The sequence below is a fragment of the Xanthobacter sp. AM11 genome (assembly GCF_047444035.1).
Taxonomy (GTDB): Bacteria; Pseudomonadota; Alphaproteobacteria; order Rhizobiales; family Xanthobacteraceae; genus Xanthobacter.
Map to the genome: position 1 here is coordinate 3,378,802 of NZ_JBLAOA010000001.1, position 109,965 is coordinate 3,488,766.

Consider the following 109,965-nt stretch of genomic DNA (forward strand, 5'->3'; position numbering starts at 1 on the left):
CGCTCATGCCCACGGTGACGAAGAATACGCCCACCAGAAGCCCCTTGAAGGGCTCCAGATCCACCTCGATCTGATGGCGATACGCGGTTTCCGACAGCAGCATCCCGGCCAGGAAGGCCCCGAGCGCGCCGGACAGGCCCGCCGTGTGGGTGATGGTGGCCGAGCCCACCACCACCACCAGGGTGATGGCCATGATGAGCTCGCGCGAGCGGGTGGAAACGGCGGCGGCCACCAATGGCGCCAGCACGAAGCGGCCGGCAACGAGGATGAGCAGAACCGCCCCCACCGCCTTGGCCAGCGCCGCCACGGCCACATAGGCCACGTTCCCGGCCTCTCCCGCCAGAAGCTCGGCCGCCAGAAGCAGGGGCGCCACCATCAGGTCCTGAAACAGCAGCACCGCTATGACAAGCTGGCCCAGCGGCGCCAGCGCGCGGTGCTGCTCGCGCAAGAGCTGGCCCACCACCGCGGTGGACGACATGGCGAGCGAAAACCCCAGGACAAGGGCAAGTCCCGCCGGATAGCCCACCACGAGGGCGGCGCCCGCCGCCAAGGCCGCGCCGCAGAACAGTACCTGCAGCCAGCCGACCCCGAACACCTCCCGCCGCAGCGCCCACAGGCGTGCCGCAGAAAATTCAAGCCCCAGCAGGAAAAGGAGGAAAATGACCCCCAGTTCGCCGAAGGGGGCGGCCCGCTCGGGACTGGAAATGGTGACGAAGCGAACCAGCGGCAGGTTTTCAGCCAGACGCCCCAACCCGTGCGGCCCGAGGATGGCGCCCACCGCGATGAAGCCCACCACCGCCCCGATCCGGGCGCGATGGAACACGGGCACGAGAATGCCGGCCGCGACGAGATAGACGAACGCATCCTTCAGGAGGGCGTCGCTCACCCTGTTCTCCTCATCACGACGGCCCCACCGTCACACCGCCCCCGGCACTGGCGGGTCCCTGCGATTTCATTGTAAAGCCCCTGGTGTTGCCCGCCATCAATGGCAGCGACGGGACTTCAGCCCGCTCCGGGAGCGACCGGCACTGAAGCGTCCGTTGCCCCTCCTTTGACTGCCCTGGTCCCTGCGCGGCCGGTCCTGAACCGGGGCCCTTCTTCCGAAGGGCGGACCGAGCCGCCCCACCGCCGACACCAAAGGACGCCGCAGGACCCCGGATTGCCCGGGCCGACCTGCCATCCCCGCGACCGCACGCACGGGCGCTGGGGCCTTCCTCTTCTGCTCGCTTCACCCGCGCGACCGCAGCTGGAGTGCCGGATCTGCACAAGCGACTGACCGACCGGTTCCTCTTGCACCGATGGCGTTCCAGCGCAACGGGCGCACCGCCACATCCCGCTGAACCACCAACCAGGCCTCAGGACTCGGCCGGGACGCCGGCAGGCCAGCCGTGGGCGTTCCCCCTCGCCTTCACACGTCGCCAACCCTCCCCCGCCGACGCTCCCCTGGCCGCCCATGCGGACAGGGCCTCGGCGACGGACGGGCCGGACCTGGCTCCTCAGCCCGCGAGCGCCGCCGCGATGGCCGCGAGTGCCGCCTCCGCCTTGTCCCCGTCGGGACCGCCGGCCTGCGCCATGTCGGGACGCCCACCGCCCCCCTTGCCGCCGAGCGCCTCCGCCCCGCGGCGGACCAGCGCCACGGCATCGAACCGCGCGGTGAGATCGGCCGTGACCCCCACCACGATCCCGGCCTTGCCGTCGCCGGTGACGCCGACGATGGCCACCACGCCGGAGCCGATCTGCTTCTTGCCGTCGTCCACCAGGCCCTTGAGATCCTTGATCTCGATGCCCTCCACCTGGCGGGCCAGCAGCTTCACGTCGCCGACGGTCCGCACCGGATCGGCACCCGTCTCGCTGCCGCCCATGGCCAGCTTCTTGCGGGCCTCGGCAAGGTCCCGCTCGAGCCTACGGCGATCATCCACGAGGGACGCAACCCGGGCCTCCACTTCCGACACCGGCGCCTTGAGGGCGAAAGCGGTGGAAATCAAAGCCTTGTTTGCGCTGTTGAGGTGGCGCCGGGCGCCCTGGGCGGTAAGCGCCTCGATGCGCCGGACCCCCGAGGCGACCGCCCCTTCCGAGACGATGGAAATGAGCCCGATGTCGCCGGTGCGCCGCACATGCGTGCCGCCGCAAAGCTCCACCGAATAGGGTGCGCCGTTGCCGTCGTCGGTGCCCATGGACACCACGCGCACTTCCTCGCCATATTTTTCGCCGAACAGGGCGCGGGCGCCGGACGTGATGGCATCGTCCACCGCCATCAGCCGCGTCTCCACCGGCTCGTTGCGCAGCACGAAGCGATTGGCGATGTCTTCCACCTCCCCCACTTCCGCTTCGGACAGGGGCTTGGGGTGGGAGAAATCGAAGCGCAGCCGATCCGGCGCGACCAGGGAGCCCTTCTGGGCCACATGCTCGCCGAGCACGCGGCGCAGCGCCTCGTGCAGCAGATGGGTGGCGGAATGGTTGGCGCGCACGGCGGCCCGCCGCGCATGGTCCACCTCCAGCACCAGGGACGTGCCTGGCTTGAGGCTGCCGGCCTCCACCTTCACCTCGTGGAGGAAAAGGTCGCCCAGCTTCTTCTGGGTGGCCCGCACCTCGGCGCGGATGCCGCCCTCCCCGCTCAGCTGGCCCGTATCGCCCACCTGACCGCCCGATTCCGCATAGAAGGGCGTCTGGTTCAGGACGACGAGGCCCGTCTCGCCGGCTTCGAGGGCCGCCACTTCCGCGCCGTCCCGCACCAGGGCGGCGACAACGCCCTCTGCCTTTTCCGTGTCATAGCCGAGGAAGTCGGTGGCGCCCACCCGGTCGCGCAGGGCGAACCACAAAGTGTCCGTCGCCGCCTCGCCGGAGCCCGCCCAACTGGCCCGGGCCTCGGCCTTCTGGCGCGCCATGGCGGTGTCGAACGCCGGGAGGTCCACCGAGATGCCCCGGGCCCGCAGGGCATCCTGGGTGAGGTCCAGCGGAAAGCCGAATGTATCGTAGAGCTTGAAGGCCACCTCGCCGGAGAATTGTGCGCCTGCCGTCAGGCCCACGCTCTCGTCCTCCAGGATGGACAGGCCACGCTCCAGCGTGCGGCGGAAACGGGTCTCCTCCAGCAGCAGCGTTTCCTCGGTGAGAGCCTCGGCGCGGATGATCTCGGGATAGGCCCGGCCCATCTCCCGCACCAGCACCGGGACGAGGCGGTGCATCAGCGGGTCCTTCGCCCCCAGGAGCTGGGCATGGCGCATGGCCCGGCGCATGATGCGGCGCAGCACGTAGCCGCGCCCCTCATTGGAGGGCAGCACCCCGTCCGCCGTCAGGAACACCGAGGCGCGCAGGTGGTCGGCGATCACCCGGTGGCTGGCCTTCTGCGCTCCGTCGGGATCGGTTCCGGTGAGCTCCGAAACCTCGGCGATGAGCGCCCGCATGAGGTCGGTTTCGTAATTGTCATGGGTGCCCTGAAGCACCGCCGAGATGCGTTCGAGGCCCATGCCCGTGTCGATGGACGGGCGCGGCAATGCCAACCGCTCGCCGCCGGGCAGCTGCTCATACTGCATGAAGACGAGGTTCCAGATCTCGATGAAGCGGTCGCCGTCCGCCTCCGCCGAGCCGGGGGGGCCGCCGGGCACATGGGGGCCGTGGTCGAAGAAGATCTCCGAGCAGGGGCCGCAGGGACCCGTATCGCCCATGGACCAGAAATTGTCGGACGTGGGAATGCGGATGATCTTGTCGTCGGAGAGCCCGGCAATCTTCTTCCAAAGCCCGAACGCCTCGTCGTCCTCGCTGAAGACCGTGACGATGAGCCGGTCCCGCGGCAGGTCGAAGGTGCGGGTGACAAGGTTCCAGGCCAGTTCGATGGCGCGGTCCTTGAAATAGTCGCCGAAGGAGAAATTCCCCAGCATCTCGAAAAAGGTGTGGTGCCGCGCGGTGTAACCCACATTGTCAAGGTCGTTGTGCTTGCCGCCGGCGCGAACGCACTTCTGCGAGGTGACCGCCCGGGAATAGGGCCGCTTCTCCACGCCGGTGAAGACGTTCTTGAACTGCACCATCCCCGCATTGGTGAACATGAGGGTCGGGTCGTTATGCGGCACCAGAGGCGAGGACGAAACCGCCTCGTGCCCCTCCTTGACGAAGTAGTCGATGAAGCTCGACCGGATCTCGTTGACGCCGCTCATGTGCCGGCCATTGTCCCCTTGCGGCCGGCCCACGCAGGGAACCGGTCTGGTGATCGCCTCCACGCAGGCGCGCTAAAAAGCACGCATCCACGCGGTTCCGGCCATGGCCCTGGGGCAGACCGGAACCGGGTTCGTTTAGCGACGGGTCCCGCGCTTGTCCAGAAAGCCTTTGTCCCGGAGCAGAAAGCGTCAGGCGTCGGCGGGATCGCCTTCGGCGTCGTCCTCCGGGGCCCCGGCGAGGATCTTCTCGGCAATCAGGCCCGCATTCTGCCGGATCGCGGCCTCGATGCGGCCCGCCACCTCCTGATTCTGCCTCAGGAACGTCTTGGCATTCTCGCGCCCCTGCCCCAACCGCTGGCTGTCATGGGAGAACCACGCGCCCGACTTCTCGACCACCCCGGCCTTGACGCCGAGATCGAGCAACTCGCCCAGCTTGGATACGCCCTCGCCATACATGATGTCGAACTCGACCTGCTTGAAGGGCGGGGCAAGCTTGTTCTTCACCACCTTCACGCGGGTCTGGTTGCCCACCACCTCGTCACGCTCCTTGATCATGCCGATGCGGCGGATGTCGAGCCGGATGGAAGCATAGAACTTCAAGGCGTTGCCGCCGGTGGTGGTCTCCGGCGAGCCGTACATGACGCCGATCTTCATGCGGATCTGGTTGATGAAGATGACCATGGTGTTGGACTTGGAGATGGAGGCGGTGAGCTTGCGCAGCGCCTGGCTCATGAGCCGGGCCTGCATACCCGGCTGGTTGTCCCCCATTTCCCCTTCCAGCTCGGCGCGCGGCGTCAGCGCCGCGACCGAATCCACCACCAGCACGTCAACGGCGCCGGAGCGCACCAGCGTATCGGCAATCTCCAGGGCCTGCTCGCCGGCGTCCGGCTGCGAGATGAGGAGGTCGTCGAGATTGACGCCGAGCTTGCGGGCATAGATGGGGTCCAGCGCATGCTCCGCATCAATGAAGGCGCAGGTGCCGCCCCGCTTCTGCGATTCTGCGATCGTGTGGAGGGCCAGGGTGGTCTTGCCCGAGGACTCCGGCCCGAAGATCTCGACCACGCGGCCCTTCGGCAGCCCGCCGATGCCAAGGGCGATGTCGAGGCCCAGGGACCCGGTTGGAATGCTCTCGATCTCCAAGGCTTTGCCGCCCTTGCCGAGCCGCATGATCGAGCCCTTGCCGAAATGTCGCTCGATCTGGGAGAGCGCGGCGTCCAGCGCCTTGGTCTTATCCATGGAAGAACCTTCGACGAGTCGGAGTGTCGCCTGAGTCATCGCCGCGCTCCAGTGCTGGCGCAAGGGGAAATGAGAACTGCATTCATGTACCCCCTTTGTTCTCTGTTCGCAATATGTTCTTATTGCCCATGAAGGCCACCGCGAAGACCGCAAGGAAGGCGCTGCCCGAGCGGCTTCGGGCGGCGCGGCGTCTTCGCGCGCGGTAAGACTAAAGCGTGAGGGGGCCGGAAACGATACGCGGATTATGCCGACAATGCATTGTCTTGCATCACGTATTTCTTGCATCTCAAAACAATCTGCCGCTCGTCACAAATGTTGCCGACGCGCAGTTCGTCCAATGCTGCCATGCGCAAGCATATCCCAATTGGGATATGCTTGCGATGAACGCCGCGTCGGGTGGCCATTTTGTCCCAACACCGCTGAATAGCCGTCAAATAGTTGACGCGGCAGGGTGACTTGGCCCATTCTGGCAACATGGTGCGGCGGTCGCACTCCACCGGTCGTGCTGGGTCGTGCTGATATGTGCATGAGGCCGGAGCGCCAGGGGGCTGGCTTATGGTGAACGACGTCGTCGTGGATCTGTCGCGGCTGCAGTTCGCAGCAACGGCGCTCTATCATTTCATGTTCGTGCCGCTGACGCTGGGCCTCACCGTCCTCCTGGCGGTGATGGAGACGATCTATGTGACGACCGGTCGCGAGATCTACCGGCGGATGACGCAGTTCTGGACCAAACTGCTGCTCATCAACTTTGCGCTCGGTGTCGCCACCGGCCTCACCATGGAATTCCAGTTCGGCACCAACTGGTCCTTCTACTCCAGCTTTGTCGGCGACACGTTCGGCGCGCCGCTGGCCATCGAGGGCCTGATGGCCTTCTTCCTCGAATCGACCTTCATCGGCCTGATGGTGTTCGGCTGGGACCGGCTGACCAAGGCGCAGCACCTCTTCGTCACCTATCTGGTGGCCCTGGGCTCGAATTTCTCCGCCCTTTGGATTCTCGTCGCCAACAGCTTCATGCAGCATCCCCAGGGCGCCGAGTTCAACCCGGTCACCATGCGCATGGAGCTTTCGAGCTTCGGGGAGCTCTTCTTCAATCCCGATGCGCAGGCCAAGTTCGTGCACACCGTGCTGGCGGGCTATGTGACGGCGGCGATCTTCGTGTGCGGCGTCAGCGCCTGGTACATGCTGCGCAACCGGCACCTGGACTTCGCCCGCCGCTCGTTCCGGGTGGCTGCGGTGTTCGGCGTCCTCGGCAGCGGCGGCGTCATCACCCTCGGCGACGCGCTCGGCTATGTGGGCGCCCACGTTCAGCCCACCAAGCTCGCGGCCATGGAAGCCCTCTGGACCCCCGAGCCCGCGCCCATGGCCTTCAACGCGATTGCCTTGCCCAACCAGCAGGAGCAGCGCAACGATTTCGCGATCCGCATTCCCGCGCTGCTGTCGCTCCTCGTCACCCATTCCCTGTCGGGGACGGTGCCTGCCATCGACGAGCTGGAGCAACAAGCGCGCGAGCGGGTGCGCAACGGCATTCCCGCGGTCCAGGCGATGGAGAAGCTGAGCGCGAACCCGCAGGACGCGGCCGCGCTGGCCCAGTTCAAGGCCCATGGCGCGGATGTGGGCTACGGCTTCCTGGTGCAGCGCTACGCCCCCGGCGGCGACCTCACCAAGGTGACCGATGCCGACATCCTGAGGGCTGCGCGCGATGCGATCCCCGAGGTGTGGATCGTGTTCTGGTCGTTCCGCGTCATGGTGGGCTTCGGGCTTCTCATGCTGGCCTACATGGTGCTCGCCACCCTCATGTCGCTCACCAACAAGGTGGAGCACCAGCGCTGGTTCCAGTGGGTCGGCGTGCTGATGATCCCGGTGCCGTTCCTGGCCTGCGAAATGGGGTGGCTGGTGGCGGAGGCGGGGCGCCAGCCCTGGTCGGTGTACGAGATGCTGCCCACGTGGCTTTCGGCCTCGACCCATTCCGTGCCCTACATGATCTTCTCGATCAGCGGGTTCGTGCTGCTCTACACCATCTTCGCGATCGTCGAGGTGTTCCTGATGCTCCACTTCATCCGCAAGGGTCCCGAGGACCACGGGCGCGAAGGTGCGGGCCAACTGGCGGCGGCCTACTGACATGGAAAGCTTCGCCCTGGATGCCTATGTCATCCTCAAGCTGCTGTGGTGGGTTCTGCTCGGCGTCCTGCTCACCGGCATCGGCGTGATGGTGGGGATGGACATGGGCGTCGGCACCATCCTGCGCTATGTGGGCCGCACCGATGCCGAGCGGCGGGTGGCCATCAACGTCATCGGCCCCCACTGGGACGGCAACCAGGTGTGGTTCATCCTCGGCGGCGGCGCCATCTTCGCCGCCTGGCCGCTGGTCTATGCCACCGCCTTCTCCGGCTTCTACATCGTCATGCTGGTGCTCCTGTGGAGCATGATCGTGCGGCCGCTGGGCTTCGAGTATCGCAGCAAGATGCCGTCCGAGCGCTGGCGCAACGTGTGGGACGCCACGCTGTTCATCAGCGGGCTGGTGCCCATGCTGGTGTTCGGCGCCGCCGTCGGCAATGTGCTCCAGGGCGTGCCGTTCCATTTCGACTGGCGGCTGACCTCCTATTATACTGGCAGCTTCATTGCCCTGTTCAATCCCTTCGCGCTCCTGTGCGGCGTGATGTCGGTGGCGCTCGCCATCTACATGGGTGGTGCCCGCCTGGCGGCGGCGGCGGGCGAGCCGGTCGGGAGCCGGGCGCGAACCGCGGCCATCGTGGCCGGGCTCGTGGCCATCGCCGTCTTCTCCGGGGCCGGCTATTGGGTGAGCACCCTGGACGGCTTCCGGCTGGTGGCGGGACCCGATCCCGCCGCCGCGCAGACCCCGCTGCACCAGCAGGTGGTGCGCGAGACCGGGGCGCTGCTGGCCAATTATGCCGCCTACCCCAAGCTGTGGACACTGCCCGCCCTTGCCTATGCCGGCCTCGTTCTGGGCGTCTTCGCCTTGGCGGTGCGGCGGCCGGCGCTGGGCTGGTGGCTGGGGGCGCTGGCGTGGATCGGCGTCATGGGCACGGTGGGCGCAGCCATGTTCCCCTTTATGATGCCCTCCATCACCAATCCCTCGCACAGCCTGACCGTGTGGAACTCCGGGTCGAGCCTGCGGACGCTGGGCTGGATGCTCGGCTTCACCCTGGTCTTCATGCCGCTCATCGTGTGGTATACCAGCTGGGCCTTCTGGGTGATGCGCGGGAAGGTCGATCCGGCGCAGGTCGAGGCGTCGGACCACGCACTCTGAGGAGGCCACCCATGTTCATGCAATATGTCATCGCCATGGGGCTTGCCGTCCTCGCCATCCTGGTGGCGGTGATTCTCGGCGATTATGGGCCCTGGTACCTCTCCTGGTTCCTCGGCACCGGCTTCATGGTCCTGGTGGCGGTTTCCGCCGGCGTCCTGTTCGAGGCGCAGGAGGAGGCCGGGGACCATGGCACCGGCACTTCGGCAGCCCCCGATAGCGGCGTGATGCGGGTGATAGCCAAGCCCGGCCAGGCCGGCGGCAAGGCCAATTGAGCATCCGGCCCAGCAGCGCTTCGTGACCGATCTGCGCCCGTCTCCCCGCAGCGCACCCCCGCCTTTCCATGGCTGATGCCGGCGAGAGCCCACCTGCCGATGCCGCGGCCCGACGCGGTGTCGAACGCTGGCTGCGCGGGCAGGCTCAGGATGCCTCCGGCCCCCTGTTGCGCCGCGCCATGGCGCTTGGGGCGCTCGCGGCGGCACTGGTGGTGCCCCAGGCGTGGCTGATTGCCGCCGCCATCGCGCCCGTGGTGATGGAGGGGACGGGGGTGGACGCGGCCTGGCCCTGGCTGCTCCCGGTGCTGCCCATCCTCTTGGCGCGTTTCGCGCTCTCCCATGGGGCGGACCGCGCCGCCCTGGCCGCCGCCGCCCGCGTCAAGACTCAGGTGCGCGGCAGGTTCCTGCGCCATCTGGAGGGGCTGGGGCCGGCGGGTCGCGCCGGCCGGGCTTCGGGGGCGCTCGCCGCCATCGCCACCGAAGGGGTGGACGCGCTCGAACCCTATGTGTCCCGCTTCCTCGCCCATGCCGGCATCCTTGCCTCCCTGCCGCTGGTGATTCTCGCCGTCGTGCTTCCGCGGGACTGGATCTCCGGCCTCGTGCTGCTGGCGACGGCGCCGGTGATCCCGCTGTTCATGGTGATTCTCGGCCATGGGGCCGAGCGCCTGAACCGGCGGCAGTGGGGGCACCTCACCCAGCTGGCCGGCCGGCTGCTGGACGCTCTGCAGCGGCTTCCCACCTTGAAGGCGCTCAATGCCGGCGCCCGCGAGGCCGCCATTCTGGCCGCCGCCTCGGAGGATTACCGGCGCAGCACCATGCAGGTGTTGCGCGTGGCCTTCCTGTCCGCCCTCGCCCTCGAATTCTTCGCCACCGTGGCCATTGCGGTGGTGGCGGTGCTGATCGGCTTCCGCCTGCTCGATGGCGCGCTGGGCTTCGAAACCGGCTTTTTCGTGCTGCTGCTGGCGCCGGAATTCTATGCCCCGCTGCGCCAGCTGGGCGTGGACTACCATGCCCGCATGGAGGCGCTGGCGGCGGCCGAGCGCATCACGGCGCTGCTGGACGAGACCCCCGCGCCCGCCGGAAGCGCCCGGCCGGCCTTGAGCGAAAAGATCCGCCTGGAATGCGAGGGCGTGAGCTACGCCTGGGACCAGGGGCGCCCCGCCGTGGACGGCGTGTCGCTGCGGCTGGAGCCCGGGCAGGTCACGGCGCTGGTGGGGCCGAGCGGCGCGGGCAAGAGCACGCTGGTGGCGCTCCTCGCCGGCTTCATGCCGCCGCAGGCGGGCCGCATCCTTGTGGATGGCCACGACCTTGCCGGCATGGACCCCGCCCATTTCATGCGGGCACTGGCCATCGTGCCGCAGCGCCCGCACATGTTCGCCGGCAGCGTGCGCGACAACATCCGCCTCGCGGAGCCTTCGGCCAGCCCGCAGGAGGTGCGCGAAGCTGCCCGGCTGGCGGCCGCAGACGGCTTCATCGAGGCGCTGCCGCAGGGCTACGACACCCCACTCGGGGAACATGGGCAGACCCTGTCCGGCGGCCAGATCCAGCGGATCGCCCTCGCCCGCGCCTTCCTCAAGCGGCAGGCGCGCATCGTCATCATGGACGAGGGCACCGCGGGCCTCGACCGCGAAACCGAGGCGGCGGTGACCGCGGCGATCCGGGCGCTTGCGGCCGGGCGCACCACGCTGGTGGTGGCCCATCGGCTGGCGACGGTGCGCCTCGCCGACAATATCCTCTTCATGGATGCCGGGCGCATCGTGGAAGCCGGGCCACGCTCGGTATTGACGGCCGACGGGCACCGCTTCTCGCGGCTCCTGGCCGATGCCGGCCTGACACCATGAACAGCGATATCGCAATCCTGCGGCGGCTGTTCGCCATCGCCCACCGGCAATGGGGATGGATGCTGCTGGCGGCGCTGGCGGCCTGCGTCACGGTGCTCGCAAGTTTCAGCCTGATGGCTGTGGCGGGCTGGTTCATCGCCGCCATGGCGATCGCCGGCACCACCACGGGCATGATGAATTACTTCCTGCCCGCCGCCGGCATCCGCTTCTTCGCCATCCTGCGCACCGGCGGGCGCTATCTGGAGCGGGTGCTGAGCCATGAGGCGGTGTTCCGCGTTCTTGCGGAACTGCGCCTGTGGCTGTTCCATCGCCTTGAGCCGCTCTCGCCCGGCCAGCTGCAGGATCGGCGCGGCGCCGACCTGGCGTCCAGCCTGCAGGCGGACGTCGATACGCTCCAGCACGCTTTCCTGCGGCTCGGCGCGCCTTTGGTGGTGGCGCTGGGCTGCGGCATCGCCATGGTGGCGGTGCTTGCGCTGCTGCATCCGCCGACCGCTCTGGTGGTTGCCGCGCTGCTCTTGTGCGCAGGCGGGGCGGTGCCAGCCATGGCCCGGCGCGCGGCAAGCGCCCCCGGTGCGCAGGCCGTGGCCACGCGCGCACAGCTTCGCATCGCCATCGTCGATCTCGTTCAGGGTGCAGCCGATCTGCGGGCCGCCGGCGCCGGGGCGCGGCACTTGCAGGCCATCGAGGCGCTGAGCCAGACCCTGGTGGGCGCCCAGCGCACCGCGGCCGTGCATGGCGCCTTCGCGGAGGCGGCGCTGGGCCTTGCCGCCGGCCTCGCGCTCTGGAGCACCGCGCTCCTGTGCGTGGCCGGCGTCGCCGTGGGCCAGCTCGCGCCCGCCATGGTGCCGGCGCTCGCTCTGGCGGCGCTCGCCAGCTTCGAGGCCATCGCCCCCCTTCCCGCGGCCATGCAGCGCTGGGGCGAGGTGATGGGCGCCGCACGCCGGCTCTTCGCCATCGCCGACACGCAGCCGGACATGATCCCCCCGCCCGGCCCATCGCCGCAGCCGGTGGATGGGGGCCTCGTCTTCTCATCGGTCCGGCTGCGCTATGCCCCCGACGCCCGCCCTGCCCTCGACGGGCTCGATCTCACGGTGGCCGACGGGCGCCGGGTGGCCATCCTCGGCCCCAGCGGCGCCGGCAAGAGCTCGATCCCGCGGCTGCTGCTGCGCTTCTGGGAATATGAGGGAGAGATCCGGCTCGGCGGGCATGACCTGCGCCTCTACCAGCCGCAGGACCTGCGCCGCCTGGTGGGCGTCGTCGCCCAGGAGGCGCACCTGTTCAACGGCTCGATCCGCGGCAACCTCCTCATGGCCGCGCCCGAGGCCAGCGCGGCGGACATGACCGCCGCCCTCCAGACCGCGCAGCTGGCGCAACTGGTGCAACGGCTGCCGGAGGGGCTCGATACCTTTGTTGGCGAAGGCGGCACCCGCCTTTCCGCCGGCGAGGCGCGCCGGCTGGTGATCGCGCGCACCCTGCTGCGCGCGCCCCGCATCCTGGTACTGGACGAGCCGACCGAGAATCTCGACCCCACCACGGCACGCGCCCTCATGGCGTCGCTGGCTGCGGCACGCGCGGGGCGAACGACGCTGCTCATCACCCATGATCCGGCTGTGGCTTTCGCGTTCGCCGAGGAGATCTTCCGGCTCGAAGCCGGCACCATCACCCGTGAGAGCGCAGTGGAAACCGGCTGACCCGACAAGATCGCCGCTTCATGCCCGGCAGCACGGGGCCGAAGCGCCGCGCGCGCCGGCCCCTGCGTTGCATCGCAGGTGACTTGCGGCATATGGCGCGCCTGCTGCAGGCAGGCGGATTGCCGCTGCCTCCGCAACTGGCGCTTCCCCGGGTTTTCTGGCAACGATGGCGCCATGCGGCGACCGCGCTGGGCTGGCGCGCTCGCCACGGAAGGAACTGAAAGTCTTTCATTTCCATCGGATTGGGAAGGTTCGCATGATACGCGCCCGGCACCTGCTCGCCACCGCATTCGGTCTCGCCCTGTGCGCGGGCACCCCGGCCCACGCCGCCGGCCCCTTCGCGTGCCCGACGAAGCCGCTGGAGGCCGCGCAGGCGGCCAAGGTCAAGGCCCTGCTGCCGACGGGCGACGCCTTCGAAAATGTCGAGAGCCTCAACGCCGCCGTGAACACCCTGAAAGCGCAGGGCGCCAATCCGGTCCTCGTCATCGACAGCCTGATCGCGGCCTACTGCCCCCTGGTAGCTGGCCAGTCCGAGCTTTCCGACCAGCAGAAGTCGGTGCGCGTCACGCGGTTCGCCGCGCGCATCACCCGCACCGTCTTCGCCATCGACGGCGCCGACGAGATCATCCTCGACGTGGCCTTCCCGCCCCTCGTGGTGGACGCCATCAACGCAAAGGCGCGCGCTGCGGGCGTGTCCCCGGAGGCGTGGATCCAGTCCACCGTCAGCGCGGCCCTGAAGTAGGCCCGGAAAGGGCGGCATGGCCGACAGCTCGGGACCAGGAGCGCCTGCCGCTGGTCCAGACCTCGCCGCCAGCGCCAAGGCCGCAAGTCAAAGCCCGCGAACGGCCGATTGCGGCGCGGTCCTCCCGGCAGATGCGTCCTCTTCGCTGATGTCGCGCATGGGTGGAAAGTAAGCGCGTGTCACATGCGAACCCCGGTGGGCCTCAGCTGGTCTTCCAACCGTACAGATAACCTGAAATTTGAAACCTGGCGGCTTTTCGACGGAAAAATGCGCTCTGCCGGACCGGGATCTTCTTCCCGCGGGGCGGCACCTTGGGGGAACAGCCTTGAGCCTTTCGGATGATACGCCGCCGGGACCGCCGCCCCAGAGCCGCGCAAGCGATGCGGTGTTCTATGTCGTCGCGATCATCATCGGCGCCGTCACCGGGGTGCTGGGCACGGCGCTGCACCTGGGCGTCAATCGCGCGCTCGAATGGCCCCTGCTCTTGCGCGCGCATGTGGGCCCCGGCGTCGATGAAGCCCATTTCCTGCTCATGACCGGCGCCATCGCCGCAGCCTTGGTGGTGGTGTCGGTGTGGCTCGTGCGCACCTTCGCCCCAGAGGCCGGCGGCTCGGGCGTGCAGGAGATCGAGGGCGCCATGGAGGGCCTGAGGACGGTGCGCTGGCAGCGCATCCTTCCGGTCAAATTCTTCGGTGGCTTGCTCTCGCTCGGGTCCGGCCTCGTGGTCGGCCGCGAGGGACCGACCATCCACATGGGCGCCTCGGTGGCGCAGGCGGCGTCCGAGGGGTTGAGGCTGCCCGCCCGGGAAAATCGCGGCCTCCTTGCCGCCGGCGCCGCCGCCGGCCTCGCCGCGGCCTTCAGCGCGCCGGTAGCCTCGATCCTGTTCGTGATCGAGGAGACGCGCCGCCAGTTTCCCTATTCTCTGAAGACCTATACGGGCGTGATGCTGGCCTCGGTCACCAGCGGCGTGGTCACGCAGTCCATCGTCGGCCCGCGGCCCTTCATGGCCATCCAGGTGGCCGACGTGCCCCTCGCCTTCCTGCCGGCCTTCGTGATGCTCGGCATCGTGCTGGGCTTCATGGGCGTGGTGTTCAATCGCTGCCTGGTCTGGTCCATGGACCTGTCCCTGGGCATCGGCCGGCGCAGCTCCTTCTACATCGTTCCGGCCCTGGTGGGCTTTGCGGTGGGCGTGCTGCTGGTGCTGCGGCCGGAAGCGACCATGGGCGGGGATATGCTGGCGATCTCGCTGGTCACGGAGAACCTGCCGCTGGCCACCATGGCGATCATCGTCGTCATCCGCTTCGCCATGACCATGGCCAGCTATTCCACCGGCGTGCCGGGCGGCATCTTCGCGCCCATCCTCGCCATGGCCACCGCCTTCGGCCTGCTGTTCGCCCTGGGCCTGGAACTGCTGATGCCGCTTCCGCCGGGTGCGGCGGCGGCGCTCGCGGTGGCGGCCATGGGCGGGCTGTTCTCCGCCACCATCCGGGCGCCGCTGGTGGGCGTGGTGCTTATCGCGGAACTCACCGGCGCCTATGCGGTGATGGTGCCGGTCCTCATCACCTGCCTGTTCGCCAATTTCGTGGCCGACTGGCTGGGCGGACGGCCCATCTACGAGGTCCTGCTGGAACGGACGCTGCGCCTCGCGGGGGAAAATCCCCCGCCCGCTCCCAAGAGTCCGCAGATCGCCGGATGGGACCAGAGATAGGCCGGCCCCGGCCGCCGCTCACGGCGCCGTCCAGCGCCTGGAACGGCAGCACGGCGACGGTGCACCATGGCACCCGCTGCTGACGCCGCGCCCGACCCGCGCTGGAGCTCTCCCTGGCCGGGAATCGGGCTTCAGGCGTGGCAGGACGTGCAGCCCTTTCCCGGGCGCTTCACCATGGCGTGGCGGGTGGCGCTGCTGTGCGCCCTCGTGGCCGCGGTGGCCATGCTCTACAAGGTGCCGGAGGCGGCCATCGGCTGCTATCTCGTCATCTTCCTGGCGCGGCCCAACGGCGCCGAGTGCGTCGGGCCGGCCATCGGCGTCATCCTCCTCGCCAGCGTGGTGGTGCTCGCCCTGGCGCCGGTGATCCAGGCGACGGCGGAGAATCCGCTGATGCGCATCGTGGTGATCGCCGCAACCTCCTTCGCCTTCGTCTATCTGGGCTCGGCCTCCCAGCTGGGGGAAATCGACTCCATCATCACCCTGGTCATCGCCTTCATCCTGACGCTGGTGGACGATGTGCCGGCGGGCGAGGTGGTGACCCGCGGCCTGCTCTATGCGTGGCAGATGGCGGCCATGCCCATGGCGCTGATGATCGTCTTCTACCTGGTGCTGGGCACCGGCCCCCACACCCTGCTGCGCCGCACCGTATCCGCGCGCCTGTTGCGCACCGCCGATGCCCAGTGGCCGGCGACCGCGCCGGAGGGCCTCTGCGAGGAGCTGGCGAAGAACACGGCGGAAAGCGACAAGCAGGCGATGATGGCGCGGCTGTTCAACGGCGCGCACCAGAAGATCATCTACGACGTGACCCGCGCCTATTTCCTCCATGGCGCGGCCCGCAACCGGGCGCGCATCTCCGCCGAAACGCTGGCCAACAGCCGGCGGATCGAGGAGGCGGCGCAATCCCGCAGGAAGAATGGCGTCGGCACCACGGTGGAGGTGGCGCAATCCCGCTTCGGCCTGGTGCAGGCCCAGGGGGCCGAGCGCGACACCTATCAGGGCCTCCTCGCCACCATGGGTGTCTCCCCCATGACCGACATGCGGGTGCAGGAGGCGAGCGGGCGTCGCCTTCCCGGCACGGTCGGCGTGCCCACCGAAGCGCTCATCACCTCGGCCCTCGCCGTGCGCCCGGACGTGCTCGCCGCCTTCTCGGCCATGAAGGCGAGCCAATCCGCCATCCGGGCGGCGCAGGCCGAATTCCTGCCCAAGGTCTATCTCGGTGCCGTGGCGGCGGGCGGCAACAGCAATCTCAGCGCTTCCGGCCTGCCCACCATCGGCCAGCAATCGTCAGCCTCCGGCGTAGTGGTGGGCGCGACGGTGCCGCTCTATGACGGCGGCCTGCGCGCGGCGCAGCTGAAGACCGCCGAATCCCTCGCCGCAGCCACCGAAGCCACCTTCGACAAGACGCGGGACGCGGCGGCGCGGGAGATCATGGTCAGCGCCGACACGCTGCGCTCGGCGCTCGCCGCTTATACCGCCGCCAGCGCGCTGGCGAAGGCCGCAGCCACCACCTATGACGCAGCCCTCGACGCCTACCGCTCCGGCCTCGGCAACATCCAGGTGGCGACCGCCGCCGACAGCGGCCTGTTGACCGCCCGGCTCGCCCAGTCCGACGCCCATGCGGCGGCGCTGGTGGCCGCCGCCAACCTCGCCTTCGTCCTCGGCGCCATGACCTCGCGCGACGTGCCGGCCCAGTTCCTCGCCCGCTGACCGGCGCGGGTTCTAGGAAGCGCCGGCAAACTGGCCCAGCAAGACGTCGCGGGCCTCGGCAATGCGGCGGTAGTGCTCGCTGCTCCCGCCGGCATCGGGATGGGCGGTCTTGGCCAGCCGCCGGAAGGCCGAATTGATCTGCGCCGGGGTGAGCGCGCCGTCCGCCGGCAGGTTCAGGGCCTCGCGATGGTCGGCGTCGTCTTCGGGGTCGGGCAGGAACATGAAGGCCCGGCGCTTCGCCTGCGCCTCGCGGCGAAGCTGCACCTGGTCCTGCTGCCATCGCAGGCGCGACATGACCAGGCAGGCGCCGAAGGCGATCCGCCCCTCGCTCTCCAGTTCATCGAGGCTGAACGGCCCCACCACGTCGTAGGGCGCGGCAAGGCACGCGCGCCGCCCCTGCGCGCCCTCCTCCACATGGCCGATGGTCACCATGTCGAGGACGCCCAGCGAGCCGTTCCAGATCACCCATTCCTCTTTGTCCGTCATGCCGTGCGCTTTCATGCATGAAACGGCACCGCGCCCCCTTCCTTTGTGCGAAAGGGTTCACGGAACCGGGACCAGCCCGGCGCCATGCAGGTTCGAAGCCAACGGCGCACGCCCGCAGGAAAGCCAAGGCGAAATCTGCCAACTATGTTGCAATAAAACGCACTTCCAGACGGCCGCCCCGGCCGGCGCGGCAGGACCGCTGTGGCAGGGCGACTGTGGCACGGCGGACTTGCGACGCATCCGCCCCCCTGGTCTGGCCGGCCCGGTGCGTCCGTCCGGCCCATGGCGGTGGCGAACCCTCCTGTCCAAACATCCCCATGCCGGCGGGTTCGGGCAACATTTCGCAATGCCGGCGAAATCATCGGGATACAGCGGCGACATGAGAATTCGCCGGTCCGCTGGCCAGCGGCGGCGGGCGGGCTTTCTTTGCGCGCACGCGGCTGCCGGCTGCTTGTTCCCGCGGTGTCGCCGCCGCCTTTCGGCAGATGTTCCCATGAACCCAGCCCTCGTTCTCGCCGCAGGCGTGCTCGTGCTCGCCGTCGCCGGCTGCGCCAACTCGCCCGAGCCGAACAAATACCAGTTCCTCGCCTCCTCGCCCCAGCTCACCCGCAACGGCGGCAGCGAGCCGCGGCAAACGCCCTATGCCTTCCAGGCGGAGGGCGCCCCTCTCTCCCGCTTCAGCGGCGTGCATCTTCTGCCCGTCAGCATCTATGATGGCGCCGACCACCAGTTCGGCCCCCTTTCGGCGGAGGACAAGGCGCGCCTCGCCGCCTTCGCCCAGCAGCAGTTCCGCGAGGCGCTCGCCCGCAATGGGCTCTTGGCGGAGGCGCCGGGTCCCGGCGTGGTCGAGCTCAAGGTCACCCTCACCGGGGCGCAGGCCAGTGTGCCGGTGCTCGCCACCGCCTCCAAGCTCACGCCGGTGGGCTTCGCCCTCACCGGCGTCAATGCGGTCACCGGCGCCGAGGGGCGTTTCAATGGCGTGGTCATGTATGCCGTGGAATTTCGCGATGCGCCTTCCCGGCAGATCGTGTGGGCCTATGTGACCAAGCAATTCCCCAATGCCATGAACATCGCCGCCACCCTCGATCCGCTGGATGCGGCGCGCGACGGGCTGAAGCAGGGTGCCGAGGACCTCGCCAAGGCCGCGGCGGGCCGGATGAAGGCCGGATGAAGCGGTGCGGGAGGCCTCAGGCGCGCCCGGCCTCAGGCGGGATGAAACAGCGGAATGGTGATGGTGACCCGCCCTCCCCCGCCGGCGCCATGGCCGAGGGCGATGCGGCCGCCATGGGCCTCCACCAGGCTGCGGGCCACGGCAAGGCCAAGACCGGCGCCGCCGGTCCGGCGCGCCCGGGACGGCTCGGCACGGGTGAAGGGCTCCAGCAGCAGCTCCTCCATTCCGGGCGGGAAGCCCGGTCCGGTGTCGCACACCTCCACCGTCGCCTGGGCGCCATCGGCCGACAGGCGGACATGGGCGCGATGGCCATATGTCACCGCATTGTCGATGACGTTTCCCAGCACCCGCCTGAGCGCGAGACGATCCGCGAGCACCCACAAAGGGGCCGCGGCCTGCCCGCCCTGCAGGCAGACCGGCCGGCCGGCGCGGCTCAGGTCGGCCACATGGGCCTCAACCAGCGCGGCAAGGTCGAGATATTCGCTGTCCAGCGCGCCGACACCGGCCCGGGCCGTCAGCAGCGCATTGTCCAAAAGTTCGATCATGTCGGCGATGTCGGCCTGCGCCCGGCGGCGCTCGGCGCGGTCGGGAAGCTGCTCGATCCGCAGGCGCAGCCGGGTGGCGAAGCTGCGCACATCGTGCTGGATGCCGCCGATGAGGGCGAGGCGCGAGCGCGTCATGGCATGGATGCGTGCCTGGAGCCGCTCGAAGGCGCGCGCCAGCATCTCCATTTCCGGCGTGTTCGCCTTCAGCCGGGGCAGCGGCATAAGGTCCCCCGCGGGGTCGATGCGATCGGCCAGCGCCGCCAGTTGCGACAGGGGGCGGATTTCGCGGTGAAGCAGCAGCGTCGCCACGCAGGCCGCCAGCGTTCCCAGGAGCCCGGCGCCGAGGCCCACGGGCAGGCCCAGCACTGTGACCATGAACGGCATCCGCGCCTCGGCCACCAGCATGTCGCCGCCATCCAAAGCGATCCAGAACACCCGGCCGGAGGTGCGGTCGGGGAACAGGCGGGGCAGGCCGCCGGTTTCGCCCCCGGCCCGCGCCCGCACATGGATGAGGCGCGGACCGAGGGCGCGGCCATAGGCCAGGGCCTCAGCCTTCGGCACCGCATCCGCCCCCGGGGCGGGGCCGTCGCCGGCGGATGCCAGCCGCAGATGCAGCAGCGGCGAGCGGATCGCCGCCAGGGCGGCGGGGCGCGCGGACGGCGGCTGCGATGCCAGAAGATCGGCGATGGCCGCCAGCTGTTGGGGCGAGGGCCGGGCATTCACCTGCGACAGGTCGCTCGACCAGTAGAAGGTGGCGATGACGATGATCCACACCGCGAGCAGGAAGGCGGTGGCGATGGACAGGATGCGGGTGGCAAGGCCCAGGCGCATCACGGCACCCGCTTCACCTGCGCCGTCATGAGATAGCCCCCGTTGCGCACGGTGCTGATGAGGTTGCAGCCGGGGCTGAGCGCATCGAGCTTCTTGCGCAGCCGCGACACCAGGATGTCGACGCTGCGGTCGAACGGGTCGGCCGCGCGGCCGTGCACGCAGTCCAGGATCTGGTCGCGGGAGAGCACCCGGCGCGGGCGCTGCACGAAGCAGGCGAGAAGCTCGAACTCGGCTCCGGTGAGGGGGACCAGATGCGCCTCGTCCGCCAGCAGCTGGCGGGCGTCGAGATCGGCCACGAAGCGGTCGAAGCCGTAGCGCCGCACCGGCGGCTGCGCGGGCGCCCCGGCGGCGCGGCGCAAAAGGGCCCGCACCCGCGCCAGCAGCTCCCGCGGGCCGAACGGCTTCACCACATAATCGTCGGCGCCGATCTCCAGGCCCACCACCCGGTCGGTCTCGTCCCCCTTCGCCGTAAGCATCAGGATGGGCACCGCCGTTTCGGCCCGCAGCCGGCGGCAGATGGAGAGGCCGTCCTCCTCCGGCAGCATCAGGTCGAGGATGACGAGGTCCACCTGCCGGCGCTTGAGCACGGCGTCCATCTCGCGGCCGTCCTGGGCAAGGTCCACCGCGAAATTCTCGCGGGAGAGGAAGTCGCCCAGCAGCCTGCGGATGTCCCGATCGTCATCGACGACGAGAATATTGCGTCTCTTCTGCTCCATGGAAACGAAGACCTAAGGCCATGATCGCCACAGCTCAAGGCTTGTGCTTCCACCGGTACAAATTGATACAAACTGCAAACATCGGAAGGAAATTCGATGGTCAATCATATTTGCAGGAAATGAAGTCCCGGCACGGTGCAGATGTTTCCACCCCCATCGGATCTTCTTCATTCCGCGGCGCCGGCGCCGGCGAAGATTGAACCGGCGGGGCGCATGTCGGGAGAGCGTGAGTGAGTTCCTCAGCAGCAGGTCTCAGGTTGCCCGCGGCCCCGCGGGACGCAGGCGCATGGCGGGCGCAGCCCCCCGCCCCCGCGGACCGGGACGATGGCGGGGATGGCGCACCGTCACCGGTGCGCATGCCGCCCCGCCCGGCCTCCCGGCCGCGCCGGGTGCCGCGGAAAGCCATCGGCGGACTTCTCCTGTTGGCGGCGGTGGCGGCCGGCATCTTCGCCTGGCGCTACGGGCTCCCTCGCCCGGCGCAGGTGGCGGCCGTCACGCCCGCCGTCTTCCACCGGCAGATGCGCGGGCCGGGGATTCTCGACGCCATCCGCAAGGCGAGCGTGAGCGCCAACATCCAGGGCGTGCTCACCAATGTGCGGGTGGATATCGGCGACGCGGTGCATGCGGGCGACGTGGTGGCGGGGCTCGCTGCGGAAGATCTCCATGCGCAGCTGGAAGCCGCCGTCGCCTCCCACGCGGCCGCCGGCCGGGCCATCGAGCTGGCCCAGGCGGAACGCCGTAAGGCGCTGGCGGCAACCGCCAATGCCCTGTCCGTCCTCGGCCGCCAGCAGGAATTGATGCGCACCGGGGCCACCAGCCGCTCGGTGCTGGAGAATGCGGAGACGACACTGGAGCAATCGCGCGCCGAGGAGGCCCGTGCGCAAGCCGCCATAAGCCAGGCGCAGGCGGCGGAAGCCTCGGCGGCGGCGGCGGTGAAGGTCAGCCGGGCGCAGCTTGAGAAATCCACGATCCGCGCGCCCATCGACGGCGTGGTGGTGGCGCGCAAGCTGAATATCGGCGACCTGGTGCTGCCCGGTTCCACCATCGTGGAGCTGGCCGACCCGGAAAGCGTGGTGCTCTCCGCCCGGTTCGACGAGAGCTTCATTGCCGATGTGGCGCCGGGCCAGCCCGCCCGCCTCCTGTTCTCGTCCCGCGGCGAGGTGGGGACGCCGGGCAAGGTGCAGCGCATTTCCCGGCAGGTGGATACGGAAACCCGCGAGTTCATCGTGGATGTGGCGCCCCGCCAGCTGCCGCGGAACTGGGCCATCGGCCAGCGCGGCACCGCCTTGCTGACCCTCGACATGCGGGAGAACGTGCTGTCCGTGCCTGCGCGCGCCATCGTCCCCCGCGGGCAGAAGGCGGGCGCGTTCGTGCTGCGCTCCGGCCGTGCCTGGTGGCAGCCGCTGGCGCTTGGCGCCCTTGGCGATGCGGGGGTGGAAGTGCGCTCCGGCCTCCAGGCGGGGGATCAGGTGATCCTCACCCCCGAGGCCACCTATGCGGGCATGCGGGTTTTTCAGGAGCCCGCGCCGTGAACCTCGCCTTCAAGGACATGCGCTTCAATGTGCTGCGCTTCTTCCTCACCGCGCTGGGCGTCGCCTTCCTGATGACCGCTTCCATGGGGATGGTGGGGCTCTATCGCGGCATCGTCGCCGACGCGCTGCTGGTCATCGAGCGGATCGGCGCCGACCTGTGGATCGTCCAGGGCGGACGGCAGGGGCCGTTCTCGGAAGGCTCCGCCGTCGCATCCACCATGGATCGCCGGGCGGAAGGGCTGGCCGGCGTCGCCATGGCGCGGCGCTTCGTGCAGTTCAGCCAGCAATTCGCATTTGGCGGGCGCCAGCTGCGGGCGTCCATCACCGGCCTCGACTTTCCGAAGGACGAGGGGCGCTGGATCACGCTGGAGCGCGGGCGGCACCTGGCGTCCGGGCATTTCGAGGCGGTGGCGGACGCGAGCATCGGCCTCGCGATGGGCGATCGCGTGCGCCTCGGCCAGGACGACTACACCATCGTGGGCCTCACCCGCGGCATGGTGGACATGGGCGGCGACGGACTTTTGTTCGTGACCGTGAACGACGCCACCGCCATTTCCCAGCGCCGCACCAGCGAGGAGGTGCTGCTGGCGCGCTCCGGCGATGCGCCCGCCGCCGCCAACCGCAGCTCGGTGCCGCAGGACAGCAAGATCGCCGCGGTCCTGGTGTCGCTGGAGCCGGGGGCCGACCGGGACGCGGTGCAGCGCGCTGTGCTGGCCTGGGGCGACGCCAACGTGCTCAGCCGCAGCGGGCAGGCGGACCTGCTTCTCAACCAGCGCCTCTGGCGCCTGCGAATCCAGATCCTCGCCTTCACCGGCGTGCTCCAGGTGGTGACGGGCATCGTGGTGTCGCTGATCATCTACATGCTCACCATGGAGAAGCTGCATCAGATCGCCATGCTGAAGCTGATCGGGGCGAACACTTCCACCATCGTGGCCATGATCGCCCAGCAGGCCTTTCTCATCGGTGCGGCCGGGCTGGTGCTGGGGCTGGCCCTGTCGGCGCTCATCTTCCCCTTCTTTCCGCGCAAGGTGCTGATCCTGCCGGCAGACATCGCGCTGCTCGCCGCCGCGGTCGCCGTCATCTGCGGCTTCGCCAGCCTGCTCGGCATTTCGCGCGCCCTGAAAGTGCGGGCGCAGGACGTGCTGTCGTGAGCCCGCCGGCGGTGCTGAGCCTGCGCGGCGTGCGGCGCCATTATCGCAGCGGCGACAGCCTCGTTCGCGCCCTGGACGGGGTTAGCCTCGACATCCGCCAGGGCGAGGTGGTGGGCATCTTCGGCCCCAGCGGCTCCGGCAAGAGCACGCTTCTGCTGATTGCCGGGCTGCTGGAGCCGCCATCCGACGGGGACGTGTTCATGGACGGCCGCCGCGTCGCCGATGCGCGGGCCGACCTCGACAGCCTGCGCACGTTCCGCCGCACCCACATCGGCTTCATCTTCCAGAAGGCGAACCTCATCCCGTTCCTGACGGCGGTGGAGAATGTGGCGCTGGCGCTGGAAATCGACGACGTGCCGCCGCGCGAGGCCCGCCGCCACGCCGCCCATCTGCTTGCCAGCCTCGATCTCGGGCACCGGCTGGAGAATTATCCGGCCCAGCTCTCCGGCGGCGAGCAGCAGCGCGTCGCCGTCGCCCGCGCGCTCGCCAACGACCCCAGCCTGCTCCTCGCCGACGAGCCCACCGCCGCCCTCGATGCGGTGCGCGGGCGCCAGGTGCTGGGCCTGTTCCGGGAGATTGCCGACGCCCGCAAGGCGGCGGTGATCGTCGTCACCCACGACCTGCGGGCGCTGGAGATGTTTGATCGCACCATCACCTTGTGCGACGGGCGCATTGCCGATGCCGCGCCGGCCGCAGCCCCGGTGGCCTGACGGAGCCGCGGGGACCCCTCACTGCTCGCGGAAGGCGCGGTTGAACTGGTCCATCACCGGCTTGGCCAGATAGGCCAGGGCCGTGCGGTCGGCGCCGGAGATGAAGACTTCCACCGGCATGCCCGGCACCAGTTCGCGATCGCCGAGCTTGGCGAGATCGTCGTCGATCCCGATCAGCACGACATAGGCCATGGCCCCGTCCACGGGATCGCGGATGGTGGCCGGCGACACCTGCAGCACACGCCCGCCTGGGTGAAGCTGAAGCTGCCGGGCGTGTCGGCATAAACGGCCATGGCGCCGTCGGCGGTGTTGGGGGTTCCGTCCGCGCCCAGCCCCACGATCACCTGGGCATAGCCGTTGGCATCCGGGATGAAATTACCATAGGGGTCGGTGCGCAGCAGGGGCAGGTTCACCACGTCGCCGTCCGTCAGCTCGATGCCGAGCATGACGCGCGCCTGCGCCTTCACCTCGCCCCAGGTGGGCAGGGCCGCCGGTGGCGTCCGTGCGGCCCTCTACGGTGGCACATTCGCGCAGGAACACCTGATGCGAGGGGTGGGAGGTGTAGGTCTGGTTCTGGTCCACGAACGGGGTGGTCTGGTTGACGGCCTCATGGGTGGTATCGTCGGCCGTGCCCATCACCCCGTCCGCGCCGGGGCCGGCTGCGGGGGTGGAGCGGGTCAGCACCATGAAGGCGGATTGGGCGCCCACCTCGTCGCCCGTTCCCGCGATGCCGTCCGGTCCCAGCGTGCGCAGGGGATCATCCGCCGCGAGGGGAACGTAGATGGTGCCGTTGCCGCCCTTGTTGATGAGATCCAGGCCATGGTCGAAGAACTGGCCGAAGAAGGTCATCCAGCTGTCGAACGGCGCACTCACCCCCCGGACCGACCGTGAGCGGCATATCCAGGGGTGTTCCCCGGCCATTGTCGAGAACATGGTGGATACGCGCCGGGCGCTGGTCGAGAAGACCCGCATGCTGGTGGCCTGGCTCTCGCTCCTGTTCGCGAGCTTCGGCCTGTTCGCGCCGAAGAATGCAACGGTGATGGCTTTCCTGCTGCTGGGGGCCTCCGCCATCGCCGGCTGTGTCTTCATCATCCTGGAGCTTGGCACGCCTACCCAGGGCGTCATCCGTCCCTCGGTCCAGCCCATCTACCAGGTGATCCGGGAATTGCAGCTGGTCCAGAGGCCGGCCCTGCCGGCCGGTTGAGTGCCGGGCGGCCAGCCCTTCGGCGCTTCCCAGCATGACCGGGCCGCCCCGGTGGCGATGGAGGGGCGCGGGAGGAGACGGGGCTTCGGCCCCGGCCCCCGCGACGCCGCCCTTCAGACCGCGCGGCTCTCCAGGATGCGGTCGGCATCCGCACGGGTCTCCACGATGTCGGTGAGCTCGCCCACACCGGTGGTGAGCAGCACCTTTTCCACCTGATGGTCGCAGCCGAACAGCACCAGGCGACCGCCGCGGCGGTGCAGCGCCTTGGCCACGGTCAGGATGAGGCGGATGCCGATGGAGGCCAGGAAGGAAACGCCGGCCATATCCACCAGCACCACTTCGGCATGGCTCGCGGCGGCGGTGAACTCGGTTTCGATCTGCCCTGCCCCCGCAATATCGAGGCGGCCGGAAAGCACTATGAGGACCTTGGCCGGGCCGAGGGTCGTCGTGTCCATCTTCATGGTGAAAGCCAGTCTGTTCAGGAAGCTGTTGGGCCGGCTGCGCGCGCCGAGCGCGCGCAAAGTGCCGTGACTTCTCTTCCCATCCCTTCTTTGCACTTTTGTGACAGCCGCCGACGCCTCGCCATCATGCCGGCACAGGCGCCGGCGCCCGTTCGGCCGCGAGGGCGGCGGGAAGCTCCGCGCCGCGCGGAAGGCCCGCCACATCCTCCACCGCAAGGGAGGCGTCCATCAGCCGGTCGAGCAGCAGGAAGACGTAACGGAAACGGCGGTCGGCGCGGTCCATCACGTCCACCCACAGTCCATCGAACTGGTCCAGCAGCGGGCTGAGGGGCGCCACCGGAAGCTGCAGGCCGGAATATCGCGGATATTTGTTGGTCAGCTTCTTCCAGTCGTCCTTCAGGGTGTCGCGCAGGACCGGATCGCTGGTGAGGCGCGGGTCGCGGCCGCCACGCTCGAACTCGGCCCGGGTCTCCAGCAGGGTCTGCAGCAGCGCCATGGCGCGCCCCCGCAACACCGGCCGCAGGCGATCGTGGAACAGGCGCTTCAGCGCGTCCACATAGGTCGGGTCGTCCAGGGTCACATCCTGCACCCCCACGCCGGAGCCGGCCGGAAACTTCGCGGCCACCGCCTCGAATGCCGCGGCCGGCCAGTCCTCCCGCGGGCGGGAGGTGAGGAGCAGAACGACCCCCGCCGGCAGGCTCCTGATGTCCGGCAGCATGGCCGCGATGGAGCAGGGCTGCCCCGCGCCGGGCGGGTCCATGGCCTCCAGCCCGTCGATGCAGACGATGAGCCGCTTGGAGCCCTTCGCCACCGCAAGGTCGCGCAGCGCGGCGAGCCAGGCCGAGAAATCCGCCTTGGCGCCCTCGGCATCATCGAAGCGGATGTCCGGCACCGCCTGCGTGCCATCGAGCCCGAAGGTGGCGTCGAACGCCGCCTTCAGCGCCGCCACGAGATCGCGCGGCCCGGCCCCGCTCTCAAGGCCCACGGCCACGGCGCCCATGCCGCTGGAAATGGCGCTGTCTATGCCCTCCGGCGCGCCGTCCTTTCCGGTGCGCTGGGCGATGATGCCCCGCACGAACTGGGTCTTGCCGGTATCGGCGGGCATCCGCAGCCAGTAGATGCCCTTGTCGCAGGACACCATGAAGGCGCGCAGCGGCGTGCGCAGGAAGGCCGGCGACACATAGCGCGCGTCATCGGCGAGGGACGCGGGAAAGGCGATGGTCATGGCTTAGCCCTCCAGGGCGGCTGCGGATCGCCTTCCGGCCGCCCATGCCGGGCGGCCCTCGGCCAACAATCCGGGTGCTGGCGCAAGCCAAGCACGAAGCATGCCCCTGCCAAGCGTTCCGAACACCTGCCCGCAGGCGCCTCAGCGCTTGCGCTCGGCCGCGCTGAAATTGCTGAGGTGACCCTCGCGCGCGGCCGCCGCCCGGCTGGCCTGGATGATGGCGCGCGACTTCCCCTCAGGGGCGATGCGGGACATCATCTGCTCCAGCTTCTGCCCGCCGCAGGAGGGACAGGTGGGCGTGTCCGACGCGCGGACCAGCAATTCGACGTCCTTGTCGCAATCCGGACAATGATAGCTGTAAAGCGGCACTGCCGAGCCTCCAATCCTGCCACAGGGGGGCGCGATCCCGCATCGCCGCCAAGGCCCCGAGGCCCGACGGCGCAATGAAGCGCGCCGTGGCGGGCGGCCGGTTCACCCGGCCCCCTCCGCCACGCAGTCCGGCAAGCAGGAAACGGGCCAGATGCGGCCTCAGCCTTCCACCTGCGTCTCGACGCCGAGCACCTGCTCCAGCACGCCGGCGGGGTCCTCATCCTTCATGAGGGCGGAGCCGACCAGGATGGCCTTCGCTCCCAGGGCGCCCAGGCGCTCGCGGTCATCCGCGGTCGAAAGCCCGCCCTCCGCCACCGCGAACACCTTGTCGGCCGGCAGCAGCGGCAGGAGCGCCTCGCAGGTGCCCGGCTTCAGCTCGAAGGAATGGATGTCGCGATTGGTGGCGCAGATGAAGTCGGCGCCGGATGCCAGCGCCAGCTCCACCTCCTGCGGGGTGTGCACCTCCACCAGCGCATCGAGGGCGATGGAGGCGCAGCGTTCACGGAATTCGCCCAGCTTCGTGCCCAGAAGCGCCGCCGACAGCACCACCGCGTCGGCGCCGGCAAGGCGCGCTTCCAGGATCTGGTAGAGATCGAAGATGATGTCGCGCGCAAGCAGGGGAAGGTCCACGGCGCTGCGCACGGTGGCAAGGTCGGAATAAGAGCCGCGGAACACCTGCCGCTCCACCGCAACCGACAGGCCCGACGCGCCCACCGCCTCGAAATCCTCCGCCAGCGCCTTGTAGGGCACCACGGCGCGGAAGCCGGGATCGAATGGCGAGCCGCCCTTCAGCTCGGCGATGACGGCCGGCGCCCCGGCCGTCCTGAAGCCGGCGGCAAGGGCACCCTGGAACCCGCGGGTCATGGGCATTTCGCCGATCTTGCCCTGGATCTGGCCCAGCGAGCGGCGGGCCTTGGCCTTGGTGAGCTGGTCGTGGCGCTGGGTCAGGAAGGGCTTGAGCAGGCTGGCGTCTGGCAAAGGCATGAACGAACATCCGAGGTGGAAGAGGCCGCAACCGGCCGGGCGAAGAATAGCCCTTCAAGCCTCACAGATTTCCGCCCGCGTGGCCACTGCCTTTCGCACCTGCGCCACGGCCGTGCGGCGGCGGCGCAGAGCGCCATGCATGCCCCTCTTTCCTCCTGCGCCGCAAGGGGCGATGATGTCCGCTTTGATGCCCGAGAGATTTTTCGAGATGTTCACCCGCGTCTGCAAAACCGAAACCCTGGCCGAAGGCGGCATGCGCCTTGTCATCGCCGACAGCCACCTGATCATCCTCGCCTGGCCCGACAACGGCGAGATCAAGGCGTTCCAGGGCGTTTGCCCGCACAGCAACACGCCCCTCGCCGAAGCCGACTTCGACGGCACCATCCTCACCTGCCCGCTGCATTTCTGGACCTGGGACCTGAATTCCGGCACTCCGGTGGAGCCGCAGGAGAGCCGGCTGGCCGAATATCCGGTGCGGATCGAGGATGGCGTCGTGTACATCGACACGGATGGCGTCGCCCCCCTCTTCGCCGCGCCCTGACGCGAAATCCCGCGCTGCGGCGCCAGCGGCAGGTGCCGCCCATTCGCTTTGCCGATGTCCCCATCCTCGCACCACCGCGGGGCGCCCGCCGCTGGCGCCGCAGCCGGAGGAGTTTTCATGTCGCAGCAGACAGCCGTGATCGTCGGGACCGGAACCGGTCTCGGCGCCGCCCTCGCCCGCCGCCTCGCCGAGGCCGGCTTCCGCCTCGCGCTGGTGGCGCGGGATGTGGAGAAGCTGGGAGGTCTCGTCGCCGAGACGGGCGCCCTCGCCATCGCCGCCGATGCGCAGGACCCGCAGGCGGTGGACCGCCTGTTCGCGCAGGTGGACGACGCCCTCGGGGTGCCCGACCTCGTGGTCTTCAACGCCGCCATGCGCTATCGCGGGCCGGTGGAGATGCTCGATCCGGGCGCGGTGATGGAAGCCTACCGCATCGGCGCCTTCGGCGGCTTCCTCACCGCCCAGGCCGCGGCGCGCCGGATGCTGGTGCGCGGCTCGGGCTCCATCTTCTTCACCGGGGCCACCGCGAGCGTGAAGTCCATGCCGCATTCGGTGCCGTTCGCCATGGCGAAATTCGCCCTGCGCGCCCTGGCCCAGGGACTTGCCCGTGAGCTCGGCCCACGGGGCATCCATGTGGCGCACGTGGTGCTGGACGGCGGCCTCGCCTCGTCCTGGGCGAAGCCCGACGATGCCGGCCCGGCCGACCGGTGGCTCGATGCAGACGCGGTAGCCAAGGCCTATCTGGCCCTCCACCAGCAGCACCGCTCCGCCTGGGCTTCAGAGCTGGAGCTGCGCCCCTGGGTGGAGACGTTCTGAAGCCTTTCCGCCCGCGCGGGGCGCCCCGGCCCGCTCGCATTCAAACCGGGGCACGCGCCATGAGCGCGCCGCGTTGTGGTGCGGAAGGTGGCATGCCATTGTCGCGGGACTCATCGGGGAGGCACGAGCTTGTTGCACGCCATGGTTTCCGGTCGCCAGATCAAGGCAGCGCGTGCGCTCCTTGGCTGGTCCCGCAACGACCTTGCGGAGATTGCCGGCATTTCCGAAGCGACCGTGAAGGTGGTGGAGAAGGACCGCGGCTTCCTGGAGGCCCTGGCGCCCACCCGCCAGCGCATCTGCCAGGAGCTGGAGGCGGCCGGCATCGGCTTCACCAATGGCGGCGCCATCGGCGTCACGCTGGTTCCGCAGGACGAGGGACTGCGGCCCGAAGACCTCAACGCTTCCAACGACGACTGAGCAAGCCCATGATTCTCCACACCTTCGCGGCGCGGCACTGGATTGTCGTCGCCATCATCGTCGTCGTGGCCGTGCTCGCCTTTCTCGGCTCCTGGTCTTGAGCCGACGGCCGGCCGAAGCGGCCGGTCACTCCACCAGCAGCAGCGCGAAACCGTCATAGCCCTTGGCGCCCACGGTCTGCACCGCGGTGCCGGCGAGGCGCGGGTTGGCGCCGGCGAGATCAAACATGCGGCGCACGCCGATGATGTTCGCATCGGTGCTCTCGGCATTGGTCACGCGGCCTTCGCGCACAACATTGTCGCAGACGATGACGCTGCCCGGCCGCGTCAGCCGCAGCGACCATTCCAGATAGTCCGGGTTGCTGGGCTTGTCGGCGTCGATGAACACCAGGTCGAACGGCGCCTGCCCTTCCGCCTGGAGCTGCGGCAGGGTGTCGATGGCGCGGCCGACGCGCAGGTCCACCGTGTCGGTGATGCCGGCGCGGTGGAAATTGGCGCGCGCCACCTCGGCATGGTGGGGGTCGGCCTCCAGCGTCACCACGCGCCCGTCCGGCGGCAGGGCGCGGGCAAGGAAGATGGTGCTGTAGCCGCCCAGCGTCCCGATCTCCAGGATGCGCCTCGCCCCGATCATGCGGGCGAACAGCTGCAGCATGCGGCCTTGCGCGGCGGAAACGGCGATGGCGGGCAGGCCGGCCTTCGCGCTCGCCGCCAGCACCGCATCCAGCACCGGGTCGGCCGGCAGGAGGCGCGCGCAGATGTAGTCGTCCATCTCCGTCCAAACCGTCGGGGTCATAAGGTGTCCTTCCGGTGAAGTGTCAGTCCTGGTCGCTTTCGCGCGCCGCGCGGATGGAGAGCACGGCATAGGCCACCACCAGCGCCAGTTCCGCCAGGGTGAAGAGCAGCAGCCGCGTCATGCCCGCGGGCGCCCACGCGCCCAGCACCACCTGGGTGAGGGTGGCGAGCAGCCACAGAACCACCGCCCACCCGGCGCGCAGCCAGAGCCCCACCCCGGCGATGGGGTCGATGATGGCGGCCCAGATGACGGCGCCCTGCGCCGCCATGGGCATGGCCTCGAAGCGGCTGGCGTCCCCCTCCCCGATGCCGAGAATCACCACCCAATGGACGATGCCTTCGAGGATGAGGAATGCGGCCACCCCGCGCAGGAACAGGAACAGCCGGCGCCGCCAGGGCGTCAAATTCTCCCATTGCGCCCGGGCGCTGGCATCGATGGGGTCGTAATGGCTCATGTGCCTGCGGCCAGAAGTTCCAGTTCCTCGGCAATGGGCGCGAAATGCGCGGAGATTGCGGCCGGGTCCACCGCGTCCAGTGTGGCCGGCTGCCATTTCGGGGCGTTGTCGCGGTCCACCAGGACGGCGCGCACGCCCTCGTAGAAGTCGTGCCCCGCGGCCACCCGCGTGACGATGCGAAGTTCGAGCTTCAGGCACGCGCCGAGGTCCAGCTTGGGCCCGCGCCGCATCTGTTCCATGGTGATGGCGAGGCTGGTGGGCGACTTGACGCGGATGTCGCGCGCCGTCGCGGCGGCGAAATCGGCATGGGTCCCGCCGCCGGCGGCGGCGGCATCGAGGGCGGCGAGGATGGCGAAGATATCGCCCCGGCCGAACACGTCGGCGATGAAGTCGGCACGGTCGGCGAAGACGCCCGGCCCCGGCTCCATGCGATGATCACAAATGATGCGCTCCACGTCGCCGCCCGCGCACAAGGACGCTTCCAGTGCGGGGAAGGCGGCGGAGGGCACCACGTCCGTGGCGAGGCCGCAGGCGAAGGCCTCGGCGGCGCGGATGCGGCTTCCGGTAAGGGCCAGAAACACCCCGAAGGCCCCCGGCAGGCGCGGCAGCACATGGGTGCCGCCCACGTCGGGGAACAGGCCGATGTTCACTTCCGGCATGGCGAAGAGATATTTGTCGCCGGCCACCCGGTGCGCCCCATGGGCCGAGAGCCCGAATCCGCCTCCCATGCAAATGCCGTCGATGAGCGCCACGTAAGGCTTGGGGAAGCTGCCGATATAGTCGTTGAGGACATATTCCTCGCGCCAGAAATCCAGCGCCTGCGCGGTGCGCCCGCTCAGCCCCATGTCGTAGAGGGCCCGCACGTCGCCGCCGGCGCAGAAGGCTTTCTCGCCCGCCGCCTTGATGATCACGCGGGTGATGGCAGGGTCGCGGGCCCAGGCCCGCAGGCGGGGCAGGATCTCGCGCACCATGGGAAGGTTCAGGGCGTTGAGCGCCTTGGGCCGGTTGAGGGTGATGAGTCCCGCCTCGCCCTTCTCTTCGAGCAGAACCTCAGGTTCCATCGTCAAGGCCCGTTCCCCCTTCGCCTCAAGGCGGCTTGCCGCTGAGCGGCCGGCCGACCGTCCCGGATGCCATGAGGGTTAGACGTGGCCGCCGCCAGCGTCAACGCCGCAGGTCCGGCCCTCGCCCCGTGAAAATACAGGGTCTATAAGAGGAACGTGGAGGGTCCGGCCGGCTTGCCGCCGGGCCGCGTTTTCCTGCCCAACCATGAGCGCATCATGCCCCTTCCCACGCCCCGCATCCGCCCCGTTCCCGGCACCGAGCCGGTGGAGACCGCCGGCCTCGGCCTCGTCCACCGCCCGCGGCGCAACCGCAAGTCGGACTGGGCGCGCCGGCTGGTGCGCGAGACGACGCTGAGCGTGGACGATTTGATCTGGCCGATCTTCGTGATGAACGGCACCGCCACCCGCGCGCCCATCCCCTCCATGCCGGGCGTGGAGCGCCTGACGGTGGATGAGGCGGTGCGCGCGGCCGAGATGGCCGCCGGCCTGAAGATCCCCGCCCTCGCCCTGTTCCCTTACGTGGACCCGGCCCTGCGCGACCCGCTCGGCAGCGAGGCGCTGAACGAGAACAACCTCGTCTGCCGCGCCCTGCGCGCCATCAAGGCCGAGGTGCCGAACATCGGCCTCATCACCGACGTGGCGCTGGACCCCTTCACCAGCCACGGCCATGACGGCCTGCTGGAGGACGGGCGCATCCTCAATGACGAGACCGTGGACATCCTGGTGCGGCAGGCCGTGGTGCAGGCCCAGGCCGGCGCCGACGTGATCGCCCCCTCGGACATGATGGACGGGCGCATCGGCGCCATCCGCGCCGGGCTCGACGCGGCCGGCTTCCAGGACGTGCAGATCATGTCCTATGCGGCCAAGTATGCCTCCGCCTTCTACGGCCCGTTCCGCGACGCCATCGGCACCGCCAAGACCCTCTCCGGCGACAAGCGCACCTACCAGATGGACCCCGGCAACGGCGCCGAGGCCATCCGCGAGGCCGCCCTCGACGTGGAGGAGGGCGCCGACATGCTGATGGTGAAGCCCGGCCTGCCCTATCTCGACATCGTGTGGCGGCTGAAGGAGGCATTCGGCCTGCCCACCTTCGCCTATCAGGTGTCCGGCGAGTACGCCATGATCGAGGGCGCCATCCGCAACGGCTGGGTGGACGGCGAGCGCATCGTCCCGGAAAGCCTGCTCGCCTTCAAGCGGGCCGGCGCCGACGGCATCCTCACCTATTTCGCGCCGCGCGTCGCCCGGGCCCTCGCCGAACAGGCATGACCCCTCCCCCTTCGAGGTAACCAGATGAATTTACCCGCCACCCTCGAAGGGGACCTGCCCGTCACCCTCGCCGACGTGGAGGCGGCGCGCCCCATTGTCGCCGCCGCCGTCCTGCGCACCCCCACCCTGCGGGCGCCGCGCCTGTCGGCCCTCACCGGGGCCGACGTGTACGTGAAATACGAGAGCCTGCAGGTCACCGCCTCGTTCAAGGAACGCGGCGCGCTGGTGAAGCTCTCCCGCCTCACGCCGGAAGAGGCGCGGCGGGGCGTCGTCGCCATGTCGGCGGGCAACCACGCCCAGGCGGTGGCCCATCACGGCACGCGGCTCGGCATCTCCACCGTCATCGTCATGCCGGAGACGACGCCGCAGGTGAAGGTGGCGGCCACGCAGGCCTTCGGCGCGGACGTGGTGCTGTACGGCGACAGCGTGGCCGATGCGCAGCAGGAAGCGGAGCGGATCTCCCGCGCCCAGGGCCGCATCTTCGTCCATCCCTATGACGACGCCGACGTCATTGCCGGCCAGGGCTCGGTGGCCCTGGAGATGATCGAGGACGGGCCGGCCTTCGATGCCGTGCTTGTTCCCATCGGCGGCGGCGGGCTCATCTCCGGCATGGCCGTCACCTTCGCCGGCCGCTCGCCCGCCACGGAAGTGGTGGGGGTGGAGACCGCGCTCTACCCCGCCATGTGGTCGGCCATGACCGGCGTCGCGCGCCCCTGCGGCGGGCCGACGCTGGCGGAGGGCATCGCGGTGCGCAACGTGGGCGTGCTGACGGAGCAGATCGTCCGCCGCCTGGTGCCCAATGTGGTGCTGGTGGACGAAACGGCGCTGGAGCGGGCGGTGAACGCCTTCCTGATGCACCAGAAGACGCTGGCGGAGGGCGCCGGGGCGGCCGGCCTCGCGGCCCTCATCAGCGAGCCGGAGCGCTTCCGCGGCAAGACCGTGGGGCTCGTGCTCTCCGGCGGCAACATCGACCCGCGCATGCTGGCGGGCATCCTCCTGCGCGAGCTGGAGCGCGACGAGCGCATCGTCTCCTTCCGCCTCACCATCCTGGACCGGCCGGGCATGCTGGGGCGCATCGCCACGCTGCTGGGAAAGCTCGGCGCCAACATTCTGGAAGTGCACCACCGGCGCACCTTCCTGGATGTGCCGGCCAAGGGCACCCGCCTGGACCTGACCGTGGAAACCCGCGACCACGCCCATGCGGAACTGATCCAGAAGGCGCTGGAGGGCGAGGGCCTGCCGGTGCAGCGGCTGGGTGCCGGCGGCGCCGACTGGTAGGCAGCGGCCGTTCCGGGACGGGCTTGCGCGCGCCGGATGCGCGCACCACCTGAAGATGTGTGGAGGAGCCGAGCGTCATGACCAACAGCGACACGACCCGCGAGCCGCCCCGGATCGGCGGGTCCGACACGGCGCGTCCCTATGCCTATGATCCGGTGACCCAGCCGGAATATTTCGAGGGCGTCCTCTCGCGCCGGCTCATCGCCTTCTGCGTGGACGCGATGATGATCGTGGGGCCGGTGCTGCTGTTCGGCATGTTCATCTTCATCTTCGGCCTCATCACCCTGGGGCTGGGCTGGATGCTGTTCTGGCTGCTCAGCCCCGCCTTCGTGGTGTGGGCCATCACCTACAATGCCGTCACCCTCGGCTCGCCCGCCTCGGCCACGCTGGGGATGCGACTCATGGAGCTGGAGATGCGCACCTGGTACGGCGCACCCTGCTATTCCCTGCTGGGCGCAGTGCATGCGGTGTGCTTCTGGGTGTCCCTCTCCGTCTTCACGCCGCTGGTGCTCCTGGTGCCCCTTTTCAACGACAGACGCCGGCTGCTGCACGATTTTCTGGTGGGCACGGTGGTCGTGAACAACGCGCAGCGGGCCGCCGCATTGCGGCGCCAGCAATGATTTTTGAGCACGATCCTCCCTTGGCCTTTGACCTTGCCGCGCCCTGCGGCGATGCTGGACGGGTCTGAGGCAAGAGCGCCGTGAGCGAGCATCCGCGGGATACACCGCAATTCTATCTGACCGCCCCCTCCCCCTGTCCCTACCTGCCGGGGCGGGAGGAGCGGAAGGTGTTCACGCACCTTGTGGGCGAACGGGCCGCGGTGCTCAACGACGTGCTGACCCAGGGCGGTTTCCGCCGCAGCCAGTCCATCGCCTACCGGCCCGCCTGCGAGGGATGCAAGGCCTGCGTCTCGGTGCGAATCTGCGTGGACGACTTCACGGAGGGCCGCAGCTTCCGCCGGGTTCTGGCCGACAATGGCGACCTCGTGGGCACGCTGAAGCCCACCACCCCCTCCTCGGAGCAATACGCCCTGTTCCGCGCCTATGTCACCTCGCGCCACGGCAGCGGCGGCATGGCGGACATGAGCGTGCTCGACTACGCCATGATGGTGGAGGACACCCACGTCCACACCCGCCTGGTGGAATATCGCAAGCGCGGGCCGGACAGCCGCATCATCCCGCGCGAGACGGGGGACCTGATGGCGGTGGCGCTCACGGACATCCTCTCCGACGGATTGTCCATGGTCTATTCCTTCTACAATCCGCAGGCAGCGGGCCGCTCCCTCGGCACGTTCCTCATCCTCGACCATGTGGCGCGGGCGCGGCAGATGGGCCTGCCCTACGTCTATCTCGGATACTGGGTGCAGGGCTCGCGCAAGATGGACTACAAGAGGCGGTTCCTGCCTCAGGAACGCCTCTCGCCTCAGGGCTGGGAGCGCATCGAGACATAGGCCATCGCACGGCGGGGGCGCGGTTGAGCTACGCAAGCAACTTCATCAATATCTTCATCACCGTCTTCGCCGCCCTCTTCCCCGTCGTCAATCCGCTGGGGGGCGCGCCCATCTTTCTCAATTTCGTGCGGCGCTGCTCGCCGCAGGTGCGCGAGCAGTTGGCGCGCAGCGTGGCCATCTACGGCTTCCTGCTGCTGCTCGGCTCGCTGCTGGTGGGCTCGCAGGTGCTGCTGTTCTTCGGCGTCACGCTGCCGGTGCTGCGGGTGGCGGGCGGAATCGTCGTCGTCGCCGTGGGCTGGAACCTGCTGCACCAGGGCGACGACCCCAGCGACCGCACCGCCAGCGAGGAACTGGATGATGCGCGGGCCGCCGACCAGACCTTCTACCCGCTGACGCTGCCCCTCACGGTGGGGCCCGGCTCCATTGCCACCACCATCGCTTTGGCGGCCAGCCATAGCCCCACCTGGCGCACCGATCTCGCCCTAAGCGCATCGAGCCTGGCCGGCGCCGTGGCGGGCCTGCTCGCGGTGGCGCTCACCGTGTATTTCGCGTTCCGCGAGGCGGCGACCATCGAGCGGGTGCTGGGCAAGACCGGCACCAACGTGCTGGTGCGCCTGTTCGCCTTCATCCTGTTCGCCATCGGCGTGCAGATCGTCTGGCTCGGCGTGCGCGAGCTGATGGCGGAGCTGCTCGCGCACTGAAGGCAGGCGGCGCGCCGGGAAAATCCGCCGCGCAGCCCCGCCATCCCCCGCGGCGTGCGCTGCGGGTCCGGTCCCGTCCCCCGTTCGAACGCGACGACGCCGCTCCCGGGCGGGTCCGCGGAAGGAGCCCCCCATGTCCGCAGGAACCAGCCCGCCCATCCGTCGTGTCGCGGTCATCGGCGCGGGAACCATCGGCGCCAGCTGGGCCGCCCTGTTCCTGTCACGGGGCCTGGAGGTGGTGGTGAGCGATCCCGCCCCCGGCGCCGCGCAGGCCACGGGGCGCCTGATCCGCGAGGCGTGGCCGGTGCTCACGAGCCTGGGCGGGGAGGCCTGGATCGACCCCGACAGCTGGCGTTTCGAGCCCGACCCCGTGGTGGCGGTGGCGGGCGCCGATTTCGTCCAGGAGAATGCGCCCGAGCGCTACGAGATCAAGCAGAAGCTCTTTCCCGCCATCGATGCCGTGCTGCCGCCGCAGGTGGTGATCGCCTCAAGCTCGTCCGGCCTGCTGGCAAGCCGCATCGCGCAGGGCTGCCGGCATCCCGAGCGCTGCCTCATCGGCCATCCCTTCAACCCGCCCCACCTCATTCCGCTGGTGGAAGTGGTGGGTGGCGAGAAGGCGAGCCGCGCCGCCATCGACACCGCCATGGGCTTCTACCGGGCCATGGGCAAGCACCCCATCGAGATCCGCAAGGAGGTGCCGGGCCATGTGGCCAACCGGCTGCAGGCCGCCCTGTGGCGCGAGGCCATCCATCTGGTGGAAGAGGGCGTCGCCTCGGTGGCGGACATCGACGCCGCGGTGTCGGAAGGGCCGGGGCTGCGCTGGGCCCTCATGGGCCAGCACATGACCTTCCATCTCGGCGGCGGCGCCGGCGGGCTGGCCCATTTTCTCCACCATCTGCTGCCGGCGGTGGAAACCTGGTGGGACGACCTGGGCACGCCGCAGATGACCGAGGCGCTGCAGCACAAGCTGGTGCAGGGCGTGATCGAGGAGGCCGACGGCCGCTCCCTGGCCGAGCTGGCGCAGCGGCGCGACCGCCTGCTGACCCAGATCGTGGCCCTCAAGCATGCCGCCGCCGTCGCCGAAGAGGCGCAGCACGCCAGCGACCGGCTCGACGAGGCGCTGGACGAGAGCTTCCCCGCCAGCGATCCCCCCGCCGTCAGCCGCGAGGACTGAGCCGCACCCACCGGCGTGATGCGGCGGCCGCAGAAAAAAGGGGCCGGGGCAGCCCTGCCGCCCCGGCCCGCTTCGGATGTGTCAGGCCAGCGCCTTCAGGGCCGCCTTGCCGGCATAGCGGGCCGACGAGCCCAGCTCCTGCTCGATGCGCAGCAGCTGGTTGTACTTGGCGGTCCGGTCCGAACGGGCCAGCGATCCGGTCTTGATCTGCCCGCAATTGGTGGCCACCGCGAGGTCGGCGATGGTGGAATCCTCGGTCTCGCCGGAGCGATGGGACATGACGGCGCGATAGGCCGCCTTGTGGGCCATCTCCACCGCATCCAGGGTTTCGGTGAGGGAGCCGATCTGGTTCACCTTCACCAGAATGGCATTGCCCACGCCTTCACGGATGCCGCGCGACAGGCGCTCCACATTGGTGACGAACAGGTCGTCGCCCACCAGCTGGCACTTGTCGCCGATGGTGTCGGTGAGCAGCTTCCAGCCAACCCAGTCGTCCTCGGCCATGCCGTCCTCGATGGTGACGATGGGATAGCGCGCCACCAGCTCCGCCAGATAGGCCACCTGGGCCTCGATGTCGCGCGAGGTGCCCTCGCCCTCATATGCGTAGACGCCGTTCTTGAAGAATTCGGTGGAGGCGCAGTCGAGGCCGATGAACACGTCGTCGCCGGGCTTGAAGCCGGCCTTCTCGATGGCGCCCATCACGAAGTCCAGCGCCGCGTCGGCGGAGGGCAGGTTGGGGGCGAAGCCGCCCTCGTCGCCCACATTGGTGTTGTGGCCGGCTTCCTTCAGGCCCTTCTTCAGGGTGTGGAAGATCTCCGCGCCCCAGCGCAGGCCTTCCGCGAAGGAGGAGGCGCCGGCGGGCAGGATCATGAATTCCTGGAAGTCGATGGGGTTGTCCGCATGGGCGCCGCCATTGACGATGTTCATCATGGGCACCGGCAGGGTGCGCGCGTTCACGCCGCCCACATAGCGGTAGAGCGAGAGGCCGTTGGCCTGCGCCGCCGCCTTGGCCACCGCCAGGGACACGCCGAGGATGGCGTTGGCGCCGAGGCGGGCCTTGTTGGGCGTGCCGTCGAGGGCGATGATGGTCTCGTCGATGTGGGCCTGGTCCTCGGCGTCATAGCCGCCGATGGCGTCGAAGATTTCCCCGTTCACCGCGTCCACCGCGCGGGTCACGCCCTTGCCGAGATAGCGGTCGGCCTCGCCGTCGCGCAGTTCCACGGCCTCGTGGGCGCCGGTGGAGGCGCCGGAGGGAACCGCGGCGCGGCCGAGGGAGCCGTCTTCCAGCACCACGTCCACCTCGACGGTGGGGTTGCCGCGGCTGTCCAGGATCTCGCGTGCGATAATATCGACGATGGCGGTCATGAAGGCTCCTTCCGTGCGTCGTCCCGCGCGGCGGAAGAGAAGGGCGCCCATGCCCCGTCCCGGCCCGCCTCCAGGGAGCCGGAAGGCGCTCGCCCAGCCGGCGCGCCGCTTCTAGCGCGATCCTGTGCGCCTGCGAAGGGGTTCGCGCCCGCCTGCCGCAAAACGGCCCGACGCCGGTTGAACATTGCGCGCGGCGGGGTTATCCGGCGCACCCTGCCCGAAGGACCCCGATGATGACCGATCGCCCGCTCCAGCTTGGCGCAAGAACCGAGTTTCCGGCCTCCCCCGAGGACGCCGTTCTCGACCGCGTGCCCAACCCGCACCCGGATGCCGACTATGTGGCCCGCTTCACCTGCCCGGAATTTACCTCCCTGTGCCCGGTGACCGGGCAGCCGGATTTCGCGCACCTGGTCATCGACTATGTGCCGGACCGGCATCTGGTGGAATCCAAGTCGCTGAAACTTTACCTCGCCAGTTTCCGCAACCATGGCGCCTTCCATGAGGATTGCACCATCGCCGTCGGCAAGAAGCTGGTGGACCTTCTGGCGCCACGCTTCCTGCGCATCGCGGGCTATTGGTATCCGCGCGGGGGCATTCCCATTGACGTGTTCTGGCAGACCGGAACACCGCCTGCGGGCGTCTGGCTGCCCGACACGGGCGTTGCGCCGTATCGCGGCCGGGGGTGAAACTGCGCGCGCCGGCCCGGCGGCGGGCGGCGCGTCACGAGGAAGCGAGGGCCAGCCGATGCCGAAGCTCATTCTCACCAACGGCGAGACGGCCGTGGAGCGCCTGCGCGCCGCCGGCATCGCCGGCCACCTCCTGCCCTGGCAGGACATGCTGCATGACGGCCCGGTGCCGGCCGGCAGCGTGCTGGAGGACGTCTCCGACGTGCGTGCCGATTTCCTCTCGCAGGCCCTGGGCCTGCCGTTCGACGCGGTGCGCGCCGATTTCGCCCATCGCGATGCACAGGTGGAGGTCCATATCGCCTATGGCGAGGTGGAGCTGTGGTTCGAGCATGACCTTTACGATCAGCTCCAGCTCATCCAGCTTCTGAACTATTTCGCCCATGAGCCTGAGCGCATGGGGCTCTCGCTGGTTCAGGCGGCACATTATCTTGGGGTGATGGAGCCTTCGGCCATGCGCGCCCTGGAGGCGGGCCGCGCGCCGGTGACCCACGTGCAGCTGGAAACGGCGCGGCAGGCGTGGGATGCCTTCACCGCGCCCACCCCCCGCCCGCTGGCGGCATTCGTGGCGGCGGCGCCCGATGCCCTGCCCCATCTCGTGCCCGCCCTGCGGCGCCTGCTGGCCGAGCTGCCGGCGCCGAAGAGCGGCCTTTCCCTCACCGAGGAACGCATCCTCGCCCGGCTGGCGGACGGGCCGGCGAAGGTGGCGCAGGTCTATGCCGCCGTGCATTCCCAGGACGAGGCGCAGTTCCTGGCCGACCTGCCCTTCTTCCTGCGGCTGGACGGGCTGGCCTTCGCCCGCGAGCCGCTCATATCGGGCCTGCCGTTCCGCTCCGGCGAGGCCGGCGGCCTGCGCTTCTCGCCGGGGGATGCAAGCCCGGCGGAAGGCAGCTACCGCGCCTATGCCGCCGCTGAAATTTCCCTGACGCCGGCCGGCCATGCCGCCCTGAAGGGCAGCTTTGACCATGCCTGCGCGAATGCCGTGGAACGCTTCATCGGCGGCACGCATGTCCAGCCGGGTTCCATGTGGCGCTATGATCGCCGGTCCGGCGAGGTGGTCGCTCCCAACTGATCAGTCCGCCGGCTTGTCGCTCTTGAAGGCGGAGAAGGCGAGCACCGTAAGCGGGGTGGCCAGCACCACCCCCATGACGCCGAAGAAATTGCCGAAGGCCACCACCGCGAACAGGGTCACCGCCGGCGGCAGGGACACCATGCGCTGCTGCAGCAGCGGGGTGATGACGTTGCTCTCGCTCTGCTGCACGATGACGAAGACAAGCAGGGTCCACAGCCCGGAATCAAGCCCCATGGTCAGGGCGATGAGCACGGCGGGCGCCGCTGCCATCACCGGCCCCACCATGGGCACGAATTCGGCCAGGCCCGCGAACAGCGCCAGCGCCAGCGCCGAGGGCACGCCGACGATGGTGAGGCCGACAAAGGTCAGCAGCCCCACCACCACCATGGCGATGAGCTGGGCCTTCAGGAAGTGGCGTAGGTCTTCTGAAACCACATCCAGCCGCCGCAGGACGGCCGGGCGATCCTGCGGCGCCCACAGCGAGGCGAACAGGCGGCGGTAGAGATCGGGCGAGGCGGCGAAATAGAGCCCGCCCACCACCACCAGGAACAGGCCCAGCAGCACCTGCGCCACATTGGTGGTCACTCCCTGCACCGCCGAGATCACCCGATCGCTGGAGGGCGCCGCCGCCTCGGCCCGCCGCAAGAGGTCGTCGCCCATCCCCTCCAGGTGGAACCGCCGCTCGAACGCCGCCCATGCCGTGGGCAGGTCGTTGAGCAGTTCCGTGACCTGGGCCTGGATGGTCGAGCCGAACAGATAAAGGGTGAGCCCGATGCCGCCGAACGCGAGGAGCGCCACCGGGAACACCGCATAGCGCTCGGGGCAGCGGGTGATGCGCGCAAACGGCTCCGCCAAGGCGTGCAGCGCCAGCGCCATCAGCACCGCGGCGAACACCTGGAGGACGACATCCACCACCGTGAAGACGAAATAGAACAGGGCCAGCACGATGCATGCGATGGCGACGCGACGCGCCACGAGCCAGTCCGAAGCCATGGCGCCTCTCTCCGGGAATCCCGCAAATCCAGGGCATTATAGCGGGAACGCCGCGGCCGTCTGCGCCTTTTCCCCGGCTTCGACGGCCCTGTCCCCGGCTGCCGGAAACAGGCGCAATTGTCTCTGCCCGGCGGGCGGGTTATGACTTTAAAAAGCGGCAGCGCCCAATCGTCGGGCATGATGAGATAATAGGCGCGCCATCCAGGACAGAGGGGTTCAAGCGGCGGATGGATATCTTCCTCCAGCAGCTCATCAACGGATTGACCCTGGGGTCGATCTACGGGCTCATCGCCATCGGCTACACCATGGTGTTCGGCATCATCGGCATGGTGAATTTCGCCCATGGCGACGTCTTCATGGTGAGCGCCTTCATCGGCCTTATCTGCATTCTTCTGCTCACCACCGTCATAGGCATGAGCTCCATCTTCCTGATCCTCGCCATAACCCTGGTGGTGGCGATGGTGTTCACCGGCCTGGTGAGCTGGGCCATCGAGCGCGTGGCCTACCGGCCGCTGCGCGGCTCGTTCCGCCTGGCGCCCATGATCTCCGCCATCGGCATGTCCATCCTGCTCTCCAACTTCGTGCAGGTGGCCCAGGGCCCGCGCAACAAGCCCTTGCCACCCATGGTGCCCGACGTGATCGTGCTGATGGAGCGCGAGGGCTATCAGGTGACCCTCGCCTACAAGCAGATCATCATCATGGTGGTCACGGCGGTGCTGCTCGGCGGCTTCTGGTGGCTGGTGCAGAAGACGCCGCTGGGGCGCGCCCAGCGGGCCTGCGAGCAGGACCGCAAGATGGCCGCCTTGCTCGGGGTGAACGTGGACCGCACGGTTTCCCTCACCTTCGTCATCGGCGCCGCGCTGGCCGCCGTCGCCGGGGTGATGTACCTGATGTATTATGGTGTGGTGAATTTCTCCGACGGCTTCGTGCCGGGCGTGAAGGCGTTCACCGCCGCGGTGCTCGGCGGCATCGGGTCCCTGCCGGGCGCGGTTCTGGGCGGGCTCCTCATCGGCCTCATCGAAACCTTCTGGTCCGCCTATTTTTCCATTGAATACAAGGACGTCGCGGCCTTCTCCATCCTCGTGGTCACGCTCATCTTCCTGCCGCAGGGCCTGCTGGGCCGGCCGGAAGTGGAGAAGGTGTGATGGCGTCCATGCCTGCGGGGGAAGCGCCGGAAACGGAACGGCCGCGGGCCGGGGCGCCATCCCTGCCGGCGGTGCCGCCGGCGACGCCCTCCGCCCTTGCGGCAGCGCTCAAGGATGCGGTGGGAAGCGGCATCATCACCGGCCTCCTGCTGCTGCCCCTGGTGGGCTTCCGCGCCACCGAATCCGGCAGCGGCCCCCTCGTCCTCACCTACCGCTTCGGCCTCGTGGCCATCTTCGCGGTGCTGGTTGCCGTGCTCCGGCTGTTGCTCCACCTCACGCTCTGGCGGCCGGGCCGCTCCAGGACGCCCTCCGCCGCCGCGGGGCGGATGGCGATGCTGGCCGGGCGGGCGGCGCCGGCGGTGAAGCCCGCCTTCTTCGCCTTCGCCCTCGCCTACCCGTTTCTCACCATCCTCATGGCCGGCGGCCTCTCCCCCAGCCGCTACTGGGTGGACCTCGGCATCTATGTGCTCACCTATGTGATGCTGGGCTGGGGCCTCAACATCGTGGTCGGCCTCGCAGGCCTTTTGGACCTCGGCTACGTGGCCTTCTATGCGGTGGGCGCCTACACCTTCGCCCTGCTCGCCACCAGCATGCCGCTGAACGACTTCTTCGCCGGCCACCTGGGCGCCGATTTCTGGGCCGCCTGGTCGTTCTGGATCTGCCTTCCGCTCTCGGGCATCCTGGCGGCGTTCTGGGGGGTGATTCTCGGCTTTCCGGTGCTGCGGTTGCGCGGCGACTACCTCGCCATCGTCACCCTGGCCTTCGGCGAGATCATCCGCCTCGTGCTCATCAACTGGGTGTCGCTCACCAATGGCGGGGCGGGCATCTCCTCCATTCCCCCCATCACCTTCTTCGGCATGCCCTTCAGCAGCGCGGAAGACGGGTTTGCCGCCACCTTCGGGCTGGAATTCAATTCCATGCACCGGATGATCTTCCTTTACTTCGTCATCCTGGCGCTGGCCGCGCTTACGGCGCTGGTCACCATCCGCCTGCGTCGCATGCCGGTGGGGCGGGCGTGGGAAGCGCTGCGGGAAGACGAGATCGCCTGCCGCTCCCTGGGCATCAACACCACGCTCACCAAGCTCACCGCCTTCGCCACCGGCGCCATGTTCGGCGGCTTTGCCGGGGCCTTCTTCGCGGTGCGGGTGCGGTTCGTCTCGCCGGAGAGCTTCACCTTCATGGAATCGGCGGTCATCCTCGCCATCGTGGTGCTGGGCGGCATGGGATCGCAGATGGGGGTGGCGGCGGCCGCCATCCTGCTCATCGGCGGCATGGAGATGCTGCGCAACCTGTCCTTCCTGAAGGCGAGCTTCCTGTTCGGCCCGGAGTTCGACCCCTCGCTCTACCGCATGCTCATCTTCGGCTTCGCCATGGTGGCGGTGATGGTGTGGCGGCCGCGCGGCCTCGTCTCCAGCCGCATGCCCACCATCTTCCTCAAGGAGCGCAAGGCGGTCTCCGGCGCGCTGGTGAAGGAGGGCCACGGCTGATGGCAGGGGAGATTTCGGACGGGTCCGGGCGCGCCTGGGAGCGCGATCCGATCCTGGTGGCGGATCATCTGTCCATGCGCTTCGGCGGCCTTGTCGCGGTCAATGATGTCTCGTTCTGCGCCGGGCGGGGTGAGGTGACGGCGGTGATCGGCCCCAACGGCGCCGGCAAGACCACGGTGTTCAACTGCATCACCGGCTTCTACAAGCCCACCATGGGCCGCCTCGCCCTGTTCCATGGCGCCGCCGCTGCGCCCGCCGAGCTGGAGCGCGTGACCGCCGCCGGGCTGTCCTGGGGCCGCACGCAGAAGGGCGCGCTCTATCTGCTGGAACGTCTCGCCGACCACAAGGTGGCCTCCTGGGCGCGGGTGGCGCGCACCTTCCAGAACATCCGCCTGTTCTCGGGCATGACGGTGCTGGAAAACCTGCTGGTGGCACAGCACATGTCGCTTTCCGCATCCGGCCTGCTCAATCCGGCGGCCATCCTCAACCTGCCCTCCTGGCGGCGGCAGCAGAAGGCGGCGGTGGACCTCGCCCTCTACTGGCTGCACCAGATCGGCCTGGCCGGCCGGGCCGACGACCCCGCCGGCGACCTGCCCTATGGCGACCAGCGCCGGCTGGAGGTGGCCCGCGCCATGTGCACGCGGCCCGTGCTCCTGTGCCTGGACGAGCCCGCCGCCGGCCTCAACCCCCGCGAATCGGCAGCGCTCAACGAGCTGCTCCTGTCCATCCGGCGCGAGCACCAGACCTCCATCCTGCTCATCGAGCACGACATGTCGGTGGTGATGGAGATTTCCGACCACGTGGTCGTGCTCGAATACGGCTGCAAGATCGCCGACGGCACGCCCGAAGAGGTGCGCAACGACCCGCGGGTCATCGCCTCCTACCTCGGCGTGGAGGAAGACGCGGCGCCCGCCGTGGTGGCGGAGGTGGGAGCATGAGCACCCCGAGCCCGGCCCCGGGGACGGCGGCGCAGCCGGCCGCACGCGCCGCGGACCCGCCGCTGCTGAGCGTCGGCGGCGTCACGGCCTATTACGGCAACATCATTGCGCTGAAGGGCGTGGACGTGGAGGTGCGGGAGGGCGAGATCGTCACCCTCATCGGCGCCAACGGCGCGGGCAAGTCCACCCTCATGATGACCATCTGCGGCGCGCCCCGCGCCCGCGACGGGCGGATCGTGTTCGCCGGCCGCGACATCACCCAGCTGCCCACCCACGAGATCATGCGCCTGCGCATCGCCCAGTCGCCCGAGGGCCGGCGCATCTTTCCGCGCATGACCGTCTACGAGAACCTGCAGATGGGCGCCGCCATCGACGGCAACGCCCATTTCGCCGCGGACCTTGAACGCATGTTCGAGATGTTCCCGCGCCTGCGCGAGCGCATCGACCAGCGCGGCGGCACCCTTTCCGGCGGTGAGCAGCAGATGCTGTCCATCGCCCGCGCTCTCATGAGCCGGCCGCGCCTGCTGCTGCTGGACGAGCCCTCCCTCGGCCTGGCGCCGCTGGTGGTGCGGCAGATCTTCGACGCCATCCGCACCCTGAACGAAACCGAGGGCCTCACCGTCTTCCTGGTGGAGCAGAACGCCTATCACGCGCTCAAGCTGGCCCATCGCGGCTATGTGATGGTGAACGGGCGCGTCACCATGTCGGGAACGGGCGCGGAGCTGCTGGCGCGGTCGGAAGTGCGCGCCGCCTACCTTGAAGGGGGCCGCTGAGATGGCGCCGCTGGCCAATCCCGGGCGTTCCTCCTCGCCCATGCTCATTCTGCCGGTTGCGACGCTGGGCGCCCTCACGCTCCTGTGCACCCTGTGGCCGGACCTGCTCATCGGCGGCTCGCTGGGGGATTTCTTGCTGGTGACCCTGTGCCTCGGCGGCGGCGCCGCGTGGCTGACGGGCAAGGCGGTGGCCGGCGGATGGTCGCCCTATTCCCACCTCGTCCTCTATTGCCTGCCGCTGACGGCGGCGGTGCGCTTCGGCCATTTCGCCCTGTTCGAGGACACGCTGTTCGCGCCGGAGCCGGCGGCGGTGGAGTTCGTGCTCCTGCTGGCCATCGCCACGCTGGGCTTCCGCACCCTGCGCCGGCGGCAGATGACGGTGCAATACGGCTGGATGTACGCCCCCGCCGGCCGGTTCGGCTGGCGCAGGCGCGGCGAGGGGAACGGCTGATGCGCGAGCGTGCGCCGGGTGGCCGCGGCCATCGACAGCATGGGGATTTGCGGCACAATGCGCCGCGCGTTTTTTAAAAGAAGTGCAGGTCTTTCACCGCGGCCGGACGCGAAACCCGGACCGGTCCAGAAGGGGAGAAAGAGGATGAAGAAGCTTTGGATGGCGTCGCTGGCCCTCGGCGCCGGCCTCGTCTTTGCCGCACAGGCCCAGGCGCAGGTGAAGATCGCCGTCGCCGGCCCCATCACCGGCGATCTCGCCGCCGTGGGTGCCCAGCTGAAGAACGGCACCGAGCAGGCCATCGCCGACATCAATGCGGCGGGCGGCATTCTCGGCCAGAAGGTCGAATTCCTGGTAGGGGACGACGGCGGCAAGCCCGAGCAGGGCAAGTCGGCCGCCAACAAGCTGATCACCGATGGCGCCAAGTTCGTGGTGGGCCACTACAATTCGGGCGTGTCCATCCCCACCTCGCAGGACTATGAGGAGGCTGGCGTCCTCCAGATCAGCCCCGCCTCCACCAACCCCACCTTCACCGAACGCAAGATGTGGAACACCTTCCGCACCTGCGGCCGTGACGACCAGCAGGGCGCCGTGGCCGGCGCCTATATCCTGAAGACCTTCAAGGGCAAGAAGGTCGCCATCGTCCACGACAAGACCCCCTATGGCAAAGGTCTCGCCGACGAAACCCAGAAGTCCATCAACAAGGGCGGCATGAAGGAGGTCATGTACGAGGGCATCAACCCGAAGGAGAAGGACTATTCCGCCCTCGTCTCCAAGATCAAGGCGACCGGCGCCGACCTCGTCTATTTCGGCGGCCTGTATCCTGAAGCCGGCCTCATCGTGCGCCAGATGCGCGACCAGGGCATGAAGACCGTGCTGATGGGCGGCGACGGCATGATCGACAAGGAGTTCTGGGCCATCGCCGGCGACGGCGCCACCGGCTCGCTCACCACCTTCGGTCCCGACCCGCGCAAGAACCCGGCGGCGGCCAAGCTGGTGGAGACGTTCAAGGCCAAGGGCATCGACCCGGAAGGCTATGTGCTCTATTCCTATGCCGCGGTGCAGGTGATCAAGCAGGCGGCGGAAGCTGCCAAGTCCCTCGACCCGAAGAAGGTGGCGGAAAAGATCCATTCCGGCATGTCCTTCAACACCGTGCTCGGGCCGCTCTCCTTCGACAAGAAGGGCGACATCACCAAGCTCGACTATGTGGTCTATTCCTGGAAGAATGGAACCTATTCCGAGCTGTGAGGCTCGCCCACGCGACGCGAATGGAAGCCTGCGCCCCGTGCGCAGGCTTTTTCGTTTCATCCGCGCCGCAGGCACGACGCTTGCGTTACGTAAACCGGGCCGTTGCGGGCTCGCGACATCTGACCGCAGTAGAGAGGGGACAGCGATGATCAGGCTCTCGTTCACCGCCTTCGCCATCACCGCCTTCGCCAGCGCGGCGGGCGTGGCTGCCGGCCTTGCCATTCCGACACCCGCTTACGCCGACGTGAAGATCGCCACCGCCGGTCCGTTCACCGGCTCCATCGCCGCCTTCGGCGCGCAGATGAAGCTGGGCACCGAGCAGGCCGTGGCGGACATCAATGCGGCCGGCGGCATCCTTGGCGAGCGGATCGTTCTGGAAACCGCCGACGATGGCGGCAAGCCCGAGCAGGGCAAGGCGGCCGCCAACAAGCTCATCTCCGATGGCTTGAAGTTCGTGGTGGGTCACATCAATTCGGGCATCTCCATTGCCGCCTCGCAGGATTACGAGGAGGCGGGCGTTTTGCAGATCTCCCCCGCATCCACCAATCCCGCCTTCACCGAGCGCAAGCTGTGGAACACCTTCCGCACCTGCGGCCGCGACGACCAGCAGGGACCGGTGGCCGGCGCCTATATCGCCGCCAACTACAAGGACCGGAAGGTGGCCATCGTTCACGACAAGACGCCCTACGGGAAAGGCCTTGCCGACGAGACGCAGAAGGCCATGAACAAGGGCGGCGTCAAGGAAGTGCTCTACGAGGGCATCAACCCCAACGAGAAGGACTATTCGGCGCTGGTTTCCAAGATGAAGGCGGCCGGCGTGGACCTCGTCTATTTCGGCGGCCTCCACCCGGAAGCCGGCCTCATCGTGCGCCAGATGCGCGACCAGGGCATGAAGACCGTGCTGATGGGTGGAGATGCCATCACCGACAAGGAGTTCTGGACCATCGCCGGCCCCGGCGCGCAGGGCACCTTGATGACCTTCGGCCCCGACCCGCGCAAGAATCCGGCGGCCAAGGACATCGTGGAGCGGATGAAGGCGCGCGGCATAGATGCCGAAGGCTATGTGCTCTATTCCTATGCCGCCGTGCAGGTGATCCAGCAGGCGGCGGAAGCCGCCAAATCGCTCGACCCAAAGAAGGTGGCGGCGGTGATGCACTCGGGCATGACCTTCAACACGGTGCTCGGGCCGCTTTCCTTCGACAAGAAGGGCGACATCACCAAGCTCGACTATGTGGTCTATACGTGGAAGGACGGAAACTATAGCGAGTAGCACGAACGGTCGGGGGCGCGGCGGCACCGCACGGCGCGCCGCCCCCTCGCCGGCAACCCCGAAGGAGGAGATGCCCTTGGCCCAGACCATCACCCGCGGCTTCCGGCTATTGCTCGACGAGGCCAATGCCCGCGTCACCACCCTGAGCCCGGACGAGGCCTTGCAGCGGATGTCGCAGGGCGCGCTGCTGGTGGATGTGCGCGACCCGCGCGAGCTGGAGCGCGAGGGGCGCATTGCCGGCGCCTTCCATTGCCCGCGGGGCATGCTGGAATTCTGGATCGACCCGGAAAGCCCCTATTTCAAGCCGGTCTTCGGCGAAGCGCGCACCTTCATCTTCCTGTGCGCCGGCGGCTGGCGCTCGGCGCTTGCTGCCGCCACTGCGCAGGACATGGGGCTAAGGCCGGTGGCCCACGTGGGGGGCGGCTTCAAGCTGTGGAAGGAAGCGGGCGCGCCGGTGGAGGGGTGAGCCCGCCGCTCCCCCGCGGGGGAGCCTACGCCCCGGCCGTCCCGTACACCTGGTCCGCCCGCTTTTCGAAGGCATCGGCGAAGCGGCGGAAGGCGGCGTCGAACATGGCGCCCATGAGCATGCCCAGGGTGCGCGAGCGGAATTCGTAGGAGATGAAGAACTTCACCTCGCACGCCCGCTCGCCCCGCGCGAGGAACTCCCAGCGGTTGTCCAGGCGGCTGAAGGGGCCGTCGAGATATTCCACATGGATGGTGAGGCGCGGCCGGTCGAGCGTGACGCGGGACGTGAAGGTTTCGCGGATGAGTTTGTAGGCCACCGTCATGTCCGCCACCAGCACCTCCACCCCCTCGTCGGAGCGGGTGCGGCGCTTGATGCGCAGGGCCTGGCACAGCGGCACGAATTCCGGGTAGCGCTCCACGTCGGCGACAAGATCGAACATGTCGGCGGCGCTGTGCTGCACGGTCCGGGCGTTGGAGAAGGACGGCACGCGGATCAGCTCCGGCCGAGCCGAGACGCGCGGGCCGCGCGCAGCTTCTCGAAATCCGCCCCGGCATGGTGGGAAGAGCGGGTGAGCGGGCTGGCCGAGACCATGAGGAAGCCCTTGGCATAGGCCACCGTCTCATAGGCCTTGAACTCGTCCGGCGTCACGAAGCGCTCCACCTTGGCATGGCGCCGGGTGGGCTGGAGATATTGGCCGATGGTGATGAAGTCCACGTCTGCCGAGCGCAAATCGTCCATCAATTGCAGCACCTCGGGCCGCTCCTCGCCGAGGCCGACCATGATGCCGGACTTGGTGAAGATGGTGGGGTCCAGCTCCTTCACCTTCTGCAGCAGGCGCAGGGAATGGAAGTAGCGCGCGCCGGGGCGGATGGCGAGGTAGTTGGAGGGCACTGTTTCGAGGTTGTGGTTGAACACGTCCGGCCGCGCCGCCACCACCACCTCCATCGCCCCGTCCTTGCGCAGGAAATCGGGGGTGAGGATCTCGATGGTGGTGGCAGGGCTCGCCGCGCGGATGGCGGCGATGGTGCGGGCGAAGTGCTCCGCACCGCCGTCGGCGAGGTCGTCCCGGTCCACGGAGGTGATGACCACGTGGGAGAGGCCGAGCTTTGCCACCGCGTCCGCCACCTTCTGCGGCTCATCCGCGTCGAGGGCGTCGGGCAGGCCGGTGCGCACGTTGCAGAAGGCGCAGGCCCGGGTGCAGGTGTCGCCCATGATCATGAAGGTGGCGTGCTTCTTCTCCCAGCACTCGCCGATGTTGGGGCAGCCCGCCTCCTCGCACACGGTGTGGAGGCCGTTGGCCCGCACGATGTCGGCGGTCTGCGACCAGCCGGCAGAGCCTGGCGCCTTCACCCTTATCCATTCCGGCTTGCGCAGCACCTCGGTTTGCGGGCGATGCGCCTTTTCCGGGTGGCGCGGGCGGGTGGAGGTGTCGATGACGGTGACCATGGGAGACTTTCTTCACGCACGAAGCAGGCCGCGCCGGCATCACCGGCGCCACCTGCCCCAACATAATGCGCATCAGCGCGGCCCGAAAGCCGCCCCGTGACCTTGGGTGCGCGCCTCAGGCCGGCTTCGTTCCCTTGATGGCGCGCCAGATGGCCAGCAGCAGCACCGCGCCGCAGGTGGAGACCACCACGCGGTCCACGAACCCCTCGCCGATATAGGAGAGGCCCAGCAGGCTGACCACCATGCCGCCCAGAATGCCGCCCAGAATGCCCACGAACAGGTTGGTCCACATGCCGCCGTTCGAGTTCATCACCTTCTCGGCGATGAAACCGGCAAGAATGCCGACCACGATGGAAATGATCAGTCCCATTGTCCCCTCCTCTGCGGTCAGCGCGAGCGCACCGCCCGCCACAGCCACAAAAGCAGGATGGCGCCGACGATGGCCGCGATCAGCGTGCGGAAGAAGCCGAACACCGGAATGTTTGCGAGCGAGGCCAGCTCGCCGCCCACGAAGGCGCCGGCCACGCCGATGAGAAGGTTCGTCAGCAACCCGTGGTTGCTCTCCGTGATCCGCTCCGCCACCCAGCCGGCGATGATGCCGATGATGATCATGGAGAAGAAGCCGACGCCCGGCTGGTTCAGGAACGCATAGGTCTGCTGGTCCATGATGGCCCCCATTGCACGCATCCCACAGAAGGTCTGAGGATGCCGCGGTGTCAACCGGAGCGCGCAACCGCCGCGCCACCTCCCGCGCCGCTGGCCGCGGCACGCATTGGCTGCCTTCTAACCGGTCTTCCGGTGCGGGCGGATGACACCCCTCACACGTGGATCGCCCGGCCGTAAGCGGCCATGACGCTCTCGTGCATCATTTCCGAGAGGGTGGGATGGGGGAAGACCGCGTGGATCAGCTCTTCCTCGGTGGTTTCGAGATTCATGGCCACCACGAAGCCCTGGATCAGCTCGGTCACCTCTGCCCCCACCATGTGGGCGCCCAGCAATTCGCCGGTCTTGGCGTCGAAGATGGTCTTCACGAGGCCATCCGGCTCGCCCAGCGCAATGGCCTTGCCGTTGCCGATGAAGGGGAAGCGGCCCACCTTGATCTGGCGGCCGGCCTCCTTGGCCTTCTTCTCGGTGAGACCCACGGAGGCGATCTGCGGCGTGCAATAGGTGCAGCCAGGAATCTTGGCCTTGTCCATGGGGTGGGTATGCAGGCCCTTGATGGTCTCCACGCAGATCACGCCCTCGTGCTCCGCCTTGTGGGCCAGCATGGGCGGGCCGGCGATGTCGCCGATGGCGTAGAGGCCGGGCACATTGGTGCGGCCGAAACCGTCCGTCACCACGATGCCGCGCTCGATCTTCACCCCCAGCGCCTCAAGGCCCAGGCCCTCCACATTGCCCACCACGCCCACGGCGGAAATCATCCGATCCACGGTGATGTCGTGCTTGGCGCCCTTCTCGTCCTCGATATGGGCGGTGATGGAGTCGGCATGCTTGGTGACGCCCGTCACCTTGGCGCCGGACAGGATCTTCATGCCCTGCTTCTCGAAGCGCTTGCGCGCCACGGCGGCGATCTCCTCGTCCTCCACGGGCAGGATCTGCGGCAGCACCTCCACCACGGTCACGTCCGCGCCCATGGTGCGGTAGAAGGAGGCGAACTCGATGCCGATGGCGCCGGAGCCCATGACCAGCAGCGACTTGGGCATCTTTTCCGGCACCATGGCGTCGAAATAGGTCCAGATCAGCTTCTTGTCCGGCTCAAGGCCCGGCAGCGCGCGCGGGCGGGCGCCGGTGGCGACGATGATGTGCTTGGCGGCGTAGTCACCGCCGCCCTTGGCGTTCTTGGGCGGGTTCTGGGCGGCTTCCACCTTGATCTTGCCGGGGGCGGTCAGCGTCGCCTTGCCCCAGATCACGTCCACCTTGTTCTTGTTGAGCAGGAAGCCGACGCCGGTGGCGAGCTGGGCCGAAACGCCGCGCGAGCGCTTGACCACGGCGGCCGCATCGAAGCCGATCTTCTCGGCGGAGAGGCCGTAGTCCTTGGCGTGCTCCATGTAATGGTAGATCTCGGCGGAGCGCAGCAGCGCCTTGGTGGGAATGCAGCCCCAGTTGAGGCAGATGCCTCCCAGATGGCTCTTTTCCACCACCGCGGTCTTGAAGCCGAGCTGCGCGGCGCGGATGGCGGCCACATAGCCGCCCGGCCCGCCGCCGATGACGATGATGTCGTAGGTATCAGCCATGGAAGGTCTCCTCGCCGCGGGCTTTTCCGGCGGGTGCTGGATGGGAACGGAACGGGGCGGCGAGGCGTCCGGCCTCTCGGGCTTCGGCCAGCGCGGCGAGCGCCGTCTCGAACAAGGTGAGGTCGCGGAAAGGGTCGGTGCCCGCCGCCTCGGCCTGGATCACCGGCAGGCCTTGGGCGATGAGCGCCTCGGCCAGCATGAGATTCTCGAAATGGCCGAAGTCCTCCACATGCAGGCCGTCGGCCATGAAGCTCGCAGGCCCGTCCGCGGCCGGGCCGATGGCGGCGTGGGCGCGATGCTTCAGCTCGCCGGGCAGATTGGAATAGGCAACCACGGGCTTGCCGAGGGCGAAGGCGTAGCCCAGCTCGAAGGCCGTGCCGGGATCGGCGCTGATGCCGCGGAAGGGCGTGAGGTTGGCGAGGAAGGCCTCGGCCTCCTGCATCAGGGCCAGGTTGGCGGCGAAGATGGCGGCGGCCGAAAGCCCGCCGGCGGCGTCCAGAGCGATGTCGCCATCAAGGGGAAACAGGCCGGTAAATCCGTGGCGCGCGCACAGTTCCTTCTTGCGCCGGCCGATCTCGCGCGCGTCGTCGAGAAAAACTTCCGGGCCGGCGAGATAGAGCTTCATGGGGCGGGCCTGATCCTTCCGTTCCGCATTCGCGCCCCCTCCCCCGCTTGCGGGGGAGGGTTGGGGAGGGGGCGAACGGCCGGACCGGAACCTGCGTCGTCGCGAGGCGCCGAGGCCTTCCCCCTCCCGGCCCTCCCCCGCAGGCGGGAGAGGGTTCGGCCTGTGCTGGACGGAAGCATCGCTTCCGCCTCATCCCCTCACTTGGAGAGGATGGCGTAGAGCTCGTCCTTCAGCTTCATGCGCTCGCGGCGCATGGCTTCCATCTCCTCGTCGCCGGTGGGCTCCACGTCGGTCTCCGCGCGGTGCACCTGGCGGTTCACCTCGTGATAGGCCTCGTACAGCTTGGCGAAATGGGCGTCGGACAGCTTCAGCGCCTGGATCTTCTCGGCAAATTCCGGGAAGTCGGCAGCAAGTTCGTGGGGCGTGTGGCTCATTGTTCTTCACCTTTCTGAAGTCGGACGGCACCGGGGCGCCGCTGCCACCGCAGCTACACTGCTCCGCCGCGGCAGGATTTGATCTGCCGCAGCCCGGCGCCGCATCCGGCGGCAGGCCGGCGTCCTCACACCAGCATCGACATGGGCTTTTCAATGAAGCCCTTGAACGCGCTGAGCAGCTCGGCGCCCAGCGCGCCATCCATCACCCGGTGGTCGCAGGTCATGGTGACGGTCATCTGGGTGACCACCTTCACCTCGCCGCCCTTCACCACCGCCCGCTGCTCCGAGGTACCCACCGCGAGAATGGAGGATTGCGGGGCGTTGATGATGGCGGTGAAGTTGCGCATCCCCATCATGCCGAGGTTGGACACGGAGGTGGAGCCGCCGGAATATTCCTCCGGCTTCAGCTTCTTGGTGCGGGCGCGGGCGGCAAGGTCGCGCATCTCGTTGGAGATGGTGGAGAGCGTCTTGCTCTCGGCCTTCTTGACGATGGGCGCATAGAGCCCGCCGTCGATGGCCACCGCCACGCCCACGTCCGAATGCTTCATGCGCAGGATGCGGTCTTCGGCCCACACGGCATTGGCGGCGGGCACCTTCTGCAGCGCCAGCGCCAGCGCCTTGATGATGAAATCGTTGACCGAGACCCGGTAGGAGGGCTTGCCGTCCTTGTCCTTGGAGGCATTGGCGTTGACCTGCTCGCGCAGGGCCATGAGGTCGTCGAGGTCGCAATCCACCGTGAGGAAGAAGGTGGGGGTCACCTGCTCGCTTTCGACGAGCCGGCGGGCGATGGTCTTGCGCATGCCGTCGAGCTGGACTTCCTCGTAGCTGCCGGGCTCGAACAGGGCCTTCACCTGCTCGGCGCCGGGCGCCGTGGCAACCGCAGCCTTGGGCGCGGGGGCCGCAGCCGAGGGTGCGGGAGCCGCGGCCGGGGCGACAGCGGCAGCAGCCGGCTTTGCACCCGGCTGCACGCCTTCGAGGTCGCGTGCCACGATGCGGCCATGGGGGCCGGAGCCGGCCACGGCGCCAAGGTCGATGCCCTTGTCCTTGGCGAGGCGGCGGGCGAGCGGGGAGGCGAACACCCGGCCCGCCTGACCGTTGGCGGCTGGAGCCGGTGCCGCGGGAACAGGCGCCGCGGGAACGGGAGCTGCCGCGGCAGCAGGTGCTGCGGCTGCCGGAGCAGCCGGCGCCGGCGTTTCCGCCTTCGCGCCCCCCTGCCCTGCCCCTGCGGCGGCGGCCGTCACGTCTTCGCCCTCGCCAGCGAGCACGGCGATGAGCTGGTTCACCGGCACATCCTGCGAACCCGCAGGGACCACGATCCTGGCGAGGACGCCATCGTCGATGGCCTCCACTTCCATGGTGGCCTTGTCGGTCTCGATCTCGGCGAGGATGTCACCAGACTTTACGGTGTCGCCTTCCTTCTTGAGCCACTTGGAAAGGTTGCCCTTCTCCATGGTGGGGGAGAGGGCCGGCATCAGGATTTCGATGGGCATCTGTCTCTCTCCTCAGCGGTAGGTCACGGCGTGCACCGCCGCGATCACCTCGGCGACGGACGGCAGGGCCAGCTTTTCGAGATTGGCGGCATACGGCATGGGTACGTCCTTGCCGGTCACGCGCAGCACCGGGGCGTCGAGCCAGTCGAACGCCTTGTCCATGAGCTGGGCGGCGATCTCGGCGCCGATGCCGGACTGGGGCCAGCCCTCCTCGACCGTGACGCAGCGCCCGGTCTTCTTCACCGAGGCGACGATGGCGTCCACGTCCATGGGGCGGATGGTGCGCAGGTCGATCACCTCCGCCTCGATGCCCTGCTTGGCCAGCTCCTCGGCGGCCTTGAGCGCATAGGTCATGCCGATGGAGAAGGAGACGAGCGTCACGTCCTTGCCGGTGCGGGCGATGCGCGCCTTGCCGATGGGCAGCACGTAGTCGTCCAGCTTGGGCACCTCGAAGGTGTGGCCGTAGAGGATCTCGTTTTCCAGGAAGATGATGGGGTTGGGGTCGCGGATGGCGGCCTTCAGCAGGCCCTTGGCGTCGGCGGCGGTATAGGGCGCGATCACCTTCAGGCCGGGGATCTGGCTGTACCAGGCGGTATAGTCCTGGCTGTGCTGGGCGGCGACGCGGGCGGCGGCGCCGTTGGGGCCGCGGAACACGATGGAGCAATGCACCTGCCCGCCGGACATGTAGAGCGTCTTGGCCGCGGAGTTGATGATCTGGTCGATGGCCTGCATGGCGAAGTTGAAGGTCATGAACTCCACGATGGGCTTCAGCCCCGCCATGGCCGCGCCCACGCCCACGCCGGCAAAGCCGTGCTCGGTGATGGGGGTGTCGATGACGCGGCGGGCGCCGAACTCCTGCAACAGGCCCTGGGTGATCTTGTAGGCACCCTGGTATTCAGCCACTTCCTCGCCCATGACGAAGACGTCTCCGTCGCGGCGCATCTCCTCGGCCATGGCATCGCGCAGGGCCTCGCGCACGGTCTGGGTGACGAATTCGGTGCCGGCCGGCACTTCCGGGTCGGGCTGGCTCGCCACCAGCGGCGGCGCGGCAACGGCGGAAGGCGCGGGGCTAGCGGGCGCGGCAGCGACCGCCGGGGACGGCGCGCTTTCAGCCGCCTTCTGGGCCGGAGCGGGAGCGGCGCCGGCATCCTCCCCATCGGCGAGGATGGTGGCGATGGGCGTGTTCACCGCCACATCCTGGCTGCCCTCGGGTACGAGGATGCGGCCGAGGATGCCCTCGTCCACGGCCTCCACCTCCATGGTGGCCTTGTCGGTCTCGATCTCGGCGAGCACGTCGCCGGATTTCACCGCGTCACCCTCCTTCTTCACCCACTTGGTCAGGTTGCCCTTCTCCATGGTGGGGGAAAGGGCCGGCATGAGGACTTCGATGGCCATGGCTGTCAGCTCTTGCTGGGCGACGGCGCGGGCGCGGCCGGCGAGGTGCCGGCCGGGGCCACGGACGTCCGCTGGAAGGTGAGATTGGAATAGGCAGAGATGGCGGCGATCGCGACGGTCAGCGCCACGAAGAAGGCGACGGAGGCCTTGCCGGTGCGCACGGCGTCGGCATCCGCGTCGGCGCCGGTCCGCTGCACCGCGAAGGGCCAGGCGGCCAGAAGCAGATAGCCCGAAAAGCCGCCCCCGCGCCCTGCCGCGCGGTTGGCCGCGAGGGCGCCGACGCCCCCGCGCACCGCCACGCCCCAGGCAAGAACGGCCGCCAGCAGCGCAAGGCCGGCGATGACGAGGAACACCGTCGCCACGGCCGGGCCTCTAGCGCAGCACGTCCGTATAAAGCTCGGACGTATCGGGCTCAGGATCGTGGCTGGCGAAATCCGCCGCCTCGTTGACGATCTCGCGGATTTCCGCGTCGATCTTCTTCAACTCGTCCTCGGTCACCTTGTGGGCGTCGAGGAGACGCACGCGCACCTGCTCGATGGGGTCGTGCTCGGTGCGCATCTTCTGCACCTCCTCCTTGGACCGGTATTTCGCCGGGTCCGACATGGAGTGGCCGCGATAGCGATAGGTCTGCATCTCCAGGATATAGGGGCCATTGCCCTCGCGGGCGAAGGCCAGAGCCCGCTCGCCGGCGGCCTTCACCGCCTGCACATCCATGCCGTCCACCTGCTCGCCGGGGATGTTGAAGGAGGTGCCGCGCTTGGAGAAGTCCTGCTGGGCGGAGGCGCGGGAAACCGCGGTGCCCATGGCGTACTTGTTGTTCTCGATCACGTACACGACCGGCAGCTTCCACAGCTCGGCCATGTTGAAGCTCTCGTAGACCTGGCCCTGGTTGGCCGCGCCGTCGCCGAAATAGGTGACGGAGACGTTGCCGTTCTCCCGGTAGCGGTCGGCGAAGGCAAGGCCAGTGCCCAGCGACACCTGCGCGCCGACGATGCCATGCCCGCCGAAGAACTGCTTCTCGATGCTGAACATGTGCATCGAGCCGCCCTTGCCCTTGGACAGGCCGCCGCGGCGGCCGGTGAGCTCGGCCATGACACCCTTGGCTTCCATGCCGGTGGACAGCATGTGGCCGTGGTCGCGATAGCCGGTGATCACCTGGTCGCCCGGCTTCATGGCCATCTGCATGCCGACCACCACGGCCTCCTGGCCGATGTAGAGGTGGCAGAAGCCGCCGATGAGGCCCATGCCATACATCTGGCCGGCCTTCTCCTCGAAGCGGCGGATCAGCAGCATCTCGCGATAGGCGGTGAGATCCTGGTCTTTGGTGAAGGGGGCGTGAGCAGCCGAGTCGGCGGCGCGTGCGGCAGGTTTCTTGGCGGCCATCGGCATCCTCAGGAAGCTCTGGAACTGCGCCTCTCTAACGCACCTGCCGCGGGCCTCAAAGAGGGAAAATGCAACTGCTGCACTGCAATAGCTTGCAAACACTTGATTTTGAATGATTGAACCGAATATCAGTTCATGCAAGCTGTGAACTGATAGTCAGTTCATTTGCTGCGAAGCAGCACGAGATCCTTGGCATTGATGAAGTTCAGCTGCCGGCGCCCCTCTTCGTCCAGCATGTCCGGGTCGAGCCGGTTGGCCACCAGAAGGGACACCTTGTTCTCGATGGCCAGCCGCTGCGCCTTGAGCGCCGCAAGCTCCGCCTCCAGGGCCTTCATCTCCTGCTCGAAATTGCGCTTGGCGACGAGCCCGTGATCGCCGTTATAGGCGTGATAGGCGAAATAGAAGATGAGCGCCGCCGCTCCCAGGTGAAGCGCGAGCGTGGCGAGGATGGTCTGGAGGCGCGAGCGGCTCTGCATGGGCGCATCCTCCTCGGTTCCGGTTTCCGTCGTCTTAAGACCGGCGGCCCGCAACGCTGCCGGCGCGCCGCAACGGCGCTTGCGCCCGCCCGCCCGGCAGGATCAACCTGCGGCGCACCACGGCAAGAGGGATGATGCAGGCGTGGAATGGACCGATGAAGGCATCGTGCTTGCGGCGCGCCGGCATGGCGAGGGCAACGCGATTGTCGAGCTGCTGACGCGCCGGCGCGGCCGCCATCTCGGCATGGTGCGCGGCGGCGCCTCGCGCCGGCAGGCGCCCGTGCTTCAGCCCGGCAACACGGTGAGCGCCACCTGGCGCGCGCGTCTCGATGAGCACATGGGCAATTACGCCATCGAACCTCTGGTGGTGCGCAGCGCAATTCTCATGCGCACGCCCCACGCCGCCTTCGGCTTCACCCACATGGCCCAGCTGCTCCACATGCTGCCGGAGCGTGACCCGCACGAAGGCCTGTTCGTGACCCTCGGCGCCATCCTGGATGCGTTCGAGGATGCGGACGCGGCGGGCCAGCTGCTGGCGCGCTTCGAGCTCGCCATGCTTTCGGAGCTCGGCTTCGGGCTGGAGCTGGACGCCTGCGCGGCCACCGGCGGGCGCAACGACCTCGTTTATGTCTCGCCCCGCAGCGGGCGGGCGGTCTCCCGCGAGGCCGGCTCGCCCTATGCCGATCGGCTGTTTCCCCTCCCCGCCTTTCTCGTCGGCGGCGCGGCGCCGCCAGATGCCGGCGACGTGGCGGCAGCGTTGCGCCTGACCGGGCATTTCCTGCTCACCCGCGCGCTGGAGCCGCGCGGACTGGGCTTTTCCGAGGCCCGCGCGGCCTTCCTTGCCGCCTGGGAGCGGGAGCGCCCCCCGGCGCGCTGACGTCACCAATAGCGACGCGGCCCCACCCATGCGCTGCGGCAGCGCGTGGTCCAGCGCCAGCGGCCGGCCCACCACACCCGCTGGCGCCAGCAGCGGCGCACCCAGCGGACATCCTCGGCGGCGGCCTGCTGCGTCATGCCGCCGGCAAGCGCCGCCACATCCCCGCTCAAGGACCCCGCCGACGCGCTGGGAGCACCCGCCAGAAGTCCAAGGGCAATGATACCGCCCGCGGCCAAAGCAATTTTCCTCATATGGTTCTCCTGTCGCCTTTTCGGCTGCGCTTCCCCGCATGCGGAATCTAGAACGAGGCTGAGGCCCCACTTTGTTCCCGAAGTATTTGTCTTGGCCTTATTTTTCTTCAGCACGGGTGTCCGGCTACAGTACCGATGAACCGGCGTTCAGGTGGATGAACATCCGGGCACGGCCGGTTCATGCATACGGCGAAAGCCGGGCCCCCGCGTGGCGCGCCTGGACCGGGCGCCGCGCCAACAAGCGCCTTGTCGCGCGCGCGGGCGCGGGCTACTGGCAGGCATGGCCACCCGCACGCTTCCGCCCGGTGACGGGCATATCGAAAAAGTCACGCTGAAGGCGGCGCTGGAAGAGCGCTACCTCGCCTATGCCCTCTCCACCATCATGCACCGCGCCCTGCCGGACGCGCGCGACGGGCTGAAACCGGTGCACCGGCGCATCCTGCACGCCATGCGCCAGCTCAAGCTCGATCCGGGCCAGGGCTTCAAGAAATCCGCCCGCGTGGTGGGCGACGTGATCGGCAAGTTCCACCCGCACGGCGACCAGTCGGTCTATGACGCGCTGGTGCGCCTCGCCCAGAATTTCGCCCAGCGCTACCCGCTGGTGGACGGCCAGGGCAATTTCGGCAATGTGGACGGCGATAACGCCGCCGCCATGCGGTACACCGAGGCCCGCCTGACCGAGACCGCCCGCCTGCTGCTGGACGGCATCGACGAGGACGCGGTGGACTTCCGTCCCACCTACGACGGCTCGGAGGAAGAGCCCGTCGTCCTGCCCGCGGCCTTCCCCAACCTGCTCGCCAACGGCTCCCAGGGCATCGCGGTGGGCATGGCGACCTCCATCCCGCCCCACAATGCCGCCGAGCTGCTGGATGCGGCGCTGTATCTGGTGGAGCACCCCAACGCCCTCGCCTTCGACCTTCTGAAGTTCGTGCCCGGGCCGGACTTCCCCACCGGCGGCGTGCTGGTGGAGGACCCCGTGGGCGTGGCCGAGGCCTATGCCACCGGGCGCGGCTCGTTCCGCGTGCGGGCGCGCTGGGAGAAGGAGGAGACGGGGCGCGGCACCTATGTGGTGGTGGTCACCGAGATTCCCTACGGCGTGGCAAAATCCCGCCTGGTGGAGAAGATCGCCGAGCTGCTCACCGACAAGAAGCTGCCGCTGCTCGCCGACGTGCGCGACGAAAGCGCCGAGGACATCCGCCTGGTGCTGGAGCCGCGCGCCCGCACGGTGGATGCCGAGGTGCTCATGGAGAGCCTGTTCAAGCTCACCGAGCTGGAAGCGCGCGTGCCGCTGAACATGAACGTGCTGGTGCGCGGGCAGGTGCCCAAGGTGCTCTCGCTGGCCGAGGCGCTGCGCGAGTGGCTCGACCACCGGCGCGAGGTGCTGCTGCGCCGCTCGCGCCACCGGCTGGACCAGATCGCCCACCGCATCGAGGTTCTGGGCGGCTATCTCGTCGCCTATCTCAACCTCGACGAGGTGATCCGCATTATCCGCGAGGAGGACGAGCCCAAACAGGAGCTGATGCGCACCTTCGAGCTCTCCGACGTGCAGGCGGAAGCCATCCTCAACATGCGCCTTCGCTCCTTGCGGCGCCTGGAGGAGATGGAGATCCGCAAGGAGCACGACGCGCTGGTGAAGGAGCAGGACGGCCTGAACAAGCTGGTGGCCTCCGAGGCCGCGCAGTGGAAGTCCATTGCCCGCGAGATCAGGGAAACCCGCAAGACCTACGGCCCCGAGACCGCCCTCGGCCGGCGCCGCACCACCTTTGCCGCCGCTCCCACGGTGCACGAGGATGCCTTCACCGAGGCGCTGGTGGAGCGCGAGCCCATCACCGTCGTCGTCTCGGCCAAGGGCTGGATCCGTGCGCTGAAGGGCCACGTGCAGGACCTCTCCAACCTCCAGTTCAAGGGCGACGACAGCCACGGCCACGCCTTCTTCGCCGAGACCACCTCGAAGGTGATGGTGGTCGCCTCCAACGGCCGCTTCTACACGCTGGACGCCGCCAAGCTGCCGGGCGGACGCGGCCATGGCGAGCCGGTGCGCCTCATGATCGACCTGGAGCAGGAGGCGGAGATCGTCAGCGTCTTCGCCTACCAGGCCGGGCGCAAGCTGCTGGTGGCCTCCCGGGAAGGCCGCGGCTTCGTGGTGGCGGAGGACGATTGCCTCGCCAACACCCGCAAGGGCAAGCAGGTGCTGGTCACCGATCCGCCCGATGCGGCGCTGGCCGTGCGCTTCGTGGAGGGCGACACCGTTGCGGTGATCGGCGACAACCGCAAGCTCCTGGTGTTCCCCCTCACCCAGATCCCGGAAATGGCCCGCGGCCGTGGCGTGCGGCTGCAGCGCTATCGCGAGGGTGGCCTTTCCGACCTGAAGGTGTTCCCGCTGGCATCGGGCCTGACCTGGGAGGATACGTCCGGCCGCACCTGGACGGTGAACGACCTGATGGAATGGCAGGGGGAACGTGCATCCGCCGGGCGCCTGCCGCCCAAGGGCTTTCCGCGCACCAACACCTTCGGCTGAGCCATGACCGCGCCGCCCGCCGACCCCGCCCCGCCGTTGACGCGCGAGCGCCTTGGGCCTGGGCGGCTGCAGCGCGCGGCGCAGGCGGTGGTGCGCTCGCGGGAGAGCGCCCTCGTCCTGGTGGCCGCGGTGCTCGGCGTGCTGGTGGGGGCGGCGGCCAGCCTCATGGGCATGGCCACCCAATGGATGCACGAGGTGCTGTTCGGCCTGGCATCGGGCGAGCGGCTCAGCGCCTCGGCCGCGCTGCTCTCGCCCTGGCTGGTGCTGGTGCCAGCGGCCGGCGGCGCGGTGATGGGGCTTGGGATGCTGGCCCTGCGGCGCTGGCGGGCGCGCGCCTTTGTCGATCCCATCGAGGCCAACGCCCTGCATGGCGGACGGATGTCGCTGGTGGACAGCATCATCGTGGCCGTCCAGACCATGATTTCCAACGGCTTCGGCGCGTCGCTGGGGCTGGAGGCGGGCTATTCGCAGATCGGAGCCGGCATCCTCGCCAGCGGCGGCGCCGCCCTGCGGGTGCGGCGCAACGACCTGCGCATCCTGGTGGGGGCCGGCGCAGCCGCCGGCATCGGCGCCGCCTTCGATGCGCCGCTGGCCGGCGCCTTCTACGGCTTCGAGCTGCATCATCGGCACCTATTCCATCCCCGCCGCGGCGCCGGTGCTGGCGGCCACCCTCGCCGCCGTGATGACCGCGCGGGCCCTGGGCGCGCATATCGACCCGCTGGCCATGGCCACCGACACCAGCTTCGCCCTTGCGGACGTGCCGCCGGTGCTCCTGCTGGGGCTGGTGGCGGCAGGGGTCGCCATCGTCATCATGCGCCTTGTCACCGGGGTGGAGCGGCTGTTTGCCCGAAGCGCCCTGCCGGCGCCGCTGCAGCCGGTGGTGGCGGGCCTTGCCGTCGGGGTGCTGGCGCTCTACAGCCCGCAGGTGCTGTCCGACGGGCACGGCGCGCTGCACCGGCAGGTGGAGAGCGCGGTCACCCTTTCGGTGGCGGTGGTGTTCGCGTTGAAGATCCTTGCGTCGGCTCTGTCGGTGGGCTCCGGCTTCCGCGGCGGCCTGTTCTTCGCCTCCCTGTTCCTCGGCGCCTTGCTGGGCAAGCTCTATGCGGCCGGCCTTGCCTTCCTCCTGCCTGATGCGACCCTCGACCCGGTGGTGGCGGCGGTGGTGGGCATGGGAGCGCTGGCGGTGGGGGTGATCGGCGGGCCGCTCACCATGAGCTTCCTGGTGCTGGAGATGACGCGCGACATCGCCCTGACCGGGCTGGTCATCGCCTGCGCCGTCATCACCTCCCTTACGGTACGGGAAACATTCGGCTTTTCCTTCTCCACCTGGCGCCTGCACCTGCGCGGAGAAACCATCCGCAGCGCGCAGGACGTGGGGTGGATGCGCGATCTCACCGTCGCCGCCATGATGCGCACTGATCCGCCCGCCTTCCCGGCCGGCGGCTCCATCGGCGGTCTGCGGGCGGCCTTTCCCCTCGGGGCGGCGCGGGTGGTGGCGCTGGTGGACGAGGCGGGTCGCTATGCCGGGCTGGTGCGGGTGTCGCTGGCCCATGCGGCGGAGGACCCGGCGGCGCCGGCCTCCACCCTGGCCCGGCAGCAGGACGACATGCTGCTGCCAGAGACCAACGTGAAGGAAGCAGCCCGGGCCTTCGATGCCGCCCGGGTGGAGGAGCTGGCGGTGGTGGCCGATCGCGCCGGGCGGCGGCTGGTGGGGCTGCTCAGCGAGGCCCATGTGTTGCGGCGCTATGCCGAGGAACTGGACAAGGCCCGGCGCGGCCTGGGAGCCGTGGAATAGGCCCCCTCCGCTCCGGGAGAGGGCCGAATTTCCTTTTCAGACGAGGGGCTTCAGGCGCCCTTCCCCCAGCGGACGGCGGCTTCCGCCACGCGCCGGCCGAGATGGGCGGCGGTGCGGCGGTCGGCCTGCGGAACCATGTCCGGGCCCTCGTCCACATTGGACTGGGCGAAGGCGCCGCCGAAGCCGCCGAGGCGGTTGAGGTCTTCCACCGAGCCCTTGGAATTGTTGTTGCCGGGATGCAGGCCAAGCCCAACCCACACCATGGCGTGCTGCTGGGAGAGGTTGAACAGTGCGTGCAGGCCCTGGAGCTTGTCGCCGTTCTGGCTGCCGGAGTTCACGAACCCCGCCGCCAACTTGTCCTTCCACTTCAACTCGAACCAGCGCTTGGAGGACTTTTCCGCAAAGGCCCAGAAGCCGGCGGAAACCGAGCCCATGTAAATGGGCGCGCCGAAGATGATGGCGGCCGCGCCGTCCAGCACCTCCCACTTTTCGTCCACCTCATCCACCGAGATGGCGACACCTTCAACGGCTTCCACTTCGCCAATGCCGGCGAGGACGGATTCGGCCAGTACCTTGGTATGACCGTACCCTGAATGATAAACGATGGCGACGACGGGCTTGGACATCTGAAGTCTCCCCATTGGGTTCGCCGTCGTTTTTGCCTTGCACCGACGCAGAACACCAGGCGAAAGCCCGCAAAGCGTTCTTGCATAAATGCAAGGAGGCGCGTCAGCCCCCCTTGGGGAATTCCAGCCCCATTTCGCGGTAGCGCTCCGGGTCGTCGGCCCAGCTCTCGCGCACCTTCACGAACAGGAACAGGTGCACCGGCTGTTCGATGATCTGCGAGATTTCCGCGCGGGATTCCGAGGAGATGGCCTTGATGGTCTGTCCCGCCTTGCCGAGCACGATCTTGCGCTGGCTCTCGCGCTCCACATAGATGGTCTGCTCGATGCGCACGGAACCGTTGCGCAGCTCCTTCCAGCTCTCGGTTTCCACGGTGGAGCGGTAGGGCAGTTCATCGTGCAGGCGCACGAACATCTTCTCGCGGGTGATCTCCGCCGCCAGCATGCGCATGGGCGCGTCGGAAACCTGGTCCTCCGGGTAGAGCCAGGGGCTCGGGGGCACCATGGCGGCGAACCAGCGCCGCACGTCGTCCACCCCGTCGCCGGTGAGGGCGGAGACCATGAACACCCGGTCGAACGCGAGGCGCTCGTTGATCTGGGCCGAGAGAGCCAGCAGCGTGTCGCGGCGGATGAGGTCGATCTTGTTGAGGATGAGGGCGCGCGGCTTGCGGATGTCCTTGAGCGGACCCAGCAGCGCCTCGATCTCCTCGTCCATGCCCCTTTTGGCGTCCACCAGCAGGGCGATGACATCCGCATCGGCGGCATGGGTCCAGGCGCTGGTCACCATGGCCCGTTCCAGCCGCCGCTTGGGGGCGAAGATGCCGGGGGTGTCCACCAGCACCACCTGGGCGCGGCCCTCCAGCGCGATGCCGCGCACGATGGCCCGGGTGGTCTGCACCTTGTGGGAGACGATGGACACCTTGGTTCCCACCAAGGCGTTGGTGAGCGTGGACTTGCCGGCATTGGGCGCGCCCAGCAGGGCCACGAAGCCGCAGCGGGTGGGACCGCCGGGCGGGGCGCCGGGGGCGTCCGCTTCGCCCTCCCCGTCCTCGTCCTCTTCGTCCTCTTCGTCCGCCTCGTCGCCCTCGCCGTCGTCGTCGTCTTCCCCGTCGTCGTCTTCGGCCTCGTCGTCCACCGGGTCGCCATCGGCCGCAAACAGGGGACTCTCGCCGGGCGCCTCTGCGGCTGCTTCCGCCTGCAGCTCCGGGGCCGCCTCGCCCTCCACCTCGCCCTCCACCTCGATGGCGGACGCCGCGACCGCCGCGATCACCGCCGCATCCGGCACATGGGGGGCGGGCGCCACGGCATAGGTGGCGGGCTCGGCCGCGCCATCGGTCGCGTCGCCCGCCTTCTCGCCCGTCTTCTTGCCCGCCTTCTTGCCGGCAGTCTTGCCGACCTTCTCGCTGCCGGACGCCTTGGCGGATTTCTTCCCCGCCTTCCCGCCGGCCGTTTCATCCGCGGCCTTGCCGGCCTTGGACTTGTCAGCCTTGCCCACCTTGCCCCCCGCGGCAGGCGCCGTCATGGCCGCGCCCGCAGCGCCATCGGCCTTGGCAGCGGCCTTGCCGCCCGCCTTCTTGCCCGCCTTCTTGCCCGCCTTCTTGCCGTCGGCCCCGGCCTCACCGGTCGCGGCGACCGGCATCGCGGAAGCCGCCGCCTTGGCGGCCTTGGCGGAACCGGCCGTCTTGCCGGCCTTGCGCTCGTCCACCGTGTCCAGCGCCTTGTCCGCTTTCCTGCTGCTCTTCTTGCCGGATTCGCTCACGCCTCGCCCTCCCGCCACACGCCCTCGCGGACGAGGAAGGCAGCGGCTGCCGCCTTCTGTGCACTCTGCTTGGATGCGCCATCCGCCTCGGCCGATTTCAGCCCCGGCAGGTCCACCGCCACAGTGAAGCGGGGCGCATGGTCGGGACCCGAGCGCCGCACCTCCCGGTAGGAGGGGGGCGGCAGCCCGCGGGCCTGCGCCCATTCCTGCAGCACCGTCTTGGCGTCGCGCAGCGGCCGGCGCGGCGCTTCCAGCCGCGGGCGCCAGAAGCGTTCCACCAAGGCGTTGGCCGCTTCATAGCCGCCATCCAGGAACACCGCGGCCACCACGCCCTCGGCCACATCGGCCAGGATCGCCCGCCTCTTGTGCGCGCCGGACTGGCTCTCCCCCGGCCCCAGCCGGATGAAGGGCCCCAGATTCATGTCTTCCGCCACCTCGGCGCAGGCCTCCTCGCGCACCAGTTCGGCCAGCCGGCGCGAAAGCTCGCCCTCCTCCCCCTCGGGAAAGGCCATGTAAAGCATGTGCGACACCACGCAGCCGAGCACATGGTCGCCAAGGAATTCCATGCGCTGGTAGGAGCGCAGCCGCGGGGCCTCGCCCTTCACGGCGCTGATATGGGACAAGGCGAGGTCGAGGATGGACCGGTCGCGGAAGCGGTAGCCGATCCGCTCCTCGAGATGCGCGAGGTCCGCGCCCGAGCCGTTCAATGTACCCGTGTGAACAGCCGATCCCATCGCACCGTCCAAGGCCACGTCCAAACCTGCCATGCAGAAGCGCCCTCGTCGATCGAGAAGAAGATCACCTGCGCCTTGCCGATGAGATTCTCGAACGGCACGTAGCCCACCTGGCTCAGAACCCGGCTGTCTGCCGAATTGTCGCGGTTATCGCCCATCATGAAGAAATGACCGGCCGGCACATCATACACCGGCGTATTGTCGTAGAAGCCGTTATCCGCCAGATCCAGGGTTTCGAAGCTGACGCCGTTGGGCAAGGTCTCGCGCCAGCGCTTCACCGGCACCTTGCGGCCCGCCCCGTCGTCCTCGGTCACGTCCGGCAGGCGCTCGCGCGTCACCGGCACGCCGTTGATGTGCAGCAGCCCGCCGATCATCTGGATCTTGTCGCCGGGCATGCCGACGATGCGCTTGATGTAGTCCGTCTCGTTGTCCTTCGGCAGCTTGAACACCACCACGTCGCCGCGGTCCGGCTCGGCGCCCAGGATGCGGCCGGAGAACAGGTTGGGCGAGAAGGGAATCGAGAAGCGGGAATAGCCGTAGCTGTATTTCGAGACGAACAGATAATCCCCGATCAGCAGCGTGTCCTTCATGGAGCCCGAGGGGATGTTGAAGGGCTGGAACAGCAGCGTGCGGATCACCAGCGCGATCAGCAGCGCATGGACGATCACCCGCACGGTTTCAAGAAAGCCGCCGTCCTTCTTCGAGTCGCTGGTTGCGGTCATCGGGAGCCTAAAATCTGAAGATGAAGCGCAGGGTAGTTGAAACTGCGCCGAAACTGAGGAGGAGACGCCGAAATGGCGTGCGTCCCCGCAAGCCGATGCGCGGGTATAGAGGCTTCGCCCGGCGCGGGCAACGCACACACCGCGCCCGCGCCCCTCTCAGCCCGGCGGCAGTAGCTCCGCCGAGATGATCACATGCGCCGCCGTCAGCGGGCCCTCGTCGGTGAGGGAAAGGTGGATGCGCGGCGCATAGCCCTCCGGCACCAGAGCGGCGAGGCGGCGGGCGGCGCCGCCGGTCAGTTCCAACGTGGGCTGGCCGGAGGGCAGGTTCACCACCCCCATGTCGCGCCAGAACACCCCATGGCTCAGCCCGGTGCCCAGCGCCTTGGCGCAGGCCTCCTTGGCGGCGAAGCGCTTGGCATAGGTCTCCGCCCGCAGCTTGCGCCGGTCCGCCTTGGCCCGCTCCGCCGGGGTGAACACCCGGTCGAGGAAGCGGTCGCCGAACCGCTCGATGGAGCGGGCGATGCGCCGCGCGTCGGAGAAGTCCGAGCCGATGCCGATGATCATGCGGCCGCCCCGCCGGCCAGCTGCGCCCGCCCCCGGGATATGGCCGCGCGCATGTGGGCAATGGCCCCCTCCAGCCCGGTGAACAGCGCCTCGCCCACGAGGAAGTGGCCGATGTTCAGCTCCACGATCTCGGGAAAGGCGGCCATGCGCTCGGCGGTGGCATAGTCGAGCCCGTGGCCGGCGTGCACCTCCAGCCCCAGCGCCGCCGCCTGCCGGGCGCCCTGGGTCAGGCGCGCGAACTCGGCCTCCGCCGCCGCGCCGCGGCCTTCCGCGCAGGCGTCGCACCAGGCGCCGGTGTGCAGCTCCACGATGTCGGCGCCGAGCGCGTGCGCCGCCGCAATCTGGGCGGGGTCGGCGGCGATGAACAGGGAAATGCGGATGCCCGCCGCCTTCAGAGCGGCGATGCGCGGCGCCAGCTCGGCCGCCTGTCCGGCGGCATCGAGCCCGCCTTCGGTGGTGCGCTCCTCCCGCCGCTCGGGCACCAGGCAGCAGGCATGGGGGCGGATGCGGCTGGCGATGGCCACCATCTCGTCGGTGGCGGCCATCTCGAAATTGAGCGGCAGGTCGATTTCGGCCTTCAGCCGCTCCATGTCCGCATCGCGGATGTGGCGGCGATCCTCGCGCAGATGGGCGGTGATGCCGTCCGCCCCGGCGGCCTTGGCAAGGGCGGCGGCGCGCACCGGGTCGGGATGGCTGCCGCCGCGCGCGTTGCGCACCGTGGCCACGTGATCCACATTCACCCCCAGCCGCACCGCCTTCAGCATGGTCATCTGCCGTCGCTCCCGGAAATTGCCACGGCCTCAGCCGTTGACGCGCTCCACATTGGCCACCACCTCGCGGGCCTTCAGGTCCGCCACGATGCTGTTGAGGTGTCGCAGGTCGAACACCTCCACGTCGATCACCATTTCCGTGAAGTCGGCCGAGCGCGAGCGCATGGTGAGCCCCTCGATGTTGCCGCCGCGGTCGCCGATGGCGCTCGCCACCTGGGCCAGCGAGCCCGGGGCATTGCGGGCGGTGACGGCGATGCGGGCGGGGAAGCGGCCGTCGGAAAGTTCGTCCACGTCCCAGCGCACGTCCAGCCAGCGCTCCGGCGTGTCCTCGAAACTCTGCAGCGCCGCCGACTGGATGGGATAGACCGTGATGCCCTCGCCGGGGGTGAGGATGCCGACGATGCGGTCGCCCGGCACCGCCCCGCCCTCGGGGGCGAAGCGCACCGGGAGTTCGCCGTTGATGCCGCGGATGGGAATGGCGTCCAGCCGTTCCGCCTGGGCGCCGCCGGGGATCTTGAACTTGAGGTTGTGGCCGCGCTTCAGCTCGAACCAGCCCTCGCCGCTGCCGCCGCGCTCGGCGGGCTCGTCGAGGCGGGGCGGGGACCAGTCGGGATGGACGGCGCGCACCAGGTCGTCGGTCTTGATCTCGCCCCGGCCCACGGCGGCGAACACGTCGTCGGCGGCGGTGCGGGCCAGGCGGTGGGTGGCCTTGGCCACCGCCTCCTCGGAGAAGGGCTTGCCCGCCTTGGCGAAGGCCCGCTCGGCGATCTTGCGGCCGAGGCCGGCATATTGCGCCCGCACCGCGGTGCGCGTGGCCCGCCGCACCGCCGCCCGCGCCTTGCCGGTGACGGCGATGGTCTCCCACGCCCCCGGCGGGGTCTGGGCCTTGGAGGTGATGATCTCCACCTCGTCGCCGTTCTTCAGCTCGGACACCAGCGGCGCGATGGAGCCGTTGATCTTGCAGCCCACCGCCGTGTTGCCCACGTCGGTATGCACCGCATAGGCGAAATCAATGGGCGTGGCCTTGCGCGGCAGGGCGATGAGCCGGCCCTTGGGGGTGAAGCAGAACACCTGGTCGTGGAACAGTTCGAGCTTGGTATGCTCCAGGAATTCTTCCGGCGACAGGCCGTGGGAGAGGTTCTCGATGGTCTTGCGCAGCCAGGCATAGGCGCGGCTCTCGTTGGAGAGCATGGGCCCGGGCGCGCCGGTGGCGTCCTTGTAGAGGGCATGGGCTGCGATGCCGTATTCGGCGATCTCCTCCATGTCGCGGGTGCGGATCTGCATCTCCACCCGCTGCCGGCGCGGGCCGATGATGGTGGTGTGCAGGGAGCGGTAGTCGTTGGGCTTGGGGGTGGAGATGTAATCCTTGAAGCGGCCCGGCACGATGGGCCACTTGGTGTGGATCACCCCCAGCGCGCGGTAGCAGTCCTCCACCGAGGAGACGATGACGCGGAAGCCGTAGAGGTCGGACAGCTGCTCGAAGCCGATGGCCTTGCGCTCCATCTTGCCCCAGATGGAATAGGGCCGCTTCTCGCGCCCCTTCACGTCCGCGGTGATGCCGCGCCGGGCCAGCTCGTCCTTCAGCTCGCGCTCGATCTCCTGCACCAGGGCGCCATTGCCCTGCCGCAGCTCCGACACCCGGGTGGCGATGGATTCGTAGGCCTCGGGCGAGAGCTGGCGGAACGCCAGGTCCTCCAGCTCCTCGCGCATGTCCTGCATGCCCATGCGCGCGGCCAGCGGCGCGTAGATGTCCAGGGTCTCCTGGGCCACCCGGTCGCGCTTTTCCGGCGGCACCCATTTCAGGGTGCGCATGTTGTGCAGGCGGTCCGCCAGCTTCACCAGCAGCACCCGCACGTCGTCGGCGATGGCGAGCAGCAGCTTGCGCAGGTTCTCGGCCTGCTTGGCCTGCTTGGACACGAGGTCCAGCTTCTTGATCTTGGTGAGCCCCTCCACCAGCGTCGCGATCTGCGCGCCGAACAGGCGCTCGATCTCGCCCTTGGTGGCGTCGGTGTCCTCGATGGTGTCGTGCAGCAAAGCGGCGACGATGGTGGCGTCGTCCAGCTTCAGGTCGGTGAGGATGGCGGCCACTTCGAGGGGGTGGGAGAAATAGGGGTCCCCCGACGCACGCAGCTGGCTGCCGTGCGCCCTCATGGCGTAGACATAGGCGCGGTCGAGCAGCGCCTCGTCGGTGTTGGGATTATACCGTCGAACGCGCTCGACGAGTTCGTATTGGCGCATCATGGCCGGGAACGATCCGTCGCAGCACGGGCAAGGCGGGAGCCGCGCCCGCCTCATCCATAAGTTTCACGGATATTGTGCGCAAGAGCGGCCGGCGCAAGGCTCGGCTGCCGCCCCTGCACGCCCCCTCACGGCAGCAGCAGGGTGGAACCCGTGGTGCGGCGGGATTCGAGGTCCACATGGGCCTTCTGCACATCCTTCAGCGCATAGGTCTGGTGGATCGGGATCTTCACCGCCCCGGTCAGCACCGCCTCGAACAGGTCGTTGGCGGTGGCGATGAGGTCGTGGCGCTTGGACACGAAGGTTGCCAGGGTGGGGCGGGTGGCGAACAGCGAACCCTTCTGCGACAGCGTGAGGAGGTCGAAATTCCGGATGGCGCCGGAGGCGTTGCCGAAGCTCACCCACAGGCCCAGCGGCTTCAGGCAGTCGAGGGAGGCGGGATAGGTGGCCTGCCCCACCCCGTCATAGACCACGTCGCACAGCTTGCCGGCGGTGATCTCCTTCACCCGGTGGACGAAATCCTCGTCGCGGTAGAGAATCACCTCGTCGCAGCCATGGGTGAGGGCCAGCTCGGCCTTGTCCTTCGACCCCACGGTGCCGATGACGGTGGCGCCGAGGTGCTTCGCCCACTGGCACAGGATGAGCCCCACCCCGCCGGCGGCCGCCTGTACCAGAATCACGTCGCCCGGCTTCACATGGTGGGTGCGGCGCACGAGATATTGCGCGGTCATGCCCTTCAGCATCATCGCGGCGGCGGTGCGGTCGTCGATGGCGGCGGGCAAATGCAGCAGCACGGCGGCCGGCACGTTGCGCAGCTCCGCATAGGCGCCGATGGCCATGGCATAGGCCACCCGGTCGCCGGGGTGGAAATCGTTCACGTCCGGCCCCACCGCCTCCACCACGCCCGCCCCCTCGTTGCCGGGCACGAAGGGCAGGCTGGCGGCCTTGTAGAGGCCGGTGCGGAAATAAACGTCGATGTAATTGAGGCCGATGGCGGTGTGGCGCACCTGCACTTCACCGGGGCCGGGCGGCGGCACCGTCACATCCTCATAGGTGAGCACCTCGGGACCGCCCGTGTGATGCACCCGAACCGCATGGACCATGACGCCCGCCCCTGTTGATCTTCTGAAAAGCGAAACGGATCATAGGCCCGGCCGGTGCCGCCGCAAGCGCCCTTCAGCGCCCGCCCGACACCTTCAGCACCGCGCCGGTGGTATAGCTGGCCGCTTCCGAGAGCAGGAACAGCACCGCCTGCGCCACCTCCTCCGCCGTGCCCGGGCGGGCGATGGGCGTGGTGGGAATGAGCCGCTCCAGCCGCCCGGGCGCCCCGCTCGCATCATGAATCTCGGTGGCGATGAGGCCCGGGGCCACCGCATTCACGCGGATGCCCTCCCGCGCCACCTCGCGGGCAAGGCCGATGGTGAAGCTGTCCATGGCGCCCTTGCTGGCGGCGTACCACACATATTCGCCGGCGGCGCCGAGGGTTGCGGCCATGGACGACAGATTGACGATGGCCCCGCCGCTGCCGCCGCCCGCCGCCGACATGCGGCGCACCGCCTGCTGCGCCACCAGCATGGCGCCGGTGACGTTGAGGTCCACCACCCGCGCCATCTCCTCCGGGTCGGCCTCGCTCAGGGGGCCGGCGCGGCCGGTGATGCCGGCATTGTTGATGAGGTGGGTGACGCGGCCGAGGCGGGCATCGGTCTGGGCGAACAGACGCTCGATCTCCGGCCGGCGCCCCACGTCCGCCTGGATCACCGCCACCTCGGCCCCCAGCGCGCGGGCGGCCTGCGCCGTGCGTTCCGCCGCTTCCGCGTCGCGGGTGTAGTTGAGGGCGATTCGCCCGTAGCCCGCCGCCGCGGCCTTCACCACGCAGGCGGCGCCGATGCCCCGGCTGCCGCCCGTCACCATGAGAACCCTGCCGCTCATTCTGCGCCTCCGCCGCGCCGGGCCTCGATCCGCCGGCGGCGGCGCCCCGCTGCGGCGACGTTCAGCATCTCCACCAGCACCGAGAAGGCCATGGCGGCATAGATATAGCCCTTGGGGATATGCACCCCGAAGCCGTCCGCCACCAGCGTCATGCCGATCAGCACCAGGAAGGCCAGCGCCAGCATCTTGGTGGTGGGATGGGCGGCGATGAAGGCCGAGAGCGGCCCCGAACGCCATGAACATGAGTCCCACCGCCACGATCACCGCCAGCACCATGATTTCCAGGTGCTCGGCCATGCCGATGGCGGTGAGGATGGAATCCACCGAGAAGATGAGATCCAGAAGGATCACCTGCCCCACCACCAGCAGGAAGGCGCGGCCGGCACGGGCCATGGTGTCGTCGCCCGGCTCGTCGTCGCCCTCAACCGCCGCGTGCATCTCATGGGTCGCCTTGGCGATGAGGAAGGCGCCGCCCCCGGCGAGGATGAGGTCGCGCCAGGAAAAATCGTGGCCGAACACCGAGAACAGCGTCTGCTGCAGGCCGATGAGCCATGACAGGGCGAACAGCAGAGCGATGCGCAGGCCCAGCGCCGCCGAAAGCCCCACCTGCCGCGCCCGCAGCGCCTGTTCCGGCGGCAGGCGCTGCACCACCAGCGAGATGAACACCACATTGTCGATGCCAAGGATGATTTCCATGGCGGTGAGCGTGACCAGGGCGGCCCAGGCCTCCGGCGACGCGATCCACTCCAGCATCCGGCCCCTCCCCGTGCGACTCGTGCCGGAAGAATGCGGCAACGGGCGGCGCCCGCAACCGGCCCCGCCCCCGCCCATGGATGAAAGCTGGCAGCCGTGCCAAAGGCGCCACACGTGCGTTCCCGGCTGCGACATGACCGCCCTCCCGCCGCGCTTTTCCCCGCCGCGATCCGGCTCTAGTCTCGGGCGTGAACCACAGGGAGGAGATGCGGATGGAACGCGGCGACATGCACGACGTGGTCGTGGTGGGCGCGGGACCCGCCGGCCTTGCCACCGCCATCGGCCTTGCGGCGCGGGGCGTGCCCACCGCCCTCGTCACCGGGCCGGAGCGCGGGCCGGACCATCGCACCACCGCCTTGCTGGAAGGCTCCGTGCGCATCCTGGAGGATTTCGGCGTGTGGGCGGACATCGCCGGCAAGGCCGCCCCGCTGCGGGACATGCGCATCGCCGATGCCACCCGCCGCCTGGTGCGCGCGCCGGAGGTCACCTTCCGCTCGGCGGAAATCGGGCTGGAGACCTTCGGCTACAATATCGAGAACGACGCCTTGCGCGGCGCGCTGCTGCATGCCGCCTTGGCCTGCCCCGGGCTGCACATCGCCCGCACCGCCCTCGCCGGCCTGGAGGCGCAGGCCGACGCCATCACCCTGCGGCTGTCCGACGGCGGCACCCTGCACGCCCGGCTGGTGGCCGGCGCCGACGGGCGCAACTCCACCGTGCGCACCGCCGCCGGCATCCGCATGCGCACCCGCGCCTATCCGCAGGTGGCCTTCACCGCCACCGTGCGCCACAGCCGGCCGCACGAGGACACCTCCACCGAATTCCACACCGAGACCGGCCCCTTCACCCTGGTGCCCCTGCCCGGGCAGCGCTCCTCCATCGTCTGCGTGGTGAGCGAGCGGGAGGCGGTGCGCCTGCTCGGCCTCGACGACAGGGCGCTTGCCGCCGAGCTGGAGGCGCGCGCCGCCTCCGTCCTCGGCCGGTTCGAGATGGAGCCGGGCCGCGGCGCCTTCCCGCTGGCGGCGGAGACGGCGCAGGAGATCGTGGCGCCCCGCATCGCCCTCATCGGGGAGGCCGCCCACATCATGCCGCCCATCGGCGCGCAGGGGCTGAACCTGGGCCTGCGCGACGCCGCCGGCCTGGTGGACCTCGCCGCCACCGCCTTCACCGCCGGGGGGGACCCGGGCGCCCCGGAGGTTCTTTCGCGCTACGCCGCCGCGCGCCGGCGCGACATTTCCGGGCGCATGACGGCGGTGGACCTGCTCAACCGCTCGCTCCTGTCGGATCTGGTGCCGATCCAGAGCGCGCGCGGCTTCGGCCTCTATCTCCTGGACCGAGTGGGGCCGCTGCGCCGCACCCTCATGCGGCTGGGCATCGGCGAGCGGGCGGCGTGAGCGCCCTCACGGCAGCAGCGTGAGCGGAATCAGCTGCTCGCGCAGCAGGTAGAGCATCCCCGTCACCGTCACCACCGACGAGAGGGTGCCGATGAGGACGGCGGTGGATGCCTCCTCCACGAACACATGATATTGCCGCGCCAGCACGAAGGCGTTCAGCGCCGGCGGCAGCGCCGCCATCAGCAGCAGCGTCTGCGCCCACACCGGCGAGAACGGCCCGAACAGGGACAGCGACACCAGCGCGATGGCCGGGTGCACGAACAGCTTCAGCGCCAGCAGCGGCGCCAGCTCCACCGGCAGCCGCGACAGCCGGCGCAGCGCCACCGTCACCCCGAGGGTGAACAGGGCGCAGGGGGCGGCGGCATTCTTCAGGAAATCCAGCATGCGCGAGAGCGCTTCCGGCTCGCGGAACTCCAGCGCCGCCGCCAGCACGCCGGCCAGGGTGGCGATGTTGAAGGGGTGGGTCAGCACCCGCCGGGCGATGAGGCCGAGGGTGTGGACAAGGCTTTCCCCGCGCCCGCGCATGGCCATCAGCAGCGGCACGAGGGTGAAGAAGAACACGCTGTCGCAGGCGAAGATGAGGGCCGCCGGGGTGGCCGCCGCCTGCCCCAGCGCCGCCAGGGTGAGGCCCGGACCCATGTAGCCCACATTGGCATAGGCGCCGATGGTGGTGGCGATGGCCGCCTCCCCCACATGGCCGCGCCGGAACCACAGGCCGATGGCCAGGGCGAGGAGGGCCGTCGCCGTGGTGGAGGCCACCACCGCCAGGATGAAGGCCGGGTTGGCCAGCTCCGCAAACGGCGTCTGCGCCACGATGCGATAGAACAGCGCCGGCAGCGCCACATAGATGATGAAGAAGGAGAGCCAGGCGAGCCCGCTCTCCGGCAGCTTCACCACCCGGCCGCAGAAATAGCCGAGGAAGATCAGCCCGAAGAACGGGAAGGCGAGGCCGAAGAGATCGCTCATGATCGCCGGGGGCGGCGCCGCCGCGCCGAGGCTGGAACTGCAGGGGATGCGCCCGCCGGGGCGCGCCGTCCTTCTTAAAGGGCCGGCCCGGCGAAGGAAAGCGCGGCGCCGGACCCGGCTCTACCGCACCCCGGCTTTGGGAGCTGCGGCGGCGCCCTGCAGGTGGCGGGCGGCGTAGAGCTCGGGATACAGGCGGTTGGCGAACTGGCCCGCCGCCGGCTCCACCGCGGCGAGCAGCCGGTCGATGGCGCCGGCCTCCGGCGTGTTCGCCCAGGGGCGGCGGGGCACCGGGCGGTCGTCGAGCCAGAAGGGGCTCCAGTCGAAGGTGGTGGCCACCAGCTCCCGCGCGAAGTCCGCCCCCTCGGCGAGGGCACCCTGCAGCACCACGTCCACATAGGATTGCAGCACCGGGAAATCCGCATCCGGCAGCGGCAGGGGGCCGGCCTGCCCGCCGGCGGCGCCCTTCGGCACATAGACCCACACCCGCCCCGCCCGCGGCAGGCCCTGCCAGCCCACCGGCTCCATCAAGGCGGGCAGCACCTCCACCCGCACATAGCCGCCCTCGCGGCGGTCGAAGGCAGCCATCTCCTGCGCATCCTTCACCGGAAACACCACGCCATTGATGCTGGACGGCGCCTCCCCCGCCCCCGCGGGCGCAGCCCCAGAGCGGTGAAGCCGGCGCCGGAGCGGCCGCCGGCCCGCGCCACCCACGCCCGCACATAGCCGAAGGCGGGGCTGATGCGCGCCGGCACCGCCGCCACCTGCCGCCCCGACGTGGCGGTGCGCGAGGGCTCGTTGATCAGGGTTCCGTAGCCGAAGATGAAATCCTGCGGCGCATCGGCCGCCGGCGCGCCCCAGAAGTCGCGGGACAGGGCCGGGCGGAGCGAAAAGGCGAGGCCGCCGAGGCCGAAAAGCACGTGCCGCCGCGATATCATCCGAACCCGCCTCGCCCTATCGTTGGTGTGTGCATATGGGCGGGCGGCGCGTCCCCATCAAGTCGCGTTGCGCCGCCGCGCCAGCTATGGTGCATTGCAATCAACAGGTTCGCGCGCAGGCGGGGCAAGGGTGCCCCCGGCCGGACCCACGGGGGGAGAGATGAAGCTGCCGCGCCAATTCTTCAAGCCGCTCGCCATCGGCGCGCCCGCGCCCTATCGCGAGCTGCCGGTACGGCTCGAGCGCATGATCCATTTCGTGCCGCCGCACCTGGAAAAGATGCGCGCCAAGGTGCCGGACATCGCCAGGCAGGTGGACGTGGTGCTGGGCAATCTGGAGGATGCGATTCCCTCCGATGCCAAGGAAGCCGCCCGCAGGGGCTTCATCGAGATGGCCAAGGCCACCGATTTCGGCGCCACCGGCCTGTGGACCCGCATCAACTGCCTCAACAGCCCCTGGGTGCTGGACGACATCACCGAGATCGTCGGCGAGATCGGCAACAAGCTCGACGTCATCATGCTGCCCAAGGTGGAAGGCGCCTGGGACATCCATTATCTCGACCAGCTGCTGGCCCAGCTGGAGGCGCGCCACGCCATCGAGAAGCCCATCCTCATCCACGCCATCCTGGAGACCGCCGAGGGCGTGAAGAATGTGGAGGAGATCGCCAGCGCCTCCCCGCGCATGCACGGCATGAGCCTGGGACCGGCGGACCTTGCCGCCTCCCGCGCCATGAAGACCACCCGGGTCGGCGGCGGCCATCCCGACTACAAGGTGCTGGCCGACCCCGACGGCGACGCCCCCCGCATGGGCTACCAGCAGGACTTGTGGCACTACACCGTCGGCAAGATGGTGGATGCCTGCGCCGCCAACGGCATCAAGCCCTTCTACGGCCCGTTCGGCGACTTTGCCGACCTCGCGGCGTGCGAGAGCCAGTTCCGCAACGCCTTCCTCCAGGGCTGCGTGGGCGCCTGGTCGCTGCACCCCACCCAGATCGAGATCGCCAAGCGGGTGTTCTCGCCCGATCCCGGCGAGGTGGCCTTCGCCCTGAAGATCCTGGAAGCCATGCCGGACGGTGCCGGCGCGGTGATGATCGACGGCAAGATGCAGGACGACGCCACCTGGAAGCAGGCGAAAGTGATCGTCGATCTTGCCCGGATCGTCGCAGCCAAGGACCCGGAGATGGGAAAAGCCTACGGTTTGTGAGAGAAACGAGGGGAATGCGTCCCGCGGACCCGCCGCGGGACACCGATTGCCGCAAGGCGGGACAACAGCGGCCGGGCCCGGCGGGCCCGGACCACGCGGACATAGAGGCGCACCACATGGCCACACGTCAGAATGCGCGGAGCAGATCCGCCGCCGTACCGGCGGTGGAGGCGGCAGCCATCGCCCCGCCCCCGCCCGCCCCGGCGGACCTTCCCCCCGGCGGCATGCGGCAGGCCAAGTTCCGCATCGGCGAGGTGGTGCGCCACAAGCACTTCCCCTTCCGCGGCGTGGTGTTCGACGTGGACCCGGTGTTCGACAACACCGAGGAATGGTGGCTCTCCATCCCCGAGGACATCCGCCCCAACAAGGACCAGCCCTTCTACCACCTGCTCGCGGAGAATGCGGACAGCGAGTATGTGGCCTATGTGTCCGAGCAGAATCTGGAACGCGACCTGTCCGACGAGCCGGTGCGCCACCCCAAGGTGAGCGAGGCCCTCTCGCAGGATTCGGAAGGCGGCTGGCGGGTGCGGCCCGACCTGCTGAACTAGAGCACGCGCCGATCAGCTTGCATCGCAAGCTGATCGGGTAACGCGTTCTCTATCCTCGAGTGAGAGCGCGCCCCCGGGCCGGGGCCATCCATGAAAAAGGGGCCGGCGACGAGCCGGCCCCTTTTCGATTTCCCGACGCCGTTACGCCTGCCGGGGCAGGCGCGGCATCACTGGGCGCCCTTGGCGCGCTGCTCCAGCTCCTGGCCCTTCTTCAGCAGGGCCGCCTTGCTCTGCTCTTCCTGCTGCTGCTGGGCGGCGCGGGCCTCTTCCATGCGCTTGCGCTGAAGCTCGGCGGCCACCTTCACGTCCATGCCGGGGCTGTCATACACCTTGGCGAAATCGGCGTTGGAGATGGGCAGCTTGACCTCGCGGTTGCCCACGTTGCGGGCTTCCACATGCACCGACTTGGCGGTCTTCATCTTGTTCACGAAGTCCGCATCCACCTGCGCCTGGGCGCTGCACAGCGGCCCCACGTTCGGCACCGCCACGCAGGCCACGAACGGCACCGGGGTCGCGCTGCCGTCGAACACCACGCGCATGCCGGGCTGGATCAGGAAGCCGAGGGGCACGGACAGGTTGAGCAGGCGGCGCGGATCGCCTTCCAGCCCGCTGATGACCACCTGGGCCAGCGGCTGGTCGTTCACGCCCACCACCTGGGTGATCTGGCAGGCCTTCTTCTTGACCTTGGGGTCCTTCTCGTCGGTGATCTCCTGGCAGATCTTCTCCCAGGGCGAGTTGAAGAAGGTGGGCTCCGGCTGGGCGGGAGCGGCATTGGCCGCGGGAGCCGGGGCGGCCGGCTTGGCGGCCGGCTTGGCCGGCGCCGCCGGCTTGGCGGGGGCCGCGGGCTGGGCCTGAGAGAATGCCGGGCCGGCAAGCCCCACGGTGAGGAGCGCGGCGGCAATCCCGGCCGTCAGGCGCGCGGTGGATTGGGTCATGGTCGTGTGGCCTTTCCTGTGGTCTTTGCCGCTGGGCTCGCGCCGCGCACGCGCACATGCGCCGATCCGCCCGCCTCCCTCTGAAACCCCGGCTGTCTCCGGCCCAATTGAGGCGAGAAGGTGGCGAATCCCATTCCCCTTGGCGAAGCGGCGTTCGGCGCCTACCTTGCCGAAGAATGCGGCCAACAAACGACAGGCGCGGCCCCAAACCGCGCGAAAGTGCCGCAAACGGCACCGGCCGGGCACGCCGGAGCTCAAGGCCATCGCATGCGGGCGCACCGCCCCGCGCGGGTCCAGGCAGCGGACCCGACCGGCCCAGGGAGGCGGAAGACACCATGCGGCCACGGCTGAGCGGCCTTCTCCTGCTGGCGCTGCTGACGGCAGCCCCGGGCCTGGCGCCAGCGGCCGCGGCCGCGCCGGATGTGCCCGCGCCGGCGCTGGCCATGCGCGGCACGCCGGACCTGCCGGCCGATTTCACCGCCTTTCCCTATGCCGACCCTGCCGCGCCCAAGGGCGGGCGGCTGGACCTCTCCCTGCTGGGCACCTTCGACAGCCTCAACCCCTTCATCGTGAAGGGCTCCGCCCCCGCCTTCGTGCGCGGCTACGTGGTGGAGAGCCTGATGGCCCGATCGCTGGACGAGCCCTTCACCCTCTATCCCCTCATCGCCCGGGCGGCGGCCACCGATGCCGCGCGCAGCTATGTGGAATTCAACCTCGACCCGCGCGCCCGCTTTTCCGACGGCACGCCTGTGACCAGCGCCGACGTGCTGTTCTCGTTCGAACTGATGCGCGAGATGGGGCGCCCGAACCACCGCCTGTATTATTCCAAGGTGGGCCGGGCCGAGGCGCCGGACGCGCACACGGTGCGCTTCACCTTCGCCGAGCCGGACGCGGAACTACCCCTCATCATGGGGCTGATGCCGGTGTTCTCCCGCGCCGCCATCCGCCGCGAGCGGTTCGAGGAAACCAGCCTTTCGCCCCTCACCGGCTCCGGCCCCTACCGCATCGGCGCCGTGGATGCAGGGGCGTCGGTGACGCTGGTGCGCAATCCCGACTACTGGGGGCGCGATCTGCCCGCCAATCGCGGCCTCTATAATTTCGACACCGTGCGCTTCACCTGGTTCCGCGACGCCAACAGCGAGTTCGAGGCGTTCCGCAAGGGGCTGGTGGATGCGCGCTTCGAAGGCAGCCCGGGCCGCTGGGAAACCGGCTATGACTTTCCCGCCGCCCGCGCCGGCGAGGTGGTGCGCGAGGTGATCCCCACTGGCCTGCCCAAGCCCTATTCCGCCTTCGTCTTCAACACCCGCCGCGCCATCTTCGCCGATGTGCGGGTGCGGCGCGCGCTCATCGAGCTGTTCGATTTCGAGTGGCTGGACCGCAGCTTCTACCACGGGCTCTATCTGCGCACCGCCAGCTATTTCGAAGGCTCGGACCTCTCCTTTGCCGGGCGGCCGGCGGATGCGCGCGAGCTTGCCCTGCTCGCCCCCTTCCCCGATGCGGTGGTGGCCGACGTGCTGGCCGGCACCTATCGCCCGCCCGTGTCCGACGGCTCCGGCCGCGACCGCGCCCGCCTGAAGGCGGCGCTGGACCTTCTGGAGGCGGCGGGCTGGGAGCTGCGCAAGGGCCGCCTGGTGCGGCGCGACACCGGCGCCCCCTTCGCCTTCGAGCTGATGGTGACGACGCGCGAACACGAGCGCCTCGCCCTCGCCTACGCCAGCCAGCTCGACCGCGCCGGCATCACGGCGCAGGTGCGCTATGTGGATGCGGTGCAATACGATGCGCGCCGCGCCTCCTATGATTTCGACATGATGCCTTATGCCTGGGGGCAATCCCTCTCCCCCGGCAACGAGCAGGCCTTCTATTTCGGCGCCGCCGCCGCCGACACGCCGGGCACGCGCAACTACATGGGCGCGAAGACGCCGGCCATCGACGCCGCCATCGCCGCTTTGCTCGCCGCCAGCGACGAGGCGGATTACCTGGCCGCCGCGCGGGTGCTCGACCGGGTGCTGGTGTCCGGCGCCTATGGGGTGCCCCTGTTCCACACGCCCGGCCAGTGGCTGGCCCGCTGGACCCGCATCGCCCGCCCGCAGCGCCCCTCCCTCTACGGCACCGTGCCGGAAACCTGGTGGCGGGTGCCGGGACGCTGACCCCGCCCGGCACCCGTTGCGCAATGCCGGATTTCTCCATTACCTCCCGGGCAAATAACGGCCGCAATTGCCGGGCAGTGTCCACGCATTCGGCCGGCCTTTTGCTGGCAAAGGGAATGAAGAAGGGCGACGGGAACCGGATCTAAACCCCTTCCCCTTCACTGGTGATGTGACCTTCGAGTCTGTCCCAACTCTCCGCAACCGGGTTGGCAGGGAGGCGAATGCATGGCTGGACTCCAGCGCGCGCACCGACGCATCGACGATTTCGAGGATGACATCCTCGATGACGCTCCCGACCCGGCTGCTGCATGGGTGCAGGACAACGGGCCCACCGCCGTGCGCCCGCGCATCGGCGCCAGTCCCCGTGCCCGCCCGCAACGCCGCAGCCGCCGCAGCGATGGCACCACCCTCTGGCGGGTGCTGGGGGTTTCCGCAGCCGTGCTCATTCTCGGCAGCGGCGGCCTGTTCGCCCTGCATCTGGTGGCGCCCGGCAACGTCAAGCCGGCGCCGCAGCCGGTGCAGATCTCCGGCCCGCTCCATCCGCGGCTTTCGGCGAAGGTGGCCTCCATCCTCGGCCATCCCGGCGGCGTGGCCGATCCGGCGCCGGTGAACGCCATGGCGGCGTCCGTGGCCGCGCCCGACACCGCCCCGCCCACCCCGGCGGACTTCGCCCGTCCGGCCTTCCTGGAGCCCATGGAAACCGACGAGCAGGCCCTGCCGGAGGCCGCCGCCATGACCGATGGCCCCGACGGCACCGTGGCGGAGGCCCCGCCACCGGCGCAGGCGGCCCCCCTGCCCGCCGCACGCCCGCGCGACATCGCCCTCGCCTCCGGCGACGCGGCGGCCGGGGACGCCTCCACCAAGGACAGCGCTTCCAAGGACACGGCGCCGAAGACCGCGGACACGCGCACGGCCCGCATCAGCATGGATGTGACCCTGCGCTCCGGCCCCCGCCGCTCCGCCTCCGCCCTGGGCACGCTGGACGAAGGCACGCGGGTGACCCTCTATTCCTGCAAATCCTGGTGCGAGGTGGCGACCGGCGACAAACGCGGCTACGTCTATCGCAGCGCCGTGGATCGCTAGGGCGCGATCCGAGCAAGCAGCATCCCGCCGCGAATCAGCGGCTTTTCCTTTTGCCGCGTTGTGCTAGTCTTCAAGCCTTGCAGATCGAAACAGGACAGGCGCGGCCGGGCTGGCTGCAGGCAAGGCCCCGGCGCCCGCCGGCGCGGCGCTTCCTGTTTCCGCGCAACCCTACGGAGTGCTCAGGTCCGCCGCATCTCCTGGGTCCGTGGGGTTTGGCCGGTGGGTGAGCGGTCACGGGAGGCCTCCCCGTTCGCTCCCCGCCGGCCATCCTCTTTCCCGTGGTGGCTGCAGGGCACCTGACGCTGGGACACGCGATGCCCAAAAGAAAAGGGCGCCCCGCAGAGCGCCCTGTCAGTCACGATGTGACAATTCGATAACGCTATCCGTCCCGCCGCGCAAGCCACCCTTTCGTGAGGGCGGCGCGGCGGGACGGATAGCGCCGCGGCAGGATCACTTGATCTTGGTCTCGCGGAATTCCACGTGCTTGCGCGCCACCGGGTCATACTTCTTCAGCACCAGCTTGTCTGTCTTGGTGCGGGAATTTTTCTTGGTGACGTAGAACACGCCCGTATCCGCGGTGGACAGGAGCTTGATCTTGATGGTTGCAGCCTTGGCCATGTCTTGATCCCTGGGTGCCGCATGCGGCGCGCGACCGTCTGGCTTGCGAAAACCATGAGGTTGCGAAAAGAAGAACGGACGCGCTGCCGGTCTGGCGGCTCGTGGGCGCGGAAATTCCCCCAAGGCGCCCCAAATGTCAAGGCCGGGGCCGGAACCCTACCGCGCCCGCGCCGCCAGCCGGGTCGCCACCACCAGGGCATAAAGGCTCAGCATGCCGCAGATGACGAAGGCGAAGCCATACGGGTCATAGAGCTTCATGCCGAAGCCGGCGAGCGGCGGGCCGATGATGAGCCCGACCGAATAGAGCATCACGAACGCCGCATTGGCCGCCGCCAGGTCCGCCCCGTGGAATCGCTCGCCCAGATGGGCAAGGCCCACCGTGTAGAGCGAGCCCACCACGCCGGTGGCCAGGAAGATCATGGCCAGGAACAGGGAACTGGACACCGGCACGAACGGCAGCGTCAGGGCGCCGGCCGCCCCCACCACCGAGCAGGCGAGAAGCAGAATGCGCCGGTCCACCTTGTCGCTGATGAGGCCGAGGGGAATCTGGAACGCCACATTGCCCAGCACCGCCGCCGTCAGCAGCAAGGCGGCGTTGCCTTCCGTGAGGCCGAGCCGCAGGCCGTAGAGCGGCAGGAAGGTCATCACCGCCGTCTCGATGGCGCCGAACACCAAAGCGGCAAGCACCGCCGAGGGCGAGCGGCGCACGAAGGTGAGCACGCCGTGATGCTCGTCGTCGTCATGGATGCGCGGCGTCATGCCGTTGGCCAGCACGATCGGCACCATGCCGGCGGCCAGCACCACCGCGCCGGCCACATAGGGCGCCCAGCCCGCCGCCCCCAGCACGCTCAGGATCGCCGGCCCCAGCGCCGCGCCGATGGACAGGGCGGTGGCATAGATGCCCATCACCAGCCCGCGCCGGTCCCGCGGGGCCAGGGTGTTGATCCAGAATTCGCTGACCGCGAACAGGATGCACAAGGCCGCGCCGAAGGCGAAGCGCAGCGGAAACCACAGGACGAAGGACGGCGCCGCCTTGAAGCCGAGCAGGCTCAGCGCCGCCAGAAGGATCGCCGCCACCAGCAGCGCCCTCAGGCCCAGCCGCCGCACCAGCATGGGCACGAAGGGCGCGGTGAAGATGGTGGCCACGCCGGCCATGGCGGTGTTGATGCCGATCCAGAAGCTGGAAATGCCGCGCCCCTCCAGTTCCAGCGCCAGCAGGGGGATGGAGAGGCTGAGGCCCACCCCCACCACGGTGATGGCGGAGATGGCGGCGGCAATGGAGGCCATGCGGCTCATGTGGCCGGCTGGCCCTTCGGGTGCGTGCATCGGTCCGTTTCAGTCGAGGAGGGTGCGCAGGAACGTGCCGCGGTGCATGGCATAGAAAGGCACGGGAAGGCGGGCGTGGAAGCCGGCCTCGATGCGCTGGGCCACCTCCTCCAGCACCACGCGGGTGACGGTGGGCAGTTCCTCCTTCGCGGTCTGCGCGAAGGTGAGCCAGCGCAGTTCGACCAGTTCGGAATTCTCGCCCACCAGCCCCTTCACCTCGTCGCACACGGCGTTGGCGTCGGCGGCGAAGAAGCGGGTGTCGAAGCGCTTGGGCCGGCGCGGCGGGGTGATGGCGCGGGCCACATAGGTGAGGGCGCCGAGATCGGGAAACACCCCGCGCTCCTCGAACACCCGCCACGCCTCGCACGGCGCCTGCGGCGCGCCGAGTTCGCGCGTGCCCACCAGCAGGCCGGTTTCCTCGTACATCTCGCGGATGCAGGCGGCGGCAAGGCCGCGGGCGCGGGCCAGGGTGGGGCGCTGCACCCGCGTCATCAGCCGGCGCTCGCTGTCGGCGTCCATCACGCCATAGACCGGCATGGCCTTGTCGGTCTTCTCCAGCCGCCCGCCGGGAAACACGTACACGCCGGGCATGAACTTCAGGCCGGGATGGCGCCGGCCCATCAGCACGCGGGGCTGCTTGCCCTTGCGGTCGATGAGGATGAGGGTCGAGGCGTCGCGCGGCCGCACATTGGGCCAGTCCTGCCGGCGCTCGGCATTGGTGAGACGGGTGGCAAAATCGGTCATGGAAGGTCTTCTATCCGGCCATCAGGGCTTGGGGCGCACGGCACGCACGACAGGCACCACCATGCCGTTAGGCGGCGCCTCGCGCTCCTCGCTGGCGGGATCGAAGCCGTGCATCCGCAGCGCCCATTGCAGATTCACCAGCATGCCCTTCAGCGGCGGCAGCAGCAGAAGGCTCAAGGCGAGGGTGAGCGGCAGCCACAGGGCCAGATGCACCCACATGTCGGGCCGGAACACCTCCTCCACGATCACCATCAGGGGCACCACGATGTGCCCCACCACGAAGATGACCGCATAAGGCGGGGCGTCGTCGGCCCGCTGATGATAAAGTTCCTCGGCGCAGGCGGGGCAGACGGGCTCCACCTTCAGATAGCTGGCGAACAGGGCGCCGGTGCCGCAGGCGGGGCACACCCGCCGGGCGCCGCGCAGCAGCGCCGCCGGCACGGAGCGCGCCGGCGGCCGGGGCGCAGGCGCATCGCCGCGCGCCGCATCCGCCGCCAGATCGGTCGTCACATTCATGCCCATCGGCCGCGCCTGCCCTTCCTCAGCCCTTCACGGCCGGCCCCTGCCGCCGCCTTTTCCACCGCCGTTGCCGCCGCTCTTGCCGCCGCCGGCCCGCGGACGCAAGCCGCCGGCCTCGCGGCCGCCGGGACCCGGCCGGCCCTTCGGCCCGCCCGATCGCCGCAGCGGCGCCGCGCGGCCGCGCGGACCCTTTACATAGGAGCCTTCGGTGAGAAGCTCAAACCGGAGCGCGCCGGCCACCGGCGCCGCTTCCACCAGCTTCACCTCCACCCGGTCGCCGATGCGGTGCATCTCCCCGGTGCGCTCGCCCACCAGGGCCTGGCGGGTTTCGTCGAAGCGGTAATAATCCTGGCCGAGGGTTGCCGCGGGCACGAAGCCGTCGGCGCCGGTCTCGTCCAGCGCGACGAAAAGCCCCGCCTTGGTGGCGCCGGTGATGCGGGCGCGGAAGGTGGCGCCGATCTGGTCGGCCAGATGATGGGCGATGAGACGGTCCACCGTCTCGCGCTCCGCCGCCATGGCGCGGCGCTCGGTGACGGAGATGGCGGCAGCGGCTTCCGCAAGGGAAGATGTGGTCGCATCCTCGGGCAGCCCGTCCTTCCCGGCGCCCAGGGCGCGGATGAGGCCGCGATGCACCACCAGATCCGCATAGCGGCGGATGGGCGAGGTGAAATGGGCGTAGCGGCGCAGATTGAGGCCGAAATGGCCGTAATTCTCCGCCGCATATTCCGCCTGGCTCTGGCTGCGCAGGATCACCTGGTTGACCAGGGGGGCGGCGTCGGTGCCGCGCACCTGCTCCAGGATGCGGTTGAAATGGGAGGGGCGCACCGCGTCGATCTTCGGCAAGGCGATGTCCAGCGTCTTGAGAAAATCGCGCAGGGCCGAGATCTTCTCCAGCGAGGGGCCGTCATGCACGCGGTAGATGAGGGGGGTCTTCCTCTCCTCCAGCGTCTCGGCGGCGGCCACGTTGGCGAGGATCATGAACTCCTCGATGAGGCGGTGGGCGTCGAGGCGCTCGGGCACCACCACCTTGTCCACGGTGCCGTCCGGCTTCAGCACGATCTTGCGTTCCGGCAGGTCGAGATCGAGGGGCTGGCGGTGGTCGCGGGCCTGCTTCACGCAGGCATAGGCGGCATAGAGCGGCCTCAGCACCGGCTCCACCAGCCCATCGGCGGCATCGTCGGCGCGCCCCTCGATGCCGGCCTGGGCCTGGGCATAGGCCAGCTTGCCGGCCGAGCGCATGAGGATGCGGTGGAAGGTGTGGGCGCGCTTGCGGCCGTCCCTGGCGATCACCAGGCGCACCGCCAGCGCCGGGCGGTCCTCCTTCGGGCGCAGGGAGCATAGATCGTTGGAAATGCGCTCCGGCAGCATGGGCACGACGCGATCGGGGAAATACACCGAATTGCCGCGCAGCAGCGCTTCCCGGTCGAGGGCGGAGCCCGGCCGCACATAGGCCGCCACGTCGGCGATGGCCACGGTGACGATGAAGCCGCCGGGATTGTCCGGGTCGTCGTCGGCCACCGCGTGCACCGCGTCGTCATGGTCCTTGGCGTCGGGCGGGTCGATGGTGACGAGGGGCAGGTCGCGCCAGTCCTCGCGGCCGCGCACGGTGGCCTTGCGCGCCGCCTCCGCCTCCTTCAGCACCGCCTCCGGGAACACGTGGGGGATGGCGTGGGCGTGCAGGGCGATGAGGCTCACCGCCTTCTCGGAGCTGAGCGAGCCGAGCCGCTCCTTCACCCGCGCCGTGGGCAGGCCGAACACGCGCTGGCGCATCAGCTCAACGGTCACGAGGTCGCCGTCCTGGGCGTCGTGCTCGGCGCCGGGGGGCACCTGCAGTTCGCGGCCGAGCTGCTTCTTGTCCACCGGAATGATGCGGCCGCCGCCATGGGGCGAGCCGGGCGGGGCGGCGCGGAAGATGCCGATGGTCTGGCGGCGCGCCTTCTCCAGCACCTTGATGACGCGGCCCACATGGGGAAGGTTCGCCTCGATGCTGCCTTCCACGATGCGCAGCAGCACCCGGTCCGACAGGCCGGGGGCGGGGCCGGAGGACGGGCCGCGGCCGCGCCGGGGCACCTGCACCAGCACGGTGGGGGGCTCGCCATGGGCGTCGCGGTCCCATTCCACCGGCACGGCGATGAGCTCGCCGTCCTGGTCGCGGGACACGATGTCGGCCAGCACCACGCCCGGCAGCGCGCCGGGCACGTGCAGGCGCTTGCGCCGGCGGTCCACCGTGCCGGCCTCGGAGAGGTCGCGCAGCAGGGCCTTCAGCTCCACCTTCTGCGCCGCATCGAGGCCGAACGCCCGGGCGATCTCGCGCTTGCCCACCTCGCCGCTCTGGGAGGCGATGAAGGCGAGCACCTGCTCGCGCGTCGGCATCTGGCCGGTGGCGAGGGGGGCGACCAGAAGGGTTTCCGCCCGCGCATGTCCCGCCGCCGCCTCCTTGCGCGCGGCGCGCGACTTCGCGGCCCGCGGCTTGGTGGCGCCGGGCCGGGTGGCACCGGCGCCTGCGGCGCCGGCTCGGGGAGAACGGGGGGGCTTGGTGGGGCGCTTCGGCAAGGGATCGGTCCGGTTTGCCCGAACGCTACCCGGAACGGGCGCCCGCGGCTAGCGCCGCACGCCGAACCGCTTCCAATGCCGCGGGAACCGGAGGCGGAAGGCCCCTCACCCGCCGGCGAACTGGCGCACGGTCTGCAGGAATTTCGCCACCGAGATGGGCTTGGAGAGATAGGCCTCGCAGCCACCGGCGCGAATGCGCTCCTCGTCGCCCTTCATGGCGAAGGCGGTCACCGCCACCACAGGAATGGCCCGCAGCTCCGGGTCCGCCTTCAGCTTGCGGGTCACGTCGAGGCCGGAAATCTCCGGCAGCTGGATGTCCATGATGATGAGGTCCGGCCGGTGGGCGCGGGCCAGTTCCACCGCCTCGACGCCCGATCGCGTCTCCACCGTGCGGTAGCCGTGCGCCTCCAGCAGGTCGTGGAAGAGCTTCATGTTCAGCTCGTTGTCCTCCACGATCATCACCGTCTTTGCCATCTGGCATCCCCCGTGGACGAAGCCGGCTTCTAAGCCCGTCCGGAACGTGCTGGAATGGGCACAGCTAGACCCCATTCCTTGCGGAAGCGCAAATGCCCATCCAGGACAGACCCAAGGGCCTCAAGGCCCAGCGCGAGGCGGCGCAGGACGTGGCGGTGTCCGCCCTCGCCTTCATCGCCGCCGACGGCGAACGGCTGGTGCGATTCCTTTCGGAAACCGGCCTCACCCCCGCCACCCTGCGCGATGCCGCCGCGCGGCGCGACTTCGGCGCCGGCGTGCTGGCCTTCCTCATCGCCGACGAGGCCATGCTGATCGCCTTCGCCGCCGACAAAGGGCTCGACCCGCGCCATGTGGTGGGCGCCCACGACATCCTCGCCCCGCCCGCGGACCCCGACGCGGCGGTGCGCCGGCCCATGTGACGGGCCCGCAATGACCGCCCCCGGCGATTCTGCAAGCGGTCTGTGCCGCGATTGCCTGGCGCCGGTACCCCACGGCCTGCGCTGCCCGGCCTGCGGCAGCCCGCGGGTGGTGCGCCACCCCCGGCTCCATGCCCTCGCCATCGCCCATGTGGATTGCGACGCCTTCTTCGCCGCGGTGGAGAAGCGCGACGACCCCAGCCTTGCCCACGTGCCGCTCATCATCGGCGGCGGCAAGCGCGGCGTGGTTTCCACCGCCTGCTACATCGCCCGCATCCATGGGGTGCGCTCGGCCATGCCCATGTTCAAGGCGCTGGCCCTGTGCCCGCAGGCGGTGGTGCTGAAGCCCAACATGGAGAAATACCGCAAGGCGGGACACGAAGTGCGCGCGCTGATGCAGGCGCTGACGCCGCTGGTGGAGCCCCTGTCCATCGACGAGGCCTTCCTGGACCTCTCGGGCACCCAGGCGCTGCATGGGGCAAGCCCGGCGCGCACCCTCGCCCGCTTTGCGCTGGAGGTGGAGCGGCAGGTGGGAATCACCGTCTCGGTGGGGCTGGCGGCCAACAAATTCCTCGCCAAGACCGCCTCCGACCTCGACAAGCCGCGCGGCTTCTCGGTGCTGGGGCAGGAGGAGGCGGCGGCCTTCCTGGCGCCGCGCCCCGTCACCTTCATCTGGGGCGTGGGGGCGGCGTTCGGCACACGGCTGGCCAGCGACGGCTACACCACCATCGCCGACCTGCAGCGCGCCGACCCCGCCGTGCTCGCCGCCCGCTACGGTGCCGAGGGGCTGCGCCTGTCGCGCCTCGCCTTCGGCCTGGACACGCGCAAGGTGGAGCCGCACCGGGAGGCCAAGAGCGTTTCGGCGGAAACCACCTTCGAGCGCGACATCGGCGCCCTGCGCACGCTGGAGCAGACCCTCTATGCCCTGGCCGAGGAGGTGAGCGAGCGCCTCAAGCGCGGCGGCATCGCCGGGCGCACCGTGACGCTGAAGCTGAAGACCGCCGATTTCCGCCAGCGCACCCGCTCGCGCACGCTGGAGGCCGCCACCTGCCTTGCCGCGCGCATCCACGGCGCGGCGCGGGACCTGCTGGCGAAGGAGGCGGACGGCACCTTGTTCCGGCTGGTGGGGGTGGGCGTCTCGGACCTCTGCCCCATTGCCGACGCCGACCCGGCCGACCTGGTGGATACCACCACCCAGCGGCTGAAGGCGGCGGAGGGCGCCATGGACGAATTGCGCGCCCGCTTCGGCCGCGCCGCCCTCTCCCGCGGCATCCTGCTGGACGCCACCACCGACCGGCGCAAGCGCCGCTGAGGCGCACAACATCCCCCGCCGCGAAGGGGCCGCACCTCCCGGGCACCTGCCTGAGCGGAAGGGCGCCCGCCGGCCCGGTCAGCGGCTCAAAGCGTCGCCAGCACGGCGAAGGCCTCGCGCCCGCCGGCCGCCAGCGCCGTCTCGGCGGCCTCGTGCACCAGCATGTCGTCCACCCGCGCCCCGGCGGGGCCGGCGCGGCAGGCGGCGAGCATGGCATCCACCACCGGCGCCGCGCCGGCGAACACCGCCTCCACCGCCCCGCTCTGGCGGTTGCGCACCCAGCCCAGGAGGCCGCGCGCCTGCGCCTCCCGCGCGCACCAGGCGCGGTAGCCCACGCCCTGCACGCGCCCGCGCAGCATCACATGAACGACACGCAAGGCGCCCTCCTCCCGCGGCTCATCCCGGCCCCCAGTGGTTCGACCTAGTGGTTCGACCTAGTGGTTCGACCTAGTGGTTCGACCTAGTGGTTCGACCTAGTGGTTCGACCTGGCGGATCAACTTTTCGAAACGGATGGGTTCCATCTGTCGCGGTCGAACCACTAGCGGCTGCACCCCCCGGCCGGCGCCAGCGGCTCGAAGGCGGACATAGCGCCCAGCAGGGCGAAGCGGCCGTAGTCGATCTTCAGGCCGCCCACCACCCCGTTGTCGTAGAGGGTGAAGCTCATCACATAGGCCGGCGCGCGCTCCACGCCGCCTTCCTCGAAATAGCTCACGGTCACCGGATAGAAGGTGTGCCCTTGAAGGGTGGCCCGGGCCGGGGCGGCAAGGCGCGCCTCGTCGGTGGAGGGGCGGCCGATCACGGTGAGGGTGTCGTAGACCTTGGCGGGGTCGCTCGCCCCGTCATAGACCTTGGCCTGGAACACGCGCTCGTCCGCCGCCGCGGCGGCAAGCACCCGGACCACATGCTCGGTGGGCAGGAGAATGTCGCCCTTCAGCTCCACCGTACGCGGCTGCGGCTGGGTGACGGTGACCTTCAGGGCCTCGCGGCCCTGGCGCTCCACATTGGCCTCGATCTTCGCGCCGGCATCGGCGCCCGCCTCGGTGGTGGAGAGGAAGCGGTAGGAGCGGCCCTCCCCATCCTCCCACCCCTTGGAGGTGACCGCCTGCCGCACCGGCCCGCCCTCCCCGGAAGAGCTCTCGCTCTCCTGGCGGGTCATGGTGGTGTAGCCGGCGCAGGCGTCGCCGGTGATCTCATAGTCGATCCGCCCGTTCATCTCCTCCAGCTGGCCGGAGGGGCGCGAGCCGTCGAGGGTCAGGCGATAGGTGGCCTTGTGCGGCAGAAGCGGTGCCGCCCCGGCGGCCCCGGCGGACAGGCACCAGAGGCTGAGGGCGGTCGCGGCGAACAGGCGCGGGTAAAACGGCATCGTCAAAAATTCCTTCTGCACCGCCGCGCGCGGCCGGCGCCTGGGGGCGCGGGCCGGGTTGCACGGGGGCTGCGGTTCGGCCAAGAGGAAGGCCCAATTGCGCACAGCATGTGGCAGGAGACCGTCATGACCTCGTCCATCGACAGCAAGCTTGCGGAACTCGGAATCACCCTGCCGACCCCGACCCCGCCGCTGGCCAATTATGTGCCGGTGGTGCGCACCGGCAACCTGCTGTTCGTCTCCGGCCAGGTTTCCATCGACGCCGCCGGCAAGATCATGGCCGGCAAGCTCGGCGCCGGCGTGGACATCGACACCGGCCGGGAAGCGGCGCGGCTGTGCGCCATCAACATCCTGGCCCAGGTGAAGGCCAGCATCGGCGACCTCGACCAGGTGGTGCGGGTGGTGAAGCTGGTGGCCTTCGTCAACAGCGCGCCGGACTTCACCGACCAGCCCAAGGTGGTGAACGGCTGTTCCGATTTCATGGTGGCGGTGCTGGGCGACAAGGGCCGCCATGCCCGCTCGGCCGTGGGCGTCGCCGGCCTGCCGTTCGATGCGGCGGTGGAAGTGGAAGCCGTGGTGGAAGTGGCCTGAGCCGGCGGAAAGGACGGGGCGGCGCCATGGGCGACCTTCACTGGCTCACGGCGCGTCCCGTCGCCCATCGCGGGCTGCACGATGCGGCCCGCGGCATCATCGAGAATGCGCCGGCCGCCATGGATGCGGCCATCGCCGCCGGCCTCGCCATAGAGCTGGACCTGCAGGCCAGCGCCGACGGCGAGGCCATGGTGTTCCATGACTTCACCCTCGACCGGCTGACCGCCGAGACCGGGCCGGTGGCCGCCCGCACCGCCGCGGAGCTGGCGGGCATCGCCTTCCGCGGCACGCCGGACCGCATCCTGCCACTGCCGCAGCTGCTGGCGCGGGTCGCCGGGCGGGTGCCGCTGGTGATCGAGATCAAGAGCGCGTTCGACGGCGACACCCGCCTTGCGGCGCGGGCGGCGCAGCTGGTGGCGGCCTACGGGGGGCCGGCAGCGCTGATGTCGTTCGACCCCGAAATGCTGGTGGAGGTGCGCCGGCGCGCGCCCGCGGTCGTGCGCGGCATCGTCGCCGAAGGGCGCTACGGCGCACCCGAATGGCCGCGCATGGGCACGCTTGAGGGCTTCTGCCTGGCCAATCTGCTGCACTGGCCGCGCTCGCGCTTCCAGTTCGTGAACTACCGGGTCGCCGACCTCGGCGGCGCCGCGCCCCGCCTTGCCCGCCGTCTCGGCGTGCCGCTGCTGACCTGGACCGTGCGCACGCCGGAACAGCGCGCCCTGGCCGCCCGCCGGGCCGACCAGATGGTGTTCGAGGGCTTTCGCCCCTGACCGGCTGACCCGCCGCCGTGCCTGCGGCGTCCGGTCGCGGTGGGCAGGCCCTGATGCAACGCACAAATTAGGCGGATGCCCGACGCCCGCATCCGCATCCTGTCCACCCTCACCGAGATTGCGGCCGCCGACTGGGACGCCTGCGCCGCCGGTGGGGCGGTGCGGCCGGAACCCTTCGTCTGCCACGCTTTCCTCTCGGCGCTGGAGGAAGCCCAATGCGCCGCCCCCCGCGCCGGCTGGCTGCCGCAGCACCTGGTGCTGGACGGGCCGGACGGGCGGCCGGCGGCGGTGATGCCGGCCTATCTGAAGTCCCATTCCCGTGGGGAATATGTGTTCGACCAGGGCTGGGCCGACGCTTATATCCGCGCCGGCGGCGAATATTATCCCAAGGTGCAGGTGGCGGTGCCGTTCACCCCGGTCACCGGCCGGCGCCTGCTGCTGCGCGATCCCGAGGACCCGGTGGGCCGGCCGGCCCTGGCGGCTGGGCTGAAGGAGCTGGTGCGCCTGCGCGGCGCCTCCTCCGCCCATGTCACCTTCGCCACCGCGGAGGAATGGGAGGCGCTGGCCCGCATCGGCTTCCTCAAGCGCACCGACCGCCAGTTCCACTGGACCAATTCCGGCTATGCCACCTATGACGACTTCCTGGGCGAGCTGGCCTCGCGCAAGCGCAAGACCCTGAAGAAGGAGCGCCGCGAAGCCCTCGCCAACGGCATCAGCATTGAATGGCTGACCGGCGCGGCGCTGACGGAAGAGGCCCTCGACGCCTTCTTCACCTTCTACCTGGATACCGGCCAGCGCAAATGGGGCACGCCCTATCTCAACCGGCAGTTCTTCACCCTGGTGGCACAGCGCATCCCCGACCAGATCCTTTTGGTGATGGCCCGCCGCAACGGGCGCTATGTGGCCGGGGCGCTGAATTTCGTGGGAGCACAGGCGCTTTACGGCCGCTACTGGGGCGCCATCGAGGAACACCCCTTCCTGCATTTCGAGGTCTGCTACCACCAGGCCATCGACTATGCCATCGCCCGCGGCCTGAAGGTGGTGGAGGCGGGGGCGCAGGGGGAGCACAAGCTGGCCCGCGGCTACCTGCCCACCACCACTTATTCCGCCCACCACATCGTCCATCCCGGCCTTGCCCGGGCGGTGGCGCAATATCTCGACCAGGAGCGCGCCAGCGTGGAGGAGGATGCGGCGGTGCTCACCGAGCTTGGCCCGTTCCGCCGCACCTGCGTGGAGGAGCGCGATTGAGCCTGGCCCGCAGGGCATGGTCGGCCCCGGCGCGGGCGCATGTTTGCCATGCGACACCATCCGCCCGTTGCCGCACGGTGGGGGCGGTCGCTATAGTCGCGCCCGCGTAACCGGGGGTTTGCGATGACGTATTGCTGTGGCGTGCTGGTCCGTGACGGTCTCGTGATGATCGCGGACACCCGCACCAATGCGGGCCTCGACAACATTTCCACCTTCCGCAAGCTCCACATCTTCGAGGAGCCGGGACATCACGTGCTCGGCCTCGCCTCCGCCGGCAACCTCTCCGTCTCCCAGTCCGTGGTCAGCCTCATGAACGAGGGGGTGGAGGACCACGAGGCCGGCGAGCGCCATCAGCTGCGCGATTGCCGCACCATGTTCCAGGCCGCCCAGCTGGTGGGTGGCGCCATCCGCCAGGTGCACAAGGTCAACGGCGTGGTGATGGAGCAGAGCACGGTCAATTTCGACGTGTCCTTCCTGCTCGGCGGGCAGATCGCCGGCGGGCCGCTGCGTCTGTTCATGATCTATTCGGCGGGCAATTTCATTGAATGCACGCCGGACACGCCCTTCCTGCAGATCGGCGAGCACAAATACGGCAAGCCGGTGCTGGACCGCGCGGTAACCTACGACATGGAGATTTCCGAGGCGCTGAAATCCAGCCTCATCTCCATGGATTCCACCATGCGCTCCAATCTCGGCGTGGGCCTGCCCATCGACGTGATGGTGGTGACGCCGGAGACCCTGCGCTCCGAGCTCATCTACCGCATCGAGCCGGGCGAGCCCTATTTCCACGACCTGCGCGAGCGCTGGTCGGCGGCGCTGCGCTCGGCCCACGCCTCCATTCCCCGCCCGCCCTACCTGAAGGACGTGCGCACCCGCGCCGTGGGCTGAAGCCCGCAACTCCAGCGAAAAGGGCGCCCCGGGGGGCGCACGGACTCCAGTAAAAAGGGCGCCCCGAGGGGCGCCCGAACTCCAGCAAAGAGGGCGCCCCGAGGGGCGCCCTTGCGTCTGGCCAGTCGCCCGGGTGCGGGCGAGGGCCCGAAGCCCGCGGGGCGGGCTCACGGACCCCTTCGGGTCACGCCGCCTTGGGGGCGAGCTTGGCGGTGACGATCATGTCCGGGTCGCGCACCGGCTCGCCGCGCTTGATCTGGTCCACATTCTCCATGCCCGAGACCACCTCGCCCCACACGGTGTACTGGCCGTCGAGGAAGCGGGCGTCGGCAAAGCAGATGAAGAACTGGCTGTCGCCGGAATCCGGGTTCTGCGCGCGGGCCATGGAAACCGTGCCGCGCACGTGGGGCTGGCGGTTGAACTCGGCCTTCAGCTTCTTGCCCGAACCGCCGGTGCCGTTGCCGAACTGCCCGTCGCCGGTCTGGGCCATGAAGCCCTCGATGACGCGGTGGAACGGCACGTTGTTGTAGAAGCCTTCCGCCACCAGCTCCTTGATGCGGGCCACGTGGCCGGGGGCGAGGTCGGGCCGGAACGCGATGGTGACCGGGCCCTTGGTGGTTTCGAGAATCAGCACTTCGTCCGTCATGGTCCTGTCCTTTCACCGCGGCGCCGGTCCGGCCGGCCGCCGCATGGTCCCGGCGGGCGCCGGGCGTTGGGAAAATTGCCGGCCCCGCCCGCTGCCGCGGCGACCGGCGTCGCGTCCAGTAGGCGGCGCCCCTTGAAGGGGGCAAGAGCGCGATCCGATCCGCTTGCGGTGCAAGCGGGATCGGCGCAAGCTCTAGCGGGTCCTTACTTAGCGTCCGCCGCCACCTGCATCTTCACGATGCGGTCGGGGTTGGACACCACGCCGTTGGCCGACGACGGCCCCTTCTTGATCTTGTCCACCGCGTCCATGCCCGACACCACCTGACCCACGACCGTATACTGGCCGTTGAGGCTGGGGGTTTCATCGAGCATGATGAAGAACTGCGAATTGGCGCTGTTGGGCGAGGAGGCGCGGGCCATGCCCACCACGCCGCGCTTGAACGGCACCGAGGAGAATTCCGCCGGCAGGTTGGGATATTTGGAACCGCCGGTGCCGTCGCCGCGGGCGCCGTCGCCGGTCTGGGCCATGAAGCCGTCGATGACGCGGTGGAACGGCACGTTGTTGTAGAAGCCCTCGCGGGTCAGCGTCTTCAGCCGCTCCACATGCTGGGGCGCGAGGTCCGGCCGCAGGGCGATGACCACGCGGCCATAGGGCGTGTCGAGATAAAGGGTGTTCTGCGGGTCGGGCTTCGACTGCGCCGCCGCCGGCAGCGCGAAGGCGAGCGCGAGAAAAGCAACCGCAAGAAGGCGGCCCATGAAGCGCATCGTGAAACTCTCCCTGGAACGGCCCCGGAACGGGGCGGGATGGGGCATCGCGGACGCCGCGTCCCTCAAGGGGCGGGCGCCGGGCGGGGTCAGCGCGGAAACCTCGCGGCGAGGCGCGCGAGCACCTCGGGCGGAACGAAGGCGGAGACATCCCCGCCCATGGACGCGATCTGCCGCACCAGAGTGGCGGTGATGGGGCGCACCCGCGGCGAGGCGGGGAGGAATACGGTCTGCACCTGCGGGGCGAGCACGCCGTTCATGCCGGCCATCTGCATCTCGTAGTCGAGATCCGTCCCGTCGCGCAGGCCGCGGATGAGCAGGGTGGCGCCGAGCCGCTGGGCGGTGGCGACGATGAGGTCGTCGAAGGTCACCGCCTCCAGCGTCGCCTTCTCTTCCGCCGCGATGGGGGTGCACACCTCCCGCAGCATCTCCAGCCGCTCCTGGGCGGAGAACAGCGGGGCCTTGCCGGGGTGGATGCCCACCGCCAGCACCAGCCGGTCGGCCAGCCGGCAGGCGGAACGCACCACGTCCAGGTGGCCGTTGGTCAACGGGTCGAAGGACCCGCCATAGATGGCGGTGCGGGCGATGTGGGCTTGTGGCGCGCTCATGTCCGGCAAGGGGTAGCTGTCCGCGCGCGGGGATGCAACGGACAATGGCAGGGGATCGGCGGAAGGGTCGGGCCGGAACCTGACGGACCGGAACCTGGCGGCCCGGCCCGGCGGGGTCACGCCTCGAAGCTGCCGCCGCTCTCGGGCACCACCACCTTCACCGGATGGCCGGCCAGCGCCGCGACGAAGCGCGCGGCATCGGGCACCAGCATGGGGAAGGTGCCGTAATGGCAGGGAACCACCACCTCCACGCCGGGCAGGAAGCGCTTCACCGCCAGCGCCGCCACCTCGGGACCCATGGTGAAGCGGTCGCCGATGGGCAGGAACACCACCTTGGGGGCGTGGATCTCGCACATCAGCCCCATGTCGGAGAAGATGTCGGTGTCGCCCATGTGCCAGACGGTGGGCTCGCCCGGCGCCTTCACGATGAGGCCGGTGGGATTGCCGAGATATTCGGCCGGCGCCGCCGGCCCGCCGGAGGAATGGTCGGCCCGCACCATGGTCACGGTGAAGCCGCCGCAATCCAGCGTGCCGCCGGTGTTCATCATCTGCCCCACATCGCCGGCGCCCTTGGCGGCGAGGAAGGCGCAGATCTCGGGGTTGGCCACCACCGGCAGGGTACGGCTGGCGTCGGCCGCATCCTCGACGATGGAGAGGGTGTCACCGATATGGTCCGAATGGCCATGGGTGAGCAGAATGTGGGTCGCCCCGCGCGCCGCCTCCTCCACCGTGGAGCGGAAGCTGGGATTGCCGGTGAAGAACGGATCAATGAGCACCGCCCTGTCGGCGAAGTCGAGGCGGAACGCGGCGTGGCCGAACCAGGTGATCTTCATGAACGAGCGCCCCTTGGCTGCACCTCGTGAAATGGCGGCGGGAGTAAACCGGAAGCCCCCGCCCGGCGCAACGCCCGCGCTCAGCCGATGGTGGAAAGCGCCGGGAAGGTCTCGATCAGCCAGTAGCTCACATGGGCGATCCAGCCGGACATGAAGGCGATGCCGGTGACCACGAGCAGCGCGCCCATGGCCTTCTCCACCACCGGCAGGATGCGGCGCATGTGGACCAGGCTTTTCAGGAACGGCTTCACCGCCACCGCCGCCAGCAGGAACGGCACGCCGAGGCCGAGGGAATAGACCGCGAGCAGGCCCGCCCCCTTCGCCACCGTGGCTTCCGAGCCCGCCACCGCCAGGATGGCGCCCAGCACCGGGCCGAGGCAGGGGGTCCAGCCGAAGGCGAAGGCGAGGCCCATCACGAACGCCCCCCACAGGCCGGTGGGCTCATGCACATGGGGCCGTGCCGTGCGGTGCAGCAGGTGGATGCGGAACACGCCGAGGAAATTCAGGCCCATGACGATGATGGCCACGCCCGCCACGATGGACAGAATGTCGAGATGCGCCCGCAGCAGGTCGCCGATGGCGGAGGCCCCCGCCCCCAGCGCCACGAACACCACGCTGAAGCCGGACACGAACAGCATGGCCCCCACCATGGCCCGCCGCCCCACCTCCTTCACCGGCTCGTCGCCGGCAAGGTCGTCCAGCGTGCTGCCGCCCAGAAAGCACAGATAGGGCGGAACCAGCGGCAGGACGCAGGGGGAGACGAAGCTCACGAGGCCGGCAAAGAAGGCGGCGGGCAGGGTCACGTCGGCCATGGGCGGTCTTGCGGCTTTCTCTTGGGAGCGCGAGGCGGCAAAGCCGGCAGCGCGCATCCGGGGGTCTTCGGCGCGGCTTCTCAATGGGCCGGCGGCGCGGCGCGGGCAAGCCTCACATCGCCGCGCTCGCCGGCTTGTGAGGGGGGCGGCCGCGGGCGTGCGCTCCTCTGCCGGGAGGAGGGGCGAATCGCGGTTGCCCGGTCGGGGGCGAGGGTTGCGCCCGGTTCCCGCGGCGTGGATGGAATGGGCCGCCGCCTCCTGGACCGCCGGCCCGGAGCGGCAGGGTCGGCCCCACCGTCCCCAGCCATCCCTTGCCGGAGGGCCGCCTTGTCGTTATGCCTGCGGCCTGCCATGCACCCCGCTTCCGCCTTCTCCCTCTCCGGCCGAGACCTGCTCGGCATCGAAGGCCTCACCGCCGGCGAAATCACGGGCCTGCTCGACCTTGCGGAGGAGTTCATCGAACTCAACCGCCAGGTGGAGAAGAAGCGCTCCACCCTGCGGGGGCGCACCCAGATCAACCTGTTCTTCGAGGCCTCCACCCGCACCCAGTCTTCCTTCGAGATCGCCGGAAAGCGGCTCGGGGCGGACGTGATGAACATGTCGGTGTCCTCGTCCTCGCTGAAGAAGGGCGAGACGCTGATCGACACCGCCATCACCCTGAACGCCATGCACCCCGACATCCTGGTGGTGCGGCATCACGCCTCCGGCGCGGTGGCGCTGCTGGCGCGCAAGGTGGACTGCTGCGTGGTGAATGCCGGCGACGGCACCCACGAGCACCCCACCCAGGCGCTGCTGGACGCCCTCACCATCCGCCGCAACAAGGGGCGCATCCAGGGGCTCAACGTGGCCATCTGCGGCGACGTGCTGCATTCGCGCGTCGCCCGCTCCAACATCCTGCTGCTGCACACGCTGGGCGCGAAGGTGCGGGTGGTGGCCCCCTCCACCCTTTTGCCCGCGGGCATCGAGGAGATCGGCGTGGAGGTCCACCGCACCATGGAGCGCGGCCTGGCGGATGCGGACATCGTGATGATGCTGCGCCTGCAGCGCGAGCGCATGGCCGGCTCCTTCATCCCGTCCGTGAAGGAATATTTCCATTACTTCGGCCTCGACGAGACCAAGCTGCGCCACGCCCGGCCCGATGCGCTGGTGATGCACCCCGGCCCCATGAACCGTGGCGTCGAGATTTCCTCTGCGGTGGCCGACGGGCCGCGCTCCCTCATCCGCGAGCAGGTGGAGATGGGCGTGGCGGTGCGCATGGCCGTGCTCGATACCCTGGCCCGGAAGCTGCCCAATGCGTGACGGTCGCCTCATCCGCAACGATCCGCGCCCGCTGCTGCTGGCCAATGCGCGGGTGGTGGACCCCTCCCGCGGGTCGGATTTCCATGGCGACGTGTTCCTCGCCGAGGGCGTGGTCAAGGACAGCGGCTTCGGCATCGCCGCCGCCGGCGTGCCCGAGGGCGCCGAGGTGGTGGACTGCAAGGGCGCCGTGGTCGCCCCCGGCCTCGTGGACATGCGCGCCTTCGTGGGCGAGCCCGGCGCCGAGCATCGCGAAACCCTGGCCACCGCCAGCCACGCGGCGGCGGCGGGCGGCGTGACCACCATCATCTGCCAGCCGGACACCGACCCGCCGGTGGACGACCCGGCCATCGTGGACTTCATCCTGCGCCGGGCGCGGGACACCGCCGTGGTGCGGGTTCACCCCATGGCCGCCATCACCAAGGGCCTCAGGGGCGAGGAGATGACCGAGATCGGCCTGTTGCAGGCCGCCGGCGCCGTCGCCTTCACCGATGGCCACCGCTCCCTCGCCAATGCCCAGGTGCTGCGCCGCGCCCTCACCTACGCCCGCGATTTCGACGCGCTGCTGGTGCACCACACCGAGGACGCCACCATGTCCGCCGGGGCCATGAACGAGGGCGCCTTCGCCGCGCGGCTCGGCCTCTCCGGCATTCCCAAATCGGCCGAAACCATCGTGCTGGAACGGGACGTGCGCCTGGTGGCCGGCGCGCGCGGGCGCTACCACGCCGCCGCCCTCACCTGCCCCGAATCGCTGGAGGTGCTGGCCCGCGCCAAGGAGGCGGGCCTGCCGGTGACCGCCTCTGCCACCATCAACCACCTCTCCTTCAACGAGATGGATATCGGCGCCTACCGCACCTATTTCCGCCTCGCCCCGCCGCTGCGCTGCGAGGACGACCGCGGCGCCCTCATCCGCGCCGTCGCCTCCGGGCTCATAGACGTCATCGTCTCCGACCACCTGCCCCAGGACGTGGAAGGCAAGCGCCTGCCCTTCTCGGAGGCGGAGCCGGGCGCCATCGGCCTGGAGACGCTGCTCTCGGCCGCCCTGCGCCTCGTCCATGCGGATGCGGTGGACCTGGTGACGCTGCTGGCCGCCCTTTCCACCCGCCCGGCGCAGATCCTCGGCCTCGATGCCGGCACCCTGCGGCCCGGCGCACCGGCGGACGTGATCGTGTTCGATCCGGCGATGCCCTATGTGCTGGAGCCGGGACAGCTCAAGTCGCGCTGCCGCAACACCCCGTTCGACGAGGCGCGGCTGGAGGGGCGGGTCCTGCGCACCATCGTTGCCGGCCACGTCGTCTACGAATACGTTTGAGCCTGCCCCCGGATCGCCCCCCGGACTGCCGAGGTGTTCATGCCTGATGCCCCTTCGTCCGCGCTCGTGCTTCTCCTTGCGCTGGCGTTCGGCTACCTCCTCGGCTCCATCCCGTTCGGCCTGCTGCTGACCCGGGCGGCGGGCACGCGGGACCTGCGCTCCATCGGCTCCGGCAATATCGGCGCCACCAATGTGCTGCGCACCGGCCGCAAGGACCTGGCCGCGGCGACGCTGCTTCTGGATGCGCTGAAGGGCACCGTCCCGGTGCTGGCGGCGGCCGCCCTCGCCGGCCCGCAGGCGGCCATGGCGGCGGGGCTGGGCGCCTTCCTCGGCCACATCTTCCCGGTCTGGCTGCGGTTTAACGGCGGCAAAGGGGTGGCGACCTTCATCGGCGTCACCCTGGGCCTGGCCTGGCCCGGGGTGGCCGCCTTCGCCGTGGTGTGGCTCGCGGCGGCCTATGTCACCCGCTATTCCTCCCTCGCCGCCTTGATGGCCTCGGTGGCCACGGTGGCGATGGTGGCGGCCACGGGCGACGACAAGGTGGCGATGCTGCTGGCGGTGCTCGCCATTCTCCTGTGGGTGAAGCACCACGCCAACATCCGCCGCCTCCTCGACGGGACCGAGGGCAAGATCGGCGCGAAGGGCTGAGGGCGGCATGGCGCGGCGCAGCTCCCCCGGCGCCGGCGCCCCCCGTGGCGGCGAGCTGCTGGGGCCGGCCCAGCGGCTGGACTGGCTGCGCCTGATCCGCACCGAGAACGTGGGCCCGCGCACCTTCCGCGCTCTCATCAACCAGTTCGGCGGCGCCCGCGCCGCCATCGAGGCCCTGCCCACCCTCGCCCGCCGGGGCGGGCGGCTGCTGCCGCCGCACATCCCCACGGTGGAGGAGGCGGAAGCGGAGATGGCCGCCCTCTCCCGCATGGGCGCGCGGCTGGTGGCCATGGGCGAGGCCGACTATCCCGCCGCCCTGCGCAGCCTGGACGATGCCCCGCCCCTCCTGTGCGTGCGCGGCGTCGGCGCGGTGATGCGCCGGCCCATGGTGGCCATCGTCGGTGCCCGCAACGCCTCCGCCGCCGGCCGCGCCTTCACCGCCCGCCTCGCCCGCGACCTTGCCGCCGCCGGCTGGGTGGTGGTGTCGGGCCTTGCCCGCGGCATCGACGCCTGCGCCCATGAGGCGAGCCTGGAGAGCGGCACGGTGGGCGTGTTCGCCGGCGGGCTCGCCCGGCCCTATCCGCCGGAGAATCTCGGCCTCATCGAGAAGGTGGCGGAACTGGGAGCGGTGGTGTCCGAGATGCCGGTGGGCTGGGAGCCCCGCGCCCGCGACTTTCCCCGGCGCAACCGCATCGTCTCCGGCATGGCGCTGGGGGTGGTGGTGGTGGAGGCGGCGGAGCGCTCGGGCTCGCTGATCACCGCGCGGCTGGCGCTGGAACAGGGGCGCGAGGTGTTCGCTGTGCCCGGCTCCCCCCTCGATCCGCGCGCCGGCGGCACCAACCGGCTGCTCAAGCAGGGCGCCACCCTGGTGACGACGGCCGAGGACGTGCTGGCGGTGCTCAGCCCCATGGCGGAGCGGGGGCCGGGCGCCATGGAGGCGGAAGGCCCGCCCGAGGACGAGCAACTGGTTCCCGTGTCTCCCGCCGAGGATGCGCGGACCCGCATCGTCGGCCTGCTGGGGCCGGCACCCACCTTCATCGACGATCTCATCCGCCTGTCCGGCGCGTCCGCCGCCGAGGTCCAGATCGTGCTGCTGGAACTGGAGCTGGCCGGCCGGCTCGATCGTCCCGGCACCGGCCGCGTTGCGCTGAAGTGACGCCGGCCGGCGCGGCGGGTCGAGGCCCAGTCGCCGCGAAAGCCGGATTTGAGGCCACCGGGCCGCGGCGCGGCGCCCTGTGAGCGGATCGCGCCCTAGAACCTGATCCGATCAGGTTGAATCAACCTGATCGGTGAATCAGTCTCTAAATTATTGATAGAGAACGTTTTACCGCTCAGCTTGCGATGCAAGCTGAGCGGAACGCGCCCTAGCGCCCGCCCACCCCGGAGGACCCGCCGTCCGCCCCGCGTTCCTCGCCGGCCGTGGCCTTCGCCTCCAGCCGCGCCATGTCGAGAATATAAGCGAGGGTGCCAAGCCCGCTGGCCCGTGCGAGACGGGCCAGTTCACCGGAAATGGCTGCGACATAGGCCGCCACTTCCACCGGGTCTCCCGTTATCGGGTCTCCCATGGGCGGGTCTCCCATGGAGCCTGAAGTGGACGCATCCGTCATGCTGCCGCCCGTTGCCGGAATGAATGGAGGTACTCCCTCTTAAAGATTGAGTATCATATTAAAACATACTTATGGTTGTATCTTTCGGGATCGCCCCATGGCATCGCCCCGCAGCCGTGGCATTTGACAGGCGCCGCGCGGCTCCCCATGTTGCGCGCCGCTTCTTCGGTGTCGCGTTCCGGGTTGCGGGGCCGCGGGGGCGGTCGCGCACCGGTGCATTCCGGCGGGCCGGAGATGCCGGCCGCCGGTCGCGGCACATCCCATCCGGTTCCGGCAGGCCGACAAGGCCTTCCCGGCGCCAGGCATCCCCGGGCCGCGCAATGGGGCGGCGGCCCTTGAGGAGACACTGTTCGTCATGCAGGTCGTCATCGTCGAATCGCCGGCTAAGGCGAAGACGATCAACAAATATCTCGGTCCCGGCTACGAGGTCATCGCCTCCTACGGCCACGTGCGCGACCTGCCATCCAAGGACGGATCGGTGGATCCCGACGCCGACTTCCGCATGCTCTGGGAGGTGGACCCCAAGGCGCAGAAGCGGCTGAACGAGATCGCCACCGCGGTGAAGGCCGCGGACGGGCTCATCCTCGCCACCGACCCGGATCGCGAGGGCGAGGCCATCTCCTGGCATGTGCTGGAGGTGCTGCGGCAGAAGAAGGCGCTGAAGGGCCAGAAGGTCGAGCGCGTCGTCTTCAACGCCATCACCAAGCAGGCCGTGCTGGACGCCATGAAGGCGCCCCGCGCCATCGACGTGGCCCTGGTGGACGCCTATCTCGCCCGCCGCGCCCTCGATTATCTGGTCGGCTTCACCCTCTCGCCGGTGCTGTGGCGCAAGCTGCCGGGCGCCCGCTCGGCGGGGCGCGTGCAATCGGTGGCGCTGCGCCTGGTGTGCGACCGCGAACGCGAGATCGAGACCTTCGTCGCCAAGGAATACTGGTCCATCGTCGCCCGCCTCGCCACGCCCCGCGCCGAGGAATTCGAGGCCAGGCTCTCCGGCGCCGACGGCAAGAAGATCACCCGCCTCTCGGTGGGCACGGCGGAGGAGGCCAAGGCCTTCCGCGCCGCGCTGGAGGCGGCGGACTTCCGCGTGCGCTCGGTGGAGGCCAAGCCGCTCAAGCGCCACCCGCAGCCGCCCTTCACCACCTCCACCCTGCAGCAGGAGGCGAGCCGCAAGCTGGGCCTTGCCCCGGCCCGCACCATGCAGATCGCCCAGCGCCTCTACGAGGGCGTGGACGTGGGCGGCGAGACGGTGGGCCTCATCACCTACATGCGAACCGACGGCGTGGACATGGCCCCGGAAGCCGTGGCCGCCACCCGCTCGGCCATCGGCAAGCAGTTCGGCCCCAGATACCTGCCGGGCGTGCCGCGCAAATACACCACCAAGGCCAAGAACGCCCAGGAGGCCCACGAGGCCATCCGCCCCACCGACCCCTCCCGGCATCCCCGCGATGCCGCGCGCCATCTCGATGCCGAGCAGGCCCGGCTCTACGACCTGATCTGGACCCGCACCGTGGCGAGCCAGATGGAATCGGCGGAGCTGGAGCGCACCACCGCCGACATCGAGGCGAAAGCCGGCGGCCGGGTGCTGGACCTCACCGCCACCGGCACGGTGGTGAAGTTCGACGGCTTCCTGACCCTCTATCGCGAGGGCAAGGACGATGACGACGACGACGAGGAGAGCCGCCGCCTGCCGGCCATGAGCGCCAACGAGAAGCTCGACCGGCGCGACATCCTCACCGACCAGCACTTCACCGAGCCGCCGCCGCGCTATTCGGAAGCCTCGCTGGTGAAGCGCATGGAGGAGCTGGGCATCGGCCGGCCCTCCACCTATGCCGCCGTGCTCGCCGTGCTGCGCGACCGCGAATATGTGAAGCTCGACAAGAAGCGCCTCGTGCCGGAGGACAAGGGCCGGCTCGTCACCGCCTTCCTGGAGAGCTTCTTCAAGCGCTACGTGGAATACGACTTCACCGCCGACCTCGAAGAGAAGCTCGACGAGGTGTCCGCCGCGCAGCTCGACTGGAAAGAGGTGCTGCGCGCCTTCTGGCGCGACTTCTTCGCCGCCATCGAGGCCACCAAGGACCTGCGCGTGTCCCAGGTGCTGGACGCGCTGGACGAGGAGCTGACCGCCCACATCTTCCCGCCGCGGGAGGATGGCACCGACCCGCGCCTGTGCCCCACCTGCGGCAATGGCCGGCTGTCGCTGAAGATGGGCAAGTTCGGCGCCTTCATCGGCTGCTCCAACTATCCCGAATGCCGGCACACCCGCCCCCTCACCGGCGGCGAAGGCGCGCCGGAGGGCGACGGCAAAAGGGTGCTCGGCGTGGACCCGGAGAGCGGCGAGGAGGTCACCGTCCGCACCGGCCGCTTCGGTACCTATCTCCAGCTCGGCGAGGGCAAGGACGGGGAGAAGCCCAAGCGCTCCTCCCTGCCCAAGGGCATGGCGCCGGCCGACGTGGACCTGGAAACGGCGCTCAAGCTGCTGGCCCTGCCGCGCGAGGTGGGCAAGCATCCCGAGGACGGCGAGCCCATCCTCGCCGGCATCGGCCGCTATGGCGCCTATGTGCAGCACGGGCGCACCTACGCCAATATCGAGGATGGCGACGACATCCTCGCCGTGGGCCTCAACCGCGCGGTGGCGCTCATTGCCGAAAAGCAGTCCAAGGGCCGCGGCGGGCGCGGGGCGGCAGCCCCCGGACGGGTGGTGGGCGAGCACCCCACCCTTGGCGGACCCATCACCGTGCGCGCCGGCCGCTTCGGGCCCTATGCGAACCACGGCAAGGTCAACGCCACCCTGCCCAAGTCGATGGACCCCGAGGCGCTGACCCTCGCCGAGGCGGTGGCCATCATCGACGCCAAGGCCGCCTCCAGCCCGTCCAAGCCCGCACGCGGCGCCCGCAAGGCGCCCGCCAAGGCGGGCGATGGGGAGGCGGCGCCGAAGAAGGCCGCCAAGACAGCCACCAAGTCGGCGGCTAAGTCGGCGGCCAAGCCGGCAGCCAAGCCGGCAGCCGAGAAGAAGCCGGCTGCGGCAAAGAAGCCGGCAGCCAAGAAGCCCGCCGGCAAGGCGGCGCCCAAGGGTCCCAAGGCGGCCGAATAGGCTCTGGCGGCGCCGGTCCATCGCCGCGCACCTCCCGCCTCGCCCTTCCCGGCCCGCCCCTTCCCCGCTCGCCGGGGCCTGTCTCGCCTCAGGCCTCGGCCGCCACCGGCCGGCTCTCGGGCGCACCTTCGGGCGCGTCCGCCGCATCCTCGCCGCGGCCGGCGGGCATTTCCGTGTCCGAAGTCTCCTGCTCGGGGTCGGCCTCCACCCGGCGGTGCACCAATTCGTGCATGAACCCCAGCTTGGCGATCACGCCCGGCCCCAGGATGAACGGATAGGCGTCCGACATGCCGAGGCAGCGGTTGAGGTTGTTGAGGGCGAAGCTGATGGGCAGCCAAGCGTCCAGCATCTGCTGGATGGAGCAATAGCGGTAGGGGTTGAAATCCACCGTGGCGGCGAGGTCGCCGGTACTGTCCAGCCAGGGGCGCACGCGCATGCCGAAGGCGCCGGCCATCTCCAGCGTATCCACGATGTGGATATAGTGCTTGAAGGTTTCGGCGAAGTCTTCCCACGGGTGGGCGGTGGCATAAGCCGAGACGAAATTCACCTGCCAGTCGGGCGGCGGCACCGAATTGTAATAGGTCTTCAGCGCCTCGGAATAATCCACGCTCTCATCGCCGAACATGGTGCGGAAAGCCTGGATGCGGCCGGCATCGCGTACCAGGCAGTTCCAGTAATAATGGCCCACCTCGTGGCGGAAATGGCCGAGCAGGGTGCGGTACAGCTCCCCGAGGACGTTGCGCCGCTGCTCCCGCTCGGCGTCGTCGGCCTCAGCCAGGGCGATGGTGATGAGCCCCTCGTCGTGGCCGGTCATGATCTTCGGCGCCGAGCCGTCCGGCGTGTCGGCGAGGAAGTCGAAGCACAGGCCGCCCTCGCGGTCCTCGTTGCTCTCCAGCGGCAGGTTGAGGCGCACCAGCGAATAGATGAGGCGATGCTTGGCCACCTCCACCTTGCGCCACTTGCGCAGGTTCACCGCCACCGAAAGGTCGGGCACCATGCGATTGTGGCGGCAGGCGAGGCAGAATTCCTCCTCCCCGTCGGCCGCGACCAGCCAGTTGCAGGCATCGTGGGCGGCATTGGCACAGAAGCGGTAGCGCTTGCCGGGCGGACCGGCGATGTCGCGCCAGGTGCCCTGCCAAGTGCCCTGCCAGTGAGCCAGATCCGGGTCGGGCGCGCTGTCCCCGTCGCGCTCGATGGCGGCAAGGTCATTGGTTTCGGGAATGTAGCCGAGGTCATGGCCGCATTTCTCGCACCGGCGATTCTCGAAATAGAGGAGTTGGTCGCAGGCCGAGCAGCGAAACAGGCGCATGGCGTCATCCCTGGTTTTGTCTGTCCCGGCGGCTGGTTGCAGTGGCATCGAAACCGCTGCGACCGCGCGGGGGTTCCCACGCCGACGTCAGGCCGAAGATAAAATTCACGCAACTACGACTTAAGTCTATTGCCGAAACGGTATGCCATGACGTCTTCTTC

General features: G+C 69.4%; 109 protein-coding genes and 2 pseudogenes (1 of these 111 only partly in view). 53 read left to right on the forward strand and 58 right to left on the reverse strand.

Annotated elements, in window-relative coordinates; all coding sequences use genetic code 11:
• The 3 genes from ACI7BZ_RS15455 to recA all read right to left on the reverse strand — a co-directional run.
• A protein-coding gene (locus ACI7BZ_RS15455) for a cation:proton antiporter domain-containing protein (protein ID WP_414118056.1) crosses the window boundary here: on the reverse strand, window positions 1-886 show its 5' portion. 854 nt of this gene lie to the left of the window's left edge; 886 of the gene's 1,740 nt are visible here — the first part of the coding sequence; it begins with the start codon at window positions 884-886; its stop codon lies beyond the left edge, outside the window.
• 610 nt (window positions 887-1,496) lie between these two features.
• Window positions 1,497-4,148, reverse strand: coding sequence for an alanine--tRNA ligase (gene alaS / locus ACI7BZ_RS15460; RefSeq protein ID WP_414118057.1), 2,652 nt, complete (start codon window positions 4,146-4,148; stop codon window positions 1,497-1,499).
• A 189-nt stretch (window positions 4,149-4,337) separates the two neighbouring features.
• A complete protein-coding gene (gene recA / locus ACI7BZ_RS15465; protein WP_414118058.1) occupies window positions 4,338-5,423 on the reverse strand; it encodes a recombinase RecA in 1,086 nt (361 codons plus the stop codon).
• 516 nt (window positions 5,424-5,939) lie between these two features.
• Between recA and ACI7BZ_RS15470 the strand changes: the two genes are divergently transcribed.
• The 8 genes from ACI7BZ_RS15470 (at window position 5,940) to ACI7BZ_RS15505 (ending at window position 16,613) form a co-directional block, all read left to right on the forward strand.
• On the forward strand, window positions 5,940-7,502 hold the full coding sequence (locus tag ACI7BZ_RS15470) for a cytochrome ubiquinol oxidase subunit I (RefSeq protein ID WP_414118059.1): 1,563 nt from the start codon (window positions 5,940-5,942) through the stop codon (window positions 7,500-7,502).
• Between the two features lies 1 nt (window position 7,503).
• Entirely contained in the window at window positions 7,504-8,652 is a 1,149-nt protein-coding gene (gene cydB, locus ACI7BZ_RS15475; RefSeq protein WP_414118060.1) for a cytochrome d ubiquinol oxidase subunit II, read from the forward strand.
• An 11-nt stretch (window positions 8,653-8,663) separates the two neighbouring features.
• Window positions 8,664-8,924, forward strand: coding sequence for a hypothetical protein (locus ACI7BZ_RS15480; protein WP_414118061.1), 261 nt, complete (start codon window positions 8,664-8,666; stop codon window positions 8,922-8,924).
• Between the two features lie 68 nt (window positions 8,925-8,992).
• Complete coding sequence (cydD, locus tag ACI7BZ_RS15485; RefSeq protein WP_414118062.1) at window positions 8,993-10,765, forward strand: thiol reductant ABC exporter subunit CydD; 1,773 nt, start codon at window positions 8,993-8,995, stop codon at window positions 10,763-10,765.
• A complete protein-coding gene (gene cydC / locus ACI7BZ_RS15490; RefSeq protein ID WP_414118063.1) occupies window positions 10,762-12,456 on the forward strand; it encodes a thiol reductant ABC exporter subunit CydC in 1,695 nt (564 codons plus the stop codon). Before cydD ends, cydC begins: the two co-directional genes overlap by 4 nt.
• 256 nt (window positions 12,457-12,712) lie before the next feature.
• Window positions 12,713-13,198: a hypothetical protein gene (locus tag ACI7BZ_RS15495; RefSeq protein WP_414118064.1), complete on the forward strand. Its 486-nt coding sequence runs from the start codon at window positions 12,713-12,715 to the stop codon at window positions 13,196-13,198.
• Between the two features lie 325 nt (window positions 13,199-13,523).
• On the forward strand, window positions 13,524-14,906 hold the full coding sequence (gene clcA / locus ACI7BZ_RS15500; RefSeq protein WP_414118065.1) for a H(+)/Cl(-) exchange transporter ClcA: 1,383 nt from the start codon (window positions 13,524-13,526) through the stop codon (window positions 14,904-14,906).
• 66 nt (window positions 14,907-14,972) lie between these two features.
• Window positions 14,973-16,613 carry a TolC family protein gene (locus tag ACI7BZ_RS15505; protein ID WP_414118066.1) on the forward strand — a complete coding sequence of 547 codons (1,641 nt, stop codon included), beginning with the start codon at window positions 14,973-14,975 and terminating at the stop codon, window positions 16,611-16,613.
• A 12-nt stretch (window positions 16,614-16,625) separates the two neighbouring features.
• Here the strand turns inward: ACI7BZ_RS15505 and ACI7BZ_RS15510 are convergent, their stop codons facing one another.
• The gene (locus ACI7BZ_RS15510; protein ID WP_414118067.1) at window positions 16,626-17,099 is read right to left on the reverse strand and encodes a J domain-containing protein; all 474 of its coding nucleotides are present in this window, start codon (window positions 17,097-17,099) and stop codon (window positions 16,626-16,628) included.
• 493 nt (window positions 17,100-17,592) lie between these two features.
• Between ACI7BZ_RS15510 and ACI7BZ_RS15515 the strand changes: the two genes are divergently transcribed.
• Window positions 17,593-18,270, forward strand: coding sequence for a DUF3313 domain-containing protein (locus ACI7BZ_RS15515; RefSeq protein WP_414118068.1), 678 nt, complete (start codon window positions 17,593-17,595; stop codon window positions 18,268-18,270).
• Between the two features lie 32 nt (window positions 18,271-18,302).
• On the opposite strand, the gene ACI7BZ_RS15520 is transcribed toward ACI7BZ_RS15515, so the two are convergent.
• Together ACI7BZ_RS15520 and ACI7BZ_RS15525 are read right to left on the reverse strand one after the other, a co-directional pair.
• Entirely contained in the window at window positions 18,303-19,646 is a 1,344-nt protein-coding gene (locus tag ACI7BZ_RS15520) for a sensor histidine kinase (RefSeq protein WP_414119179.1), read from the reverse strand.
• A complete protein-coding gene (locus ACI7BZ_RS15525; RefSeq protein WP_414118069.1) occupies window positions 19,646-20,362 on the reverse strand; it encodes a response regulator in 717 nt (238 codons plus the stop codon). The genes ACI7BZ_RS15520 and ACI7BZ_RS15525 overlap by 1 nt, the downstream gene beginning before the upstream one ends.
• Window positions 20,363-20,382: 20 nt before the next feature.
• Here ACI7BZ_RS15525 and ACI7BZ_RS15530 point away from each other — a divergent pair, with 20 nt between their 5' ends.
• The 4 genes from ACI7BZ_RS15530 (at window position 20,383) to ACI7BZ_RS15545 (ending at window position 23,755) form a co-directional block, all read left to right on the forward strand.
• Complete coding sequence (locus tag ACI7BZ_RS15530) at window positions 20,383-20,562, forward strand: hypothetical protein (protein WP_414118070.1); 180 nt, start codon at window positions 20,383-20,385, stop codon at window positions 20,560-20,562.
• A gap of 189 nt (window positions 20,563-20,751) precedes the next feature.
• Window positions 20,752-21,894, forward strand: a complete 1,143-nt coding sequence (locus ACI7BZ_RS15535) for an efflux RND transporter periplasmic adaptor subunit (protein WP_414118071.1) — start codon at window positions 20,752-20,754, stop codon at window positions 21,892-21,894.
• Complete coding sequence (locus tag ACI7BZ_RS15540) at window positions 21,891-23,045, forward strand: ABC transporter permease (protein ID WP_414118072.1); 1,155 nt, start codon at window positions 21,891-21,893, stop codon at window positions 23,043-23,045. The genes ACI7BZ_RS15535 and ACI7BZ_RS15540 overlap by 4 nt, the downstream gene beginning before the upstream one ends.
• The gene (locus tag ACI7BZ_RS15545) at window positions 23,042-23,755 is read left to right on the forward strand and encodes an ABC transporter ATP-binding protein (protein ID WP_414118073.1); all 714 of its coding nucleotides are present in this window, start codon (window positions 23,042-23,044) and stop codon (window positions 23,753-23,755) included. The genes ACI7BZ_RS15540 and ACI7BZ_RS15545 overlap by 4 nt, the downstream gene beginning before the upstream one ends.
• Window positions 23,756-23,773: 18 nt before the next feature.
• On the opposite strand, the gene ACI7BZ_RS15550 is transcribed toward ACI7BZ_RS15545, so the two are convergent.
• Together ACI7BZ_RS15550 and ACI7BZ_RS15555 are read right to left on the reverse strand one after the other, a co-directional pair.
• On the reverse strand, window positions 23,774-23,995 hold the full coding sequence (locus tag ACI7BZ_RS15550; RefSeq protein WP_414119233.1) for a beta-barrel domain-containing protein: 222 nt from the start codon (window positions 23,993-23,995) through the stop codon (window positions 23,774-23,776).
• Window positions 23,996-24,042: 47 nt separating this feature from the next.
• Window positions 24,043-24,631: pseudogene (locus ACI7BZ_RS15555) on the reverse strand (hypothetical protein); the annotation flags it as partial.
• 55 nt (window positions 24,632-24,686) lie between these two features.
• Here ACI7BZ_RS15555 and ACI7BZ_RS15560 point away from each other — a divergent pair.
• Window positions 24,687-24,959 carry a hypothetical protein gene (locus ACI7BZ_RS15560; protein ID WP_414118074.1) on the forward strand — a complete coding sequence of 91 codons (273 nt, stop codon included), beginning with the start codon at window positions 24,687-24,689 and terminating at the stop codon, window positions 24,957-24,959.
• 113 nt (window positions 24,960-25,072) lie between these two features.
• Here ACI7BZ_RS15560 and ACI7BZ_RS15565 read toward each other — a convergent pair whose 3' ends face one another.
• The 4 genes from ACI7BZ_RS15565 to ACI7BZ_RS15580 all read right to left on the reverse strand — a co-directional run bounded on the left by ACI7BZ_RS15565 (window position 25,073) and on the right by ACI7BZ_RS15580 (window position 27,998).
• Window positions 25,073-25,420: an STAS domain-containing protein gene (locus ACI7BZ_RS15565; protein WP_414118075.1), complete on the reverse strand. Its 348-nt coding sequence runs from the start codon at window positions 25,418-25,420 to the stop codon at window positions 25,073-25,075.
• A 124-nt stretch (window positions 25,421-25,544) separates the two neighbouring features.
• The gene (locus ACI7BZ_RS15570; protein ID WP_414118076.1) at window positions 25,545-26,645 is read right to left on the reverse strand and encodes a hypothetical protein; all 1,101 of its coding nucleotides are present in this window, start codon (window positions 26,643-26,645) and stop codon (window positions 25,545-25,547) included.
• Window positions 26,646-26,786: 141 nt separating this feature from the next.
• Entirely contained in the window at window positions 26,787-27,014 is a 228-nt protein-coding gene (locus ACI7BZ_RS15575; protein WP_414118077.1) for an FmdB family zinc ribbon protein, read from the reverse strand.
• Between the two features lie 159 nt (window positions 27,015-27,173).
• Entirely contained in the window at window positions 27,174-27,998 is an 825-nt protein-coding gene (locus ACI7BZ_RS15580; protein ID WP_414118078.1) for an indole-3-glycerol phosphate synthase TrpC, read from the reverse strand.
• 208 nt (window positions 27,999-28,206) lie between these two features.
• On the opposite strand from ACI7BZ_RS15580, the gene ACI7BZ_RS15585 reads away from it, so the two are divergent.
• From ACI7BZ_RS15585 to ACI7BZ_RS15595, 3 genes are all read left to right on the forward strand, one after another.
• Window positions 28,207-28,539: a monooxygenase system ferredoxin subunit gene (locus ACI7BZ_RS15585; protein WP_414119180.1), complete on the forward strand. Its 333-nt coding sequence runs from the start codon at window positions 28,207-28,209 to the stop codon at window positions 28,537-28,539.
• A 117-nt stretch (window positions 28,540-28,656) separates the two neighbouring features.
• Entirely contained in the window at window positions 28,657-29,352 is a 696-nt protein-coding gene (locus ACI7BZ_RS15590; RefSeq protein ID WP_414118079.1) for an SDR family NAD(P)-dependent oxidoreductase, read from the forward strand.
• 129 nt (window positions 29,353-29,481) lie between these two features.
• Window positions 29,482-29,769, forward strand: a complete 288-nt coding sequence (locus ACI7BZ_RS15595) for a helix-turn-helix domain-containing protein (protein WP_414118080.1) — start codon at window positions 29,482-29,484, stop codon at window positions 29,767-29,769.
• Between the two features lie 126 nt (window positions 29,770-29,895).
• On the opposite strand, the gene ACI7BZ_RS15600 is transcribed toward ACI7BZ_RS15595, so the two are convergent.
• The 3 genes from ACI7BZ_RS15600 to ACI7BZ_RS15610 are packed head-to-tail and all read right to left on the reverse strand — an operon-like array spanning window position 29,896 to window position 32,076.
• Entirely contained in the window at window positions 29,896-30,561 is a 666-nt protein-coding gene (locus ACI7BZ_RS15600; protein ID WP_414118081.1) for an O-methyltransferase, read from the reverse strand.
• Window positions 30,562-30,583: 22 nt separating this feature from the next.
• Entirely contained in the window at window positions 30,584-31,015 is a 432-nt protein-coding gene (locus tag ACI7BZ_RS15605; protein WP_414118082.1) for a DUF6163 family protein, read from the reverse strand.
• Window positions 31,012-32,076 (reverse strand): enoyl-CoA hydratase/isomerase family protein, encoded by a 1,065-nt coding sequence (locus ACI7BZ_RS15610; protein WP_414118083.1) that lies wholly within the window; start codon window positions 32,074-32,076, stop codon window positions 31,012-31,014. The genes ACI7BZ_RS15605 and ACI7BZ_RS15610 overlap by 4 nt, the downstream gene beginning before the upstream one ends.
• A gap of 216 nt (window positions 32,077-32,292) precedes the next feature.
• Between ACI7BZ_RS15610 and hemB the strand changes: the two genes are divergently transcribed.
• From hemB to ACI7BZ_RS15640, 6 genes are all read left to right on the forward strand, one after another.
• The gene (hemB, locus tag ACI7BZ_RS15615; protein ID WP_414118084.1) at window positions 32,293-33,342 is read left to right on the forward strand and encodes a porphobilinogen synthase; all 1,050 of its coding nucleotides are present in this window, start codon (window positions 32,293-32,295) and stop codon (window positions 33,340-33,342) included.
• Window positions 33,343-33,366: 24 nt separating this feature from the next.
• Window positions 33,367-34,620 (forward strand): threonine ammonia-lyase, encoded by a 1,254-nt coding sequence (locus tag ACI7BZ_RS15620; RefSeq protein ID WP_414118085.1) that lies wholly within the window; start codon window positions 33,367-33,369, stop codon window positions 34,618-34,620.
• A gap of 77 nt (window positions 34,621-34,697) precedes the next feature.
• Window positions 34,698-35,240, forward strand: a complete 543-nt coding sequence (locus tag ACI7BZ_RS15625) for an RDD family protein (RefSeq protein ID WP_414118086.1) — start codon at window positions 34,698-34,700, stop codon at window positions 35,238-35,240.
• Between the two features lie 80 nt (window positions 35,241-35,320).
• Window positions 35,321-36,070, forward strand: a complete 750-nt coding sequence (locus ACI7BZ_RS15630) for an arginyltransferase (protein ID WP_414118087.1) — start codon at window positions 35,321-35,323, stop codon at window positions 36,068-36,070.
• Window positions 36,071-36,093: 23 nt separating this feature from the next.
• On the forward strand, window positions 36,094-36,771 hold the full coding sequence (locus ACI7BZ_RS15635; protein ID WP_414118088.1) for a MarC family protein: 678 nt from the start codon (window positions 36,094-36,096) through the stop codon (window positions 36,769-36,771).
• A 133-nt stretch (window positions 36,772-36,904) separates the two neighbouring features.
• Window positions 36,905-37,945 (forward strand): 3-hydroxyacyl-CoA dehydrogenase NAD-binding domain-containing protein, encoded by a 1,041-nt coding sequence (locus ACI7BZ_RS15640; protein ID WP_414118089.1) that lies wholly within the window; start codon window positions 36,905-36,907, stop codon window positions 37,943-37,945.
• Window positions 37,946-38,026: 81 nt separating this feature from the next.
• Here ACI7BZ_RS15640 and eno read toward each other — a convergent pair whose 3' ends face one another.
• Entirely contained in the window at window positions 38,027-39,310 is a 1,284-nt protein-coding gene (eno, locus tag ACI7BZ_RS15645; RefSeq protein ID WP_414118090.1) for a phosphopyruvate hydratase, read from the reverse strand.
• Window positions 39,311-39,543: 233 nt separating this feature from the next.
• Between eno and queF the strand changes: the two genes are divergently transcribed.
• Both queF and ACI7BZ_RS15655 read left to right on the forward strand, forming a co-directional pair.
• Complete coding sequence (gene queF, locus ACI7BZ_RS15650; protein WP_414119181.1) at window positions 39,544-39,996, forward strand: preQ(1) synthase; 453 nt, start codon at window positions 39,544-39,546, stop codon at window positions 39,994-39,996.
• A gap of 58 nt (window positions 39,997-40,054) precedes the next feature.
• A complete protein-coding gene (locus ACI7BZ_RS15655) occupies window positions 40,055-41,065 on the forward strand; it encodes a hypothetical protein (protein ID WP_414118091.1) in 1,011 nt (336 codons plus the stop codon).
• On the opposite strand, the gene ACI7BZ_RS15660 is transcribed toward ACI7BZ_RS15655, so the two are convergent.
• Window positions 41,066-42,058, reverse strand: a complete 993-nt coding sequence (locus ACI7BZ_RS15660) for an AI-2E family transporter (RefSeq protein ID WP_414118092.1) — start codon at window positions 42,056-42,058, stop codon at window positions 41,066-41,068.
• Window positions 42,059-42,285: 227 nt separating this feature from the next.
• Here ACI7BZ_RS15660 and ACI7BZ_RS15665 point away from each other — a divergent pair, with 227 nt between their 5' ends.
• From ACI7BZ_RS15665 to ACI7BZ_RS15700, 8 genes are all read left to right on the forward strand, one after another.
• Window positions 42,286-43,203, forward strand: a complete 918-nt coding sequence (locus ACI7BZ_RS15665) for a branched-chain amino acid ABC transporter permease (protein WP_414118093.1) — start codon at window positions 42,286-42,288, stop codon at window positions 43,201-43,203.
• 8 nt (window positions 43,204-43,211) lie between these two features.
• Window positions 43,212-44,690 carry a high-affinity branched-chain amino acid ABC transporter permease LivM gene (gene livM / locus ACI7BZ_RS15670; protein WP_414119182.1) on the forward strand — a complete coding sequence of 493 codons (1,479 nt, stop codon included), beginning with the start codon at window positions 43,212-43,214 and terminating at the stop codon, window positions 44,688-44,690.
• Window positions 44,690-45,628, forward strand: coding sequence for an ABC transporter ATP-binding protein (locus tag ACI7BZ_RS15675; RefSeq protein WP_414118094.1), 939 nt, complete (start codon window positions 44,690-44,692; stop codon window positions 45,626-45,628). The genes livM and ACI7BZ_RS15675 overlap by 1 nt, the downstream gene beginning before the upstream one ends.
• Window positions 45,625-46,401 (forward strand): ABC transporter ATP-binding protein, encoded by a 777-nt coding sequence (locus ACI7BZ_RS15680; protein WP_414118095.1) that lies wholly within the window; start codon window positions 45,625-45,627, stop codon window positions 46,399-46,401. Before ACI7BZ_RS15675 ends, ACI7BZ_RS15680 begins: the two co-directional genes overlap by 4 nt.
• A 1-nt stretch (window position 46,402) precedes the next feature.
• Window positions 46,403-46,852, forward strand: coding sequence for a DUF6867 family protein (locus ACI7BZ_RS15685; RefSeq protein ID WP_414118096.1), 450 nt, complete (start codon window positions 46,403-46,405; stop codon window positions 46,850-46,852).
• 144 nt (window positions 46,853-46,996) lie between these two features.
• Window positions 46,997-48,097, forward strand: coding sequence for a branched-chain amino acid ABC transporter substrate-binding protein (locus ACI7BZ_RS15690; RefSeq protein ID WP_414118097.1), 1,101 nt, complete (start codon window positions 46,997-46,999; stop codon window positions 48,095-48,097).
• Between the two features lie 145 nt (window positions 48,098-48,242).
• The gene (locus ACI7BZ_RS15695) at window positions 48,243-49,367 is read left to right on the forward strand and encodes a branched-chain amino acid ABC transporter substrate-binding protein (RefSeq protein ID WP_414118098.1); all 1,125 of its coding nucleotides are present in this window, start codon (window positions 48,243-48,245) and stop codon (window positions 49,365-49,367) included.
• A gap of 76 nt (window positions 49,368-49,443) precedes the next feature.
• A complete protein-coding gene (locus ACI7BZ_RS15700; RefSeq protein ID WP_414118099.1) occupies window positions 49,444-49,833 on the forward strand; it encodes a rhodanese-like domain-containing protein in 390 nt (129 codons plus the stop codon).
• Between the two features lie 25 nt (window positions 49,834-49,858).
• Here the strand turns inward: ACI7BZ_RS15700 and ACI7BZ_RS15705 are convergent, their stop codons facing one another.
• From ACI7BZ_RS15705 to ACI7BZ_RS15760, 12 genes are all read right to left on the reverse strand, one after another.
• A complete protein-coding gene (locus ACI7BZ_RS15705) occupies window positions 49,859-50,320 on the reverse strand; it encodes a type II toxin-antitoxin system RatA family toxin (RefSeq protein WP_414118100.1) in 462 nt (153 codons plus the stop codon).
• 5 nt (window positions 50,321-50,325) lie between these two features.
• Window positions 50,326-51,279, reverse strand: a complete 954-nt coding sequence (lipA, locus tag ACI7BZ_RS15710; RefSeq protein ID WP_414118101.1) for a lipoyl synthase — start codon at window positions 51,277-51,279, stop codon at window positions 50,326-50,328.
• A gap of 115 nt (window positions 51,280-51,394) precedes the next feature.
• Window positions 51,395-51,649 carry a GlsB/YeaQ/YmgE family stress response membrane protein gene (locus ACI7BZ_RS15715; protein ID WP_414118102.1) on the reverse strand — a complete coding sequence of 85 codons (255 nt, stop codon included), beginning with the start codon at window positions 51,647-51,649 and terminating at the stop codon, window positions 51,395-51,397.
• 17 nt (window positions 51,650-51,666) lie between these two features.
• Window positions 51,667-51,945: a GlsB/YeaQ/YmgE family stress response membrane protein gene (locus ACI7BZ_RS15720; protein WP_414119183.1), complete on the reverse strand. Its 279-nt coding sequence runs from the start codon at window positions 51,943-51,945 to the stop codon at window positions 51,667-51,669.
• Between the two features lie 152 nt (window positions 51,946-52,097).
• Window positions 52,098-53,513 carry a dihydrolipoyl dehydrogenase gene (gene lpdA / locus ACI7BZ_RS15725; protein WP_414118103.1) on the reverse strand — a complete coding sequence of 472 codons (1,416 nt, stop codon included), beginning with the start codon at window positions 53,511-53,513 and terminating at the stop codon, window positions 52,098-52,100.
• Window positions 53,506-54,138 (reverse strand): nucleoside 2-deoxyribosyltransferase, encoded by a 633-nt coding sequence (locus ACI7BZ_RS15730; RefSeq protein WP_414118104.1) that lies wholly within the window; start codon window positions 54,136-54,138, stop codon window positions 53,506-53,508. The genes lpdA and ACI7BZ_RS15730 overlap by 8 nt, the downstream gene beginning before the upstream one ends.
• 197 nt (window positions 54,139-54,335) lie before the next feature.
• Entirely contained in the window at window positions 54,336-54,572 is a 237-nt protein-coding gene (locus ACI7BZ_RS15735) for an HP1242/YdcH family protein (protein ID WP_414118105.1), read from the reverse strand.
• Between the two features lie 125 nt (window positions 54,573-54,697).
• A complete protein-coding gene (locus tag ACI7BZ_RS15740) occupies window positions 54,698-56,062 on the reverse strand; it encodes a pyruvate dehydrogenase complex dihydrolipoamide acetyltransferase (protein WP_414118106.1) in 1,365 nt (454 codons plus the stop codon).
• A 12-nt stretch (window positions 56,063-56,074) separates the two neighbouring features.
• Complete coding sequence (locus tag ACI7BZ_RS15745; protein ID WP_414118107.1) at window positions 56,075-57,457, reverse strand: pyruvate dehydrogenase complex E1 component subunit beta; 1,383 nt, start codon at window positions 57,455-57,457, stop codon at window positions 56,075-56,077.
• 5 nt (window positions 57,458-57,462) lie between these two features.
• On the reverse strand, window positions 57,463-57,819 hold the full coding sequence (locus tag ACI7BZ_RS15750; RefSeq protein WP_414118108.1) for a hypothetical protein: 357 nt from the start codon (window positions 57,817-57,819) through the stop codon (window positions 57,463-57,465).
• Between the two features lie 10 nt (window positions 57,820-57,829).
• Complete coding sequence (gene pdhA, locus ACI7BZ_RS15755; RefSeq protein WP_414118109.1) at window positions 57,830-58,840, reverse strand: pyruvate dehydrogenase (acetyl-transferring) E1 component subunit alpha; 1,011 nt, start codon at window positions 58,838-58,840, stop codon at window positions 57,830-57,832.
• Window positions 58,841-59,001: 161 nt separating this feature from the next.
• A complete protein-coding gene (locus ACI7BZ_RS15760; RefSeq protein WP_414118110.1) occupies window positions 59,002-59,316 on the reverse strand; it encodes an FtsB family cell division protein in 315 nt (104 codons plus the stop codon).
• Window positions 59,317-59,458: 142 nt separating this feature from the next.
• Between ACI7BZ_RS15760 and recO the strand changes: the two genes are divergently transcribed.
• Complete coding sequence (gene recO, locus ACI7BZ_RS15765) at window positions 59,459-60,193, forward strand: DNA repair protein RecO (protein ID WP_414118111.1); 735 nt, start codon at window positions 59,459-59,461, stop codon at window positions 60,191-60,193.
• 2 nt (window positions 60,194-60,195) lie between these two features.
• Here the strand turns inward: recO and ACI7BZ_RS15770 are convergent, their stop codons facing one another.
• Window positions 60,196-60,363 carry a hypothetical protein gene (locus ACI7BZ_RS15770; RefSeq protein ID WP_414118112.1) on the reverse strand — a complete coding sequence of 56 codons (168 nt, stop codon included), beginning with the start codon at window positions 60,361-60,363 and terminating at the stop codon, window positions 60,196-60,198.
• Window positions 60,364-60,724: 361 nt separating this feature from the next.
• Between ACI7BZ_RS15770 and parC the strand changes: the two genes are divergently transcribed.
• From parC to ACI7BZ_RS15785, 3 genes and pseudogenes are all read left to right on the forward strand, one after another.
• Window positions 60,725-62,962, forward strand: coding sequence for a DNA topoisomerase IV subunit A (gene parC, locus ACI7BZ_RS15775; protein ID WP_414118113.1), 2,238 nt, complete (start codon window positions 60,725-60,727; stop codon window positions 62,960-62,962).
• 378 nt (window positions 62,963-63,340) lie between these two features.
• A pseudogene (locus tag ACI7BZ_RS15780) lies at window positions 63,341-63,523 on the forward strand (chloride channel protein); the annotation flags it as partial.
• A gap of 19 nt (window positions 63,524-63,542) precedes the next feature.
• The gene (locus ACI7BZ_RS15785) at window positions 63,543-64,757 is read left to right on the forward strand and encodes a chloride channel protein (RefSeq protein WP_414118114.1); all 1,215 of its coding nucleotides are present in this window, start codon (window positions 63,543-63,545) and stop codon (window positions 64,755-64,757) included.
• Window positions 64,758-64,807: 50 nt separating this feature from the next.
• Here ACI7BZ_RS15785 and ACI7BZ_RS15790 read toward each other — a convergent pair whose 3' ends face one another.
• The 9 genes from ACI7BZ_RS15790 to ACI7BZ_RS15830 all read right to left on the reverse strand — a co-directional run bounded on the left by ACI7BZ_RS15790 (window position 64,808) and on the right by ACI7BZ_RS15830 (window position 74,849).
• Window positions 64,808-65,383, reverse strand: coding sequence for a flavodoxin family protein (locus ACI7BZ_RS15790; protein ID WP_414118115.1), 576 nt, complete (start codon window positions 65,381-65,383; stop codon window positions 64,808-64,810).
• A gap of 103 nt (window positions 65,384-65,486) precedes the next feature.
• Complete coding sequence (gene era / locus ACI7BZ_RS15795) at window positions 65,487-66,515, reverse strand: GTPase Era (RefSeq protein WP_414119184.1); 1,029 nt, start codon at window positions 66,513-66,515, stop codon at window positions 65,487-65,489.
• Between the two features lie 620 nt (window positions 66,516-67,135).
• Window positions 67,136-67,873, reverse strand: a complete 738-nt coding sequence (rnc, locus tag ACI7BZ_RS15800; RefSeq protein WP_414118116.1) for a ribonuclease III — start codon at window positions 67,871-67,873, stop codon at window positions 67,136-67,138.
• Entirely contained in the window at window positions 67,843-68,595 is a 753-nt protein-coding gene (gene lepB / locus ACI7BZ_RS15805; protein WP_414118117.1) for a signal peptidase I, read from the reverse strand. The genes rnc and lepB overlap by 31 nt, the downstream gene beginning before the upstream one ends.
• A 156-nt stretch (window positions 68,596-68,751) precedes the next feature.
• Window positions 68,752-69,159 carry a holo-ACP synthase gene (gene acpS / locus ACI7BZ_RS15810; RefSeq protein ID WP_414118118.1) on the reverse strand — a complete coding sequence of 136 codons (408 nt, stop codon included), beginning with the start codon at window positions 69,157-69,159 and terminating at the stop codon, window positions 68,752-68,754.
• Window positions 69,156-69,929, reverse strand: a complete 774-nt coding sequence (locus ACI7BZ_RS15815; RefSeq protein ID WP_414118119.1) for a pyridoxine 5'-phosphate synthase — start codon at window positions 69,927-69,929, stop codon at window positions 69,156-69,158. The genes acpS and ACI7BZ_RS15815 overlap by 4 nt, the downstream gene beginning before the upstream one ends.
• Window positions 69,930-69,959: 30 nt before the next feature.
• Entirely contained in the window at window positions 69,960-72,170 is a 2,211-nt protein-coding gene (locus ACI7BZ_RS15820) for a RelA/SpoT family protein (protein ID WP_414118120.1), read from the reverse strand.
• 125 nt (window positions 72,171-72,295) lie between these two features.
• Window positions 72,296-73,270: a quinone oxidoreductase family protein gene (locus ACI7BZ_RS15825; protein WP_414118121.1), complete on the reverse strand. Its 975-nt coding sequence runs from the start codon at window positions 73,268-73,270 to the stop codon at window positions 72,296-72,298.
• A gap of 73 nt (window positions 73,271-73,343) precedes the next feature.
• Window positions 73,344-74,849 carry an SDR family oxidoreductase gene (locus ACI7BZ_RS15830; RefSeq protein WP_414118122.1) on the reverse strand — a complete coding sequence of 502 codons (1,506 nt, stop codon included), beginning with the start codon at window positions 74,847-74,849 and terminating at the stop codon, window positions 73,344-73,346.
• A gap of 212 nt (window positions 74,850-75,061) precedes the next feature.
• On the opposite strand from ACI7BZ_RS15830, the gene ACI7BZ_RS15835 reads away from it, so the two are divergent.
• Window positions 75,062-76,240: a UbiH/UbiF family hydroxylase gene (locus ACI7BZ_RS15835; RefSeq protein WP_414118123.1), complete on the forward strand. Its 1,179-nt coding sequence runs from the start codon at window positions 75,062-75,064 to the stop codon at window positions 76,238-76,240.
• Between the two features lie 6 nt (window positions 76,241-76,246).
• Here the strand turns inward: ACI7BZ_RS15835 and ACI7BZ_RS15840 are convergent, their stop codons facing one another.
• From ACI7BZ_RS15840 to ACI7BZ_RS15850, 3 genes are all read right to left on the reverse strand, one after another.
• Window positions 76,247-77,206: an AEC family transporter gene (locus ACI7BZ_RS15840; protein ID WP_414118124.1), complete on the reverse strand. Its 960-nt coding sequence runs from the start codon at window positions 77,204-77,206 to the stop codon at window positions 76,247-76,249.
• 120 nt (window positions 77,207-77,326) lie between these two features.
• Complete coding sequence (locus tag ACI7BZ_RS15845) at window positions 77,327-77,791, reverse strand: hypothetical protein (protein ID WP_414118125.1); 465 nt, start codon at window positions 77,789-77,791, stop codon at window positions 77,327-77,329.
• A 14-nt stretch (window positions 77,792-77,805) separates the two neighbouring features.
• Window positions 77,806-78,141 (reverse strand): gamma-glutamylcyclotransferase family protein, encoded by a 336-nt coding sequence (locus tag ACI7BZ_RS15850; protein WP_414118126.1) that lies wholly within the window; start codon window positions 78,139-78,141, stop codon window positions 77,806-77,808.
• 160 nt (window positions 78,142-78,301) lie between these two features.
• Between ACI7BZ_RS15850 and ACI7BZ_RS15855 the strand changes: the two genes are divergently transcribed.
• Entirely contained in the window at window positions 78,302-79,342 is a 1,041-nt protein-coding gene (locus ACI7BZ_RS15855; protein ID WP_414118127.1) for an HpcH/HpaI aldolase/citrate lyase family protein, read from the forward strand.
• Between the two features lie 224 nt (window positions 79,343-79,566).
• A complete protein-coding gene (gene hspQ, locus ACI7BZ_RS15860; protein WP_414119185.1) occupies window positions 79,567-79,890 on the forward strand; it encodes a heat shock protein HspQ in 324 nt (107 codons plus the stop codon).
• A gap of 167 nt (window positions 79,891-80,057) precedes the next feature.
• On the opposite strand, the gene ACI7BZ_RS15865 is transcribed toward hspQ, so the two are convergent.
• Window positions 80,058-80,825 (reverse strand): invasion associated locus B family protein, encoded by a 768-nt coding sequence (locus tag ACI7BZ_RS15865; protein ID WP_414118128.1) that lies wholly within the window; start codon window positions 80,823-80,825, stop codon window positions 80,058-80,060.
• Between the two features lie 335 nt (window positions 80,826-81,160).
• Here ACI7BZ_RS15865 and ACI7BZ_RS15870 point away from each other — a divergent pair, with 335 nt between their 5' ends.
• The gene (locus ACI7BZ_RS15870; RefSeq protein ID WP_414118129.1) at window positions 81,161-82,972 is read left to right on the forward strand and encodes an extracellular solute-binding protein; all 1,812 of its coding nucleotides are present in this window, start codon (window positions 81,161-81,163) and stop codon (window positions 82,970-82,972) included.
• 225 nt (window positions 82,973-83,197) lie between these two features.
• Window positions 83,198-84,055, forward strand: a complete 858-nt coding sequence (locus ACI7BZ_RS15875) for an SH3 domain-containing protein (RefSeq protein ID WP_414118130.1) — start codon at window positions 83,198-83,200, stop codon at window positions 84,053-84,055.
• Between the two features lie 450 nt (window positions 84,056-84,505).
• On the opposite strand, the gene rpmG is transcribed toward ACI7BZ_RS15875, so the two are convergent.
• The 6 genes from rpmG to ACI7BZ_RS15905 form a co-directional block, all read right to left on the reverse strand.
• Entirely contained in the window at window positions 84,506-84,673 is a 168-nt protein-coding gene (gene rpmG, locus ACI7BZ_RS15880) for a 50S ribosomal protein L33 (RefSeq protein ID WP_414118131.1), read from the reverse strand.
• Window positions 84,674-84,829: 156 nt separating this feature from the next.
• A complete protein-coding gene (locus tag ACI7BZ_RS15885) occupies window positions 84,830-85,999 on the reverse strand; it encodes an MFS transporter (protein ID WP_414118132.1) in 1,170 nt (389 codons plus the stop codon).
• Window positions 86,000-86,008: 9 nt separating this feature from the next.
• The gene (locus tag ACI7BZ_RS15890; RefSeq protein WP_414118133.1) at window positions 86,009-86,743 is read right to left on the reverse strand and encodes an NUDIX hydrolase; all 735 of its coding nucleotides are present in this window, start codon (window positions 86,741-86,743) and stop codon (window positions 86,009-86,011) included.
• Between the two features lie 21 nt (window positions 86,744-86,764).
• Window positions 86,765-87,259, reverse strand: a complete 495-nt coding sequence (locus ACI7BZ_RS15895; protein WP_414118134.1) for a DUF983 domain-containing protein — start codon at window positions 87,257-87,259, stop codon at window positions 86,765-86,767.
• A 33-nt stretch (window positions 87,260-87,292) separates the two neighbouring features.
• Window positions 87,293-89,635 carry a ribonuclease R gene (gene rnr, locus ACI7BZ_RS15900; protein WP_414119186.1) on the reverse strand — a complete coding sequence of 781 codons (2,343 nt, stop codon included), beginning with the start codon at window positions 89,633-89,635 and terminating at the stop codon, window positions 87,293-87,295.
• A 285-nt stretch (window positions 89,636-89,920) separates the two neighbouring features.
• On the reverse strand, window positions 89,921-90,289 hold the full coding sequence (locus tag ACI7BZ_RS15905) for a response regulator (protein ID WP_149577534.1): 369 nt from the start codon (window positions 90,287-90,289) through the stop codon (window positions 89,921-89,923).
• 92 nt (window positions 90,290-90,381) lie between these two features.
• Here ACI7BZ_RS15905 and ACI7BZ_RS15910 point away from each other — a divergent pair, with 92 nt between their 5' ends.
• Complete coding sequence (locus tag ACI7BZ_RS15910; RefSeq protein WP_414118135.1) at window positions 90,382-90,708, forward strand: DUF3572 domain-containing protein; 327 nt, start codon at window positions 90,382-90,384, stop codon at window positions 90,706-90,708.
• A 10-nt stretch (window positions 90,709-90,718) separates the two neighbouring features.
• On the forward strand, window positions 90,719-92,017 hold the full coding sequence (locus ACI7BZ_RS15915) for a DNA polymerase IV (protein WP_414118136.1): 1,299 nt from the start codon (window positions 90,719-90,721) through the stop codon (window positions 92,015-92,017).
• A gap of 86 nt (window positions 92,018-92,103) precedes the next feature.
• On the opposite strand, the gene ACI7BZ_RS15920 is transcribed toward ACI7BZ_RS15915, so the two are convergent.
• Both ACI7BZ_RS15920 and ACI7BZ_RS15925 read right to left on the reverse strand, forming a co-directional pair.
• Window positions 92,104-92,394 carry an acylphosphatase gene (locus tag ACI7BZ_RS15920; RefSeq protein WP_414118137.1) on the reverse strand — a complete coding sequence of 97 codons (291 nt, stop codon included), beginning with the start codon at window positions 92,392-92,394 and terminating at the stop codon, window positions 92,104-92,106.
• Window positions 92,395-92,556: 162 nt separating this feature from the next.
• A complete protein-coding gene (locus tag ACI7BZ_RS15925; protein ID WP_414118138.1) occupies window positions 92,557-93,381 on the reverse strand; it encodes an EipB family protein in 825 nt (274 codons plus the stop codon).
• Window positions 93,382-93,507: 126 nt separating this feature from the next.
• Here ACI7BZ_RS15925 and ACI7BZ_RS15930 point away from each other — a divergent pair, with 126 nt between their 5' ends.
• The 4 genes from ACI7BZ_RS15930 (at window position 93,508) to ACI7BZ_RS15945 (ending at window position 96,878) form a co-directional block, all read left to right on the forward strand.
• Window positions 93,508-93,972, forward strand: coding sequence for a RidA family protein (locus ACI7BZ_RS15930; protein ID WP_414118139.1), 465 nt, complete (start codon window positions 93,508-93,510; stop codon window positions 93,970-93,972).
• A gap of 26 nt (window positions 93,973-93,998) precedes the next feature.
• A complete protein-coding gene (locus ACI7BZ_RS15935; protein ID WP_414118140.1) occupies window positions 93,999-94,742 on the forward strand; it encodes a glycerophosphodiester phosphodiesterase family protein in 744 nt (247 codons plus the stop codon).
• A gap of 75 nt (window positions 94,743-94,817) precedes the next feature.
• The gene (locus ACI7BZ_RS15940; RefSeq protein WP_414118141.1) at window positions 94,818-95,990 is read left to right on the forward strand and encodes a GNAT family N-acetyltransferase; all 1,173 of its coding nucleotides are present in this window, start codon (window positions 94,818-94,820) and stop codon (window positions 95,988-95,990) included.
• Window positions 95,991-96,113: 123 nt separating this feature from the next.
• Complete coding sequence (locus ACI7BZ_RS15945; RefSeq protein WP_414118142.1) at window positions 96,114-96,878, forward strand: proteasome-type protease; 765 nt, start codon at window positions 96,114-96,116, stop codon at window positions 96,876-96,878.
• A gap of 184 nt (window positions 96,879-97,062) precedes the next feature.
• Here ACI7BZ_RS15945 and ACI7BZ_RS15950 read toward each other — a convergent pair whose 3' ends face one another.
• From ACI7BZ_RS15950 to ACI7BZ_RS15970, 5 genes are all read right to left on the reverse strand, one after another.
• Entirely contained in the window at window positions 97,063-97,524 is a 462-nt protein-coding gene (locus ACI7BZ_RS15950) for a peptidylprolyl isomerase (RefSeq protein WP_414118143.1), read from the reverse strand.
• 203 nt (window positions 97,525-97,727) lie between these two features.
• Window positions 97,728-98,279 (reverse strand): peptidylprolyl isomerase, encoded by a 552-nt coding sequence (locus ACI7BZ_RS15955; RefSeq protein ID WP_414118144.1) that lies wholly within the window; start codon window positions 98,277-98,279, stop codon window positions 97,728-97,730.
• A 98-nt stretch (window positions 98,280-98,377) separates the two neighbouring features.
• Complete coding sequence (coaD, locus tag ACI7BZ_RS15960) at window positions 98,378-98,875, reverse strand: pantetheine-phosphate adenylyltransferase (RefSeq protein WP_414119187.1); 498 nt, start codon at window positions 98,873-98,875, stop codon at window positions 98,378-98,380.
• Between the two features lie 137 nt (window positions 98,876-99,012).
• Window positions 99,013-99,729: a metal-dependent hydrolase gene (locus ACI7BZ_RS15965; RefSeq protein ID WP_414118145.1), complete on the reverse strand. Its 717-nt coding sequence runs from the start codon at window positions 99,727-99,729 to the stop codon at window positions 99,013-99,015.
• Window positions 99,730-99,809: 80 nt separating this feature from the next.
• Complete coding sequence (locus ACI7BZ_RS15970; RefSeq protein ID WP_414118146.1) at window positions 99,810-100,541, reverse strand: cytochrome c biogenesis CcdA family protein; 732 nt, start codon at window positions 100,539-100,541, stop codon at window positions 99,810-99,812.
• Between the two features lie 351 nt (window positions 100,542-100,892).
• On the opposite strand from ACI7BZ_RS15970, the gene ACI7BZ_RS15975 reads away from it, so the two are divergent.
• Genes ACI7BZ_RS15975 through dprA form a run of 4 tightly spaced genes read left to right on the forward strand, consistent with a single transcriptional unit; the run spans window position 100,893 to window position 104,953 of the window.
• The gene (locus tag ACI7BZ_RS15975) at window positions 100,893-101,840 is read left to right on the forward strand and encodes an aspartate carbamoyltransferase catalytic subunit (RefSeq protein WP_414118147.1); all 948 of its coding nucleotides are present in this window, start codon (window positions 100,893-100,895) and stop codon (window positions 101,838-101,840) included.
• Window positions 101,833-103,149, forward strand: a complete 1,317-nt coding sequence (locus ACI7BZ_RS15980; protein ID WP_414118148.1) for a dihydroorotase — start codon at window positions 101,833-101,835, stop codon at window positions 103,147-103,149. Before ACI7BZ_RS15975 ends, ACI7BZ_RS15980 begins: the two co-directional genes overlap by 8 nt.
• A 39-nt stretch (window positions 103,150-103,188) precedes the next feature.
• Complete coding sequence (gene plsY, locus ACI7BZ_RS15985) at window positions 103,189-103,797, forward strand: glycerol-3-phosphate 1-O-acyltransferase PlsY (protein WP_414118149.1); 609 nt, start codon at window positions 103,189-103,191, stop codon at window positions 103,795-103,797.
• Window positions 103,798-103,804: 7 nt separating this feature from the next.
• Window positions 103,805-104,953 (forward strand): DNA-processing protein DprA, encoded by a 1,149-nt coding sequence (gene dprA / locus ACI7BZ_RS15990; RefSeq protein WP_414118150.1) that lies wholly within the window; start codon window positions 103,805-103,807, stop codon window positions 104,951-104,953.
• 208 nt (window positions 104,954-105,161) lie between these two features.
• Here dprA and ACI7BZ_RS15995 read toward each other — a convergent pair whose 3' ends face one another.
• Window positions 105,162-105,362, reverse strand: coding sequence for a hypothetical protein (locus ACI7BZ_RS15995; protein ID WP_414118151.1), 201 nt, complete (start codon window positions 105,360-105,362; stop codon window positions 105,162-105,164).
• 397 nt (window positions 105,363-105,759) lie between these two features.
• On the opposite strand from ACI7BZ_RS15995, the gene topA reads away from it, so the two are divergent.
• Window positions 105,760-108,495 (forward strand): type I DNA topoisomerase, encoded by a 2,736-nt coding sequence (gene topA, locus ACI7BZ_RS16000; protein WP_414118152.1) that lies wholly within the window; start codon window positions 105,760-105,762, stop codon window positions 108,493-108,495.
• A gap of 88 nt (window positions 108,496-108,583) precedes the next feature.
• Here topA and ACI7BZ_RS16005 read toward each other — a convergent pair whose 3' ends face one another.
• Window positions 108,584-109,804, reverse strand: a complete 1,221-nt coding sequence (locus tag ACI7BZ_RS16005) for a zinc-binding metallopeptidase family protein (protein ID WP_414118153.1) — start codon at window positions 109,802-109,804, stop codon at window positions 108,584-108,586.
• Window positions 109,805-109,965: the final 161 nt, after the last annotated feature.

Excerpts from the sequence above, each read along its gene's own strand:
- ACI7BZ_RS15955 (WP_414118144.1), bottom strand. The coding sequence starts at position 98,279 with ATGGGCCGCCTTCTTGCGGTTGCTTTTCTCGCGCTCGCCTTCGCGCTG.
- topA (WP_414118152.1), top strand. The coding sequence starts at position 105,760 with ATGCAGGTCGTCATCGTCGAATCGCCGGCTAAGGCGAAGACGATCAAC.
- ACI7BZ_RS15935 (WP_414118140.1), top strand. The coding sequence starts at position 93,999 with ATGGGCGACCTTCACTGGCTCACGGCGCGTCCCGTCGCCCATCGCGGG.
- ACI7BZ_RS15690 (WP_414118097.1), top strand. The coding sequence starts at position 46,997 with ATGAAGAAGCTTTGGATGGCGTCGCTGGCCCTCGGCGCCGGCCTCGTC.
- ACI7BZ_RS15680 (WP_414118095.1), top strand. The coding sequence starts at position 45,625 with ATGAGCACCCCGAGCCCGGCCCCGGGGACGGCGGCGCAGCCGGCCGCA.
- ACI7BZ_RS15760 (WP_414118110.1), bottom strand. The coding sequence starts at position 59,316 with ATGCAGAGCCGCTCGCGCCTCCAGACCATCCTCGCCACGCTCGCGCTT.
- ACI7BZ_RS15520 (WP_414119179.1), bottom strand. The coding sequence starts at position 19,646 with ATGCGCCTGGGCCTTGCCACCCGCATCCTGTCCATCGCCACCGCCTTC.
- ACI7BZ_RS15730 (WP_414118104.1), bottom strand. The coding sequence starts at position 54,138 with ATGAAGCTCTATCTCGCCGGCCCGGAAGTTTTTCTCGACGACGCGCGC.
- ACI7BZ_RS15620 (WP_414118085.1), top strand. The coding sequence starts at position 33,367 with ATGAATTTACCCGCCACCCTCGAAGGGGACCTGCCCGTCACCCTCGCC.
- ACI7BZ_RS15875 (WP_414118130.1), top strand. The coding sequence starts at position 83,198 with ATGGCTGGACTCCAGCGCGCGCACCGACGCATCGACGATTTCGAGGAT.
- lpdA (WP_414118103.1), bottom strand. The coding sequence starts at position 53,513 with ATGGCTGATACCTACGACATCATCGTCATCGGCGGCGGGCCGGGCGGC.
- ACI7BZ_RS15840 (WP_414118124.1), bottom strand. The coding sequence starts at position 77,206 with ATGAGCGATCTCTTCGGCCTCGCCTTCCCGTTCTTCGGGCTGATCTTC.
- ACI7BZ_RS15790 (WP_414118115.1), bottom strand. The coding sequence starts at position 65,383 with ATGTCCAAGCCCGTCGTCGCCATCGTTTATCATTCAGGGTACGGTCAT.
- ACI7BZ_RS15820 (WP_414118120.1), bottom strand. The coding sequence starts at position 72,170 with ATGATGCGCCAATACGAACTCGTCGAGCGCGTTCGACGGTATAATCCC.
- hemB (WP_414118084.1), top strand. The coding sequence starts at position 32,293 with ATGCCCCTTCCCACGCCCCGCATCCGCCCCGTTCCCGGCACCGAGCCG.
- ACI7BZ_RS15825 (WP_414118121.1), bottom strand. The coding sequence starts at position 73,270 with ATGGTCCATGCGGTTCGGGTGCATCACACGGGCGGTCCCGAGGTGCTC.
- pdhA (WP_414118109.1), bottom strand. The coding sequence starts at position 58,840 with ATGGCCGCCAAGAAACCTGCCGCACGCGCCGCCGACTCGGCTGCTCAC.
- ACI7BZ_RS15585 (WP_414119180.1), top strand. The coding sequence starts at position 28,207 with ATGTTCACCCGCGTCTGCAAAACCGAAACCCTGGCCGAAGGCGGCATG.
- ACI7BZ_RS15565 (WP_414118075.1), bottom strand. The coding sequence starts at position 25,420 with ATGAAGATGGACACGACGACCCTCGGCCCGGCCAAGGTCCTCATAGTG.
- ACI7BZ_RS15835 (WP_414118123.1), top strand. The coding sequence starts at position 75,062 with ATGGAACGCGGCGACATGCACGACGTGGTCGTGGTGGGCGCGGGACCC.
- lipA (WP_414118101.1), bottom strand. The coding sequence starts at position 51,279 with ATGGTCACCGTCATCGACACCTCCACCCGCCCGCGCCACCCGGAAAAG.
- ACI7BZ_RS15470 (WP_414118059.1), top strand. The coding sequence starts at position 5,940 with ATGGTGAACGACGTCGTCGTGGATCTGTCGCGGCTGCAGTTCGCAGCA.
- queF (WP_414119181.1), top strand. The coding sequence starts at position 39,544 with ATGACCGATCGCCCGCTCCAGCTTGGCGCAAGAACCGAGTTTCCGGCC.
- ACI7BZ_RS15735 (WP_414118105.1), bottom strand. The coding sequence starts at position 54,572 with ATGAGCCACACGCCCCACGAACTTGCTGCCGACTTCCCGGAATTTGCC.
- ACI7BZ_RS15605 (WP_414118082.1), bottom strand. The coding sequence starts at position 31,015 with ATGAGCCATTACGACCCCATCGATGCCAGCGCCCGGGCGCAATGGGAG.
- ACI7BZ_RS15480 (WP_414118061.1), top strand. The coding sequence starts at position 8,664 with ATGTTCATGCAATATGTCATCGCCATGGGGCTTGCCGTCCTCGCCATC.
- ACI7BZ_RS16005 (WP_414118153.1), bottom strand. The coding sequence starts at position 109,804 with ATGCGCCTGTTTCGCTGCTCGGCCTGCGACCAACTCCTCTATTTCGAG.
- ACI7BZ_RS15610 (WP_414118083.1), bottom strand. The coding sequence starts at position 32,076 with ATGGAACCTGAGGTTCTGCTCGAAGAGAAGGGCGAGGCGGGACTCATC.
- ACI7BZ_RS15530 (WP_414118070.1), top strand. The coding sequence starts at position 20,383 with ATGATCGCCACAGCTCAAGGCTTGTGCTTCCACCGGTACAAATTGATA.
- ACI7BZ_RS15660 (WP_414118092.1), bottom strand. The coding sequence starts at position 42,058 with ATGGCTTCGGACTGGCTCGTGGCGCGTCGCGTCGCCATCGCATGCATC.
- cydC (WP_414118063.1), top strand. The coding sequence starts at position 10,762 with ATGAACAGCGATATCGCAATCCTGCGGCGGCTGTTCGCCATCGCCCAC.
- ACI7BZ_RS15885 (WP_414118132.1), bottom strand. The coding sequence starts at position 85,999 with ATGCACGCACCCGAAGGGCCAGCCGGCCACATGAGCCGCATGGCCTCC.
- ACI7BZ_RS15525 (WP_414118069.1), bottom strand. The coding sequence starts at position 20,362 with ATGGAGCAGAAGAGACGCAATATTCTCGTCGTCGATGACGATCGGGAC.
- ACI7BZ_RS15970 (WP_414118146.1), bottom strand. The coding sequence starts at position 100,541 with ATGGCCGACGTGACCCTGCCCGCCGCCTTCTTTGCCGGCCTCGTGAGC.
- ACI7BZ_RS15925 (WP_414118138.1), bottom strand. The coding sequence starts at position 93,381 with ATGCCGTTTTACCCGCGCCTGTTCGCCGCGACCGCCCTCAGCCTCTGG.
- rpmG (WP_414118131.1), bottom strand. The coding sequence starts at position 84,673 with ATGGCCAAGGCTGCAACCATCAAGATCAAGCTCCTGTCCACCGCGGAT.
- rnc (WP_414118116.1), bottom strand. The coding sequence starts at position 67,873 with ATGGGATCGGCTGTTCACACGGGTACATTGAACGGCTCGGGCGCGGAC.
- ACI7BZ_RS15915 (WP_414118136.1), top strand. The coding sequence starts at position 90,719 with ATGACCGCCCCCGGCGATTCTGCAAGCGGTCTGTGCCGCGATTGCCTG.
- ACI7BZ_RS15975 (WP_414118147.1), top strand. The coding sequence starts at position 100,893 with ATGCACCCCGCTTCCGCCTTCTCCCTCTCCGGCCGAGACCTGCTCGGC.
- ACI7BZ_RS15560 (WP_414118074.1), top strand. The coding sequence starts at position 24,687 with ATGGTGGATACGCGCCGGGCGCTGGTCGAGAAGACCCGCATGCTGGTG.
- ACI7BZ_RS15495 (WP_414118064.1), top strand. The coding sequence starts at position 12,713 with ATGATACGCGCCCGGCACCTGCTCGCCACCGCATTCGGTCTCGCCCTG.
- ACI7BZ_RS15850 (WP_414118126.1), bottom strand. The coding sequence starts at position 78,141 with ATGATATCGCGGCGGCACGTGCTTTTCGGCCTCGGCGGCCTCGCCTTT.
- ACI7BZ_RS15865 (WP_414118128.1), bottom strand. The coding sequence starts at position 80,825 with ATGACCCAATCCACCGCGCGCCTGACGGCCGGGATTGCCGCCGCGCTC.
- ACI7BZ_RS15665 (WP_414118093.1), top strand. The coding sequence starts at position 42,286 with ATGGATATCTTCCTCCAGCAGCTCATCAACGGATTGACCCTGGGGTCG.
- ACI7BZ_RS15890 (WP_414118133.1), bottom strand. The coding sequence starts at position 86,743 with ATGACCGATTTTGCCACCCGTCTCACCAATGCCGAGCGCCGGCAGGAC.
- lepB (WP_414118117.1), bottom strand. The coding sequence starts at position 68,595 with ATGACCGCAACCAGCGACTCGAAGAAGGACGGCGGCTTTCTTGAAACC.
- ACI7BZ_RS15895 (WP_414118134.1), bottom strand. The coding sequence starts at position 87,259 with ATGAATGTGACGACCGATCTGGCGGCGGATGCGGCGCGCGGCGATGCG.
- ACI7BZ_RS15515 (WP_414118068.1), top strand. The coding sequence starts at position 17,593 with ATGAACCCAGCCCTCGTTCTCGCCGCAGGCGTGCTCGTGCTCGCCGTC.
- ACI7BZ_RS15505 (WP_414118066.1), top strand. The coding sequence starts at position 14,973 with ATGGCACCCGCTGCTGACGCCGCGCCCGACCCGCGCTGGAGCTCTCCC.
- dprA (WP_414118150.1), top strand. The coding sequence starts at position 103,805 with ATGGCGCGGCGCAGCTCCCCCGGCGCCGGCGCCCCCCGTGGCGGCGAG.
- ACI7BZ_RS15640 (WP_414118089.1), top strand. The coding sequence starts at position 36,905 with ATGTCCGCAGGAACCAGCCCGCCCATCCGTCGTGTCGCGGTCATCGGC.
- ACI7BZ_RS15745 (WP_414118107.1), bottom strand. The coding sequence starts at position 57,457 with ATGGCCATCGAAGTCCTCATGCCGGCCCTTTCCCCCACCATGGAGAAG.
- ACI7BZ_RS15980 (WP_414118148.1), top strand. The coding sequence starts at position 101,833 with ATGCGTGACGGTCGCCTCATCCGCAACGATCCGCGCCCGCTGCTGCTG.
- ACI7BZ_RS15815 (WP_414118119.1), bottom strand. The coding sequence starts at position 69,929 with ATGACCATGCTGAAGGCGGTGCGGCTGGGGGTGAATGTGGATCACGTG.
- ACI7BZ_RS15930 (WP_414118139.1), top strand. The coding sequence starts at position 93,508 with ATGACCTCGTCCATCGACAGCAAGCTTGCGGAACTCGGAATCACCCTG.
- ACI7BZ_RS15570 (WP_414118076.1), bottom strand. The coding sequence starts at position 26,645 with ATGACCATCGCCTTTCCCGCGTCCCTCGCCGATGACGCGCGCTATGTG.
- parC (WP_414118113.1), top strand. The coding sequence starts at position 60,725 with ATGGCCACCCGCACGCTTCCGCCCGGTGACGGGCATATCGAAAAAGTC.
- recA (WP_414118058.1), bottom strand. The coding sequence starts at position 5,423 with ATGACTCAGGCGACACTCCGACTCGTCGAAGGTTCTTCCATGGATAAG.
- ACI7BZ_RS15580 (WP_414118078.1), bottom strand. The coding sequence starts at position 27,998 with ATGCCTTTGCCAGACGCCAGCCTGCTCAAGCCCTTCCTGACCCAGCGC.
- alaS (WP_414118057.1), bottom strand. The coding sequence starts at position 4,148 with ATGAGCGGCGTCAACGAGATCCGGTCGAGCTTCATCGACTACTTCGTC.
- ACI7BZ_RS15845 (WP_414118125.1), bottom strand. The coding sequence starts at position 77,791 with ATGGCTGCCTTCGACCGCCGCGAGGGCGGCTATGTGCGGGTGGAGGTG.
- plsY (WP_414118149.1), top strand. The coding sequence starts at position 103,189 with ATGCCTGATGCCCCTTCGTCCGCGCTCGTGCTTCTCCTTGCGCTGGCG.
- ACI7BZ_RS15510 (WP_414118067.1), bottom strand. The coding sequence starts at position 17,099 with ATGACGGACAAAGAGGAATGGGTGATCTGGAACGGCTCGCTGGGCGTC.
- hspQ (WP_414119185.1), top strand. The coding sequence starts at position 79,567 with ATGCGGCAGGCCAAGTTCCGCATCGGCGAGGTGGTGCGCCACAAGCAC.
- ACI7BZ_RS15740 (WP_414118106.1), bottom strand. The coding sequence starts at position 56,062 with ATGCCCATCGAAATCCTGATGCCGGCCCTCTCCCCCACCATGGAGAAG.
- ACI7BZ_RS15945 (WP_414118142.1), top strand. The coding sequence starts at position 96,114 with ATGACGTATTGCTGTGGCGTGCTGGTCCGTGACGGTCTCGTGATGATC.
- ACI7BZ_RS15655 (WP_414118091.1), top strand. The coding sequence starts at position 40,055 with ATGCCGAAGCTCATTCTCACCAACGGCGAGACGGCCGTGGAGCGCCTG.
- ACI7BZ_RS15950 (WP_414118143.1), bottom strand. The coding sequence starts at position 97,524 with ATGACGGACGAAGTGCTGATTCTCGAAACCACCAAGGGCCCGGTCACC.
- ACI7BZ_RS15695 (WP_414118098.1), top strand. The coding sequence starts at position 48,243 with ATGATCAGGCTCTCGTTCACCGCCTTCGCCATCACCGCCTTCGCCAGC.
- cydB (WP_414118060.1), top strand. The coding sequence starts at position 7,504 with ATGGAAAGCTTCGCCCTGGATGCCTATGTCATCCTCAAGCTGCTGTGG.
- acpS (WP_414118118.1), bottom strand. The coding sequence starts at position 69,159 with ATGATCATCGGCATCGGCTCGGACTTCTCCGACGCGCGGCGCATCGCC.
- ACI7BZ_RS15625 (WP_414118086.1), top strand. The coding sequence starts at position 34,698 with ATGACCAACAGCGACACGACCCGCGAGCCGCCCCGGATCGGCGGGTCC.
- ACI7BZ_RS15855 (WP_414118127.1), top strand. The coding sequence starts at position 78,302 with ATGAAGCTGCCGCGCCAATTCTTCAAGCCGCTCGCCATCGGCGCGCCC.
- eno (WP_414118090.1), bottom strand. The coding sequence starts at position 39,310 with ATGACCGCCATCGTCGATATTATCGCACGCGAGATCCTGGACAGCCGC.
- livM (WP_414119182.1), top strand. The coding sequence starts at position 43,212 with ATGCCTGCGGGGGAAGCGCCGGAAACGGAACGGCCGCGGGCCGGGGCG.
- ACI7BZ_RS15685 (WP_414118096.1), top strand. The coding sequence starts at position 46,403 with ATGGCGCCGCTGGCCAATCCCGGGCGTTCCTCCTCGCCCATGCTCATT.
- ACI7BZ_RS15870 (WP_414118129.1), top strand. The coding sequence starts at position 81,161 with ATGCGGCCACGGCTGAGCGGCCTTCTCCTGCTGGCGCTGCTGACGGCA.
- cydD (WP_414118062.1), top strand. The coding sequence starts at position 8,993 with ATGGCTGATGCCGGCGAGAGCCCACCTGCCGATGCCGCGGCCCGACGC.
- ACI7BZ_RS15785 (WP_414118114.1), top strand. The coding sequence starts at position 63,543 with ATGCGCCGCTGGCCGGCGCCTTCTACGGCTTCGAGCTGCATCATCGGC.
- ACI7BZ_RS15590 (WP_414118079.1), top strand. The coding sequence starts at position 28,657 with ATGTCGCAGCAGACAGCCGTGATCGTCGGGACCGGAACCGGTCTCGGC.
- rnr (WP_414119186.1), bottom strand. The coding sequence starts at position 89,635 with ATGCCGACGCGCGAGCAGGTGCTCGCCTTCATCGCCTCCCAGAGCGGC.
- ACI7BZ_RS15905 (WP_149577534.1), bottom strand. The coding sequence starts at position 90,289 with ATGGCAAAGACGGTGATGATCGTGGAGGACAACGAGCTGAACATGAAG.
- ACI7BZ_RS15675 (WP_414118094.1), top strand. The coding sequence starts at position 44,690 with ATGGCAGGGGAGATTTCGGACGGGTCCGGGCGCGCCTGGGAGCGCGAT.
- ACI7BZ_RS15965 (WP_414118145.1), bottom strand. The coding sequence starts at position 99,729 with ATGAAGATCACCTGGTTCGGCCACGCCGCGTTCCGCCTCGACTTCGCC.
- ACI7BZ_RS15600 (WP_414118081.1), bottom strand. The coding sequence starts at position 30,561 with ATGACCCCGACGGTTTGGACGGAGATGGACGACTACATCTGCGCGCGC.
- ACI7BZ_RS15830 (WP_414118122.1), bottom strand. The coding sequence starts at position 74,849 with ATGCTGGAGTGGATCGCGTCGCCGGAGGCCTGGGCCGCCCTGGTCACG.
- ACI7BZ_RS15715 (WP_414118102.1), bottom strand. The coding sequence starts at position 51,649 with ATGGGACTGATCATTTCCATCGTGGTCGGCATTCTTGCCGGTTTCATC.
- ACI7BZ_RS15720 (WP_414119183.1), bottom strand. The coding sequence starts at position 51,945 with ATGGACCAGCAGACCTATGCGTTCCTGAACCAGCCGGGCGTCGGCTTC.
- ACI7BZ_RS15995 (WP_414118151.1), bottom strand. The coding sequence starts at position 105,362 with ATGGGAGACCCGATAACGGGAGACCCGGTGGAAGTGGCGGCCTATGTC.
- ACI7BZ_RS15940 (WP_414118141.1), top strand. The coding sequence starts at position 94,818 with ATGCCCGACGCCCGCATCCGCATCCTGTCCACCCTCACCGAGATTGCG.
- ACI7BZ_RS15910 (WP_414118135.1), top strand. The coding sequence starts at position 90,382 with ATGCCCATCCAGGACAGACCCAAGGGCCTCAAGGCCCAGCGCGAGGCG.